Source organism: Actinomadura chokoriensis, from assembly GCF_039529475.1.
In the GTDB taxonomy this organism is placed as follows: domain Bacteria; phylum Actinomycetota; class Actinomycetes; order Streptosporangiales; family Streptosporangiaceae; genus Spirillospora; species Spirillospora bangladeshensis.
Genome location: NZ_BAAAMW010000012.1, coordinates 169,641 through 254,593, shown reverse-complemented (window position 1 = coordinate 254,593; position 84,953 = coordinate 169,641). Strand labels below are relative to the sequence as shown.

89 protein-coding genes (1 of these 89 only partly in view) are annotated in these 84,953 nt (G+C 71.2%); 67 read left to right on the top strand and 22 right to left on the bottom strand.

Annotated elements, in window-relative coordinates; all coding sequences use genetic code 11:
* Positions 1-157 precede the first annotated feature (157 nt).
* From rplP to ABFX46_RS25580, 17 genes are all read left to right on the top strand, one after another.
* Positions 158-577: a 50S ribosomal protein L16 gene (gene rplP, locus ABFX46_RS25660; RefSeq protein WP_346045874.1), complete on the top strand. Its 420-nt coding sequence runs from the start codon at positions 158-160 to the stop codon at positions 575-577.
* The gene (rpmC, locus tag ABFX46_RS25655; protein WP_131942728.1) at positions 577-819 is read left to right on the top strand and encodes a 50S ribosomal protein L29; all 243 of its coding nucleotides are present in this window, start codon (positions 577-579) and stop codon (positions 817-819) included. The genes rplP and rpmC overlap by 1 nt, the downstream gene beginning before the upstream one ends.
* Positions 816-1,088, top strand: coding sequence for a 30S ribosomal protein S17 (rpsQ, locus tag ABFX46_RS25650; RefSeq protein ID WP_131942729.1), 273 nt, complete (start codon positions 816-818; stop codon positions 1,086-1,088). The genes rpmC and rpsQ overlap by 4 nt, the downstream gene beginning before the upstream one ends.
* Before the next feature lie 97 nt (positions 1,089-1,185).
* Positions 1,186-1,554: a 50S ribosomal protein L14 gene (rplN, locus tag ABFX46_RS25645; RefSeq protein WP_067629407.1), complete on the top strand. Its 369-nt coding sequence runs from the start codon at positions 1,186-1,188 to the stop codon at positions 1,552-1,554.
* Entirely contained in the window at positions 1,554-1,862 is a 309-nt protein-coding gene (gene rplX / locus ABFX46_RS25640) for a 50S ribosomal protein L24 (protein WP_346045872.1), read from the top strand. Before rplN ends, rplX begins: the two co-directional genes overlap by 1 nt.
* Before the next feature lie 5 nt (positions 1,863-1,867).
* Positions 1,868-2,443: a 50S ribosomal protein L5 gene (gene rplE, locus ABFX46_RS25635; protein ID WP_346045870.1), complete on the top strand. Its 576-nt coding sequence runs from the start codon at positions 1,868-1,870 to the stop codon at positions 2,441-2,443.
* A 7-nt stretch (positions 2,444-2,450) separates the two neighbouring features.
* Positions 2,451-2,636, top strand: a complete 186-nt coding sequence (locus ABFX46_RS25630) for a type Z 30S ribosomal protein S14 (protein ID WP_018657585.1) — start codon at positions 2,451-2,453, stop codon at positions 2,634-2,636.
* Positions 2,637-2,781: 145 nt separating this feature from the next.
* Entirely contained in the window at positions 2,782-3,180 is a 399-nt protein-coding gene (rpsH, locus tag ABFX46_RS25625) for a 30S ribosomal protein S8 (protein ID WP_346045868.1), read from the top strand.
* 16 nt (positions 3,181-3,196) lie between these two features.
* Positions 3,197-3,733, top strand: a complete 537-nt coding sequence (rplF, locus tag ABFX46_RS25620; protein WP_163057148.1) for a 50S ribosomal protein L6 — start codon at positions 3,197-3,199, stop codon at positions 3,731-3,733.
* Positions 3,734-3,735: 2 nt separating this feature from the next.
* Positions 3,736-4,122, top strand: coding sequence for a 50S ribosomal protein L18 (gene rplR / locus ABFX46_RS25615; RefSeq protein ID WP_346045866.1), 387 nt, complete (start codon positions 3,736-3,738; stop codon positions 4,120-4,122).
* A gap of 31 nt (positions 4,123-4,153) precedes the next feature.
* Positions 4,154-4,774: a 30S ribosomal protein S5 gene (rpsE, locus tag ABFX46_RS25610; RefSeq protein WP_386874519.1), complete on the top strand. Its 621-nt coding sequence runs from the start codon at positions 4,154-4,156 to the stop codon at positions 4,772-4,774.
* Complete coding sequence (rpmD, locus tag ABFX46_RS25605) at positions 4,771-4,953, top strand: 50S ribosomal protein L30 (RefSeq protein ID WP_021596720.1); 183 nt, start codon at positions 4,771-4,773, stop codon at positions 4,951-4,953. The genes rpsE and rpmD overlap by 4 nt, the downstream gene beginning before the upstream one ends.
* Position 4,954: 1 nt before the next feature.
* On the top strand, positions 4,955-5,431 hold the full coding sequence (gene rplO / locus ABFX46_RS25600; RefSeq protein WP_346045864.1) for a 50S ribosomal protein L15: 477 nt from the start codon (positions 4,955-4,957) through the stop codon (positions 5,429-5,431).
* A gap of 229 nt (positions 5,432-5,660) precedes the next feature.
* Entirely contained in the window at positions 5,661-6,959 is a 1,299-nt protein-coding gene (secY, locus tag ABFX46_RS25595) for a preprotein translocase subunit SecY (RefSeq protein WP_428831307.1), read from the top strand.
* On the top strand, positions 6,959-7,609 hold the full coding sequence (locus ABFX46_RS25590) for an adenylate kinase (RefSeq protein ID WP_131942736.1): 651 nt from the start codon (positions 6,959-6,961) through the stop codon (positions 7,607-7,609). The genes secY and ABFX46_RS25590 overlap by 1 nt, the downstream gene beginning before the upstream one ends.
* A gap of 78 nt (positions 7,610-7,687) precedes the next feature.
* Positions 7,688-8,527: a type I methionyl aminopeptidase gene (map, locus tag ABFX46_RS25585; protein ID WP_346045888.1), complete on the top strand. Its 840-nt coding sequence runs from the start codon at positions 7,688-7,690 to the stop codon at positions 8,525-8,527.
* A gap of 15 nt (positions 8,528-8,542) precedes the next feature.
* Positions 8,543-8,989, top strand: coding sequence for a DUF1707 SHOCT-like domain-containing protein (locus tag ABFX46_RS25580; protein ID WP_346045861.1), 447 nt, complete (start codon positions 8,543-8,545; stop codon positions 8,987-8,989).
* 48 nt (positions 8,990-9,037) lie between these two features.
* Here the strand turns inward: ABFX46_RS25580 and ABFX46_RS25575 are convergent, their stop codons facing one another.
* Positions 9,038-9,853 (bottom strand): phosphodiesterase, encoded by an 816-nt coding sequence (locus ABFX46_RS25575; RefSeq protein ID WP_346045860.1) that lies wholly within the window; start codon positions 9,851-9,853, stop codon positions 9,038-9,040.
* A 189-nt stretch (positions 9,854-10,042) separates the two neighbouring features.
* Between ABFX46_RS25575 and ABFX46_RS25570 the strand changes: the two genes are divergently transcribed.
* Positions 10,043-10,402: a hypothetical protein gene (locus ABFX46_RS25570; protein ID WP_346045858.1), complete on the top strand. Its 360-nt coding sequence runs from the start codon at positions 10,043-10,045 to the stop codon at positions 10,400-10,402.
* A gap of 15 nt (positions 10,403-10,417) precedes the next feature.
* Here ABFX46_RS25570 and ABFX46_RS25565 read toward each other — a convergent pair whose 3' ends face one another.
* Positions 10,418-11,029 carry a hypothetical protein gene (locus ABFX46_RS25565; RefSeq protein ID WP_346045856.1) on the bottom strand — a complete coding sequence of 204 codons (612 nt, stop codon included), beginning with the start codon at positions 11,027-11,029 and terminating at the stop codon, positions 10,418-10,420.
* Between the two features lie 260 nt (positions 11,030-11,289).
* Here ABFX46_RS25565 and infA point away from each other — a divergent pair, with 260 nt between their 5' ends.
* The 8 genes from infA (at position 11,290) to truA (ending at position 16,207) form a co-directional block, all read left to right on the top strand.
* Complete coding sequence (gene infA, locus ABFX46_RS25560; RefSeq protein WP_067629441.1) at positions 11,290-11,511, top strand: translation initiation factor IF-1; 222 nt, start codon at positions 11,290-11,292, stop codon at positions 11,509-11,511.
* A gap of 65 nt (positions 11,512-11,576) precedes the next feature.
* On the top strand, positions 11,577-11,690 hold the full coding sequence (rpmJ, locus tag ABFX46_RS25555) for a 50S ribosomal protein L36 (protein ID WP_021596712.1): 114 nt from the start codon (positions 11,577-11,579) through the stop codon (positions 11,688-11,690).
* 188 nt (positions 11,691-11,878) lie between these two features.
* Entirely contained in the window at positions 11,879-12,259 is a 381-nt protein-coding gene (gene rpsM, locus ABFX46_RS25550; protein WP_067629442.1) for a 30S ribosomal protein S13, read from the top strand.
* A 48-nt stretch (positions 12,260-12,307) separates the two neighbouring features.
* Positions 12,308-12,709, top strand: a complete 402-nt coding sequence (rpsK, locus tag ABFX46_RS25545) for a 30S ribosomal protein S11 (protein WP_021596710.1) — start codon at positions 12,308-12,310, stop codon at positions 12,707-12,709.
* Positions 12,710-12,729: 20 nt separating this feature from the next.
* Positions 12,730-13,356, top strand: a complete 627-nt coding sequence (rpsD, locus tag ABFX46_RS25540) for a 30S ribosomal protein S4 (RefSeq protein WP_346045853.1) — start codon at positions 12,730-12,732, stop codon at positions 13,354-13,356.
* A 107-nt stretch (positions 13,357-13,463) separates the two neighbouring features.
* Positions 13,464-14,477, top strand: a complete 1,014-nt coding sequence (locus ABFX46_RS25535; protein ID WP_163057140.1) for a DNA-directed RNA polymerase subunit alpha — start codon at positions 13,464-13,466, stop codon at positions 14,475-14,477.
* Positions 14,478-14,573: 96 nt separating this feature from the next.
* Entirely contained in the window at positions 14,574-15,116 is a 543-nt protein-coding gene (gene rplQ, locus ABFX46_RS25530) for a 50S ribosomal protein L17 (protein WP_346045851.1), read from the top strand.
* A 212-nt stretch (positions 15,117-15,328) separates the two neighbouring features.
* Positions 15,329-16,207 carry a tRNA pseudouridine(38-40) synthase TruA gene (gene truA / locus ABFX46_RS25525; RefSeq protein ID WP_346045849.1) on the top strand — a complete coding sequence of 293 codons (879 nt, stop codon included), beginning with the start codon at positions 15,329-15,331 and terminating at the stop codon, positions 16,205-16,207.
* A 136-nt stretch (positions 16,208-16,343) separates the two neighbouring features.
* Here truA and ABFX46_RS25520 read toward each other — a convergent pair whose 3' ends face one another.
* Genes ABFX46_RS25520 through ABFX46_RS25510 form a run of 3 tightly spaced genes read right to left on the bottom strand, consistent with a single transcriptional unit; the run spans position 16,344 to position 20,047 of the window.
* On the bottom strand, positions 16,344-18,008 hold the full coding sequence (locus ABFX46_RS25520) for a hypothetical protein (RefSeq protein ID WP_346045847.1): 1,665 nt from the start codon (positions 18,006-18,008) through the stop codon (positions 16,344-16,346).
* A gap of 24 nt (positions 18,009-18,032) precedes the next feature.
* Entirely contained in the window at positions 18,033-19,073 is a 1,041-nt protein-coding gene (locus ABFX46_RS25515) for a hypothetical protein (RefSeq protein WP_346045846.1), read from the bottom strand.
* A gap of 41 nt (positions 19,074-19,114) precedes the next feature.
* Complete coding sequence (locus ABFX46_RS25510; protein WP_346045845.1) at positions 19,115-20,047, bottom strand: CAP domain-containing protein; 933 nt, start codon at positions 20,045-20,047, stop codon at positions 19,115-19,117.
* 707 nt (positions 20,048-20,754) lie between these two features.
* Between ABFX46_RS25510 and rplM the strand changes: the two genes are divergently transcribed.
* From rplM to glmM, 3 genes are all read left to right on the top strand, one after another.
* A complete protein-coding gene (rplM, locus tag ABFX46_RS25505; RefSeq protein WP_346045844.1) occupies positions 20,755-21,207 on the top strand; it encodes a 50S ribosomal protein L13 in 453 nt (150 codons plus the stop codon).
* Between the two features lie 95 nt (positions 21,208-21,302).
* Positions 21,303-21,809 carry a 30S ribosomal protein S9 gene (rpsI, locus tag ABFX46_RS25500; protein ID WP_131944227.1) on the top strand — a complete coding sequence of 169 codons (507 nt, stop codon included), beginning with the start codon at positions 21,303-21,305 and terminating at the stop codon, positions 21,807-21,809.
* Positions 21,810-21,928: 119 nt separating this feature from the next.
* Entirely contained in the window at positions 21,929-23,272 is a 1,344-nt protein-coding gene (glmM, locus tag ABFX46_RS25495) for a phosphoglucosamine mutase (protein ID WP_346045842.1), read from the top strand.
* Positions 23,273-23,284: 12 nt separating this feature from the next.
* On the opposite strand, the gene ABFX46_RS25490 is transcribed toward glmM, so the two are convergent.
* Together ABFX46_RS25490 and ABFX46_RS25485 are read right to left on the bottom strand one after the other, a co-directional pair.
* Complete coding sequence (locus tag ABFX46_RS25490; protein WP_346045840.1) at positions 23,285-23,590, bottom strand: hypothetical protein; 306 nt, start codon at positions 23,588-23,590, stop codon at positions 23,285-23,287.
* Between the two features lie 49 nt (positions 23,591-23,639).
* Entirely contained in the window at positions 23,640-24,455 is an 816-nt protein-coding gene (locus tag ABFX46_RS25485) for an HNH endonuclease family protein (RefSeq protein WP_346045839.1), read from the bottom strand.
* A gap of 122 nt (positions 24,456-24,577) precedes the next feature.
* On the opposite strand from ABFX46_RS25485, the gene ABFX46_RS25480 reads away from it, so the two are divergent.
* From ABFX46_RS25480 to ABFX46_RS25460, 5 genes are all read left to right on the top strand, one after another.
* Positions 24,578-25,534, top strand: a complete 957-nt coding sequence (locus tag ABFX46_RS25480) for a DUF389 domain-containing protein (protein WP_346045837.1) — start codon at positions 24,578-24,580, stop codon at positions 25,532-25,534.
* An 84-nt stretch (positions 25,535-25,618) separates the two neighbouring features.
* A complete protein-coding gene (locus ABFX46_RS25475; protein WP_346045835.1) occupies positions 25,619-26,566 on the top strand; it encodes an ABC transporter ATP-binding protein in 948 nt (315 codons plus the stop codon).
* Positions 26,563-27,441, top strand: a complete 879-nt coding sequence (locus ABFX46_RS25470; protein WP_346045833.1) for an ABC transporter permease — start codon at positions 26,563-26,565, stop codon at positions 27,439-27,441. Before ABFX46_RS25475 ends, ABFX46_RS25470 begins: the two co-directional genes overlap by 4 nt.
* A gap of 50 nt (positions 27,442-27,491) precedes the next feature.
* On the top strand, positions 27,492-28,403 hold the full coding sequence (locus tag ABFX46_RS25465; RefSeq protein ID WP_346045831.1) for an ABC transporter ATP-binding protein: 912 nt from the start codon (positions 27,492-27,494) through the stop codon (positions 28,401-28,403).
* Positions 28,400-29,116 (top strand): ABC transporter permease, encoded by a 717-nt coding sequence (locus ABFX46_RS25460; RefSeq protein WP_346045829.1) that lies wholly within the window; start codon positions 28,400-28,402, stop codon positions 29,114-29,116. Before ABFX46_RS25465 ends, ABFX46_RS25460 begins: the two co-directional genes overlap by 4 nt.
* Before the next feature lie 78 nt (positions 29,117-29,194).
* On the opposite strand, the gene ABFX46_RS25455 is transcribed toward ABFX46_RS25460, so the two are convergent.
* Positions 29,195-31,411: a DUF4132 domain-containing protein gene (locus tag ABFX46_RS25455; RefSeq protein ID WP_346045827.1), complete on the bottom strand. Its 2,217-nt coding sequence runs from the start codon at positions 31,409-31,411 to the stop codon at positions 29,195-29,197.
* A gap of 109 nt (positions 31,412-31,520) precedes the next feature.
* On the opposite strand from ABFX46_RS25455, the gene ABFX46_RS25450 reads away from it, so the two are divergent.
* Both ABFX46_RS25450 and ABFX46_RS25445 read left to right on the top strand, forming a co-directional pair.
* A complete protein-coding gene (locus ABFX46_RS25450; protein ID WP_346045825.1) occupies positions 31,521-32,171 on the top strand; it encodes a DUF4328 domain-containing protein in 651 nt (216 codons plus the stop codon).
* A gap of 200 nt (positions 32,172-32,371) precedes the next feature.
* A complete protein-coding gene (locus ABFX46_RS25445) occupies positions 32,372-33,736 on the top strand; it encodes an alkaline phosphatase PhoX (RefSeq protein WP_346045823.1) in 1,365 nt (454 codons plus the stop codon).
* Between the two features lie 21 nt (positions 33,737-33,757).
* On the opposite strand, the gene coaA is transcribed toward ABFX46_RS25445, so the two are convergent.
* A complete protein-coding gene (gene coaA / locus ABFX46_RS25440) occupies positions 33,758-34,699 on the bottom strand; it encodes a type I pantothenate kinase (protein WP_346045821.1) in 942 nt (313 codons plus the stop codon).
* A gap of 122 nt (positions 34,700-34,821) precedes the next feature.
* Here coaA and glmS point away from each other — a divergent pair, with 122 nt between their 5' ends.
* The 3 genes from glmS to ABFX46_RS25425 all read left to right on the top strand — a co-directional run bounded on the left by glmS (position 34,822) and on the right by ABFX46_RS25425 (position 38,699).
* Positions 34,822-36,666, top strand: coding sequence for a glutamine--fructose-6-phosphate transaminase (isomerizing) (gene glmS / locus ABFX46_RS25435; RefSeq protein WP_346045819.1), 1,845 nt, complete (start codon positions 34,822-34,824; stop codon positions 36,664-36,666).
* An 83-nt stretch (positions 36,667-36,749) separates the two neighbouring features.
* Positions 36,750-37,721, top strand: a complete 972-nt coding sequence (locus tag ABFX46_RS25430) for an ABC transporter ATP-binding protein (RefSeq protein ID WP_346045818.1) — start codon at positions 36,750-36,752, stop codon at positions 37,719-37,721.
* Between the two features lie 6 nt (positions 37,722-37,727).
* Complete coding sequence (locus ABFX46_RS25425) at positions 37,728-38,699, top strand: ABC transporter permease (RefSeq protein WP_346045817.1); 972 nt, start codon at positions 37,728-37,730, stop codon at positions 38,697-38,699.
* 93 nt (positions 38,700-38,792) lie between these two features.
* On the opposite strand, the gene ABFX46_RS25420 is transcribed toward ABFX46_RS25425, so the two are convergent.
* From ABFX46_RS25420 to ABFX46_RS25415, 3 genes are all read right to left on the bottom strand, one after another.
* Complete coding sequence (locus tag ABFX46_RS25420) at positions 38,793-38,999, bottom strand: DUF397 domain-containing protein (protein WP_163063153.1); 207 nt, start codon at positions 38,997-38,999, stop codon at positions 38,793-38,795.
* 259 nt (positions 39,000-39,258) lie between these two features.
* Positions 39,259-39,630, bottom strand: coding sequence for a DUF397 domain-containing protein (locus ABFX46_RS43570; protein WP_428831306.1), 372 nt, complete (start codon positions 39,628-39,630; stop codon positions 39,259-39,261).
* Positions 39,521-40,381 (bottom strand): helix-turn-helix domain-containing protein, encoded by an 861-nt coding sequence (locus ABFX46_RS25415; RefSeq protein ID WP_346045816.1) that lies wholly within the window; start codon positions 40,379-40,381, stop codon positions 39,521-39,523. The genes ABFX46_RS43570 and ABFX46_RS25415 overlap by 110 nt, the downstream gene beginning before the upstream one ends.
* Before the next feature lie 226 nt (positions 40,382-40,607).
* On the opposite strand from ABFX46_RS25415, the gene ABFX46_RS25410 reads away from it, so the two are divergent.
* From ABFX46_RS25410 to tsaD, 8 genes are all read left to right on the top strand, one after another.
* Positions 40,608-42,077 (top strand): NAD(P)H-hydrate dehydratase, encoded by a 1,470-nt coding sequence (locus ABFX46_RS25410; RefSeq protein ID WP_346045814.1) that lies wholly within the window; start codon positions 40,608-40,610, stop codon positions 42,075-42,077.
* 145 nt (positions 42,078-42,222) lie between these two features.
* The gene (gene alr / locus ABFX46_RS25405) at positions 42,223-43,347 is read left to right on the top strand and encodes an alanine racemase (RefSeq protein ID WP_346045812.1); all 1,125 of its coding nucleotides are present in this window, start codon (positions 42,223-42,225) and stop codon (positions 43,345-43,347) included.
* An 11-nt stretch (positions 43,348-43,358) separates the two neighbouring features.
* Entirely contained in the window at positions 43,359-44,444 is a 1,086-nt protein-coding gene (locus tag ABFX46_RS25400; protein WP_346045810.1) for an alpha/beta fold hydrolase, read from the top strand.
* 5 nt (positions 44,445-44,449) lie between these two features.
* Positions 44,450-44,911, top strand: coding sequence for a tRNA (adenosine(37)-N6)-threonylcarbamoyltransferase complex ATPase subunit type 1 TsaE (tsaE, locus tag ABFX46_RS25395; RefSeq protein WP_428831311.1), 462 nt, complete (start codon positions 44,450-44,452; stop codon positions 44,909-44,911).
* A gap of 129 nt (positions 44,912-45,040) precedes the next feature.
* A complete protein-coding gene (locus ABFX46_RS25390; protein WP_346045808.1) occupies positions 45,041-46,396 on the top strand; it encodes a hypothetical protein in 1,356 nt (451 codons plus the stop codon).
* Between the two features lie 59 nt (positions 46,397-46,455).
* Positions 46,456-47,124 carry a tRNA (adenosine(37)-N6)-threonylcarbamoyltransferase complex dimerization subunit type 1 TsaB gene (gene tsaB, locus ABFX46_RS25385; protein WP_346045806.1) on the top strand — a complete coding sequence of 223 codons (669 nt, stop codon included), beginning with the start codon at positions 46,456-46,458 and terminating at the stop codon, positions 47,122-47,124.
* Positions 47,121-47,612 (top strand): ribosomal protein S18-alanine N-acetyltransferase, encoded by a 492-nt coding sequence (rimI, locus tag ABFX46_RS25380; RefSeq protein ID WP_346045804.1) that lies wholly within the window; start codon positions 47,121-47,123, stop codon positions 47,610-47,612. The genes tsaB and rimI overlap by 4 nt, the downstream gene beginning before the upstream one ends.
* Entirely contained in the window at positions 47,612-48,646 is a 1,035-nt protein-coding gene (gene tsaD, locus ABFX46_RS25375; RefSeq protein WP_346045802.1) for a tRNA (adenosine(37)-N6)-threonylcarbamoyltransferase complex transferase subunit TsaD, read from the top strand. Before rimI ends, tsaD begins: the two co-directional genes overlap by 1 nt.
* Before the next feature lie 4 nt (positions 48,647-48,650).
* Here the strand turns inward: tsaD and ABFX46_RS25370 are convergent, their stop codons facing one another.
* The 3 genes from ABFX46_RS25370 to ABFX46_RS25360 form a co-directional block, all read right to left on the bottom strand.
* Positions 48,651-49,577: a phosphotransferase family protein gene (locus tag ABFX46_RS25370; RefSeq protein ID WP_346045800.1), complete on the bottom strand. Its 927-nt coding sequence runs from the start codon at positions 49,575-49,577 to the stop codon at positions 48,651-48,653.
* Positions 49,578-49,858: 281 nt separating this feature from the next.
* Positions 49,859-51,508 (bottom strand): apolipoprotein A-IV repeat region-like domain-containing protein, encoded by a 1,650-nt coding sequence (locus ABFX46_RS25365; RefSeq protein WP_346045798.1) that lies wholly within the window; start codon positions 51,506-51,508, stop codon positions 49,859-49,861.
* 650 nt (positions 51,509-52,158) lie between these two features.
* Positions 52,159-53,373, bottom strand: coding sequence for a THUMP-like domain-containing protein (locus ABFX46_RS25360; RefSeq protein WP_346045796.1), 1,215 nt, complete (start codon positions 53,371-53,373; stop codon positions 52,159-52,161).
* 235 nt (positions 53,374-53,608) lie between these two features.
* On the opposite strand from ABFX46_RS25360, the gene groES reads away from it, so the two are divergent.
* From groES to ABFX46_RS25340, 4 genes are all read left to right on the top strand, one after another.
* Complete coding sequence (gene groES, locus ABFX46_RS25355; RefSeq protein WP_067629509.1) at positions 53,609-53,917, top strand: co-chaperone GroES; 309 nt, start codon at positions 53,609-53,611, stop codon at positions 53,915-53,917.
* 85 nt (positions 53,918-54,002) lie between these two features.
* A complete protein-coding gene (gene groL / locus ABFX46_RS25350; RefSeq protein WP_346045794.1) occupies positions 54,003-55,628 on the top strand; it encodes a chaperonin GroEL in 1,626 nt (541 codons plus the stop codon).
* Between the two features lie 218 nt (positions 55,629-55,846).
* Complete coding sequence (locus tag ABFX46_RS25345) at positions 55,847-56,542, top strand: sigma-70 family RNA polymerase sigma factor (RefSeq protein ID WP_428831305.1); 696 nt, start codon at positions 55,847-55,849, stop codon at positions 56,540-56,542.
* Positions 56,539-57,387, top strand: coding sequence for a hypothetical protein (locus tag ABFX46_RS25340; protein ID WP_346045791.1), 849 nt, complete (start codon positions 56,539-56,541; stop codon positions 57,385-57,387). Before ABFX46_RS25345 ends, ABFX46_RS25340 begins: the two co-directional genes overlap by 4 nt.
* A gap of 169 nt (positions 57,388-57,556) precedes the next feature.
* On the opposite strand, the gene ABFX46_RS25335 is transcribed toward ABFX46_RS25340, so the two are convergent.
* On the bottom strand, positions 57,557-57,946 hold the full coding sequence (locus ABFX46_RS25335) for a DUF5319 domain-containing protein (protein ID WP_131944990.1): 390 nt from the start codon (positions 57,944-57,946) through the stop codon (positions 57,557-57,559).
* A 243-nt stretch (positions 57,947-58,189) separates the two neighbouring features.
* On the opposite strand from ABFX46_RS25335, the gene guaB reads away from it, so the two are divergent.
* The 3 genes from guaB to glpD all read left to right on the top strand — a co-directional run bounded on the left by guaB (position 58,190) and on the right by glpD (position 63,242).
* Complete coding sequence (guaB, locus tag ABFX46_RS25330) at positions 58,190-59,686, top strand: IMP dehydrogenase (RefSeq protein WP_346045789.1); 1,497 nt, start codon at positions 58,190-58,192, stop codon at positions 59,684-59,686.
* 602 nt (positions 59,687-60,288) lie between these two features.
* A complete protein-coding gene (locus ABFX46_RS25325) occupies positions 60,289-61,404 on the top strand; it encodes a GuaB3 family IMP dehydrogenase-related protein (protein WP_163053086.1) in 1,116 nt (371 codons plus the stop codon).
* A 98-nt stretch (positions 61,405-61,502) separates the two neighbouring features.
* A complete protein-coding gene (gene glpD, locus ABFX46_RS25320) occupies positions 61,503-63,242 on the top strand; it encodes a glycerol-3-phosphate dehydrogenase (RefSeq protein WP_346045787.1) in 1,740 nt (579 codons plus the stop codon).
* A 798-nt stretch (positions 63,243-64,040) separates the two neighbouring features.
* Here the strand turns inward: glpD and ABFX46_RS25315 are convergent.
* On the bottom strand, positions 64,041-64,841 hold the full coding sequence (locus tag ABFX46_RS25315; RefSeq protein WP_346045785.1) for a TetR family transcriptional regulator: 801 nt from the start codon (positions 64,839-64,841) through the stop codon (positions 64,041-64,043).
* Positions 64,842-65,068: 227 nt separating this feature from the next.
* Between ABFX46_RS25315 and ABFX46_RS25310 the strand changes: the two genes are divergently transcribed.
* The 4 genes from ABFX46_RS25310 (at position 65,069) to ABFX46_RS25295 (ending at position 70,562) form a co-directional block, all read left to right on the top strand.
* Positions 65,069-66,640 (top strand): succinic semialdehyde dehydrogenase, encoded by a 1,572-nt coding sequence (locus tag ABFX46_RS25310; protein WP_346045783.1) that lies wholly within the window; start codon positions 65,069-65,071, stop codon positions 66,638-66,640.
* Between the two features lie 9 nt (positions 66,641-66,649).
* Positions 66,650-68,401, top strand: a complete 1,752-nt coding sequence (locus tag ABFX46_RS25305; protein WP_346045781.1) for a GMC oxidoreductase — start codon at positions 66,650-66,652, stop codon at positions 68,399-68,401.
* Positions 68,402-68,539: 138 nt separating this feature from the next.
* Positions 68,540-69,778, top strand: a complete 1,239-nt coding sequence (locus tag ABFX46_RS25300; protein WP_346045780.1) for an RNA-guided endonuclease InsQ/TnpB family protein — start codon at positions 68,540-68,542, stop codon at positions 69,776-69,778.
* A 58-nt stretch (positions 69,779-69,836) separates the two neighbouring features.
* Complete coding sequence (locus ABFX46_RS25295) at positions 69,837-70,562, top strand: DNA alkylation repair protein (RefSeq protein ID WP_346045778.1); 726 nt, start codon at positions 69,837-69,839, stop codon at positions 70,560-70,562.
* On the opposite strand, the gene ABFX46_RS25290 is transcribed toward ABFX46_RS25295, so the two are convergent.
* Positions 70,559-71,542: a zinc metalloprotease gene (locus ABFX46_RS25290; RefSeq protein ID WP_346045776.1), complete on the bottom strand. Its 984-nt coding sequence runs from the start codon at positions 71,540-71,542 to the stop codon at positions 70,559-70,561. The two genes, ABFX46_RS25295 and ABFX46_RS25290, sit on opposite strands and share 4 nt — an antisense overlap.
* A 240-nt stretch (positions 71,543-71,782) precedes the next feature.
* On the opposite strand from ABFX46_RS25290, the gene guaA reads away from it, so the two are divergent.
* Positions 71,783-73,396, top strand: coding sequence for a glutamine-hydrolyzing GMP synthase (guaA, locus tag ABFX46_RS25285; RefSeq protein ID WP_346045774.1), 1,614 nt, complete (start codon positions 71,783-71,785; stop codon positions 73,394-73,396).
* Between the two features lie 52 nt (positions 73,397-73,448).
* On the opposite strand, the gene ahpD is transcribed toward guaA, so the two are convergent.
* From ahpD to ABFX46_RS25270, 3 genes are all read right to left on the bottom strand, one after another.
* Positions 73,449-73,991, bottom strand: a complete 543-nt coding sequence (gene ahpD, locus ABFX46_RS25280; RefSeq protein ID WP_346045772.1) for an alkylhydroperoxidase, AhpD family — start codon at positions 73,989-73,991, stop codon at positions 73,449-73,451.
* Positions 73,992-74,089: 98 nt separating this feature from the next.
* Positions 74,090-74,644, bottom strand: coding sequence for a peroxiredoxin (locus ABFX46_RS25275; protein WP_131938696.1), 555 nt, complete (start codon positions 74,642-74,644; stop codon positions 74,090-74,092).
* A 394-nt stretch (positions 74,645-75,038) separates the two neighbouring features.
* Positions 75,039-75,896: an SDR family oxidoreductase gene (locus tag ABFX46_RS25270; protein ID WP_346045770.1), complete on the bottom strand. Its 858-nt coding sequence runs from the start codon at positions 75,894-75,896 to the stop codon at positions 75,039-75,041.
* Between the two features lie 108 nt (positions 75,897-76,004).
* On the opposite strand from ABFX46_RS25270, the gene ABFX46_RS25265 reads away from it, so the two are divergent.
* A complete protein-coding gene (locus ABFX46_RS25265; protein ID WP_346045768.1) occupies positions 76,005-76,712 on the top strand; it encodes a TetR/AcrR family transcriptional regulator in 708 nt (235 codons plus the stop codon).
* Between the two features lie 18 nt (positions 76,713-76,730).
* Here the strand turns inward: ABFX46_RS25265 and ABFX46_RS25260 are convergent, their stop codons facing one another.
* Positions 76,731-76,907 (bottom strand): hypothetical protein, encoded by a 177-nt coding sequence (locus ABFX46_RS25260; RefSeq protein ID WP_346045766.1) that lies wholly within the window; start codon positions 76,905-76,907, stop codon positions 76,731-76,733.
* Positions 76,908-77,130: 223 nt separating this feature from the next.
* Between ABFX46_RS25260 and ABFX46_RS25255 the strand changes: the two genes are divergently transcribed.
* From ABFX46_RS25255 to ABFX46_RS25225, 7 genes are all read left to right on the top strand, one after another.
* On the top strand, positions 77,131-77,706 hold the full coding sequence (locus tag ABFX46_RS25255) for a hypothetical protein (RefSeq protein ID WP_346045764.1): 576 nt from the start codon (positions 77,131-77,133) through the stop codon (positions 77,704-77,706).
* A 251-nt stretch (positions 77,707-77,957) separates the two neighbouring features.
* Positions 77,958-78,506 (top strand): RNA polymerase sigma factor, encoded by a 549-nt coding sequence (locus tag ABFX46_RS25250; protein ID WP_346045763.1) that lies wholly within the window; start codon positions 77,958-77,960, stop codon positions 78,504-78,506.
* Positions 78,496-79,605: a hypothetical protein gene (locus ABFX46_RS25245; protein WP_346045761.1), complete on the top strand. Its 1,110-nt coding sequence runs from the start codon at positions 78,496-78,498 to the stop codon at positions 79,603-79,605. The genes ABFX46_RS25250 and ABFX46_RS25245 overlap by 11 nt, the downstream gene beginning before the upstream one ends.
* 107 nt (positions 79,606-79,712) lie before the next feature.
* Entirely contained in the window at positions 79,713-81,167 is a 1,455-nt protein-coding gene (locus ABFX46_RS25240) for a carotenoid oxygenase family protein (RefSeq protein WP_346045759.1), read from the top strand.
* A 110-nt stretch (positions 81,168-81,277) separates the two neighbouring features.
* Positions 81,278-82,216, top strand: a complete 939-nt coding sequence (locus ABFX46_RS25235; protein WP_346045757.1) for a LysR substrate-binding domain-containing protein — start codon at positions 81,278-81,280, stop codon at positions 82,214-82,216.
* A 170-nt stretch (positions 82,217-82,386) separates the two neighbouring features.
* A complete protein-coding gene (locus tag ABFX46_RS25230) occupies positions 82,387-83,661 on the top strand; it encodes an outer membrane protein assembly factor BamB family protein (protein ID WP_346045755.1) in 1,275 nt (424 codons plus the stop codon).
* Between the two features lie 158 nt (positions 83,662-83,819).
* Positions 83,820-84,953, top strand: the 5' portion of a protein-coding gene (locus ABFX46_RS25225; RefSeq protein WP_346045753.1) for a bifunctional glycosyltransferase/CDP-glycerol:glycerophosphate glycerophosphotransferase. It continues 2,367 nt past the right edge of the window; only the first 1,134 of its 3,501 coding nucleotides appear in the window; its start codon is at positions 83,820-83,822; its stop codon lies off the right edge, out of view.

Sequence of the window (84,953 nt, the reverse complement as noted above, 5' to 3'; positions counted from 1 at the left end):
CGCGGCGGCGGTCGCGGCGGCGATGGCGGCCGCGGCGGCGAGCGCGGAGGTGCCCGCGGCGGCGAGGCCCGCGGCGGCGCCGAGCAGAAGCAGGTTTCCGAGCAGCCGGCCCCGGAGGCCGAGGCTGCTCCGCAGGGTGAGGGGAGCTGAGTAACCGATGCTGATCCCTCGCAAGGTCAAGCACCGCAAGCAGCACCACCCGACGCGCCGTGGCATGGCCAAGGGCGGCACGAGGGTGACGTTCGGCGAGTACGGCATCCAGGCCGTCGAGGCCGCGTACGTGACGAACCGGCAGATCGAGGCCGCGCGTATCGCGATGACCCGCCACATCAAGCGCGGCGGCAAGGTCTGGATCAACATCTTCCCGGACCGCCCGCTGACCAAGAAGCCCGCCGAGACCCGCATGGGCTCCGGTAAGGGCTCCGTCGAGTGGTGGGTGGCCAACGTGAAGCCGGGCCGCGTGCTCTTCGAGATCTCCTACCCGGACGAGCGCATCGCCCGGGAGGCCCTCACGCGCGCGATCCACAAGCTGCCGATGAAGTGCAAGATCGTCAAGCGAGAGGTGGGTGAGTCCTGATGGCCAAGGGTCTTACCGCCGACGACCTGCGGACCGAGCCCGAGGACGTCCTGGTCACCAAGCTCAAGGAGGCCAAGGAGGAGCTGTTCAACCTCCGCTTCCAGGCCGCCACCGGCCAGCTTGAGAGCCACGGGCGGCTGCGCACCGTCAAGCGCGAGATCGCCCGCATCTACACGGTGATGCGGGAGCGCGAGCTCGGCATCGTCACGGTCGCCGAGGACGCCGCGGAGGGCAACGAATGACCGAGCAGCAGACGGAGAAGCGGACCAGCCGCAAGGTGCTGGAAGGCCTCGTGGTCAGCGACAAGATGGACAAGACCGTGGTCGTGTCCGTCGAGGACCGCGTGACCCACCGCCGGTACCACAAGGTGATCCGCCGCACCAAGAACTACAAGGCGCACGACGAGGGCAACGAGTGCGGCGTGGGCGACCGCGTCCGGCTCATGGAGACCCGACCGCTGTCGGCCACCAAGCGGTGGCGCGTGGTGGAGATCCTCGAGAAGGCCAAGTAGGCCCGCGGGGCGCGAGCCCCGCAATGTACATGACTGGTTCCACCAGGCTGGCCGGACGAGGTCCGGTGCAGAACCGGTGTGACGAACAGGAGTTGACGTGATCCAGCAGGAGTCGCGACTCAAGGTCGCCGACAACACGGGTGCGAAGGAGATCCTTTGCATCCGGGTTCTCGGCGGCTCGGGTCGGCGCTACGCGGGAGTCGGCGACATCATCGTCGCGACGGTGAAGGACGCCCTTCCCGGCGCGGGCGTGAAGAAGGGTGACGTCGTCAAGGCGGTCGTCGTGCGCACCCGCAAGGAGCGCCGGCGCCCGGACGGCTCCTACATCCGCTTCGACGAGAACGCCGCCGTCCTGATCCGGGACGGCGGCGACCCCCGCGGCACCCGTATCTTCGGCCCGGTGGGCCGCGAACTGCGCGAGAAGAAGTTCATGCGCATCATCTCGCTCGCGCCGGAGGTGCTCTGATGAAGATCCGCAAGGGGGACGAGGTCATCGTCCTCGCCGGCAAGGACAAGGGCGCGACGGGCAAGGTCCTGCGCGTCGACCCGCGCGCCGAGCGCGTCGTCGTCGAGGGCGTCAACCTCATCACCAAGAACATCAAGGCCGACCAGCAGCGTGCCGGCAAGGACAGCGGCCGCGTCACGGTCGAGGCGCCGCTGCACGTCAGCAACGTCGCGATCGTCGAGGACGGCAAGCCGGTCCGGGTCGGTTACCGCACCAACGACGACGGCACGAAGGTTCGGATCTCGCGCCGTAGCGGTAAGGAGATCTGAGACCGATGACCGAGACCGTCACCGAGCGCCCCGTCCCGACGCCGCGCCTCAAGGTCCGCTACCGCGAGGAGATCGCGGGCCAGATGCGCGAGCAGTTCGGCTACGCCAACGTCATGCAGATCCCCACGCTGACCAAGATCGTGGTCAACATGGGCGTCGGCGACGCGGCCAAGGACGCCAAGCTGATCGAGGGCGCCGTCCGCGACCTGTCGGTGATCACCGGCCAGAAGCCGGCGGTCAACCGGGCCCGCAAGTCCATCGCGCAGTTCAAGCTGCGCGAGGGCATGCCGATCGGCGCGCACGCCACGCTGCGCGGCGACCGCATGTGGGAGTTCCTGGACCGGCTGCTCGCCACCGCGCTGCCCCGCATCCGCGACTTCCGCGGCCTGTCGCCGAAGCAGTTCGACGGCAACGGCAACTACACCTTCGGGCTGACCGAGCAGGTCATGTTCCACGAGGTCGACCCGGACAAGGTCGACCGGACGCGGGGCATGGACATCACGGTCGTGACGACCGCGAAGACCGACGACGAGGGCCGGGCGCTGCTCAAGCTCCTGGGCTTCCCCTTCAAGGAGAGCTGAGCACGATATGGCGAAGAAGTCGCTGATCGCCAAGGCGGCGCGGAAGCCGAAGTTCGGCGTGCGCGCGTACACTCGGTGCTCGCGCTGCGGGCGCCCGCGTTCCGTCTACCGGAAGTTCGGCCTGTGCCGCGTGTGCTTCCGCGAGATGGCGCACCGCGGCGAGCTGCCCGGCATCACCAAGTCCAGCTGGTGACCGCCTCCCCCGGGGCGTGCCCCGGGGGGCGGGACACCGGCCTGTAATAACCAGCCGGGCGCCCGAGAGGGCGCCCACGACCGCGCCAAAGGTCCACGGGACGCATCACCCCGAGGAAACCGTGGCGAGGGAGGGCCAGTAGGCCATGACGATGACCGACCCGATCGCAGACATGCTGACGCGTCTGCGGAACGCGAATTCGGCGTACCACGACTCGGTGGCGATGCCGTACTCGAAGATCAAGGCGCACATCGCCGAGATCCTCCAGCAGGAGGGCTACATCTCGGGCTGGAGCGTGCAGGACGCCAAGGTCGGCAAGGAGCTCGTGATCGAGCTGAAGTTCGGCCCGACCCGCGAGCGTTCGATCGCCGGCATCAAGCGCGTCTCGAAGCCGGGTCTGCGCGTGTACGCGAAGAAGGACAACCTGCCGAGGGTCCTGGGCGGACTGGGCGTCGCGATCATCTCGACGTCCTCCGGCCTGATGACCGACCGTCAGGCGGGCAAGCGCGGCGTGGGCGGGGAAGTCCTCGCCTACGTCTGGTGAGGGGAGGTACAGAACAATGTCTCGTATCGGACGTCTTCCCATCACCGTGCCCAGCGGCGTCGAGGTGAGCCTCGACGGCCGGGAGGTCACCGTCAAGGGGCCGAAGGGCACGCTGTCGCACACCGTCGCCGAGCCCATCGAGGTCAGCCAGGAGGACGGCAAGATCGTCGTCTCCCGGCCGAACGACATGAACAAGGTGCGCGGGCTGCACGGGCTCACCCGGACGCTGATCAACAACATGGTCGTCGGTGTCACCGACGGCTACAAGAAGACCCTGGTCATCCAGGGCGTCGGCTACCGGGTGGTGGCCAAGGGGCAGAACGTCGAGTTCTCGCTCGGCTACAGCCACCCGATCCCGTTCGAGGCGCCGGAGGGCATCAAGCTCACGGTCGAACGGCCGACGCAGCTGACGGTCGAGGGCATCGATAAGCAGCTCGTCGGCGAGATCGCCGCCCGCATCCGCAAGCTGCGCAAGCCCGACCCCTACAAGGGCAAGGGTGTGCGCTACGAGGGCGAGCAGATCCGGCGCAAGGTCGGAAAGGCTGGTAAGTAGTCATGGCAGGCACCAAGACCCTGGCCGCGAAGGCCACGTCGGCGCGGGCCAAGTCCCGCAAGCGCCGGCACCTGCGGGTCCGCAAGAAGGTCGTGGGCAGCGCCGCGCGGCCTCGCCTGGTCGTGACCCGCTCCAGCAGGCACGTGTTCGTCCAGGTCATCGACGACGACAAGGGCCACACGCTGGCCAGCGCGTCGACGATGGAGGCGGACCTGCGCGCCGACTCCGGCGACAAGACGGCCAAGTCCCGCAAGGTCGGCGAGCTCGTGGCCCGGCGGGCCAAGGAGGCCGGCGTCCACGCGGTGGTGTTCGACCGCGGCGGCAACAAGTACCACGGCCGCATCGCCGCTGTCGCGGACGGTGCGCGCGAAGGGGGCCTCGAGCTGTGACGGCCCTGAACCAGAACGAGAGGAACCACTGATGGCAGCGCAGAGGCGTGGCGGCGGTCAGGGTGGCGACCGTCGCGACCGCCGCGACGACCGCCGCGGTGGCGCCGACAAGGGCCAGTCGTACATCGAGAAGGTCGTGGCGATCAACCGTGTCGCCAAGGTCGTCAAGGGCGGGCGTCGCTTCAGCTTCACCGCCCTGGTGATCGTCGGTGACGGCAACGGCACCGTCGGCGTCGGCTACGGCAAGGCCAAGGAGGTGCCCGCGGCGATCGCCAAGGGCGTCGAAGAGGCCAAGAAGCACTTCTTCAAGGTGCCGCGGATCCAGGGCACCATCCCGCACCTGGTGCAGGCGCGGGACGCGGCGGGCGAGGTCCTGCTGCGTCCGGCCAGCCCCGGTACCGGCGTCATCGCCGGTGGCCCGGTGCGCGCCGTCCTGGAGGCCGCCGGCATCCACGACGTGCTGAGCAAGTCGCTGGGCAGCGACAACGCCATCAACATCGTGCACGCCACGATCGCGGGGCTGAAGTCGCTGAAGCGTCCGGAGGAGATCGCGGCCAAGCGCGGCCTGCCGATCGAGGACGTCGCCCCCGCGGCCATGCTGCGCGCCCGCGCGGCGGGCTCCGAGCCCAGGGCGGAGGCGGCGTCGTCGTGAGCAACCTGAAGATCACGCAGACCAAGTCCGTGATCAGCGAGAAGCAGAACCAGCGTGACACGCTGCGCACCCTCGGCCTGAAGAAGATCGGGCAGAGCGTGGTCCGCGAGGACCGCCCCGAGGTGCTCGGCATGATCCGGACGGTGGCGCACCTGGTCACCGTCGAGGAGGTCGACTGACATGGCGGCTGATCTCGGTAAGGACACCTCCGAGGGAACCCCGCTCAAGGTCCACGACCTGCGTCCGGCCCCCGGCGCCAACAAGGCCAAGACCCGCAAGGGCCGCGGCGAGGCGTCCAAGGGCAAGACCGCGGGCCGCGGCACCAAGGGCACGAAGGCCCGCAGCACCGTTCCCGTCGGGTTCGAGGGCGGCCAGATGCCGCTCATCCGCCGGGTGCCGAAGCTGAAGGGCTTCAAGAACCCCAACCGGGTCGAGTTCCAGGTCGTGAACCTGGACAAGCTCGCCGCGCTCTACCCCGAGGGCGGCGAGGTGACCGCGGACGACCTGGCGGCCAAGGGCGCGGTGCGCCGCGGCCGTCCGGTCAAGGTCCTCGGCACCGGCGACATCTCGGTCGCGGTCCAGGTGAAGGCGCACGCCTTCTCCGGTGCCGCGAAGGAGAAGATCGCCGCGGCCGGCGGAACCACCGACGAGCTGTAAGAAAGCGCACTTCGATGCCGGGGCCGTGCTCGCCTACCGCCCGGGGCCGTGAGGCCGCCGGGAAAGGCGGGGCGGCCCCGGTGTCATCTGCTGTTAGAGTCACACGGGCGAAGGCGACTCGCGTGAGATTGCGCACTTACGCGTCTCCTCGGGTATCCTCCGCCCGACCTCATGGACCTGTAACCGGCCCCTCGCTGGCCATGATGAACCCGCCAGTCACGCAGGAGGAATGGTGCTGACCGCGTTCGCTCGGGCTTTCCGTACGCCTGACCTGCGTAAAAAACTCTTCTTCACGTTGTTCATGATCCTGGTGTTCCGGATCGGGTCGATCATCCCGACCCCGAACGTGAACGTGAAGGTGCTGAAGGACACCGCGGACGCGGCCAAGGAGAGCAACCAGCTCTACGGCCTCGTCGACCTGTTCAGCGGTGGCGCGCTTCTCAAGCTCTCGATCTTCGCGCTGGGCATCATGCCGTACATCACGGCGAGCATCATCCTGCAGCTGCTGGTGGTGGTGATCCCCCGGCTGGAGGCCCTCAAGAAGGAGGGCCAGGCCGGGACGACGAAGATCACCCAGTACACCCGCTACCTGACGGTCGGGCTGGCGATCCTGCAGGCCACCGGCATTGTGGCGATGGCGAGCACCGGGCAGCTCTTCCAGGGTGTGTCCGGCAGCGGCGACATCCTCTACGAGACCAGCATCTTCCCGATCATCACGATGGTGATCTGCATGGTCGCGGGCACGACCGTCATCATGTGGCTGGGCGAGCTGATGACCGACCGCGGCGTCGGCAACGGCATGTCGGTCCTGATCTTCACCCAGGTGGTGGCGGTCTTCCCCGCCCAGTTCTGGGGCATCTACAAGGCCAAGAACGGCTTCGTCTTCGCGATGGTCATCATCGTCGGCATGGCCATCATGGCGGGCGTCGTGTTCGTCGAGCAGGCGCAGCGCCGGATCCCCGTCCAGTACGCCAAGCGGATGGTCGGACGGCGCATGTACGGCGGGACGTCGACCTACATCCCGCTGAAGGTGAACCAGGCCGGCATCATCCCGATCATCTTCGCGTCGTCGCTGGTCTACCTGCCGATCCTGGCCACGCAGCTGTGGCCCAACACCAAGTGGCTGCAGAAGCTCCAGCCGTACCTGCAGCAGGACAACGCCTGGCACATGGGGTTCTACTTCGTCCTGATCATCTTCTTCACGTACTTCTACGTGGCGATCACCTTCAACCCCACTGAAGTCGCCGACAACATGAAGAAGTATGGTGGATTCATCCCAGGTATCCGTCCTGGTCGGCCGACCGCCGAATACCTCGACTTCGTGCTGACCCGGATCACCACACCCGGTGCGCTGTACCTGGGGCTCGTGTCCCTGATCCCGATGGTGGCGTTCGCACTCCTGAACGCGGCCGGGGAGTTCCCCTTCGGCGGCGCGAGCATCCTCATCGTCGTCGGCGTCGGACTGGATACCGTGAAGCAGATCGAGAGTCAGCTGCAGCAGCGCAACTACGAGGGCTTCCTCCGGTAGTGCGTATCGTGCTGGTGGGCCCCCCGGGAGCGGGCAAGGGGACGCAGGCCCAGTTCATCGCATCTCATCTGTCGGTCCCGAAAATCTCGACAGGTGACATCTTCCGTGCCAACGTGAGCGGCGGGACCGAACTCGGCCTGCAGGCGAAGCAGTACATGGATCGCGGCGACCTCGTCCCGGACGAGGTCACGATCGCGATGGTGCGCGACCGGCTGGGCGAGGACGACGCCCGCGACGGGTTCCTGCTGGACGGGTTCCCGCGCAACGTCCCGCAGGCGGAGACGCTGAAGAAGATCCTCGCCGAGTGGGACGCGCGCCTCGACATCGTCCTGGAGCTCGTCGTCGACGAGGACGAGGTCGTCCGGCGGCTGTCGGGCCGGCGCACCTGCGACCAGTGCGGCCGGATCTGGCACGTCGACTTCGACGACAAGCAGGACGACATCTGCGACGACTGCGGCGGCCGCCTGTTCCAGCGCGACGACGACAAGGAAGAGGTCGTCATGCACCGCCTGGAGGTGTACCGGCACGACACGGCCCCGCTGGTGCAGTTCTACGCCGACGAGAACATCCTCGTCGGCATCGACGCCACGGGTCCGGTCGAAGAGGTCACCAAGCGCGCTCTGGACGCGCTGCGCCCGCTGGAGAAGTGACGGCGCGGGCGCGGGCCCCCCGTATTGCCGGGGTCCCGCGCCCGCCCGGCGGCGGCTGACCCGGTGCAGGGGGAAATGATGTTCAAACGGCGTAGGCCCACCATCCAGATGAAGACCGCCGAGCAGATCGAGCTGATGCGGGCGGCGGGGCTGCTCGTCGGCCGGACGCTGGAGCTGCTGCGCGACGCGGTGAAGCCGGGGATCACCACCCTGGACCTCGACACGCTCGCCGAGCGGCACATCCGCGACAACGGCGGCATCCCGTCCTTCAAGGGCTACCACGGCTTCACCGGGACGATCTGCGCGTCGATCAACGAGGAGATCGTCCACGGCATCCCGCGCGGCGACAAGGTCCTGCGGGACGGCGACGTCATCTCCATCGACTGCGGCGCGATCGTGGAGGGCTGGCACGGCGACGCCGCCGTCACCGTCCCGGTCGGGGAGATCACCGACGAGCTGCGCACGCTGCTGGACGTCACCGAGACGTCCCTGTGGCGCGGTCTCGCGGCCGGAACCGCCGGGGCGCACCTGACGGACATGTCGCACGCGATCGAGGCTTACATCCGCTCTCAGGGCCGCTACGGCATCGTCGAGGGCTACGGCGGGCACGGCATCGGGACCGAGATGCACATGGACCCGCTGATCCCCAACCACGGCGCGGCCGGGCACGGCCCCGTCCTGGAGCCCGGGATGTGCTTCGCGGTGGAGCCGATGGTGAACCTCGGCACCAAGGAGACCCTCGAACTGGACGACGGCTGGACGGTCGTGACGGCCGACGGGCGGTACTCGGCGCACTTCGAGCACACGTTCGCGGTCACCGCGGACGGCCCCCGCGTCCTGACCGCCGTGGACGAGGGGCGCGAATGGTTCCAGAAGCTCGGTCCGGCCACGCAGAATGGAATGGACAGCCCGTCCTGAGAAGCCGGAGGAACGATGGCGCCGAACCCTGACATCCGGGCCTCGGACGCCGACCGCGACCGGGTGGCCGCGAGCCTGCGCGAGCACTGCGCGCTCGGCCGGATCACGATGGACGAGCTGCAGGAGCGGCTCGACTCGGTGTACGGGTCCAAGACCCTCGGCGACCTCCAGGAGATCACCGCCGACCTGCCGGAGGAGGACCTCTACCAGCTGCCCGTCCCGGCCTCGCAGCCGAAGAGCACCGCGTCCGCGGCGAAGTCCCCCTCCCGGGACCTCGACGTCCGCGGCACGAAGGCGATGTGGGGCGCGTGGGCGACGGTCAGCGCGATCAACTTCACCGTCTGGCTGATCGTCCTGGTGACGACCGGCGCGGTGTACCCGTGGTGGATCTGGGTGGCGGGGCCGTGGGGCGCGATCCTGCTGATGCGGACGATCTTCGGCGACCGGCACGGCGAGGACTGAGCCCGCCGCGTCCCGCTCGACGGCCTGCTCCAGAGCCTGCTCGACGGCCTACTCCACGTCCATGAGCGGCCGGTAGTTGCCGGTCGGGGCGAAGTGCGTGGTGGCGGTGCCGTCCGCGCCGATGAGGTGCAGGGCGAACCCGGCCGGCTCCCCGGTGACGGCGGCGCGGCCCTGCTTGGTGAGGTCGAGGAACAGCTGCCGGTAGGTGCTCGGGCAGGTGGTGCTGACCCGCCCGGCGAGCGACCCGACCGACGCGCGGTGGACGTGCCCGGAGATGATCCGCACGACCTGCGGGTGCCGGGAGACCACGGACGCGAACCCGGCCGGGTCGACGAACCGCAGGTCGTCGATGAACCGCATCCCGATCGGGTACGGCGGATGGTGCGTGGCGATGACGGTCGGCGTGTCGGGCGCGGCCCGCAGCATCTCCTCCAGCCAGCCGAGCCGCTCCTCGCTCATGTGCCCGTGCGGATGGCCGTCCACCGTGGTGTCGCAGCAGATCAGCCGCACCCCCGCGATGTCGACGGCGTACTGGACGGGCGCCCGCGGCGCCGTCCCGGTGGCCGCGACCGCCGGGTGGTCGTCGAACGCCTTGCGCATCTCGTCGCGGTCGTCGTGGTTGCCGCACATGGGGTAGACGGCCATCGGCAGCGGGGACAGCAGCGCGTGCAGCCGCGCGTACTCGGCGGGCAGCCCGGCGTCGGCGAGGTCGCCGGTGAGGACGACCGCGTCGGGCCGCGCGGGCAGCGCGAGGAGGCTCGACACGGCGGACCGCAACGCGCGCACCGGCCCGGAGCCGTCGTCCACCTCGCCGTCCCGCCCGGCCGCCAGATGGATGTCGCTCAGCTGCGCGATGATCGCCATCGATTCTCCCCTTGCCCCAAGCACATCACGGCCCCCTGCCGGCCACCCCGGCCGCGTCCCCCCGACGATCTTCGCGTCCGCCCGCCCGGCTGTCGACTCCACTGCGTGGATAACGACATACGGGCCTCTTCCGTGCCTCGCCCCCGCCCGCTACCTTGCTCGGCGGCGGACCACGGCGGAGGGAAGCGCATGGAGATGCGGCAGCGCGCGTACGGGGCCGTCCGGGGCTGCGCCGGCGGCCGGCACGTGATCCGTACCCCCCGACTGGTGTTCCGCACCGCGACCCGGTCGGACCTGCGCCGCATCGCCGCCACCGGCGCCGAGCTGATCACCGCGGGCCTCGCGCTCGCGCACCGGCACCTGCACTTCGGCGAGGTGCGCGCGGGGGCCGAGCCGGAGAACCTGGCGAGCGTCCACTCGCTGTGGCGCGCGGGCCTCGACCCCACGCTCGGCCCGGACAGGCACCGCCTCTCGGACGGCCGCGTCATCGCGTCCGTCTGGTTCGCGAACGTGGAACCGAACCCGTCCCGGTGCCCGTCCGGCTGGTGAACGCCTCAGCGCCGCTCAGGCCACATGCGGGATGACCAGGGACAGGGCCGAGGTGACCTCTTCGGGTGCCGGGGCCACGTCGGGGACGACGTCGCGGAGGGCGAGCCAGCCGTTGATCGCCTGGACGGTCGGCTTGGCCTCGACGAGCTGCGGGTCGTCCAGCCCGTAGAAGGCGGCCACCTTGGACCAGCGCCACAGCCGGTGGCTGGCGGTGGACATCTCCGAGGGCGGGAAGCCGGTCGCGCCGCGCGCGCCGGTGATCGCGTGCCGGACGGAGTCGAGCGAGCGGCCGACCCGCTCGGCGATGTCGCGGATGGTCAGCAGCGGGTCGGCCTCGACCTGCAGGACGTGCAGGCCGGGCGCGCTCTCCTCGACGTGCCCGACCACGTCCATGATCGCGGCGGCGAGGGTGGGGCCCGTCCACGAGCACGAGGCGTTGCCCAGCCGGTCGGCCGAGCGGAGCTCGTCGTTCGAATGGTGGTGGGCGGGGGCTGGAGGACGGTCGGCGTGCTGCGGCTCGCTGATGATCGATACCGTGACCGCGCCGTGGGTGCGGTCGAACAGCGGGTCGAGCTCGTCCTCGTAGAGGGGACGGCTGAGGATCAGCGCGAAGTCATAGCTCGGCATGCTGACCCTCCTCTGACGTCTCTACTCCTGGAAAGGTACAACGCGCAGGCGATGTATGCTTGTATCGGGAGCAGTCTCCGGACCCGTGGCGTGCGCCGATTTCGCATTGCGCGTCCGGTTGACGTAGACTCCTATGTCGGTCCGTCGCCGACCGCCTGATTCCCCGTTTCCGACGCTGCCGCGTCGTGGTGGGTTGCGGTCGATTCTCCTCTGGAGAGCCGGGCCGCGTCCAATGAGCCGATCAGTGAAGCGCGGAGGACATGCCCAAGAAAGAAGGGGCCATCGAGATCGAGGGCACCGTCATCGAGTCCCTCCCGAACGCCATGTTCCGGGTGGAGCTCGAGAACGGGCACAAGGTGCTCGCCCACATCAGCGGCAAGATGCGGATGCACTACATCCGGATCCTGCCGGACGACCGCGTCGTTGTGGAGCTGAGCCCCTACGACCTCACGCGCGGTCGGATCGTCTACCGCTACAAGTAATCCCACTGGGGTTGCCTTCCCCGTGCGTGGCGGCGCGGGGGTGACCCTTATCTCTAGGAGACCCAGTGAAGGTCAAGCCGAGCGTCAAGAAGATCTGCAACAAGTGCCGCGTCATCCGCCGGCACGGCCGGGTCATGGTCATCTGCTCCGACCCGCGCCACAAGCAGCGTCAGGGCTGACGCTCACCAACCAGACAAGCGCATCGCAGCCTCCGCACGCGTCGCCGTACGAGTCCCTTGACGGGTTCGTACGGCAGCGTCGTGTGGAGGACCACCCTCGGTTCGTCGGAGGCCGGGGCCGCCACCCGGGCAGGGTGTGTGCGGACGCGGTGCGTCCATACCTCCGCACTATGAAGGGAACTGCCCACATGGCACGCCTCCTCGGCGTCGACCTCCCGCGCGAAAAGCGCTTGGAGGTCGCTCTCACCTACATCTTCGGCATCGGCCGGACGCGGGCGCTGGAGACCCTGGCGGGTACCGGCGTCAGCGGCGATATGCGGGTGCACCAGCTCGGCGACGACGAGCTGATCAAGCTCCGCGACTGGATCGAGGCGAACTACAAGATCGAGGGTGACCTTCGCCGCGAGGTCCAGGCGGACATCCGCCGCAAGATCGAGATCGGGTGCTACCAGGGCATCCGGCACCGCCGCGGGCTTCCGGTCCACGGTCAGCGCACGCAGACCAACGCGCGCACCCGCAAGGGCAAGAAGAAGACCGTGGCCGGCAAGAAGAAGGCCGGCAAGAAGTAGTCCGGAGTCGGTCCTCCGGATCGATGACCTCAAGAGTAGAGAGAGCACATGCCTCCTAAGAGCCGTGTCGGCGCCAAGAAGGTGCGCCGCAAGGAAAAGAAGAACGTCGCTCACGGGCACGCCCACATCAAGAGCACGTTCAACAACACGATCGTCTCGATCACCGACCCCAACGGGAACGTGATCTCCTGGGCCTCCTCGGGCCACGTCGGTTTCAAGGGCTCGCGCAAGTCCACCCCGTTCGCCGCGCAGCAGGCCGCCGAGGCCGCCGCCCGGCGCGCGATGGAGCACGGCATGCGCAAGGTCGACGTCTTCGTGAAGGGCCCGGGCTCGGGCCGCGAGACCGCCATCCGGTCGCTGCAGGCGACCGGCCTCGAGGTGGGCTCGATCCAGGACGTCACGCCCGTTCCGCACAACGGCTGCCGCCCGCCCAAGCGTCGCCGGGTCTGAGGCAGGGGAGATCTAGAACAATGGCTCGTTACACCGGTGCGGACTGCAAGCTCTGCCGCCGCGAGAAGATGAAGCTGTTCCTCAAGGGCAGCAAGTGCATGGGCCCGAAGTGCCCGATCGAGATCCGTCCCTACCCGCCGGGTGAGCACGGTCGCGGTCGGCCGAAGGAGACCGAGTACCTGCTGCAGCTCCGCGAGAAGCAGAAGGCGCGTCGCATCTACGGCGTGCTGGAGCGGCAGTTCCACAACTACTACGTCGAGGCCAACCGCCAGCAGGGCAAGACGGGCGACAACCTGCTCGCCCTCCTGGAGCGCCGGCTCGACAACGTCGTCTACCGGGGCGGCTTCGCCAAGTCCCGCGACATGGCGCGCCAGCTCATCCGGCACGGCCACATCCGCGTCAACGGGAAGAAGGTCAACATCCCGTCGGCGCTGGTGGACGAGGCCGACATCATCGACGTCAAGCCCAAGTCGCTGGAGTCGACGCCGTTCCAGGTCGCCAAGGCCGAGATCGGCGAGCGCCCGGTTCCCGCGTGGCTCGGGGTCGACGGCGAGAAGATGCGCATCCTCGTGCACTCGCTGCCCGTCCGGCAGCAGATCGAAGCTCCCGTCCAGGAGCAGCTGATCGTCGAGCTCTACTCCAAGTAGCGGCTCACGCCGTCCCGCCGGGGTCTCCACGTGGGATCCCGGCGGGACGGGGAACACTCCGGAACGCGGTCGTCAAATAGCGGGCACCGCGGAAAGAAGGCACCACCATGCTCATCGCTCAGCGTCCCACTCTCACCGAAGAGCAGGTCGACGAGTACCGGTCGCGGTTCACCATCGAGCCGCTGGAGCCGGGCTTCGGCTACACGATCGGCAACTCGCTGCGTCGTACCCTGCTCTCCTCGATCCCCGGTGCGGCCGTCACCAGCATCCGCATCGAGGGCGTCCTGCACGAGTTCTCCACCGTGCCCGGGGTCAAGGAGGATGTCACCGACATCATCCTGAACCTCAAGGAGCTCGTCGTCTCGTCCGAGCACGACGAGCCCGTGGTCATGTACCTGCGCAAGCAGGGCCCGGGCGAGGTGACCGCGGCCGACATCGCGCCGCCGGCTGGCGTCGAGGTCCACAACCCGGACCTCCACATCGCCACGCTGAACAACAAGGCCAAGCTGGAGATGGAGCTCACGGTCGAGCGCGGCCGCGGCTACGTCTCCGCCGCGCAGAACAAGCAGCCGGGCCAGGAGATCGGCCGGATCCCGATCGACTCCATCTACTCGCCCGTGCTGAAGGTCACCTACAAGGTCGAGGCGACCCGAGTCGAGCAGCGCACCGACTTCGACCGCCTCATCCTGGACGTGGAGACCAAGCAGGCGATGCTGCCGCGCGACGCGGTCGCGTCCGCCGGCAAGACCCTCGTCGAGCTGTTCGGGCTGGCCCGGGAGCTCAACGTCGAGGCCGAGGGCATCGACATGGGCCCGTCCCCGACGGACGCCGCGCTCGCCGCGGACCTGGCCCTGCCGATCGAGGAGCTGAACCTCACGGTCCGCTCCTACAACTGCCTGAAGCGCGAGGGCATCCACTCGGTGGGCGAGCTCGTCGCCCGCTCCGAGCAGGACCTGCTCGACATCCGCAACTTCGGCGCCAAGTCCATAGAAGAGGTCAAGCAGAAGCTCAACGACATGGGCCTCTCGCTGAAGGACTCCCCGCCCGGGTTCGACCCGAGCGCGGCGGCGGACTCCTACAGCGACGACGACACGAGCTACGCCGAGACCGAGCAGTACTAGAAACCCGATTCCGGACGGCCGGGGGCACGGTTCCCCGGCCGGACCGGAACCAGCTGACACCGGTACCTGGTACGGCCGGTGCAGGAAGGAACCACGATGCCCCAGCCCACCAAGGGCGCCCGCCTCGGCGGCGGCGCAGCGCACCAGAAGCTGATCCTGGCGAACCTGGCGACGGCGCTGTTCGAGCACGGCCGCATCACCACGACCGAGGCCAAGGCCCGGCGGGTGCGTCCGCTCGCGGAGAAGCTGATCACGAAGGCGAAGAAGGGCGACCTGCACAACCGCCGCCTCGTGGCCCGCACGATCCGCGACAAGAGCGTCGTGCACGCGCTCTTCACCGAGATCGCGCCGAGCTTCGAGACCCGTCCGGGCGGCTACACCCGCATCACCAAGATCGGCCCCCGCAAGGGGGACAACGCCCCCATGGCGATCATCGAACTGGTGACGGAGCCGATGGCGGCCGCCACCGGCGGCAAGGCGCCGAAGGTGAGCGAGGCCGAGCTGCCCGCCGAGGGCGACGTCACCCTCAGCAAGGCCGCCGCCGACGTCGACGAGCCCGAGGCCTCCAAGGCCGAGGACACGAAGGCCGACGGCGCCGAGGCCGAGGCGGACGCCAAGGACGAGGGCGGCAAGGAGTAGTTCGCCGCGCGAACTGGGCAAGCGTTTGCTCGACATTCGTCAGGGCCCACCGCCTGGAGCAGGCGGTGGGCCTTGATCTTTGCCAGACTGGACCGCATGGTCAGGTCAGGAGGGCGACGATTCACCGGGGAGCGTGTCAGGGGAGTGCCCGATGACCGCGGATCATCGGGTGGATCGGACGACGAACGTTGCAGAAGGACAATTCGGCTGACATGACCGCTCTGGTACGACTCCGGCTCGATATCGGTTACGACGGGTCGGACTTCGCGGGCTGGGCGAGACAGCCGAACCAGCGGACCGTCCAGGGCGTCATCGAGGACGCCCTGGCGCGGATGCTGCGCCTCGACCCCCCGCCCATGCTCACCGTCGCCGGACGCACCGACGCGGGCGTGCACGCGCACGGCCAGGTCGCGCATCTGGTGGTGCCCGTCGCCGCGTACTCGGCGATCAACGGGACGATGCCGCGCCGCCTCGCCGGGCTGCTGCCGCCGGACGTGCGGGTGTGGCGCGTGTCGATCGCGCCCGAGGGGTTCGACGCCCGGTTCTCCGCGCTGTCGCGCCGCTACGTGTACCGGGTGTGCGACAACCCCGTCGGGGTCGAGCCGCTGCGGCGCCATGACGTGCTGTGGCATCCGCGTCCGCTGAACCTGGCCCGCATGAACGAGGCCGCGCGGCTGCTGGTCGGCGAGAACGACTTCGCCGCGTACTGCCGCAGGCGGGAGGGCGCGACGACGATCCGGGAGTTGCTGCGCTACGAGTGGGCCCGCGACGACCGCGACCCGCATCTGGCGCTCGCGACCGTGGAGGCCGACGCGTTCTGCCACTCGATGGTGCGGGCGCTCGTCGGCGCCCTGCTGATGGTGGGGGACGGGCGGCGCGAGGTGGAGTGGCCCGCCGAGGTGCTCGCCGCCCGCGTCCGCGACTCCGGTGTGAACGTCGCGCCCGCGCACGGCCTGTCGCTGGAGGAGATCCGCTACCCCGGCGACGACAGGCTGGCCGAGCGCGCCCAGGAGACCCGTCGCGTCCGGACCCTGAACGCAACAGCCGCCGCCGACCAGCAGGCCGCCTCGTCGCAGCAGGGGACCGCCTAGAGCCAGTCCCAGTCTGGGCGCCGCATGTCTGGACGCCGCATGGCCGCGGAACCCAGTGGGGTCCCGCGGCCATCGCGCGCGTCGGGCGAACCGGGTACGTCCGGTGAACCGTGGACGTCCGGTGAAGCGGGGCGGCTCAGTTGCGGGTGCGGGCCTCGATCGGGCGGAGGTCGTAGTCGAGGAACTGCTGCGCGGCCTGCTTGATCAGCGGGTCGCCCGGCTCGGCCTTCTTGCCGTTCGCCCACTGGACGTACGCGTAGGCCACGTACCGGCCGCGGACGGTCGCCGCCGCGTAGCCGCCGGCGCGGTCGATGTCCGGGGAGTGCTTGCCCGCCATGCCGCGGAACCACTCGTACCGGGCGGGGTCGCCGGCCTTGCTCACCGTCGTCGCGGCCGCCTTCGTCGGCATCACCGCGATCCCGGAGGTGACGGCCAGGCCGCTCTTCCGGTCGATGAACGTCGCGCGGATGATCTTGCGGCACTGCTCGCGTTCCAGGGTGGTGAGCATCGCGCCCCTGGCCGCGTACTTGAGGTCGCGGTTGAGGGACCACCGGTCGCGGAGGTAGGTCCGGCCGCCGAGCTTGATCTCCTTCGCGGGGAACACGTCGCGGAAGGCGAGGTCCTTCGGGTCCGTCTTCTCGTCGGCGATGTTGACGGGGGCGGCCGCGGTGGGGGCCGGGGCCGATGGAGTCGCCGACGGTGCCGCCGCCGAGGCGGAGGGCTCGGCGGCCTTGCGGGCCTCGTTGCCGCCGTCCGAACCCGTCCCGCCGATCGCGAACAGGGCGATGGCCGCCGCGAGGACGACGGCCGCGCCGCCGCCGATCAGCAGCGTGCGGCGCTTGTTCCCGCCGCCGTTCCCGCCGCCCTGGCCCTTCGGCGCCGTTCCGGGCGGCGGCGGGGTGTCGAGGGGGACGCCGCCCTCGGCGTGGTAGAGGGGCGTGATCACCGGGGCCTGGCCGGGGCCGACCGCGGTGGCGTCCGCCGGGCCGGTGTTCGGGAACGGTCCGCTGCCGGTCGGCGGCACGACGCCGCGCGGCAGGATCGCGTCGGGCACCAGCACGGCCGTCTGCGCGGCCGCGTTCTCGGCCTCCTTCGCCTTCTCGAAGGCGGAGAGCGATGCGGGACCGTCCTCCGCGGCCTCGTTCACGACGGAGTTGTCCACGGTGGTCTCGTCCTCTGGATTCTCGGCCTCGGGGGCGGCGCCCTCCGGGCGGACGGCCTGGAAGCCGTCGGGGTCGGTGTCGCCCGCCGACACCGGGGGCTTGACGATGGGCTCGGCGGGAACGGCCCGGCGGGAGTCGACGGCCGGGACCCCCGGGCCGGCGACGAGCGTCCCGGGCGGCGGCGCCGCGACCGGCGCGGTGTCCTCCGGAGCCTCGGGTTCGGCGGCCGGAGCGTCCCGGTCGGCCTCGGGCCGCGCCGCGGCGGGTGCCGGCTCGCCGGCGGGCGGGGCGGTTTCGGCGGGCAGGGGGGTTTCGGGGCGCGGGGCTGTGTCGGCGGGCGGGGATGTGCCGGCGGACTCGGCGGCCCACCAGGGAGCTTCCAGGCCGAACGTGGGCAGCCGGAAGGAGGCGGCCTCGGCGGCCGACTCGGCGGCCGGGTCGGCGGGGGGCGCGGCGGCGGAGTCCGCGGCGGGCTCGGTCGAGGATTCGGCCTCGCCGGCTGTTCCGTCGGCGGCCTCGTCGGCGGTCCCGCCGGCCGGGGGAGGCGCGCCGCCGAAGCTGGGCGGCGCCGGGTCGGCGGGGACGCCTGACGTCCCCGCCGGCTCGGCGGTCTCCCGGGTGTCTCTAGGTCCAGACATAAGCAGTGAGGGTATTCGGAGGGGTCACTTTTGGAGGGGCTTGCCTTCGGTTTCCCTGTAGTGCAGGGCGAGGGCGAGGTTGCTGCCCTTGACCATCTGCGCGCCGAAGACTCGGACGGCCGCATGGTACTTGCTCGCTATCTTCTTGCCGTCCGGGCGTTGCACCCACGTCATGATGACGTAGTGGCCGCGCGCCTGCGAGGTACCGAACGCCTCGCCCTTGCCGTTGCTCTTGGTGACGCCCTTGCCGGGCAGGGCCTGCAGGAATGCGTCCTTGGCGGCGGCGGCCTTCACGGCCGTCTTGGCGGCGGCCTCGGTCTCGAGGTTGAACACGCCGACGGTGCCGATGAGCGAGCCGGTGGAGAGCGCGTAGGTGGCGCGGAGCGCCTGCGTGCAGCCGCCCTTCTTCAGCGCCTTCTCCAGGGCGGTGCCGCCGACGACGGCGGTGCAGCTCCGCTTGCCGTTCGCGGCCGTCCGGACGTACTTGTGGCCGCCCGCCGTGAACTTCCCGTTGCCGAAGACCTCCTTGAGCGTCAGCGGCTTCGGGTCGGTGGTGCGGCTCTGCAGCTTCACCGGCGCGAGGACGGGCTGCGTCGGGCTCGGCGTCGGCTGCGCCTGCTCGGACGCGGCCTGCGTCGGTGCCGGGGCCGGCTTGGAGTCGTCCTTCAGCAGGGACGACAGCCCGACGCCGCCGCCGATGAGCAGGATGCCGGCGACCGCCGACCCGCCGATGATCAGCGGCAGGTTGCGGCGCCGCTCGGGCGGCGTCGGCCCACCGGCCGGCGCGCCCTCGGGGAAGCCGTGGGATTCGGCGCCGTACGCGTCGCCGGCGACGGGCTCGTCGCCCCAGGCCGCAGTGGGCCGCTCGTCCCAGCCGCCGACGTTGCCACCGGTGCTGTCGCCCCATGCGGCGGGACCGTCGTGCCCCGCGTCGCGCGGAGCGAACGGGGACTCGTCCTTGTCACGGCCGTACGGCGGCGCTGCGGCTCCGGGTCCGTACGGCCCGGGCGGCGGCTGCCGTGGGGGCCAGTCGCCGGGTTTGCCTTGATCGCCCGGATAACCCATGCGTTGGACTGTACCGTCCCGCATTCGAGGTCGGGCCCCGGTCACTTCCAGCCGAAGTCCTGCGTCCAGAGCGGGCCGCCGGATCCCGAGGCCATGCCGACGCCGATGGCGCGGAGGCCGCAGTTCAGGATGTTGGCGCGGTGGCCGGGGCTGTTCATCCAGCCCTTCACCACGGCCGCGGCGGTCGGGTAGCCCTTGGCGATGTTCTCCGCGCCGGGGCTCGTGTAGCCGGCGTCCTCCATCCGCTTCCACGGGCTGTCGCCGTTGCGGGACGTGTGGTCGAAGTAGTTGTTGGCCGCCATGTCCGCGGAGTGCCTGCGGGCCGCGACGGCGAGGCGCGAGTCGATGCGCAGCGGCTCGCAGCCCTGCTTGGCGCGCTCGGCGTTGGTGAGCGACACGACGGTGGCCTCGGCACCGGACGAGCCGCCGCTCCCGCCCGTCGTGGTCCCGCCTCCGCCGGTCGGCGGCGGGGCGTCCGGCGCGGACGTCCTCGTGGACTTCGACGGCTGGGCCGACGCGCTCTTGCGCGGATGGATCGGCTTCAGCGGCGGGGTCGGCTCCGCCGTGGACGCGGGCGCGGCGCTGGGCGAACCGGTCGGGGCGTCCGTGGGCGTTCCGGACTCCGCGCCCGCCTCCGCCGGTGCCTCGCTCTGCGGACCCGGCGGGATGACGGCGGACGGGCTGTCCTCGGGCCCTGCCGCGGCGGTCTTCTCCGAGCGCAGCTCGGGCAGCACGAGCCGGTCGATCGCGACGCCGATGCCGATGGCGAGGCCGGACGCGGTGACGACCACGACCAGCCCGGTCGCGCTCTTCATCCGGGACTTCCTGCGTCCCCCGCCCGGGGGGCGGCCGCCGCGCGGGGCGCCGGCGTCCGGGCGGCGTCCGCCGTGCGACGGCCCCGGACGGGACGCGCCGCGCCGCGGGCCGCCGGCGACGAGCTCGTCGCGGTACGGGCCGGCATGGGGGCGGGGCATGGCGCCGCTCCGCCCGTCGGGCCTGGGCTGGCGGCCTCCGGCGGGATCGCCGGGTCTGCGGGGAGTGGACAGCGGGGGCTCCCGGGTACGGGCCGGCGCGAGCCGGCGTGGACTCGGTCGCCCGGCACAATATCCCTATATGCACCCCGAGTTACGAGAATCTCTCAAGAAACCTCACAATAACTACACACCGTCATACGAATGACGCTCACCGTTCTAGAGGTCCGCGACGAGCGCGCCACCGCAAGCCCGCCCGTTGTCTGTCGCTCGTCCGTCGTCGCTCGTCCGTCGCTCGCCCGCCGGTTGTCCGTCGGCCGCCGCGCGCCCGCCGGTCGTCCGTCGTCCGTCGCTCCTCCGCCGGTCGTCGGTCCGGCAGTGCGCCGACCCGCGGCGCCGCGTCTACCATGGGGTTTCGGCGGCGTCCCAGGTGTCAGACGAGTTGCGCAATCTCTCTGCGCTTCGTATCCTGCGTATTTGTTGTGTGTCTTGACGCGTGCCCGATGCGGGTGGGCGGCCACACGACGATGTGCCGGGGTGTTTCCAGCATGTGCGTCCTTTGCGGCTCGTGTGTGGACCCCGGTCTCCCGGAGCGCCAGGTCGGATGATCCTCTGATCGGCGCAAGCAGGATTTCCGCTGACGCTCGTCCCATGTGGGCGGGCGAGGATCGAAACCGCTGAAAGTCGACGAGAAACGAAGGCTGACGACCGTGCGCACGTACACCCCTAAGCCCGCTGACGTCCAGCGTCAGTGGTACGTCATCGACGCGACCGATGTCGTGCTGGGCCGTCTCGCCAGTCAGGTCGCGCAGCTGCTTCGGGGCAAGCACAAGCCGATCTACGCGCCGCACCTCGACACCGGTGACTTCGTCGTCATCGTGAACGCCGACAAGGTGTCGCTGTCGGGCAACAAGGCGGAGCGCAAGAAGGCCTACCGGCACTCCGGTTACCCGGGCGGGCTCCGCTCGGTGACCTACACCGAGCTGCTGGCGAAGAACCCCGAGCGGGCGGTCGAGAAGGCGATCAAGGGCATGCTGCCCAAGACCTCCCTCGGCCGGAAGATGTTCGGCAAGGTGAAGGTCTACGCCGGGCCGGACCACCCGCACCAGGCGCAGAAGCCGGTCCCGTTCGAGATCACCCAGATCAGCCAGATCGCGAAGTGACACCCGCGCCCGCGGGCGCGGTACGAGACATGAGGCCGCCGGGGCACCCGTCGAGACGGGCCAGCCGCCCTGGCTAGAACACCCCGAGGAGAACCGTGGACGACACCACCGGCGCCGAGAGCGTCGAGCTCGACTCGTACGAGGACGCTCCGTCCGAGTACAGCACCGAGACCCCCGAGGCCGCCGGCGAGAGCTACCTCGGCCAGCCGGTCGCGACCGGCCCGGCCGCCGGCACCGGCCGCCGCAAGCAGGCCATCGCGCGGGTCCGCATCGTCCCCGGCAGCGGCCAGTGGAAGATCAACGGCCGCACCCTGGACCAGTACTTCCCGAACAAGGTGCACCAGCAGATCGTGAACGAGCCGTTCGTGCTGCTGGGCCTGGAGGGGCAGTTCGACGTGCTCGCGCGCGTCAACGGCGGCGGCACCACCGGCCAGGCCGGCGCGCTGCGCCTCGGCATCTCCCGCGCGCTGCAGTTCGCGAACATCGAGCACCGCCCGGCGCTGAAGAAGGCCGGCTTCCTCACCCGCGACGCCCGGGTGCCGGAGCGCAAGAAGGCCGGTCTCAAGAAGGCCCGCAAGGCTCCGCAGTACAGCAAGCGTTGATCGACGGTACGAGCCGTCGCACCCCGTGGCCTCCACGCGGCCGTTCCGCGTGGGCGGCGCGGCGGGTGCGGCGGCTCGTCCGCTTTCCGGGGTCATCCAGTCTCATCGGGAGTTGAACTGTGGCTCGTCTGTTCGGGACCGACGGCGTGCGCGGGCTCGCCAACCGCGACCTGACCGCCCCGCTCGCCATGGACCTGTCCGTCGCCGCCGCGCGGGTGCTCGGCGAGGAGGGCGAGTTCAAAGGCCATCGTCCGCTCGCCGTGGTCGGACGCGACCCGCGGGCCTCCGGTGAGTTCCTGGAGGCCGCCGTCGTGGCGGGCCTCGCCAGCTCCGGGGTGGACGTGCTGCGCCTCGGCGTCCTGCCGACCCCGGCGGTGGCGCACCTGACCCACGCGCTGGACGCCGACCTCGGCGTGATGCTGTCGGCGTCGCACAACCCGGCGCCCGACAACGGCATCAAGTTCTTCGACCGCAGCGGCTACAAGCTGCCGGACGAGATCGAGGACCGCATCGAGGCGCGGCTCGGCGAGGCGTGGGACCCGCCGACCGGCGCCGCGGTCGGCCGCGTCCGGGAGGCGCACGGCGCCGTCGAGCAGTACGTCGCGCACCTGGTGTCCACGGTCAAGGTGTCGCTGGACGGCCTGCGCGTCGTGGTCGACTGCGCGAACGGCGCGTCCTGCGACGTCGCGCCGGAGGCGCTGCGCCGCGCCGGCGCCGAGGTCTTCACGATCGGGACGGCGCCGGACGGCCTGAACATCAACGCGGGCTGCGGCTCCACGCACCTGGAGGCGCTACGGCGGGCCGTCCGGGAGTACGGCGCGGACGTGGGCATCGCCAACGACGGCGACGCCGACCGCTGCCTGGCCGTGACCGCGTCCGGCGAGATCGTGGACGGCGACCAGATCATGGCGATCCTCGCCCTCGACCTGCGGGAGGCGGGCGCGCTGCCGTCCGACACCGTCGTCGCGACCGTGATGTCGAACCTCGGCTTCAAGCTCGCGATGCGGGAGGCCGGGATCACCGTGGTCGAGACCGCGGTCGGCGACCGGTACGTCCTGGAGGCGATGAAGGACGGCGGCTTCGGGTTCGGCGGCGAGCAGTCCGGCCACGTCATCATGCTCGACCACGCGACGACCGGCGACGGCGTCCTGACCGGCCTGCACTTGGCGGCCGCGATGGTCCGCCGGGGCCGTCCGCTGGACGAGCTGGCCAAGGTGATGACGCGGCTGCCGCAGGTGCTCATCAACGTCAAGGACGTCGACAAGACCCGGGCGAAGACGTCCGCGGAGCTGGCCGAGGCCGTCGCCGCCGCCGAGGCCGGCCTCGGCGAGACGGGCCGTGTCCTCATCCGGCCGAGCGGCACCGAGCCGATGGTCCGCGTGATGGTCGAGGCGGCCTCCGAGGAGCAGGCCCAGTCCGTCGCCGAGCACCTCGCCGGAGTGGTGAAGACCGCTCTCGGCTAGCGCTCCCCGGTGCTAGTGCTCGTCGATCTCCAGCCGTCCCACCTTGAGGTGCTTGATCTCGACGGTCCCCGCCTCGAGGTGGGCGATGACGGCGCGCTTCACGACGAGCTTGCCGATCGCGACGGCGCCGATGGCCAGCGCGCCGAGGGCCATCGAGCCCACCGCCAGCGACCCGAGCCCGTTCCCGAGCCGGACGGTGAGCCCGGTCGCGGACGCGCCGGTCACCTCCGCCCCGGTCGCGCGGGCGCCGACGCCCCGTTCGGTCCGGACCTTCGGCCGTTCGTCGGGCGTGCCCTGCTCGTCCACGTCATCGCTCATCGGACGAGCATATTCGGCCGCGAGCAGCCGCCGGGAGCCGCCGCCGGGGTCAGCCGCCGCACAGGTCGAGCATGATCTTCTTGTCTGCGCTGGTGACCGGCAGGTCGTACTTCAGGGCCACCTGCGCGAAGCGGACGCTGTAGGAGCAGCGGATGCGCTTGTTCGGCGGCAGCCACGACGCCGGCCCGGAGTCGCTCTTGGCGCCGTTGAGCGGGCCGTCCACCGGGATGAGGTTGAGCGGGTCGTTGGCGAGGGATTCGCGCTTGCCCTTCGTCCAGCGCGACGAGCCCATCTGCCAGCTGTACGACAGCGGGATCACGTGGTCGATCTGCACGGCGGTCGCGTGCGCCTTCTTCCACTCGATCGTCTTGCCGGAGTACGGGTCGTGCAATGTGAGCGAGACGACCACGCAGTTGGACCCGGACCGGTAGCGGACGTCCTCGCCGTCGCGCTTCAGCAGGTCGTTGCGGGTGTCGCAGCCATTGCGGGCGAACGGGACGTCCGGGGCGTTGTCCTTCCACGCGTAGCCGAACTTGTCGCGGTCGTAGCCGGTCTTCGGGCCGCGCCCCTTGGTGGCGACCTTCGCGATGAGCGTGCGCGCCTCGTCCCGGTCGCCGCCGGAGGTGATGGCGGCCAGGCCCGGCTTGGTGCCGTCGGGGTTGTCGAGCGGGCTGGTCGCGTCGCCGTCGCTCTGGCCGGACGTGGCACCGCCGGGCGAGGCGGACGGGTCGCCGATGCTCAGGTTCCCCTCGCAGCCCGACACCGCCAGCGGCACGGCGAGCGCGAGCGCCGCCGCGGCCAGGAGCCTCTTGCCCGGTTCAAACCGATGGCCGGGGTCATGCCGAGTCGGGGCGCGTCGCGTCATGCCGTCACCGTCCTGGGGGTCGTTTTCGTCATATTTCACCAACGAGGCTGCAAATAGTCGATCAAAGCGCATGTCCTGCCGTCCCGGTCACACGACCCCTCCGTTTACGGCACGATTGGCCAGTGCTTCATCTGAGAGCGATCGTCCCGGCGGACCGGACCGACGCGGTCTGCGCGGCACTGTCCGACTGCGCGGGCGCCACCAACATCGTCGTGATCGGCGGCGCCGCCCGGTCCCCGCGCGGCGACCTCGTGACCGCCGACGTCGCCCGCGAGTCCGCCAACGAGGTGCTGGACGCACTGCGCGCCCTGGACGTCCACCGGGACGGCTCCATCGCGCTCGACAAGGTCGACCTGACGCTCTCCGAGACCGCCGAGGAGGCCAAGGAGCGGGCGCCCGGGCACGGCGACGACGCCGTCGTCTGGGACGAGCTCGACCGCAGCGTCAGCGAGGGGACGGCGCTGACCTGGTCGTTCATCGCGTTCCTGGCCCTCGCCACGCAGCTGGCGGGGATCGCCGCGCTGATCGACTCGCCGGTGCTGGTGGTCGGCGCGATGGTCCTCGGCCCGGAGTTCGGCGCGGTCGCGGCGATCTGCTACGGGCTCGTCCGGTGGCAGCCGGCGCGCATCGTGCAGGCGGTGCGGGCGCTGGTCGTCGGATTCGCCGTCGCGATCGCGATCACCTACGTGTGCGCCCTGGTCAGCCGGTGGATCGGGGTGATCGAGCTGGACCGGCTGCCCGCCGAGCGCCCGCTCACCGCGTTCATCTACAGCCCGGACCGCTGGTCGTTCATCGTCGCGCTGCTGGCCGGCGGCGCCGGGGTGCTGTCGCTCACCGCGGGCAAGTCGTCGGCGCTGGTCGGGGTGTTCATCTCGGTCACCACCGTGCCCGCCGCCGGGAACCTCGCGGTGGCGATGGCGCTCAAGCACGGCAGCGAGATCACCGGCTCGCTGCTCCAGCTCGCCGTCAACTTCGCCGGGATGATCATCGCGGGGGCGCTGACGCTGCTCGTCCAGAAGGCGCTGTGGGAGATCGTCCTGCGGCGGGGGCGACGTCCGGCGGTCGGACGTCGTACTTAGGTCGCGGCAAGACCAGACGAAAGGCTGCCCCGCATAGCACTTGAGGGGGACGTGCCGCCCGGCGGCGGCCGCTAGGTTCGGACCATGCCGATAATCGCCACCCAGGGCCTGACGATGAGGTTCCCCCGGGTGACCGCCTTGGACGACCTGAACGTGGCCGTCGAACCGGGCGTCGTCGGGCTGGTCGGAGCCAACGGGGCCGGCAAGTCGACGCTCATCAAGATCCTGCTCGGGCTGCTGCCGCCGACGTCCGGCACCGCGACCGTGCTGGGGCTCGACATCGCGCGCGAGGGCCTGCGGATCCGGGAGAGCGTCGGATTCATGCCCGAGTACGACTGCCTGCCGCCGGACGTGTCCGCGACCGAGTTCGTCGTGCACATGGCCCGCATGTGCGGGCTCCCCCCGACCGCCGCCCGCGAGCGCGCCGCCGACACGCTCCGGCACGTCGGCCTGTACGAGGAGCGCTACCGTCCGATCGGCGGCTACTCGACCGGGATGCGCCAGCGGGTGAAGCTCGCGCAGGCCCTCGTCCACGACCCGAAGCTCGTGTTCCTGGACGAGCCGACCAACGGCCTCGACCCGGCCGGGCGCGACGAGATGCTCGACCTGATCCGCCGCATCGGCGCCGAGTTCGGGATCAGCGTCCTCGTCACCTCCCACCTGCTCGGCGAGCTGGAGCGGGTCTGCGACCACGTCGTCATCATCGACGGCGGGAAGCTGCTGCGGTCCCAGGCCGTCGAGGCGTACACCGCCGCGAGCGGCGTGCTGACCGTCGAGGTCGACGAGGGGCGGGACGTGCTCGGGCGGCACCTCTTCGACCAGGGCGTGTCCGTCCGCCCCGAGGGCCGGTTCCTCATCGTCGACATCGCCGGCGAGACGACCTACGACCTGATCCGCGACGGCGTCGCGGGCCTCGGGCTGCGGCTCATCCGGATGGAGCAGCGCCGGCACCACATCGAGGAGGTCTTCCAGACCGGGCCGCCCGCGCCGCCGGCCCCCGCCGGAACCGTCCAGCAGGGAGCGCCGCGATGAGCACCAGCACCATCCACGACATCGGCTACCGCCACTACGACGGGCGCCGCAACGGCCGCGCGTACGTGCTGCGGTCGCTGTACGTGCACAACCTGCGCGCCGCCTTCGGGCTCGGACGCCCCGCGCGCGCCAAGATCATGCCGTTCCTGCTGGCGGCGATCATGCTGCTGCCGGCCGCCGGGTCGGTCGCGGCGTTCGCGTTCAGCAAGCAGCCGGACGCGCTGTTCCGCTACGCGTCCTACGCGAACATCATGCAGGTCATCGTGGCGATCTTCCTGGCCACGCAGGCGCCGGTGCTGGCCTCGCGGGAGGTGCGCTTCCACGTCATCCCGCTGTACTTCTCCCGCCCGGTCGGCCATCTCGACTTCGTCCTCGCGAAGTTCGCCGCGCTGACGACCGCGCTGTTCGCGCTGATGGCGGTGCCCGTCACCGTCCTGTACGTCGGCGGCCTGATCACCAAGATGCCCGATTCGGGCGAGCAGTTGCTGAAGTACCTCGGCGCCCTGGTCGGCTGCGTCCTGTACGCGCTCGTGCTCGCCGCGATCGGGATGGTGGTCGCGGCGTTCACCCCGCGCCGCGGCTTCGGCGTCGCCGCGGTCATCGCCGTCTACATGGTCAGTGCCGCGTTCGTCGGCGCCGTGCAGGGCATCGCCGAGGCCCAGACCAACTTCACCCTGCAGGGCTGGATCGGGCTGGCGACGCCGTTCAACCTGGTGGACATCGTCCAGGTCCGGCTGCTCGGCGCGCAGTCGTCCTCGCCCGGCATCGCACCCGGCCTCACCGGCGGCGCGGTCGCGCTCGCGCTGTGCGCGGTCATTATCGTCGGCTCGATCGCGGTCCTGTACCGCCGGTTCCGGAAGGCGGGGCTCTCATGAGCGAGCGAAGCGAGACGGGGGGTGTGGGGGGTCGTCCCCCCACGGGGCACATGAGCGAGTTGATACTGGAGAACGTTTCTCGCTGGTACGGGAACGTCGTCGCGGTCAACGGCGTGTCGATGAAGGTCGGGCCGGGCGTGACCGGCCTCCTCGGGCCGAACGGCGCGGGGAAGTCGACGCTGATCCACATGATGGGCGGGTTCCTGGCGCCGTCGTCCGGCAGCGTCACGCTCGACGGGGAGCCGATCTGGCGCAACCCGGGCGTCTACCGCAAGCTGGGGCTCGTCCCGGAGCGCGAGACGGCCTACGACTTCCTCACCGGCGAGCAGTTCATCGTCGCGATGGCGAAGCTGCACAAGCTGCCCGACCCGGCCGCCGCCGCCCGCCGCGCCATCGGCCTCGTCGAGATGGACTATGCCGCGGGGCGCCCGATCGGCAACTACTCCAAGGGCATGAAGCAGCGCATCAAGATGGCGTCGGCGCTCGTGCACGACCCGCCCGTCCTCCTGCTGGACGAGCCGTTCAACGGCATGGACCCGCGCCAGCGCCTCCAGCTCATGGACCTCATCACCCGGATGGCCGAGGAGGGGCGCACGATCCTGTTCTCCTCGCACATCCTGGAGGAGGTGGAGCGGCTCGCCAGCCACATCGAGGTGATCGTCGCGGGCCGGCACGCGGCGTCCGGCGACTTCCGCAAGATCCGCCGGCTGATGACCGACCGGCCGCACATCTTCCTCGTCCGCTCGTCCGACGACCGCCGGCTCGCCGCCTCGATCATCGCGGACGGCTCGGCCCGCAGCGTCCAGCTCACCGACAAGGGCCTGCGGATCGAGGCGGTCGACTTCCAGCGCTTCACGCTCCTGCTCCCGCAGGTCGCCCGCGACGCCGACGTGCGCCTGTGGGAGGTCTCCCCGGCGGACGAGTCCCTCGAAAGCGTCTTCTCCTACCTGGTGGCCCGATGAACCCGACGATTGCGATGATCACGTTCCGGGCGATGCTCGGGCGCAAGCGCGCGCTGCTCCTGCTGGGGCTGCCGCTGATCCTGCTGATCCTGTCGGTCGCGCTGCGCGCGGCCGGGCAGAACGACCTGGACGTCTCCGCCGACGTCATCCAGCAGTTCGGGCTCGCCACGCTGCTGCCGCTGCTCGCCCTGATCGCGGGCACCGGCGTGATCGGCCCCGAGATCGACGACGGCCAGATCATGTACGTGCTGACCAAGCCGATCCCGCGCGAGGTGATCGTCCTGACGAAGCTCGTCGTGGCGATCGTCCTGACGACGGCGTTCGCGACCGTCCCGACGCTGCTCGCGGGCCTCATCCTCACCGGGACGACCGCGCAGCTGACACCCGCCTTCGCGGTCGGCGTCCTGGTCGGAGGCGTCGCCTACAGCGCGGTGTTCGTCGCGCTCGCCGTCGCGAGCCGCAACGCCGTCACGATCGGCCTGCTGTACGCGCTGGTCTGGGAGTCGCTGCTGGGCAGCTTCGCGCCGGGCGCCAAGTCGGCGTCCATCCAGCAGTGGTGCCTGTCCGTCACGGACGCCCTGACGGACGCCTCCCCGGTCACTTCGACGGTCGACCTGCCACTGGCGATCACCCTCCTCGTCCTGGTCACCGCCGCTGCGACCCTCCTGGCCACCTTCCGCCTCCGCACCCTCCCGGTCGCCAGCGCCGACTGACCGCGCCCAGCCGCCACCCGGGGGACGCGGTGATCAGCGGCGCCTGGCCGCGGGGCGATCCGCGGGGCGGGGGCGGGGTCAGGCGGTCAGGTGGGCTAGGTCTGTCAGGAGCTCTGAGGTGGTCACCGGGGGTAGGGAGCCGAAGGGGTGTGCCTGGCCGGAGTAGCGGCCCGTCATGAGGATGACGCGGGTGATGGTCTGCTCCGGGTACTCCGTCGGGTCGGCGACGCTGATGCCGGGGTCGAGTTGCACCATGACGTGGCGGTCGTCGGGGGTGAACAGGGAGATCTCGCGGCGGACGCCGCCCGCCTCCCGTTCGCCCAGGCGCCAGCCGCGGGACGTCATGCCGAGGCATGTGCCGAAGTGGGTCGTGCGGCCTTCGAAGCGCGTCAGGCGGTTCGTGGTGCGTTCGTCGTCGGTGAGCGTGTGGACGGGGCGTCCTAGCTGCGCGAACGGTTGGAGGAGTTCGTAGTCGGCGAAGACCGAGGACCAGGCGGCGACGGCGTCCTCGCCCAGGACGAGGGGGTGCGGGAGCGTCACCGGGCCGTCCAGGGCGAACTCGTCGTCCGCGACGTCGGCGAGGGTGCCGTCCTCGGCGATGCGGAACGGGGTGCCTCCGGCCGACCAGACCAGGCGGCAGGTGATGTGCCGCAGTAGCGGGTGGGCGGCGAAGAGGGTGCGGAACTCGTCCGGTGTCCAGGAGCGGGCGGTGACCATTGCCCGCTCAAGGCGCTTGATCTGGTCGGCGGCTACCGTCCGGGCCTCCTTCTTGAGGTCGGCGAAGCGCTTGTAGGAGGCGGTGGCGAGGGTCTCGTCGTCCTTCACGCCGGGTTTGGGCAGGGTCTTGCGCGGCTTGCCGCCGTCGTCGGTCACGAACGGCTTGAGGCCCTCGTCGAAACCGACCGTGAAGCGGCGCGGGCCGTAGTCGAGGGTCAGCGAGCCTTCGGCGTCCAGGCCGAGGTCGGGGACGAGCCGGTCCGCCAGTTGCTCGGGGCTCAGCCCGCGTTCCCGGGCGATGGCGTTGAGCCGGCCCTGCGCGCGGGTGCGCATGTGCTTGGCGGACGCGGCGCGGCGGGCGAGCCGGTCCAGGTGGCGCAGCAGGTCGTCCGGCGGGGCGTCCATCGACATGAGGACGTCGAGCGCCGTCAGGCCCGTGAACGTCCACACGTAGTAGTTGTCCCAGCGGGCCATCCGGTCGGCGAGCCGCGCGGCCGTCTGCGCGTCGCCGAGCCGTCCCAGCGCGTACTGGACGCCCGGCGCGGCCCACAGCCCGGCGCCGCGCTCGTTCTCGTACAGCGCCCAGGCGAACTCGGCGAGGGAGTCGGGGTCGCACGCCTCGATGACCTGCTCGCAGCCCGCGTACGGCTCGGCCGGCGAGGAGATGAGCAGCATCGTCACGAAGTGCGCGGCGGCCCGCGCCGGCAGCGCCAGCTGCCGGTCGCGCAGCAGGATCCGGGGGAGTGCGGCGCGCACCCGCTCCTCGTCCCATTCCGGCAGGTCGTCGGGATACCGGTCCAGCGGGTCGGTGCCCAGCGCGCCGATCGCCTCGGCCGCGTCGTCGCCGTAGGCTCGCGCCGCTTCGACGAGGCAGGCGCTGCCGTGCTCGCGGGCGATGAGCGCGAGGCCCTGCTCGGCCTTCGTGCGCTTGGGGCCGGGCTTGCGCAGCGCCTCGGGGACGACGAACGCCGCCGCGGCCGGGCCGTGCCAGCCGAACCAGAGCCGGGCGGCGGCGTCGGTCCGGCCGCCGAGTGCGTTGATCATCGCCTGGGCGGTGGCATCGTCCAGGAACGGGACGAGCGCGTCCGCGGCGGACGGATGCTTCTTGACCGCGTGCAGGATCAACCGGTGGGCGGCGATGCCGCGCCGGGCGGCGAAGTGCCTGTGCGGGATCCGGAACACCCAGCCCGCCCAGTCGTCGTGGTAGCGCGCGTCGGCGAGGAGCTCGTCCGCGAGGTCGCCGGGCCCGTCCAGCACCAGCCGGTAGTACCTGCGGGCGCGCTCCCCGCCCCGCGGGTCGTCCAGGGCGGCGCCGCTGCGGAAGTGCTCCGCCACCGCGGGCCAGTCGGTGTCCTGGGGGAGCGGCTCGTAAGCCTTCGTGAAACCTTCCTTGGCCCGCAGCCACTCCTCGCGCAGTCCGGGCGGCCAGGACTCGGTTGCCGGCGCCTTCGGACGCTTCAGACCCGTCAGGACGACCGGCTCCGCGCCGCGGCTCGTCCGGCGGGTCCACGGCGGCTCGACGAGCAGGCGGGGGAGTGCGGCTTCGGTGGCGTCATCGATGCGGGGGGCGTCGTTCATGGGTCCAGTCTCGCGGGGTCGTCACGATGTTGTGATCATGATGCCCTTTTCCGGGAGCGGTCCGGGACGCCAGGATTCGGGCGCACCCCCGAGCCGTACTGGAGCAGCCATGGCCAACCCTCCCTACCAGCCCTACGCGCCGTTAGCCCCCGACATCGTCCGGCCGCCGCGCGTCGCGGCGGTCTTCGCGCTCACCGCGCTCGGGGCCAACGCGCTGGTGCTCAACGTCATCGCCGTGGTGGCGGCGGCCGACATGATCAGCGGCGGCGGCGAGCTGTCGGAGGGCGCCTTCGCGGCCGTGGGCGTTTCGCAACTGCTGCCGCTCCTGGCCGCCTCCGTCGCCGTGATCGTGTGGCTGTGGCAGGCGCGCACGACCGCCGATGTGATCAACGAGCTGCCCGACACGTGGGGACGGCCCTGGATCATCTTCGGCTGGATCGTGCCGATCATCAGCTTCTTCGTGCCGCGCAGCATCGTCAGCGGCGTCTGGCGTGCGAGCGCGCCGCACGCCCAGTCGAACTGGCCGGTGAACGCGTGGTGGACGGCCTGGCTCGTGTACCTGATCGGGTCGAGGGTCCTCGGGCTGCAGGACGGCGGCGGCAACGGCACCGTGATGCTCCCGGTCGTCTGCGAGATCGGGGCCGTCGCGGCACTGCTCGCGATGCTGGTCATCTGGCGGATCACCGGCTACCAGGAGGCGCAGGCCGTCCGCATCCGCGAGGCCATCGCCGCCCCTCCCCCCGGCCCCCGGCCCGCCTGACCGCCGTCCTGGCCGAAGCGGCGCGGGTTGCCCGGCGCCGCGGGGTTTCGGGTATGCCGCTCCACACGCCGAAGACGAGCCGCACCGGTCCGGATGAGAGCGGATCCGCGGCCTGTCGAGGTGTGCCGTATCCCGCCGGTGTGACCCGTGTTACAACGGCTGGAAGGTCGTCGATCGTCCAGACCAGGGAGTGTGCACCCATGTCAGTCACGCGCCGCCGGCTCCTGGCGGGGACGGGCGCGGTGGGGGCGGGCATCGCCTTCACCGGCGCCGTCGAGCAGCTGTTCGCCGGGAGCGCCGCCGCCGCGCCCGCCGGCCGCCACGACGGGTACGGGCCGCTCGTGCCCGACCCGGACGGCCTGCTCGACCTGCCGCGCGGGTTCCGCTACACCGTCCTGTCCCGGGAGGGCGAGCCGCTGCGCTCGGGGGAGGGTGCCGTCCCGAGCCACTGCGACGGCATGTCCGCCTTCCCCGGACGCGGCCGGACGTGGCTCGTCCGCAACCACGAGAACCGCCCGGACGCCGAGCACCGGGTGCCGCCGGTCGAGGGCGTCACCTACGACCCCGAGGGCCTCGGCGGCTGCACCGCGCTGGAGGTCGACCGCGCCGGGCGCGTGCGCACCGAGCGCGTCGCCATCGCCGGGACGGCCGTCAACTGCGCCGGCGGCCCGACCCCGTGGCACACGTGGCTGACCTGCGAGGAGACCGAGGACAAGGCGGGTACCGGGAACTACACCAAGGACCACGGGTTCATCTTTGAGGTCGACCCGTACCGGCAGGACCGGACCGTCCCCGAGCCGCTGGCCGCGATGGGCCGGTTCCAGCACGAGGCGATCGCCGTCGATCCGCGCGACGGCACCGTCTACGAGACCGAGGACGCGTTCGAGAAGCCGTTCGGGCTGTTCTACCGGTTCCTGCCGGAGAAGCCGCGCGGCGGGTTCGGCAGCCTGCGAGCCGGGGGCCGCCTCGAAGCGCTCCGCGTCCCCGACGTCCCGGACCTGTCGGTCGTCCAAGAGCCCGGCACCGTGTTCGACCGCGTCGAGTGGAAGGAGGTGCCCGACCCCCTGGCGAAGGAGACCGCGATCCGGTTCCAGGACTTCGGGCCGGGCGGCATCACGCACGCGCAGAAGCTGGAGGGCTGCTACTGGGGCGGCGACCGCGTCTACTTCGTGTCGAGCTTCGCGAAGACGGCGGACGGTTCGCGCGCCGACCACTTCGGGCAGGTGTGGTCGTACGAGCCGCGCCACCGCCGCCTCACCCTCGTGATCGTGTTCGGCCCCGGCACCGACGTCCAGAAGCCCGGCGAGTCGCCCGACAACATCTGCCTGGCGCCGCAGGGCGGCCTGATGGTCTGCGAGGACGGCAACGGCGCGCAGCACGTGTTCGGTGTGTCCCGCCGCCGCACGGTCTACCCGATGGCCCGCAACCGGCAGAACATCGGCACCGAGGACGAGCCCGAATGGGGCGAGTTCGCCGGCGTCACGTTCTCCCCGGACGCGAGAACGATGTTCGTCAACGTCTACACCCCGGGCACGACCTTCGCCGTGACCGGCCCCTGGCGCTGACCGATCGCGGGCTCCGCCCGGTCAGATGCGGCGGAGGCGGACGCGCTGGATGCAGTGGTCGCGGTCCTTGTGCAGGACGAGGGTGGCGCGGGCGCGGGTCGGCAGGATGTTGGAGACGAGGTTGATCTCGTTGACGTCCCGCCACACGCGCTGCGCGAACGCGGCGGTCTCGTCCTCGTCCAGTTCGTGGGCGTACTTGTGGAAGTAGGAGCGCGGGTCGGTGAACGCGGTGCGGCGCAGCGCGAACAGCCGGTCGATGTACCACTGCCGGATGTCCTCGACCCGCGCGTCCACGTAGATGGAGAAGTCGAAGAAGTCCGACACGCCGAGGGTGCCGGCGGGCGGCGCCTGCAGCACGTTCAGCCCTTCGACGATCAGGATGTCCGGCCGCCGGACGGTCTGCGCCGCGTCCGGCACGATGTCGTACTCCAGGTGCGAGTACACCGGGATCGACGCCTGCGCCGCGCCCGCCTTGATCTCGGACACGAACCGGACGAGGGCGCGCCGGTCGTAGGACTCGGGGAACCCCTTGCGGTCCATGAGCCCGCGCTCGGACAGGACGGCGTTCGGGTACAGGAAGCTGTCGGTCGTCACCAGCTCCACGCTCGGATGCTCCGGCCAGCGGGCCAGCAGCGTGCGCAGCAGCCGCGACGTCGTCGACTTGCCGACCGCGACGCTGCCCGCCACCCCGATGATGAACGGGGTGGGCGCCACCTCGCCGCCGAGGAAGCCGCTGACGGTGTCGCGGAGCCGCCCGTCCCCCAGGAAGAACAGGTTCAGCAGCCGGGACAGCGGCAGGTAGACCTCCTCGACCTCGGTGATGTCGATCGGGTCCTTCAGGCCGCGCAGCGCCTCCAGCTCACCGGGCGTGAGCGGCAGCGGCGTGCTCTCCCGGAGGCCGCGCCAGGCGTCGCGGGAGAGTTCCACGTAAGGGCTCGGCACGCTGTCCCATCCGTCCGTCATGGGCTGAACACTACGGGGCGGTCCAGCCGGTTACCGGGTTTTCACCGGCCGTTCACGCTAGCGGGACCGGCCGCGCCGCCTGCGGGTAGGTCCCGGCCCGGACACCGAATAGAGTTGCCGCCATGTGCGGAATCGTGGGGTACGTAGGCGGCCGGCCGGCGCTCGACGTCGTCGTCGAGGGGCTGGCGAGGCTGGAGTACCGCGGCTACGACTCGGCCGGAGTGGCCGTGCTGGCCGACGGGAAGCTGGCGACGGCGAAGCGCGCGGGCAAGCTCGCGAACCTGCGGGGAGCCCTGGAGGAGGAGCCGCCGCCCGCGGGGACGCTCGGCATGGGCCACACCCGGTGGGCGACGCACGGCCCGCCGACCGACCGCAACGCGCACCCGCACGTCGACTGCACCGGGTCCGTCGCGGTGATCCACAACGGGATCATCGAGAACTTCGCCGAGCTGCGCGCCGAGCTGGAGGAGGGCGGGCACGGCCTCGCGTCCGACACCGACACCGAGGCCGTCGCGCACCTGCTGGAGGACGAGCTGAAGGCGGGCGGCGGCCTCGCCGACGCCATGCGCCGCGTCTGCCGCCGGCTGGAGGGCGCGTTCACGCTGGTCGCCGTGCACACCGGCAACCCCGATCTGGTCGTCGGGGCGCGCCGCAACTCGCCGCTCGTCGTCGGCACCGGGGACGGCGAGAACTTCCTCGCCTCCGACGTCGCCGCGTTCATCGCGCACACCCGCGACGCGATCGAGCTCGGCCAGGACCAGGTCGTCGAGCTGCGCGCCGAGGGCGTCTCGGTCACCGACTTCGACGGGCGCCCCGCCGAGGTGAAGCACTACCACGTCGACTGGGACGTGTCCGCCGCCGAGAAGGGCGGCTACGACTACTTCATGCTCAAGGAGATCGCCGAGCAGCCGCGCGCCGTCGCCGACACGCTGCTCGGCCGGATCGGCTCCGACGGCCGGCTGCACCTGGACGAGATGCGCATCTCCGACCGGGAGCTCCGCGAGGTCGACAAGATCATCATCGTGGCGTGCGGGACGTCCTACCACGCGGGCCTGATCGCCAAGTACGCGATCGAGCACTGGGCCGGGCTGCCCTGCGAGGTGGAGCTCGCGAGCGAGTTCCGCTACCGCGACCCGATCCTGTCGCCGTCGACGCTGGTCATCGCGATCTCCCAGTCGGGCGAGACGATGGACGCGCTGATGGCCGTCCGGCACGCCCGCGAGCAGAAGGCCAAGCTGCTCGGCATCTGCAACGTCAACGGCTCCACGCTGCCGCGCGAGTGCGACGGCGTCCTCTACACGCACGCCGGGCCGGAGATCGCGGTCGCGTCCACCAAGGCGTTCCTCACCCAGCTCGTCGCCGTCTACTTGATCGCGCTGTACCTGGCGCAGGTGCGCGGCACCAAGTGGGGCGACGAGGTGTTCGCGATGGTCCAGCTCCTGGAGCGGATGCCGGAGAAGGTCGACAAGGTCCTGGAGACCATGGAGCCGGTCCGCGAGCTGGCGCGGTCGCTGGCGGGCGAGCACTGCGTGCTGTTCCTCGGCCGCCACGTGGGCTTCCCGGTGGCCCTGGAGGGCGCGCTGAAGCTCAAGGAACTCGCCTACATGCACGCCGAGGGCTTCGCCGCCGGCGAGCTGAAGCACGGCCCGATCGCGCTGATCGAGGAGAACCTGCCGGTCGTCGTCGTGGTGCCGCCGCGCGCCCGGGACGTCCTGCACGACAAGATCGTCTCGAACATCCAGGAGATCCGGGCCCGCGGCGCCCGGACGATCGTCATCGCCGAGGAGGGCGACGAGTCGGTCGAGCCGTATGCGGACACACTGATCCGCGTCCCGGCCGTCCCGACCCTGCTGCAGCCGCTGGTGACGACCGTCCCGCTCCAGGTGTTCGCCTGCGAACTCGCGACGGCGAAGGGCCACGACGTCGACCAGCCCCGCAACCTCGCCAAATCCGTCACCGTCGAGTAGACCCGCCGCGAGCCGCCGGAACCCGCTGATTCCGGGCCGCGTCCAAGGAGATCGGACCGGCCCGGTGGCGGCGGAGGTGGCGAGTGGCGGAAGACGGCGGCCCCGGTGACGGCCTCGGAGTCGGCTTCGGAGTCGAGGCGCGCGGGGTCACGCGGCGGTTCGGGCCGCTGGAGGCGCTCCGCGGGCTCGACATCACCGTCCCGTACGGGCAGGTCACGGCGCTCGTCGGCGCCAATGGCGCGGGCAAGACCACACTGCTGCTGATCCTCGCGACGCTCCTCGCTCCCGACTCGGGCACGGTGCGGATCGCGGGGCACGACGCGCTGGCCGACCCCGCGAGGGCGCGCGACGCGCTCGGCTGGATGCCGGACGTCTTCGGCGTCTACGACCAGCTCACGGTGGACGAGTACCTGGCGTTCTTCGCGGACGCCTACGGGCTGCCGAAGGCGGATCGGCAGCGCCGCGTCAAGGCACTGCTCACCCTCGTCCACCTGGACGACCATGTCGGGCGGCCGGTGCACGCCCTCTCGCGCGGGCAGAAGCAGCGGCTCGGGATGGCGCGCGCCCTCGTGCACCGACCGTGCGTCCTGCTGCTGGACGAGCCCGCCTCCGGCCTCGACCCGCGCTCGCGCGTCGAGCTGCGCGACCTGCTGCGGTCCCTGGCGGCGGAGGGCGTCGCGGTGCTGGTGTCCAGCCACATCCTCGGCGAGCTGGAGGAGATCGCCGACCGGGTCGTCCTGGTCGACCACGGCCGGACGGTCGGCGAGCACACGATGGCCGAGCTCGCCGGGACGTCGTCGTCCCGCGTCCGGTGGCGCGTCCGCTCGCTCCACCGCGGGCGGCTGGTCGCGGCCCTGGCCGACCCGCCCGAGGGGCTGCCGGGGCTCCGGCCGACCGAGCTGCCGGGCGGCGCGGAGGTCGGCCCGCTCACCGAGGCCGAGGCGGCGTCGCTGCTGGCCGGGCTGGTCGAGGCGGGGGTGCCCGTCAGCGGGCTCGCCCCGGCGGGCAGCGCGCTCGAATCGGCCTACCTGGCGATGACCGAGACCCGGAGGTGACCGGCGGTGACCGCGCGCGGAATCGGCCTGGTGGCACGGCAGGAGATCAGGACCCGGCTGCGGACGGGCCGCTGGAAGGCGCTCCTCGCGGCCTGGTTCCTGACCGTCAACGGGCTCGGCCTGCTGTTCCGGCTGGCGCTGGAGGTCGACGGCGGCTCGTCCGATGACAAGCCCGGCATCCCGATGTTCGGCGGGGTGCTGCTCGGGGTGCTGGTGCTGACGCTGCTGGTCACGCCCGCGCTCAGCGGCCAGTCGATCAACGGTGACCGGGAGCGCGGGACGCTCGCCACCCTCCAGGTCACCCGGCTCACGCCCGGCGAGATCGCGCTCGGCAAGCTCGCCGCCGCGTGGGGGACGGGCCTGGCCGCCCTCCTGCTCACGCTGCCGGTCCTGCTGCTCCCGGTCGCCGAGGGGGTGATCAGCCCGCTGCGGGCGCAGGCCGTCCTCAGCGTCACGGCCCTGCTCATCGGGGTGGTCTGCGCGATCAGCCAGGCGTGGTCGGCGATCCTCGCGCGCAGCATCACCTCGGTGCTGATGTCCTACATCACGGTGTTCGCCCTTCTGGCCGGGACGCCGCTGCTGTACTCGATCGCCCTCCAGTTCACCGCGGAGCAGCGGTCCACTCCGTACCGCGGCTACACGGTCGAACACAGCGAGCGCGTCTGGTGGCTCCTGTCGCCGAACCCGGTCGTCGTGCTCGCCGACGCGGCGCCGCGGCTGCCCGAGCGCAGGATCCTCGTCGGCGACGTGGTGTACCGCCGGTCGCCGTCGGCCGATCCGCTGGGCGAGCTGAGCCGCGGCGTGCGCGACATCCGCAAGGGCAAGGGCGCGCAGCGGCACGCCCCGGACGCCGAGGTGGCGGTATGGCCGTGGGGGCTGGCCTTCGACCTGGCACTCGCGGCGGGCGCCGTCGCCCTTACCGCCGCCCGTTTGCGGACGCCCCTATATCGCGTTCCGAGGGGCGTCCGAGTGGCGTGATAACGCCGCCCCGCTGATCACCTCGTGAAGCGTCGAATGAAATTCTCCGGTCGGCTGGAATTCTCAGTCGAGGTGCAAGTTGCAGTGCTTCTTTCAGGGGCGATCGTAACGGCCGTCCCGGACGTGCTCGGTGAACCTGCGCCATTCGCCGGGGCCGAACCTGAGTGTCGTCGCGGTGTCCTCGGTGTCGCGCACGGATATCGCCTCCCCGTCGAGTCGGGCGACCTCGACGCAGCCGTTGCTGGCGCCGCATCGGGTGCTTCTCCTCCACTGGGCGGGGGCTGTCCCACGGAAACTCATTCCGGCTCCCTGCATCGAAAGTTGCATTGTCCGCGGCCGCGCTGCCGGTACATCAAGCACACGGTAACAAGATCGCAAAAAACGCCTGATCACGGACGGGTGGCGCGGTACCCGTGTGACCGGCGCGGCGAGGTAGGACCAGAGTTTCCGGTGGGGTGGCGACAGGCCGGGTCTAGCGTGGACCCGGCCCGTGCGGCGTGTCCCTCCGCCGGCCCTCGTGAGGCGGCGGAAGGGGGCTCAGCGGCGGTTCAGTGCCGCCTCATCGGCCCAGATCGAATTCGCCCTTCTTGGCTCGTTCGAGGAAGTCCAGCCACTCTCCGTGCGAGAACGACAGGACCGGGCCGTGCGCGCCGTGCTTGGCGTCGCGCGCGCCGATGGAATGGGACGAACCGAACAGTGCGGCGATTTCGACGCACGTGTTGCTCGCCCCGCAGTGGGCGCTTCTCCTCCATTGTGGAGCAGCAGTGGCGAAAGGGGACACTCGGTGCCTTTCACAAGGATTGAGCCCCTCCGCGGACCCGTCACCAGGCGTCTTTGGCCGCGGCGATGCGGCGCCGGGATTCGTCGGCGTCCAGCGCCTGGCCCGCCAGGCTTGAATAGGCGAGCCTGTACATATAGGTAACAGCCTCATCCGCAAAGTGGCTGATTGTCAGGGATTCCACGTGCACGATATCAGGGAAAAGGATGTCATGCACAGGTGAGAATTCCAGAAGGATAAACGATTCGGCCAACACCGAGTGTGCGATCCCCAAGGGCAGGATCTGCACGGTCACGTTCGGCAGCCCGGTCATCCGGTACAGATGTTCGAGCTGCTCGCGCATGACCTTCTGGTCCCCGATCAGGCGCTGCAGAACCGCCTCGTCGAGCACCGCCGACAGTTCCAGCGGGCGCGGGCCGTCCAGCAGCTCGCGCCGCCGCATTCGCACGTCCAGCCGGCGTTCCAGTTCCTGCGGCGGCAGCGTGGCGAGGTCGCTCCAGCCCCCGATCACGTGCCGCGCGTAGTTCTCCGTCTGGAGCAGCCCGGGAAAGACGGTGCTGCCCCATTCCCTGGCGGCCGTGGCCTCGGACTCCAGGGCGATGAAATCCGCCAGCGGGCTCGGCAGGTCGCGGTACTCCTCCCACCAGCCGCGCTGGGCCGCGTCCTGGGCCAGGGAGATCAGGTCGGCGTGGCGGGGGCCGTCGATCTCGTACAGTTCCAGCAGCCGGCGGACGTCGTCGATCTTCGCGCCGGTCCGCGCGTTCTCGATGCGGCTGACCTTGGCGGTGGACCAGCCGAGCCGGTCGGCGACCTCGTCGCCCGTGAGACCCCTGCGCTCGCGCAGCCTCCGGAGCTCGGCGGCGAGCCGCCGCTGCCGGACGGAGGGACCTCGGGAAGTGCTCATTGCTCGGGCCTCTCCAGTCCCGGCGGACTGATCTGGGCGCATTCTGCCGCACCGGGGTGCCGCAGTGCGAATACATCGGAGCGGATGAGGAAGATTCTACGGCCGATGATTCTTTTGCGCACATGACACCGAAACTTGCAGCGCAAGGTACAAATCGCTGCTGCGGAGGGTTGCGCGGCGCATTCCCGTGGCACGCTGTCCGTATGATCGACTTGGGGAGCCGGGCATGAGGTACGCGCACGAGGTCGGCAAAGTGCGGGCGGCGGAGAGCGCGCTGATGGCCAGGCTCCCGGACGGCGCCCTCATGCAGCGCGCCGCCGCCGGTCTCGCGTCCGTCTGCGCCCGCCTCCTGCCCGCCGTGTACGGGTCCCGCGTCGTCCTCCTCGTCGGCGGCGGCGACAACGGCGGCGACGCCCTCTACGCCGGAGCCCGGCTCGCCCGGCGCGGCGCCCGCGTGCACGCCTTCCAGGCCGGCTCCAAGATCCACGAAGGCGGGCTGGACGCCCTGCGCGCGGCCGGAGGGCGCCTCCTGGCGGCCGGCGAGGAGGGCGAGATCGCCGGCGCCGACCTGATCATCGACGGCCTCACCGGCATCGGCGGCACCGGCGGGCTCCGCGACCCGCACGCCCGCTACGCCGCGCTCGCCTCCGCGTCCGCCGCCCTGGTCGTCGCCTGCGACGTGCCGAGCGGCGTGGACGCGAGCACCGGCCGCGTCGAGGGCGCCGCCGTCCAGGCCGACGTCACGGTCACCTTCGGGACGCACAAGCCGGGCCTTCTCATCGACCCCGGCGCGTCCCACTGCGGAGTGGTCGAACTGGTCGACATCGGCCTCGGCCCCGACCTGCCCGACCCGGACGTCGTCGCCCCCCGGCCCGCGGACGTCCAGCCGCCCGAGCCGGGCCCCGAGTCCGACAAGTACCGGCGCGGCGTGGTCGGCATCCTGGCGGGCGGCGACGAGTTCACCGGCGCGGCCGTCCTCTGCACCGGCGGTGCCGTGCACGGCGGCGCGGGCATGGTCCGCTTCGCGTCGGTGGCCCATCCGGTGGAGCTCGTCCGGCACCGCTGGCCGGAGGCCGTGACGACGGTCATCGAGCCCGGCCCGCACGGCGCCAAGGTCCTCGAACGCATCGGACGCGTCCAGGCGTGGGTCGTCGGCCCCGGCCTCGGCACCGACGCCGCCGCCGAGTCGCTGCTGGAAGCCGTCCTGACCACCGACCTGCCCGCGCTGGTGGACGCCGACGGCCTCACCGTCCTGTCCCGCCGCCGCGACCTGCTGAGCCGGGCCGCCCCGACCGTCCTCACCCCGCACGCGGGCGAGCTCTCCCGCCTGATCTCCGCCGACCGCGCCGACATCGAGGCCGCCCGCCTGGAGCACGTCCGGCGCGCCGCCGCCGAACTCTCCGCGACCGTCCTCCTCAAGGGGTCGACGACCCTGGTGGCGGAGGCCGACCGCCCCGTCCGCGCCAACCCGACCGGCACCCCCCGCCTGGCGACGGCCGGCACCGGCGACGTCCTCTCCGGTCTGATCGGCGCGCTCCTGGCCGGCGGCCTTCCCGCCCTGGACGCGGCCACCGCCGGCGCCTACATCCACGGCCTCGCCGCCCGCCTGGCCGCCGCCCCGACACCGGGCGGCGAATCCCCGATCAGCGCCTACGACGTGATCGACGCCCTCCCCGCGGCCTTCCGCAGCATCTGACCGAGCCCCGGCCCTCCTCGCGGCGGGCCGTGCCGAACCCGGGGTCGGGCGTTCGCGTCCTATCGGACGGCGAAGGCTCGTCGTTCCGCTGTGAGCTGGGCGATGATGCTCCGGGCACGGTGATCGGAGCGGCAAACTGGGTGTCATGAAGGTTCCTGCGGAGGCGCGCGTCGATCTGGACGCCATCGGCGACAACATCGGGGTGCTGCGCGAGCGGGCCGGGGGCGCCGAGGTCATGGCCATGGTGAAGGCCGAGGCGTACGGGCACGGGCTGGTGGAGGCGGCGCGGGCCGCGCTCGCCGGCGGCGCGTCCTGGCTCGGGGTCGCGAAACTCGCCGAGGCGCTGCGGCTGCGCGACGCGGGCCTCACCGCCCGGACGCTGGTGACCCTCGGCGTGCCGGGCGAGCCGTACGAGGAGGCCGTCGCGCGGGACGTCGACCTGACCGTGGGCGCGATCTGGCTGCTGGACGAGGTCGTCCGGGCGGCGGAGCGGACCGGGCGGCAGGCCCGCGTGCACCTCAAGGCCGACACGGGCATGTCGCGGGGCGGCGTCAGCGGCGCCGAGTGGGAGGCGCTGGTCGACGCGGCGCTGAAGGCGGAGGCCGCCGGGCCGGTCCGGGTGGCCGGGGTCATGTCGCACTTCGCCTGCGCGGACGAGCCGGGCCACCCCTCGATCGCGGCGCAGATCGGCGCGTTCACCGACATGGTCGCCCACGCGGAGAAGGCGGGGGCGCGGTTCGAGGTCCGGCACCTGGCGAACTCGGCGGCGACGCTGACGCTTCCGGAGGCGCGGTTCGACCTCGTCCGGCCCGGGATCGCGACCTACGGGCTGACGCCGGTGCCGCGGCTCGGCACGTTCGGGCTGCGGCCCGCGATGACGCTGGTGGCGGACGCGGCGCTGGTCAAGCGGGTCCCGGCAGGCCGCGGAGTGTCATACGGTCACACGTACACCACGCGAGAGGCCACCAACCTGGCCGTGGTGCCCGTGGGGTACGGCGACGGGATCCCCAGGCACGGGTCGAACCTCCTGGAGGTCCTCGCGGGTGGGCGCCGCAGGACGATCGCCGGGCGGGTCTGCATGGACCAGTTCGTCATCGACCTCGGCGACGACCGGCTGTCGGCGGGTGACGAGGTCATCCTGTTCGGGCCGGGCGACCGGGGCGAGCCGACCGCGCAGGAATGGGCGGACGCCCTGGGCACGATCTCCTATGAGATCGTCACCCGCATCGGGTCCCGGGTGCCGAGGGCGTATCCGGGCCGGGCCTTGTAGGGGGCACGTGCATGGAGAGCAGCAGCAGGCGGCGCCGGCTCGGCGTCGCCGGCGTCGTCGCCGGTGTGGGCGCGGCGGGGGTGGGCGCGGCCGTCGGGCTGCGGCACTTCGCCGTCGGCCGGGTGCGGCTGCGGCCCGATCCGGACGCGGGCGAGCCGTTCGGCGCGCTGCGCGGGCGGGAGCTCACCGTCGAGGCCGATGACGGCGTCCCGCTGCACGTGGAGGTGGACGGCCCCGGCGACGCCCCCCTCACCCTCGTCTTCTGCCACGGATACACCCTCAACCAGGACTCCTGGCACTACCAGCGCCGCGATCTCCAGGGCGCGCTGCGGATGGTCTTCTGGGACCAGCGCAGCCACGGCCGGTCCGGGCGCGGGGCGCTGGAGCGCGCGACCATCGAGCAGACCGGCGACGACCTGTTCGCGGTGCTGAAGGCGACGGTCGGCCCGGACGACCCCGTGGTGCTCGTCGGGCACTCCATGGGCGGGATGTCGATCATGGCGCTGGCCGACCGGCATCCGGAGCTGTTCGAGCGGCAGGTCGTGGGCGTCGCGCTGGTCAACACGTCCTGCGGCGACCTGGCGGAGATGACGCTCGGGCTGCCGCTGGTGCTGGCCAAGGTCGTCCGGCCGCTGGCGCCGGGGACGCTGCGCGGCCTCGGCCGCCGCGCCGACCTCGTGGAGAAGGCCCGCGGGCTCGGCGCCGACCTCGCGTTCGTCGTCACCCGGAAGATGGCGTTCGCCGACAAGTACGTCAGCCCGTCCGTCGTCGACTTCCTGGAGCAGATGATCAGGGCGACGCCGATCGACGTGATCGCGGAGTTCTATCCGGCGCTGATGGGCCACGACAAGGCCGGCTGCCTGGGCGTCCTCGGCAACGTGCCCGCGGTGGTGCTGGTCGGCGGCCGGGACCGGCTGACCCCGCCCGAGCACGGCCGGCGCATCGCGGCGGCGCTGCCGGAGGCGGAACTGGTAGAGGTGGAGGTGGCCGGGCACGTGCTGCCGCTGGAGTATCCGGGGGTGGTGACCGGCGGCCTGCGGCGGCTGATCGCCCGGGTCCGGCCGGACCACGAGCAGGAGGAGGAGCGCACCGCGTGAACGCGATCACCGTTGACGTCCCGACCGCGGCGGACATGCACGAGTTGGGGCTGCGGCTCGCCGCCGTGCTCCGGGCGGGCGACCTGCTCGTCATGACCGGGCATCTCGGCGCCGGCAAGACGACGCTCACCCAGGGGATCGGCGAGGGCCTGAAGGTGCGGGGGCCGATCACCTCGCCGACGTTCGTCATCGCGCGGGTGCACCCGTCGCTCGCGGGCGGCCCCCCGCTGGTGCACGTGGACGCCTACCGGCTGGGCGGTTTCGCGGAACTGGACGATCTCGATCTCGACGCCTCCGTCGACGAATCGGTGACGATCGTGGAATGGGGAGAAGGGCTCGCGGAGGGCCTTGCCGACGACCGGCTGGAAGTGATCATTTCGCGCGGGGACGGCCCCGGTGAAGATCGTGAAGTAAGGATCGTCGGGGTCGGTCATCGCTGGTCCGACCTGGAACTCCGCGCCGTCTGAGGGCCCGCGGGCAACTTCGCCGGTTTTTGCCATCCAGGATGGACCACTTTACGGCTACATGTCGTACTCTTTGCCGGAACAAGCCTCACCTACGCGACATATCGATTTCCTCAACGGGAGTGGGAACCGGTGAGTGGTAGCCATCGCAGCGGTAGTGACCGCGACAGCTACCGCGGTTCGGGCGATGGCCAAGGGCCAGGCGGTGGTTACCGGCCGGACGGCGGTGGATACGGCACGGGCCGCGACGAGAACGGGCCGTACCCGGGCCGGGACTCCGGAAGCACCCCGGGAACGGGCGGTTACGAGACCGGCAAGTACAGCACCGGCTCCTACGAGACGGGCGCGTACGGCACGGGCGCCTACGAGACCGGGAAGTACGGCACCGGCGGTTACGAGACCGGCGGTTACGGATCGGGCGGCTACGCGTCCGGGCAATCAGGTAGCGGCCCCTACCAGAGGGACAGCGGCCCCTATCAGCGCGACTCCGGCCCGTACCAGCAGCCGGGTTCCGGCCAGTACCCGTCGGAGCCTGGCTCGTACCAGCGGGAGTCCACTCCGTACCGGCGCGACGACGACCCGTACCAGCGCGACAGCGGGCCGTACCAGAGTGACAGCGGGCCTTACCGGCGCGAGACCGGCCCGTACCAGGCCGGCAGCGGCGGCTACCGCTCCGAGAGCGGCGGATACGGGACCGACACCGGCGGCTACCGCGCCGGCGGCGGACGCCGCACCGGGTCCGGCGGTTACCGGTCCGACACCGGCGGCTACCGCACCGGCAGCCACCGGGTGGCGCGCGAGCGCGGCGGCGGACGGCGCTGGGGAGTCATCCTCGGCGGCATCGTCGCGGGTATCGGCGTCTGCGTCCTCGCGGTGGTCGTCATCCTCGGCGGGGTCGGCGCGAGCGGCGACAAGGACGGCGGCGACATCGTCGGCAGCGGCGCCGCCGAGAGCTCTCCGACGGCGAAGGGCGAGCGCGCCCTCGTCCCCGACTCCTGCACGATCGTCGGCCAGGACCTGATCGACCGGCTGGCGCCGGGCTCCGAGCGCACCCAGGCCGACAACTACCAGAGCAACGAGCGGCAGAACCAGTGCGTGTGGGGCGCCTACGCGGGCGACACCAAGCGGCAGCTCACCGTCGAGCTGCGCGCGATCGCCGGCAGCGCCGACGAGACGCCCACCAGCACCGCGACCAGGACGTTCACGTCCGAGCGCAGCGCCGACGAGTCCGGCAAGGCGCTGCTGCCCGGCCAGAAGCTCACCGACAAGATCCGCCTCAAGGACGTCGGCGACGACGGGTACATCGTCTACAGCGTGGACGGCAAGCAGGGGGCCGGGGAGGCCGTCGGCAACGTCCGGCTGGCGAACGTCCTGATCACGATCCACTACTCGGGCTCCAACGACGGCGACCCGCTCTCGTCCAAGGACGCGACCGACGGCACCACCGAGGTGGCGAAGGCCGTGGTCGAAGCCCTCAACCAGGGGTGAACCGGAACAAGTCGGGAGCCGAACCAGCCGCCCCCGCCTGACCGGTAGGCTTACAACCCGTGCTGGTCTTGGCTTTCGATACCGCGACCGCCGCGATCACCGTGGCGCTGTACGAGTGGATTCCGGGTGAGGGCGCCGTGCCGCGCGGCGTGGCCGAGGCGGTCGACCGGCGCAGGCATACCGAGTTGCTCACCCCGTCCATCGCGCAGGTGATGGCGGAGGCCGGTGCCGCGCCGGGCGACCTCAGCGCGATCGCCGTCGGCGTCGGGCCCGGCCCGTACACGGGTCTGCGCGTCGGTCTCGTCACCGCGCGCTCCATGGGCGAGGTCCTGAGCGTTCCCGTGCACGGTGTCTGCACGCTGGACATCATCGCCTGGGCCACCGGCAGGGACGAGCCGTTCGTCGTCGCCACCGATGCCCGCCGCAAAGAGGTCTACTGGGCGCGGTACGACTCGGCCCGCGTGCGCGCCACCGAGCCCGCGGTGGGCCCGCCGTCGGACGTCCCACAGGGGCTGCCCGTCGTCGGTGAGGGCGGCGCCCTCTACCCGGAGATCCTCGGCGATTCCGGGCACGAACCCCTGCTGCCGACCGCCGGCGCCCTCGCGGAGCTGACCGTCTCCCGCCTGGCCGGCCTCAAGGTGCCCGAACTCCTCCCGCCGGAGCCGCTCTACCTGCGCAGGCCGGACGCGAAGGAGCCCGGCCCCCGCAAGAAGGTGACTCCGGCATGACCGGCGTCGCCCTGCGTTCCATGACCGAAGCGGACCTCCCGGCCGTCCACCGCCTGGAGCGGGCCCTGTTCCCCGAGGACGCCTGGAGCGAGGAGATGCTCCGCGGCGAGCTCGCCGAGCAGCCCCGCACCCGGCACTACGTCGTCGCCGAGGAGCCGGACGGCGAGATCGTCGGCTACGCGGGCCTCGCGGCGGCGGGCGGGCAGGCCGACGTGCAGACCATCGGGGTGCGCGCCGACCGGCGCAAGAGCGGCGTCGGCGCGGCGCTGCTGACCGCGCTGCTGAACGAGGCCGTCCGCCGCAACAGCGAGGCGGTGTTCCTGGAGGTCCGCGCCGACAACGACGCCGCGCACCGCCTCTACGAGCGGTTCGGTTTCGTCAGGGTCGGCCTCCGCAAGCGCTACTACCAGCCCTCCGACGTGGACGCGATCGTGATGAGCCGCCCGCTCAACCGCCGTCCCGCCATGGGCTTCAACCGGGAGAAGTGATGATTCGGGACGAGCCGCTGGTGCTCGGCATCGAGACCTCGTGCGACGAGACCGGGGTCGGGATCGTGCGCGGACACACGCTGCTGGCGGACGCCATCGCCTCCAGCGTCGACCAGCACGCCCGGTTCGGCGGCGTCGTGCCGGAGGTCGCCTCGCGCGCGCACCTGGAGGCGATGGGGCCGACCATCGAACGCGCCCTCGCGGACGCCGGCGTCGCGTTCGCCGACGTCGACGCCTTCGCCGTGACCGCCGGCCCTGGCCTGCCGGGCGCGCTGATGGTCGGCGTCGCCGCCGCCAAGGCGTACGCGCTCTCCCTCGGCAAACCCCTCTACGGCGTCAACCACCTGGCCGCGCACGTGTGCGTCGACCAGCTCGAACACGGCCCGCTGCCCAAGCCGTGCGTGGCGCTGCTGGTGTCGGGCGGCCACTCCTCGATCCTGCTCGTCCCGGACGTGGCGGGCGACGTCCGCGCGCTCGGCAGCACGGTGGACGACGCGGCCGGCGAGGCGTTCGACAAGGTCGCGCGGGTCCTCGACCTCGGCTTCCCCGGCGGCCCGATCGTCGACCGCATGGCCCGCGAGGGCGACCCCGCCGCGATCGCGTTCCCGCGCGGCAAGTACAACGACGGCACCTACGACTTCTCGTTCTCCGGCCTGAAGACGGCGGTGGCCCGCTGGGTCGAGGCGAAGGAGCGGGCCGGCGAGCCCGTCCCCGTGCCGGACGTGGCCGCGTCCTTCCAGGAGGCCGTGGTCGACGTCCTGACCCGGAAGGCCCTGAAGGTCTGCAAGGACAACGACGTCCACGACCTGCTGATCGGCGGCGGCGTCGCCGCCAACTCCCGCCTGCGCGCCCTGGCCGCCGAACGCTGCGAGGCCGCAGGCGTCCGCCTCCGCGTCCCGCGCCCGAAACTCTGCACCGACAACGGCGCCATGGTCGCCGCCCTGGGCTCCGAACTGGTGGCCACCGGCCGCCCCCCGTCGGACCTGGAACTACCGGCGGACTCCAGCCTCCCCATCGAGACCATCACCCTCTGACGGGTCAGCACTCCACCAGAAGAGTGGCGAGGTAGTCCTCGTAGAGGGGGACCTTGGCTTCGTCCATGGGAGTGTCATGGTTTTCGGGGAGTAGGTCCAGGAGGCAGCGGACGTCCCAGTACGGGTCGTGGTCGTGGCCGCCGGAGACCTGGTCGAAGGCCGACAGGAAGCGGTCGGCGACGGACGTGCCGTAGTGGAGGGCGAGGCCGCGGCGCATGCGGGCGATGTCGACGGCGACGGGGCCGGACGAGGCGTCCGACCAGTCGACGACGCCGGTGAGCTTGCCGTAGGACCACAGCGTGTTGTCGGCGTGGTAGTCGCGGTGGATGAAGCGGGCGGGCGCCTCGGGGGCGGGGCGGGCGGCGATCTCGAAGGCGCGTTCCCACAGGGCGGGGCGGAGCGCGTGCTTGGGCGGGCGCCGCACGTCGAGCCGGTTGTAGGGGATGTACGGGGGCATCGTGGCCGCGCCGTTCAGCGCGTGCACCGCCAGCAGCGCGGCGGCCAGCTGGATGAGGTACTCGGGCAGGTCGTCGGGGGACGGCCGGGGCGGGTGTCCGGGGAGCCGGGTGATGAGCAGGGCGGGGACGTCGCAGTAGGCCCCGGCGGGGTCGGCGGCGACGAGGGCCGGGGTGGGGATCTCGCAGCCGGCGAGGAGCGCGAGTGCGGCGATCTCCCGTTCGGGGGAGAAGTCGGCGTTGCCGCGCACCGGGTCGCGGCTCGTCCAGCGGCGCAGGACGAGCCGGTGGGCGCTGCCGGAGCCGCTCTCCACGAGGAGGGCGTGGTTGGCGTGCGCGGTGCCGCCGGCGAGCGGCCGCACCATGCGGACCTCGGCGCCCTTGCCGAGGCACTCCTCGACCCAGCGCAGGGTCGGGTGGCCGGGCGGGGCGCCGGTCGGCAGGCAGGGAGCCGGTGTGCGAGTCACCTGATCCATGAAAACGGATTCCGAAGGGTATTGGGAGTGATTTTACGAAGACGGAAAGTAACAGAACGCACGTCAGCGGGGCGAGCGGCGGGAACCTCTTCGGTCGTCGCGGCCGTTTGCCGGACAAACGTCACGGATTCCGTGGGGTATCCGTACGCACCCGGGCGGGGCCGCGAGCAGGCCCCGCCCGGATTCTCGCTCGGCGTCGATGGGGGCGACCCTCCCCCGGCGGCGGCCAGTGTCATGGTGGGGGCGAGCCCCACACCCCCGAGGGGGACTGACCGCCGCGGTCAGTCCTTGGGGTCGCGGCGGGGGCGCAGGAGCGCCTCGGCCAGGGCGAGCATCGTCTCCTCCAGCGTGGACAGCCGCTTCAGCACGTCCTCGTGCACCGCGTTGACCTGCTTGGAGACCTCGTCGTGGACGCCGTCGACCTTCCGGCCGACCTCGTCCTCGACGTGCACGAAGCGCTTGGCGAACTCGGCCTGCGCGGCGTCGGCGCGCCGTCCGGCCTCGTCCTGCATGCTCTCCACGCGCCGCGCGAACTCGGCCTGGACGCCGCCGACCTGCCGCGCGACGTCCTCCTGCATGTTGCCGACCTGCTTGGCGACGTCCTCGTGGATGCTGCCGACCTGCCGGGTGACGTCCTCGTGGATGTCGCCGATCCGCTTGCCGAAGTCGTCGTGTACGCCGCTGACCTGGCGCGCCACCTCGCTGTGCACGGACTCGACCTGCTTGGCGACGTCGGCGTGCACCGACTCGACGCGGCGGGAGACGAGGTCGACCTGCGCGGTGAACTCCTCCAGCGCGCCGTCGACCCGCTTGGCGACCTCCTCGTGGATGTTCTCGATGCGCTTGCGGACGTCGTCGTGCACGTCCTCGAAGCGGCGGGAGAACTCGTCCATCCGCTTGGCGACGTCGCTGTAGGCGGTCTCGGCGATCTGCGACATGGTCGCCTTGACCTCGTCGCGGTCCGGCCGGGCGCGCAGCTCCTCGATGAGCGGGTCGACCGCCTCGGCGAGGTGCTTCTCCAGCGCGTCGAACCGGTCGCCGTACTCGGCCGCGGGACGCTCCGCGAGGTCGCGCAGCACGCGGTGCAGCTCGGCGATCTCCAGCGTGGCGGGGAGCCGGCCGATCCGCTCGCCGACGCCGTCGATGCGGCCGTCGAGGCTCTCGAACCGCCCGTCCAGGCCCTCCAGCTTGCCGGACAGCCCTTCGAGGCGGCCGTCGACGCCGTCCAGCCGGCCGTCCAGCCCGTCGAGCCGGCCGCCGACGCCCTCGACCCGGCCGTTGACCGCCTCCAGGCCCTGCTCCATCCGCTCGGCCATCTCGCCGAGCGCCTGGTCGACCCGTGCCGTGACCCCGTTGATCGAATGCTCGAGCCGCTCGGACCGGTGGCCCAGCTCCGCGAGCGACTTGTCCAGCCGGTTGAAGCGGACGGACGCGGCCTCCATGCTGCCCTGGAGCTTGTCCAGCCGCTTGGTCATCTCGTCCATGCGCTGGGACGCCTGGCGGGTGGCGTCCGTGATCTGCTGCGCCGAGTCGAGGACGGCCTGGATGCGGGTCAGGCCCTCGTCGACGTTCTCCGCGACGACGCCGACGTCGGCCCACAGCGCCGGCAGCTCGGCGACGGGCTTGACCCGCTCGCCGAACGACTCGATGTGCTCGGCCAGGCCTTCGGCCCATTCCGGGGGCTTGCCGGACAGTTCGTCGACCTGCCCGCGGACGCTCTCGATCTGCCCGGTCAGCCCGCTGAGCTCCCGCTCGCGGACCTCGCGGAGCAGCCACTCCATGCCTTCCAGCCGCTGCCGAATCTCGTCCAGGACCTGACCCTGTGAGCGCTGTTCGTAGACGTGGTCCTGCGCCGCACGGGCGAGCAACTCCCGCATCCGATCCGAGACCGGTTGACCCCCCGTCTGCAGGAAGTTGTGATTCGTTTCCACCCGATGCTCCTTCGTGTGCCGGCGCGACGAAATGACGCACGGCAAATGAATCTCTGAGGTGGCCACTGTAGTGCGTGTGAGGGGCCGCTAAAACGGGTAGCAGAGAAGATTGCGAGTTCTGCGGAATGCGCCTGTTATCCGACTGGGGTGAATAGCGGTGAATGGCCGGGGGCGGGGTAGTTCTCCGCTTCGCGACAAGCGTGATGATCATGGGGATATGGACGGTGTTGCGTGGCGCGGGCGGGGTGGTGCTCTGTCCGTACATCTCGTCCAACATCCGCAGTTCCCGAACCGCCGGTGGACGCCGGCCGCCGGTGCGCGGCCGCGGGGACACGGCCCCGGACGCCAGGTGCGGGCCCCATTTCGGAGGGTATTTCATGGCGCCGAAGTCACGGTCGCTGAACCTGCCTTGGCGTTTTCGGGTGCGTTGATCTCGGCGCGCCGATTTGCGGGCGGCGCCGTGCCCTTGCCGGGCGCCCGCAATCCCTGGTGAACGCGATGCCGCAAAACGCCGATGATTTGCACCGCCGTGGCGCGTCGCCCGGCCCGGCTTGGTGTTGCCGGTCGGCCGGAAGATCTTTGGGCAGGGTTGCCGGCGGGTGCCCGCTCCGGGCGGGTTCCGGGCGGGTTCCGGGCGGTTCCCCGGCGGATCAGGCGGTGCGGACGGGACGGGTGAGGAGGGCGACCGGGTCGCGGCCCACGCGCGTCACCACCAGCGTCAGCTCCGCACCGCTCCGGCCCGGCCGCCGCCCGCCGAAGCCGAGGTCGCGCCGCAGCCGGTCGACGTCGACGGCCGAACCGCGCTTCTTGACGGTCAGCACGCCGACCTCGCGGCGCTTCAACTCCGCCCGCAGGCGCTTCACGGAGAACGGCAGCACGTCCTCTATCTCGTACGCGGACGCGAACGGCGTCGGGCACAGCCGGTCGGACGTGACATAGGCAATGTGCTCGTCCGCGAGCCCGCCGCCGACCAGTTCCGCCACCTCGCCCACCAGATGGGCGCGGATCACCGCTCCGTCAGGCTCGTACAGGTAGCGACCCCACGCGCGTACTTCGGGGACGTCCGCCCCATGCGGGGTCAGCGTCCAGACCTCCGGGTCGGTGTCGGACGAGAGCAGCGTGGCCCGGCGTCCCGCGTCCCCTGCGAGCGACCCCAGCCAGAGGGCGGCCTCTTTGACGTCACCGTGCACCGACACCCACTCGGCCTCCGCGCCGTCCGGGACGGCCTCATGCGGTATGCCGGGCGCCACCTTGACGCAAGCGGCGGGTACCTTCCGCGCCATATCCAGGACGACGTCAAGCGGAGGTTCATAAGCGCGGGGATCGAAGACCCTGCCCCGGGCCGTACGACGTCCAGGGTCGGCGAACACGGCACCGAACCCGTCCACGGTGGCTTTGGTGGCGTCCCCAACGCGTATGGGAGCGTCCAGCCCGAAAACGGTCGCGTTCGCCTGCGCGACCTCCGCCGTCAACGGGTCGAGCTCCACGCCCTCCCCAGGGAGCCCCGCGCGCCCCCGCGCTATGAGGTCGGCTCCTATCCCGCACCCCAGTTCCAGCACACGCGCGCCGTCCAACCGGGTCGCGAACCGTCGCGCACGATGCGCCGCCACACTCGCCCGGGTCGACTGCTCAAGGCCGGCCTGCGTGAAGTACATGCGGGCGGCGTCCGGACCGAACTTGGGCCGCGCGCGCTCGCGGAGCCGCACCTCCGTGAGCGCCGCCGCGACGAGCGCGGGATCGTGCCGTTCGCGCAGCCGGGTCGCCGTCGCGAGCAGGGCGTCCTCGCGCACGTCCGCGGCGGCCACCTCGTCCAGGAGTGCCTGTCCCGACGCGGTGCGCAGGGCGCGGAACGACGCGATGTCCATGGAGCGAAGTTAGCGGTCGGTGAACACCGCCCGGTGCGTCCGTGTCCGTGTTGACGGGCTCCCGGGCACGGAATAGTCTCCATGACTGGCACTCTCGTAGCGAGAGTGCCAACACAGCGACGAAGGTCGGTCTGGCACCCGCGACGGCAGGCCGGTCCAGGGTCGCCTCTTCTGTCACATGTGCTGGCCGGTCATCCGTGGCCGGCCGAGGACCAATCGAAGGGGAGGTCAGATCGTGACGACCGCCACCAAGGTTGTTCTCAAGCCGCTTGAGGACCGCATCGTCGTCCAGCCGCTTGAGGCCGAGACCACCACCGCGTCGGGCCTGGTGATCCCGGACACCGCGAAGGAGAAGCCCCAGGAGGGCACCGTCATCGCGGTGGGCCCGGGCCGCGTCGACGACAAGGGCGAGCGCGTCCCGGTCGACGTCAAGGTCGGCGAGGTCGTGCTCTACAGCAAGTACGGCGGCACCGAGGTCAAGTACAACAACGAGGAGTACCTCGTCCTCTCGGCCCGCGACGTGCTCGCGGTCATCGAGAAGTAATCACCGAGACGTGATGCACCCGCCCCGGTCGGCGCCGCCTTCGGCGGGGCGGCCGGGGCGGATCGCGTAATAGAGGAGTATCCGCATGGCGAAGATCCTGGAGTTCGAGGAGGACGCTCGCCGGGCTCTTGAGCGCGGCGTCAACGCTCTCGCGGACGCCGTCAAGGTGACGATCGGCCCGCGCGGCCGCAACGTCGTCATCGACAAGAAGTTCGGTGCGCCGACCATCACCAACGACGGCGTCACCATCGCCCGCGAGGTGGAGCTGGAGGACCCGTACGAGAACCTCGGGGCCCAGCTCGCCAAGGAAGTGGCGACCAAGACCAACGACATCGCGGGCGACGGCACCACCACGGCGACCGTCCTCGCGCAGGCGCTGGTCCGGGAGGGCACCCGCAACGTGGCGGCCGGCGCGTCCCCGCTCGCGCTGAAGCGCGGCATCGACGCGGCCGCCCAGTACGTGTCCGACCAGCTGCTGAAGTCGGCCCGCGAGATCGTGGAGAAGGGCGAGATCGCGCACGTCGCGACCATCTCCGCGCAGGACGCGCAGATCGGCGAGCTGATCGCCGAGGCGTTCGAGAAGGTCGGCAAGGACGGTGTCATCACCGTCGAGGAGGCCCACACCATGGGCCTGGAGCTGGAGTTCACCGAGGGCCTCCAGTTCGACAAGGGCTACCTGTCGCCGCACATGGTGACCGACCACGAGCGCATGGAGGCCGTCCTGGACGACGCCTACGTGCTCATCGTGGACGGCAAGATCTCCAACGTGCAGGAGTTCCTGCCGCTGGCCGAGAAGGTCGCGCAGACCAAGAAGCCGCTGCTCGTCGTGGCCGAGGACGTCGAGGGCGAGGCCCTGGCGCTGCTCGTCGCCAACAAGATCCGCGGGACGTTCACGTCCGTCGCGGTGAAGGCGCCGGGCTTCGGCGACCGCCGCAAGGCGATGCTCGGCGACATGGCCACCCTCACCGGCGGCCAGGTCGTCAGCGAGGCCATCGGCCTGAAGCTCGACTCCATCGGGCTGGAGGACCTCGGCCGCGCCCGCCGCATCACCGTCACCAAGGACGCCACCACCATCGTCGACGGTGAGGGCTCCGCGGACGAGATCAACGCGCGGGTCAACCAGATCAAGGTCGAGATCGAGAACTCCGACTCCGACTGGGACCGCGAGAAGCTGCAGGAGCGCCTGGCCAAGCTGGCCGGCGGGGTCTGCGTGCTGCGCGTCGGCGCCGCCACCGAGGTGGAGCTGAAGGAGAAGAAGCACCGCCTGGAGGACGCCATCTCGGCGACCCGCGCGGCGATCGAGGAGGGCATCGTCTCCGGCGGCGGCAGCGCGCTGGTGCACGTCGCCAAGGAGGGCTTCGACACGCTCGGGCTGTCCGGCGACGAGGCCACCGGTGCCGAGGCCGTCCGCCGCGCGCTGGCCGAGCCGCTGCGCTGGATCTCCGAGAACGCCGGCCAGGAGGGCTACGTCGTCGTCTCCAAGGTGCAGGCGCTGCAGGCCGGGCACGGCTACAACGCCGCGACCGGCGAGTACGGCGACCTGATCGCCCAGGGCGTCATCGACCCGGTGAAGGTCACCCGCTCGGCGGTCACCAACGCCGCCTCGATCGCGGGCATGCTGCTCACCACCGAGGCGCTCGTCGTCGACAAGCCGGAGGAAGAGGAGCCGGCCGCCGGCGGTCACGGGCACGGCCACGGGCACGGCCACTGAGCCGTCCGCTCGCCGCATCGGCAGACCCCCGTCCGTTCCGGACGGGGGTCTCGTCTTTTATCGGTTAATGGGCTGTTTGTAGCAAGATGAGCCATTTAAGATTTCGTGACGCCGGGCAGCGAAATGAACGCGCGGTGTAGTATTCCCAGGTTCGTTCCAGCACTGTGACCATTCCGTTGTCTTCGACGGGGCAGACACGCCCGGCGGTGCTGGGCATCATGCAAGGCGTGACCGAGGGATGCTTCGCCGGGACCATGACCGCGCGCGCTGCCGAACCCTCGGGAGGCCATTCCCCTCCACCGCCCCGCGACACCGGCCGCGGAACGCGGACGCTGCGCGCGGCGGACGCGGCCGACGACGGCGACCTCAAGGAGCTGACGACGCTCGCCGTGCAGGGCGACCCGGGCGCCATCGAGGTCCTCATCGCCGAGGTGCGCCCCATGATCGTCCGGTACTGCCGGGCCCGGCTCGGCCGCGTCTCCGGGCAGTACCACATCGCCGACGACGTGGCCCAGGAGGTCTGCATCGCCGTCCTGTCGGCCCTGCCCCGCTACCGGGACATGGGCCGCCCCTTCGCCTCCTTCGTGTTCGGCATCGCCGCGCACAAGATCGCCGACGCGCTGCGCAGCGCGGTGCGCGCCGCCGTCCCCACCGAGGACCTGCCGGACGGCCCCGACGACCGTCCCGGGCCCGAGGAGACGGTGGTCCGCTACATCGAGGCGCAGCGCGCCCGCGACCTGCTCACCCGGCTGCCCGAGCACCAGCGCGAGCTGGTCCTGCTGCGCGTCGTCGCGGGGCTGTCGGCGGAGGAGACCGGCAACGTGCTCGGCATGTCCGCGGGCGCGGTGCGGGTCGCGCAGCACCGGGCCCTGGCGCGGCTGCGGGCGATGGCCAGAGAGGAGTCGATCGCTTGACGGAGCGAGGCCCCCTCACCGGCATCGGGGGCGCCCCGAATCCGGCCGAGCCCTCGCACTCCGGTGATGCTCCGGCCCCGGCGGCCCGCCCGCCGTCCGCCGCTCCGCCGCCCGTCGCCCCGACGGCCGCCGCTCCGACGGCCGTCGACCTGTCGGCCGTCGCTCCGACGGCCGTCGACCTGTCGGCCGTCCGCGGCACCGACGCCCTCGTCGAGGCGCTCGCCACACGGCGCGCGCTCGGCGCGGCGCGTCCCGCCGACGACACCGACCCCGCCGTGCGGCTGCTGCACGCGCTGATCACCGACGTGGACGACCAGACCGCCGACCCCGCCCCGCCCGCGCCGTCCGGGCCCGGCCCGCGCCGCCGCGGACCCCGCACCATCGTCGCCCTCGGCGTGGCGGGCGCCGTCCTCGCCAGCACCGGCGTCGCGGCCGCGGGCGGCGGCGTCGCCGACCGCCCGTCGGCCGCCCCGGCCCCGAGCCCGACCGGGGTCACCGAGCAGGCCGGCGCACCCGCCGCGGACGTCGAAGCCGCGACGCGCGACCGCGCCCGGCCGCCCGTCCGTCCGGCGCCGGAACCGGTCACGGCCCGCAAGCCGTCCCGCGACCCGGAGCGCGCGGACATCGAACGCCTCAAGCGGCGTCTGGAGCACCTGTTCCCGTCCCGCCACCACCGCGCCCCCCGGGACGCCCCCGCCATGACGAAATCGGCCCCGTCCTCCCACCCGGAGGCGGCCCCACCCACCACCGCTTCTCCCGACGACGCCCTGCGCCACCTGGAAGCCCTACGCCGCGAAGCCGAAAAACAGGCGAACCCCTACAAAACCCCCCGCTGGGACGACTAACCCCGCCAGCCCCGACAAACACCGCAGCTGACGTGAACAAGCACAGGACGGTGCGCAAGGGCCGCTAGTGACGAGGGTCGGGTGGCATGTCAGGCCCCGCGTATTTGGCGGTTTTCAGGGCAGGCGTGTCGGCGGGTGTTAGGCCCGGGAGGCTGGTGAGGGTGGCGGGCTAGTTCTCGTCGTGGCCCTCTTCGCTGTCGATCACGCCGTCGACGTAGCCGCGGGCGTACTCCCAGCTGACGTAGTCGACCGGGTCGGGGGAGAGGGCGGGTTCGTGGACGCGGGGCAGGCCGGCGTCCAGCAGGTGGCGCAGGTTGCCGTGCAGCAACTCCCAGTCGATGTAGTGGAGCTTGCCGCAGTCGCCGCAGTCGACGGTGAGGCCGCGCACGCCGAGCGGCTCCAGCAGCGCGCGGAAGACCTCCAGGTCGGCGAGGTCGGCCAGCACGTCCTCCCGCTCCGTCACGCTGAGCGGAGCGGCCTCGTCGCCGGGGTCGCCGAGCGCCGCCGCCGGATCCTCCGGGTCTCCGGCGAACGGGTCGAGCGGTGCGTCATCGTGCACACTCCCACGCTACTGCCGGACGGACCGAAAGGTGCACCCCCCGCTCTCCTCTGTGCGCGAACAATCGCGCTGCGTGTGCGCCCGCCGGGAATGCACGGTGCCGTCCCCGGTGTTCTGCGATGTCATCAAGACCACGTGCCCGCCGTCCGCAAGAGCCGGTCCCGGCACGGCCGGACGCCCTACCATGGGAGCAGGGTCCCGCGTGACCTGGCCCGATGCCGCCACCATTACGGGAAGGTTGTCATGAACCCCGCCGCCGAGCCCGACAAGATCCTCCCCCAGGGCCTGACTTTCGACGACGTGCTGCTGCTCCCCGGGTACTCCGACATGCAGCCCGGCGAGGCCGACACCACGACGCGGCTCACCCGCGGGATCTCGCTGCGGATCCCGCTGGTCTCGGCGGCCATGGACACGGTGACCGAGGCGCGGACGGCGATCGCGATGGCGCGCCAGGGCGGCATCGGCGTCCTGCACCGCAACATGTCGATCGAGGACCAGGCCGAGGAGGCCGACCGGGTCAAGCGGTCCGAGTCCGGGATGATCACCAACCCGATCACCTGCCTGCCGGACGCGACGCTCGCCGACGTCGAGGAGCTCTGCGCCCGCTACCGGATCTCCGGCGTACCGGTCACCGATGTGCGGGGCGTCCTGGTCGGCATCGTGACGAACCGCGACATGCGGTTCGAGTCGGACCTGTCGCGCCCGGTCCGCGAGGTCATGACCCCGATGCCGCTGGTGACGGCGCCGGTCGGCGTGTCGCGGGACGATGCGTTCCGGCTGCTGGCGGGCAACAAGGTCGAGAAGCTCCCGCTCGTGGACGCCGACGGCCGGCTCAAGGGCCTCATCACCACCAAGGACTTCACCAAGAGCGAGCAGTACCCGAACGCGACCAAGGACGCCGACGGCCGGCTGCTCGTCGCCGCGGCCGTCGGCGTCGGCGAGGACGCGATCCGCCGCGCCAAGGCCCTCATCGAGGCCGGCACCGACGTCGTCATCGTGGACACGGCGCACGGCCACTCCAAGGGCGTCGCCGACACGATCGCCGCGATCAAGGGCAACTCGGGCGTCGAGGTCGTCGGCGGCAACATCGCCACCCGGGCCGGCGCGCAGGTGCTCGTGGACGCGGGCGCCGACGCGGTCAAGGTCGGCGTCGGCCCCGGCTCGATCTGCACCACCCGCATCGTCGCCGGCGTCGGCGTCCCGCAGATCACCGCGATCACCGAGGCGGCCCGCGCGGCGAAGGCGGCCGGCGTCCCGGTGATCGGGGACGGCGGCCTCCAGTACTCCGGCGACATCGCCAAGGCCCTGGTCGCGGGCGCCGACACGGTGATGCTCGGCAGCCTGCTCGCCGGGGTCGAGGAGTCGCCGGGCGAGCTGATCTTCGTCCACGGCAAGCAGTACAAGTCGTACCGGGGGATGGGCTCGCTCGGCGCGATGCGCAACCGCGAGCGCGGCGCGTCCTACTCCAAGGACCGCTACGCGCAGGCCGACGTCAGCGCCGAGGAGAAGCTGATCCCCGAGGGCGTCGAGGGGCAGGTGCCCTACCGCGGCCCGCTCGCCAACGTCGCGCACCAGCTCGTCGGCGGCCTGCACCAGTCCATGTGGTACGCGGGCACCCGCACGATCCCCGAACTCCAGGAGCGCGGCCAGCTGATGCGCATCAGCGCCGCCGGCCTCCGCGAGAGCCACCCCCACGACATCCAGATGACCGTAGAGGCCCCCAACTACCAGGGCCGCTGACCCCACCGCCAAGCCCCCGGACGCCCACCCCGCCCGGCCCCGCCGTCGAGCGGACGGACGCGTGGGCGCGCCGATGATGCCGCGACGTGCGGTGGTGTCCGCGCGACGGCATCTCGGACGGCATGTGTGTCCGGCGGCGTGGTGGCGTGCGTGCGGTGTGCGGTGGCCCGTGTAGGCGGTGAGGTCGGCACGGAGATGGCCGCGTTGTGGCACCTGCGCGGCGGGCGGGTGGATTCCGCGTGCGGTGGAGTGCGTGCGGTGGCGTGGTGTGCGGTGGTTTCCGGGCGGTGGCGTCTCGGGCGGTGCGTGTGGGGCGGTGCGTGTGGGGCGGTGCGTGTGGGGCGGTGCGTGTGGGGCGGTGCGTGTGGGGCGGCGTGTGGGGCGGTGCGTGTGGGGCGGTGCGTGTGGGCGGCGGCGTTCGTGTGGGGGTGTGCGGTGGCGGGGCGGATGTGTACGGGCGGAGCGTATGTGTGGGTGGATCTCGGGGGTGCGGGGGGCTGACGTAAGCTCTTCGGGGCTTGTTCCCGCGGTCGGCGGGAACACCGACCAGGCGATGACCGGCACGGCGCCGGGCGAGGAAGAGGGGCGCAGTGGCTGCTGAGGTGGAGATCGGCCGGGGCAAGAGCGGCCGCCGGGCGTACGCCTTCGATGACATCGGCATCGTGCCGTCCCGCCGGACGCGCGATCCCGAGGAGGTCAGCGTCGCCTGGCAGATCGACGCCTACCGGTTCGAGATGCCGCTGGTCGTCGCGCCGATGGACAGCGTCGTCAGCCCCGCCACCGCGATCGCCGTCGGGCGGCTCGGCGGGCTCGCCGTCCTCGACCTCGAAGGGCTCTGGACGCGGTACGAGAACCCCGAGCCGCTGCTCGCCGAGATCGCCTCGCTGGACGACGTCCGCGCCACCCAGCGGCTCCAGGAGATCTACACCGAGCCGATCAAGGAGGAGCTGATCGGCCGCCGGATCGCCGAGGTCCGGGACGCCGGCGTCACCGTCGCCGCGCGGCTGTCGCCGCAGCGCACCGCCCAGTTCCACAAGGCCGTCATCGACGCGGGCGTCGACCTGTTCGTCATCCGCGGGACGACCGTGTCCGCCGAGCACGTGTCCGGGCGCGCCGAGCCGCTGAACCTCAAGCAGTTCATCTACGACCTCGACGTCCCCGTGATCGTCGGCGGCTGCTCCACCTACACGGCCGCGCTGCACCTGATGCGGACCGGCGCCGCCGGCGTGCTGGTCGGGTTCGGCGGCGGCTCCGGGCACACCACGCGGACCGTCCTCGGCGTCGCCGTCCCCATGGCCACCGCGGTCGCGGACGTCGCCGCCGCCCGCCGCGACTACATGGACGAGTCCGGCGGACGCTACGTCCACGTCATCGCCGACGGCGGCATGGTCAACAGCGGCGACATCGCCAAGGCGTTCGCGTGCGGCTCCGACGCCGTGATGGTCGGGTCCCCGTTCGCCCGGTCGACCGAGGCGCCGGGGCGCGGCTACCACTGGGGCAGCGAGGCCCACCACGGCGACGTCCCGCGCGGCACCCGCCTCGAACTCGGGACGATCGGGACGATGGAGCAGATCCTGTACGGCCCGTCCCATGTCGCGGACGGCTCCATGAACCTCATCGGGGCCCTGCGCCGCGCGATGGCGACCTCTGGTTACACCGAGTTGAAGGAGTTCCAGAGGGTACAGGTCGTGGTGGCGCCGCGCCGGTCCACCGACTGAGAGCGAACCCACCCTCGGTGGAGAAATTTCCGGGGTGGGCCTGTCCTTACTCTTGGGTAGGTACTGCTCGGAAACCGAACGCTGTGGGGGGATACGCGATGACGGCATCACCGGTGACCGGCCTTGGAAGCTCCCGTCTGGGACCGGCCGAGCGGGCCGCGGCACTCGACCGGATGGCCCGCGAGGAGTTCGACGTCGTCGTGGTCGGCGGCGGCATCGTCGGAGCGGGCGCGGCGCTGGACGCCGCCACCCGGGGGCTGTCGGTCGCGGTCGTCGAGGCGCGCGACTTCGCGTCCGGGACGTCGTCGCGGTCGTCCAAGCTGATCCACGGCGGGCTGCGCTACCTGGAGCAGTACAACTTCGACCTCGTCCGGGAGGCGCTGACCGAGCGCAGCCTGCTGCTGCAGCAGATCGCGCCGCACCTGGTGAAGCCCGTCCCGTTCCTGCTGCCGACCACGCACCGCGTGTGGGAGCGCGCGTACTTCGGCGCGGGCGTGGCCCTCTACGACCTGCTCTCGTTCCAGATGGGCAGCACCCGCGGCGTCCCGCACCACCGGCACCTGACGCGGCGGGGCGCGCTGCGGCTCGCGCCGTCCCTGCGCAAGGACTCCTTCACCGGCGCGATCCAGTACTGGGACGCGCAGGTCGACGACGCCCGCTACGTGATGACGGTGCTGCGGACGGCCGCGGAGTACGGCGCCCAGATCGCGTCCCGCACCCAGTGCCTCGGCTTCCTGCGCGAGGGGGAGCGCGTCACCGGGCTGCGCATCCGCGACCTTGAGGGCAACACGACCAGCGAGGTGCGCGCGAAGCAGGTCGTGAACGCCACCGGCGTGTGGACGGACGACATCCAGGAACTCGTCGGCGGGCGCGGCCAGATCCACGTGAAGGCGTCCAAGGGCATCCACCTGGTCGTCCCGAAGGACCGCATCCACTCCTCGACGGGCATCATCCTGCGCACGGAGAAGTCCGTGCTGTTCGTGATCCCGTGGGGACGGCACTGGATCATCGGCACCACCGACACCGCCTGGGACCTCGACAAGGCCCACCCTGCAGCGTCCAAGGCCGACATCGACTACATCCTGGACCACGTCAACTCGGTCCTGACGACCCCGCTCACCCACGACGACGTCGAGGGCGTCTACGCGGGGCTGCGCCCACTCCTCACCGGCGAGACAGACGAGACCTCGAAACTCTCCCGTGAACACGTGGTCGCGCACCCCGTCCCTGGCCTGGTCCTGGTGGCGGGCGGCAAGTACACCACCTACCGCGTCATGGCCAAGGACGCCATAGACGCCGTCGCCCACGGACTGGACGGCAAGGTCGCCGAGTCCTGCACGGACCGCATCCCGCTCGTCGGCGGCGACGGCTTCCAGGCCATGTGGAACTCCCGTCAGCGCCTCGCGTCCCGCTCCGGCCTGCACGTCGCCCGCATCGAGCACCTGCTGCGCCGCTACGGCAGCCTCGTGGACGACCTGCTCGAACTGATCGCCGACAAGCCCGACCTGGCCAAACCGCTGACCGGCGCCGAGGACTACCTCCGCGCCGAGGTCGTCTACGCCGCCACCCACGAGGGCGCCCGGCACCTCAACGACGTCCTGTCCCGGCGCACCCGCATCTCCATCGAGACCTGGGACCGCGGCGTCGGCGCCGCGCAGGAGGCCGCCGACCTGCTCGCCCCCGTCCTCGGCTGGTCCAAGAAGCAGCGCGACCGCGAGATCGAGTACTACCGCAAGCGCGTAGAGGCCGAACGCGCCTCCCAGACCAAGGAGGACGACCAGGAGGCCGACGCCCACCGCAAGGGCGCCCCCGACATCGTCCCCACCGCCACCCCCTAGCCCTGCCTCCTTCACCGAGCGTGCCGCCCGCACGTCACCCGTACATGGTCGTCTGTCCGATATTGGGTGCGGGGTGTGGGTTACCGTCCCCGCGTGACCGAGGTTCTCGGGCGACTGCTGCTGGACCGCTACCGGCTCCTGGAGCCGCTCGGACGCGGCGGCATGGGCACCGTCTGGCGCGCCTACGACGAGCGGCTCGGCCGCAAGGTCAAGGAGCCTGCCCGACGCCCCGGACGCCGACGGACGGGCCGCCTGGACGGCGCGCCTCGCGGGCGAGGCGCGCGCAGCGGCCCATCACCGTCCACGACCTGGTCACCACCGGGGACGGGCAGCAGTGGCCCATCACGGACCCGTTGCCCGTCCGGTCCTGCCGGGCTGGTCTCTGCCGGGCTGGTCTCTGCCTGGCTGGTCTCTGCCCGGCTGGTCTCTGCCCGGTCGGTCCCTGCCGGGCCGGTCCCTGGCCGACCTGCTCGCCAAGCAGGCCGCTCCCGCCCGCACCTGCCGCCGCCCTCGGCCTGCAAGTCCTGGACGCACTACGCGCGACCCACCGGCGGCCCCCGCCCATCAACCGGTGGTCTCCGCTCATCAACCGGCGGCCTCCGCCCATCAACCGGCGGCCTCCGCCCATCAACCGGCGGCCCCCGCTCATCAACCGGTAGCCTCCGCCCATCCACCGGCGGCTGGTTCGCCGCGTTGCTCCTGGCCCTGCTGGCCGTAGTGCTGGGCCCTGGCCGTGGGCTTGACCCTGGCCGCCCGTCGGCGCACCCCTGACCCAGCCGCCCTCCGTGGGGGTGGTGGTCAGGTGGGGCGGGGGCCTTGGACTAGGGATTTGCCGGTTCGGTAGAGGTCGGCGGGGACGCGGGCAGGGTCCAGGAGGTGTTGGAACGCCAGGCCGAAGTCGAGGGCCATGGTCAGGGCGGCGCGGTCGGCCGGGGCGATGCGGTCGGGGTCGTCGGGATCGTCGCCGGTGGGGGTGCCAGTGGCGACCCCGTTGGCGGTGCCGGTGTCGGCCCCGGTGGCGGCCCCGGCGTCGGTGTCGGTGCTGGTGCCGGTGGCGGGGGTGGTGCCTTCGGTGGGTTCGAGTTCGCGGGCGAGGCGGTCGCGGCGTTCGGCGTACCAGTCGGCGATGCGCCAGCCTGCGGCGTAGTCGCGCATGCCGTAGAGCCAGAACTCGACGAGCAGCAGGGCGAGGCGGCGGGGGCGGTCGTCGTCGGCGGCGGCGCGGCGGGGCGGGCGGCCGGTGAGGGCGGCCTCGCGGGCGGCGTCGCGGGCGGCGTCCTGCTCGGCGGCGCGGAGTTCGTCGCAGACGTCGGGGCGGGTGCGGTCGCTGGTGATGCGCTCCATCAGGGCGAGCAGCAGGTCGGTCTTGCCCGCGAAGTTGGAGTAGACGGCGCCCTTGGTGAGGCCGGCGGCCGCCGCGATGTCGTCCAGGGAGGCGCCGTGGATGCCGCGTTCGGCCCAGAGGCGTTCGGCCGCGGCGAGCAGCGCGGTGCGGGTCTGCTCACGCCGGTCGCGGCGCGGCCGGGGGCCGCCGCCGGACGGTTGCGGGCCGTCCCCCGTGCCGGCCTCGGGCCGCGTGCCGCCGTGGGCGTCCGTCATTCGCGCTTCACTCCCTCTCCGTCACTGGTCAGGTGCTTCCCTTCGAGATACACCGGGTCGCCATGGTCAGTCTGGGAGTTGCACAAGTCCGGGCGGGTTGGAACGCTCCGTTCGCCCGCCGGTTGTCAGTTGGGGACGGAGATAGCGGGGCCACGTGGGGCATATCACCGCATGTAGCGCGTTACTTGCGGGTAGCCAAAATGGGCAGGTGGTCATACCCTGCGTGCATGGCATCCCCGACGGTCCCTGCCAAAGGCACGCAGCTCTCCCAGACCCTGATCGAGCGGCTGGCCGCCCGCGTCGTCTCGGACGGCTCCGACAGCGCGACGATCCCCAGCCCGTTCACCGGCGAGCCCCTCGCGACCGTTCCGCTCTCCAGCGCCGACGACGTCCGCAAGGCCCATGAGCGCGCCAGGGAGGCGCAGCGGGCCTGGGCGGCGCGGCCCGCCGCGGAGCGGGTCAAGCCGTTCCTGCGGCTGGCGGACGCGCTGGTCGACCGGCGCGAGGAGATCCTCGACATCATCCAGCTGGAGACCGGCAAGGCGCGCCGCCACGCGATGGAGGAGTTCCTCGATGTGGCGCTGTGCTCGCTGTACTACGCGCGGCGGGCCCCGAAGCTGCTGAAGCCGAAGCGCCGGCAGGGCATGATGCCCGGGCTGACGCGCGTGCGGGAGCTGCGGCACCCGAAGGGCGTCGTGGCGCTGATCGCGCCGTGGAACTACCCGTTCGCGCTGGGGGCGAGCGACATCGCGCCGGCGCTCATGGCGGGCAACGCGGTGATCCACAAGCCGGACACCCAGACGTGCCTGTCCAGCCTGTGGGTGCTGGACCTGCTGGTATCGCTCGGGCTGCCGAAGGACCTGTGGCAGATCGTCGTCGGGGAGCCGGCCGAGATCGGCGACCCGCTGGTGGAGGAGGCCGACTACGTCTCGTTCACCGGGTCGACGCGCGGTGGCAAGGCCATCGCGGAGAAGGTCGCGCCCCGGCTCGTCGGGTACTCGCTGGAGCTCGGCGGCAAGAACCCCATGATCGTCATGGCGGACGCCGACGTGGAGCGGACCGCGCGCGGCGCCATCCGCGCGTGCTTCACCAACGCCGGGCAGCTGTGCATCTCGATCGAGCGGCTGTACGTGCACGAGGACGTCTACGACCGGTTCGTCCCCCGGTTCGTGGAGCTGGTCGAGGGCATGAAGCTCGGCACCGGCCTCGACTTCGACGCCGAGATGGGCTCGCTGACGTTCAAGCGGCAGCTGGACGCGGTGACGCGGCACGTCGACCAGGCCGTGAAGGAGGGCGCGACCGTCCTGGTCGGCGGCAAGGCCCGGCCCGACGTCGGCCCGCTGTTCTACGAGCCGACGATCCTCGCGGACGTCACCGGCGACATGGACCTGTGCGCGAACGAGACGTTCGGGCCCGTCGTCGCGGTCTACAAGTACCGGGACGAGGACGAGGTCGTCGCCCGCGCCAACGACACCGCCTACGGGCTGAACGCGTCGGTGTGGACGAAGAACGCCGCGCGGGGCCGCCGCCTCGCGTCCCGCATCCAGGCCGGGACCGTCAACGTCAACGACGGCTACGGCGCCGCGTTCGCGTCCTACGACTCGCCGATGGGCGGGATGAAGCAGTCCGGTGTGGGACGCCGCCACGGGGCGGAGGGCCTGCTGAAGTTCACCGAGGTGCAGACCGTCGCGAGCCAGCACTTCATGGACCTCGAACCTCCGGGCGCCATCGCCTACGACAAGTTCGCCGACTACATGGCGTCCGGGATCAAGCTCATGAAGAAGCTGCACATCAAGTAGGGATCGTCTGTGAAGCATGACTTCGACGTGCTCGTCGTCGGATCGGGGTTCGGCGGCAGCGTGTCGGCGCTGCGGCTGACGGAGAAGGGCTACAAGGTCGGCGTGATCGAGGCGGGCCGCCGCTTCGACACGAACCCGTCGGGCGCGCCGGGGTCGCGGTATCCGGAGCTGCCCAAGACGAACTGGCGCGTCGGCCGCTACCTGTGGGCGCCGGCGCTGGGCCTGACCGGCATGCAGCGGATGCACCTGATCCGGGGTGAGAAGGCGAGCCGGGTGCTGGTGCTCGCGGGGGCGGGCGTGGGCGGCGGGTCGCTGAACTACGCCAACACGCTGTACGTCCCGCCGGAGCCGTTCTTCAAGGACCGGCAGTGGGCGCACATCACCGACTGGCAGGACGAGCTCGCGCCCTACTACGAGCAGGCCAAGCGGATGCTGGGCGTCGTCCAGAACCCCACCACGACCGAGGCCGACAAGGTCATGAAGAAGGTCGCCGACCGGATGGGCAAGGGCGACACGTTCGTCAAGACCCCGGTCGGCGTCTACTTCGGGCGCGGTGCCGGGGTCGAGAGCGCCGACCCCTACTTCGGCGGGGCGGGCCCGCGCCGGCGCGGCTGCCTGGAGTGCGGCGAGTGCATGGTGGGCTGCCGCCACGGCGCGAAGAACATGCTCACGGAGAACTACCTGTACCTCGCCGAGCAGGCCGGCGCCCGGGTGATGCCGCTCAGCCGCGTCACCTCGGTCAGGCCGCTGCCCGGCGGCGGGTACGCGGTCGAGATCGTCCGGACCGGCTCGTTCGGACGCGACCGCAAGACGTTCACCACCGAGCAGGTGGTCTTCGCGGCCGGGACGTACGGGACGCAGAAGCTGCTGCACAAGCTGAAGACGACCGGGACGCTGCCGCGCCTGTCGGAGCGGCTCGGCGCCCTGACCCGCACGAACTCCGAGGCGATCCTCGGCGGCGGGCGCGGCAACGGCAGGCCGGGCCCCGACTTCTCCGAGGGCGTCGCGATCACCTCGTCGTTCCACCCGGCGCCGGACACGCACGTCGAGCCCGTCCGCTACGGGCGCGGCTCCAACCTCCTCGCCGGCCTGCAGACCCTCCTCGTCGACGGGGACCGCCCCGGCGAGCGGCACACGCCCCGCATCCTGAAGTTCGCCCGCGAGGTGGTGCGCCGACCCCGCGACTTCGTCCAGCTGTTCGACGTCCGGCACTGGTCGGAGCGGACGGTCATCGCCCTGGTCATGCAGACCCGCGACAACTCGATCACGCTGCGCCCGAAGAGGGGCCCGTTCGGGTGGGACGTCCGGGCCTCCGCCGGGCACGGCGAGCCGAACCCGACCTGGATCCCCGAGGGGCACGAGGCCACCCGCCGGATCGCCGAGGAGATCGGCGGCATCGCGGGCGGTACCTGGGGCGACCTGTTCGACGTCCCGATGACCGCGCACTTCCTCGGCGGCTGCGCCATCGGCGACTCCGCGGACTCCGGCGTGATCGACGCCTACCACCGCGTCTACGGGCACGCCGGCCTGCACATCGTGGACGGCTCCGCCGTCTCGGCGAACCTGGGCGTCAACCCGTCCCTCACCATCACGGCCCAGGCCGAACGCGCCATGTCGTTCTGGCCGAACCGCGCCGAGGACGACCCGCGCCCGGCCCTGGGGACCCCGTACCGCCGCATCACCCCCGTCTCCCCGAAGAACCCGGCCGTCCCGGCCACGGCCCCGGCGGCCTTGAAACTGCCCATCGTCGACATCACCTGACGCGTCCGCCCTTCCAACCAGTCCGGCCACCTCAGCAACCTGGTCACCTCAGCGCCTTCCGCCCCCTCTACTTGCACGGTGGGTTGCCATCTCCTGACTACGCGACGTTCTCACCGTGAATCGGCTAGCATGTGAGACATGGCGCGGCAGGTGAAGCGGGCGTTCAAGTACCGCTTCTATCCCACGGACGAGCAGGCGGCAGAACTCGCTCGCACGTTCGGTTGCGTCCGACTGGTCTACAACAAGGCGCTGGAAGAACGCACCCGCGCTTGGTACACCGAGCAGCGCAGGGTCTCCTACGTGCAGTCCTCGGCCGCGCTGACGGAGTGGAAGAAGACACCGGAGTTGGCGTTCCTGGCCGAGGTGTCGAGCGTGCCGTTGCAGCAGGCGCTGCGGCACCTGCAGGCCGCGTTCACCCACTTCTTCGCCAAGCGTGCACAGTACCCGCGGTTCAAGGCGAAAAAGAGGTCGCGGGATTCGGCCGAGTACACCAGCAGCGCCTTTACGTGGCGCGGCGGGCGCCTGATGCTGGCGAAGATGTCGGCGCCGTTGAACATCGTGTGGTCGCGTCCACTGCCGGAGGGGGCCGTGCCGTCCACGGTGACGGTGTCGCGTGATCGTGCAGGCCGCTGGTTCTGCTCGATCCTGTGTGAGGACGCCGTTGCCCGGCTGGACCCGGTGGACCAAGCAGTGGGCCTGGACGCGGGTGTCACTTCGCTTGTAACCCTGTCGACGGGGGAGAAGGTCACCAATCCCCGGCACGAGCGCCGCGACCGGGAACGGCTCGCCAAGGCGCAGAAGGACCTGGCCCGCAAGGCCAAGGGATCGAGGAATCGGGACAAGGCCCGCAGCAGGGTCGCGCGGATCCACGCCGGGATCGCCGATCGGCGCCGGGATTTCTTGCACAAGCTGTCGACTCGGCTCGTCCGTGAGAACCAAACGGTCGTGATCGAGGATCTGAGTGTCCGCAACATGGTCGCCAACCACTCGCTGGCCCGCGCCATCTCGGACGCGGCGTGGCGGCAGTTGCGGGCGATGCTGGAGTACAAGGCCGACTGGTACGGCCGCGAACTGGTGGTGATCGACCGGTGGTTCCCCTCCACCAGGACGTGCTCGCAGTGCGGGAGCATCACTGAGAAACTGTCCCTCAGCGTGAGGGAGTGGGAGTGCGGCGTGTGCGGTGCCCGGCATGACCGGGACGTCAACGCCGCGAAGAACGTTATGGCCGCCGGGCTGGCGGTGTCGGCCTGTGGAGCTGATGTAAGACCCAAACGGCGCAAGCCCGGCGGGCAGACGGCGACGAAGCAGGAAACCCAGCGGGCGACCGCTGGAATCCCCCGCCTTCAGGCGGGCGATGAGGCCAACTGGCGCTCGTAGCCTTTTGGTGGCAGGCAATTCTCTCCGCATCCCCGGTGCGGCGGCGTAGCGTGTCCGCATGGACGTGGAGGGCGAGGCGGCGCGCGTCATGGCGGAGCTGCGCGCTCAGGGCGATCCGGCGCGGGCCGAGCGCGAGAAGAGCTATCTGAAGAGCGATTTCGTCCACATCGGCGTGCCCGTGCCGGCGGTGCGCAGGGTCGCCGTGTCGGCGGTCAAGGCCGAGCCCACGCGGGACAAGCTGCTCGAACTCGCCCAAGCCCTCTGGGACGTCACCGACGGCGGACGTCCCGTGCACGAGGCTCGCATGGCGGCCATAGACGTGCTGGCCAAGCGCGCCGCCCTGCTGGAGCCGCGCGACGTGGCGGTGGCCGAACGGCTCGTCCGCGACTCGGCGAGCTGGGTGTACGTCGACTACATCGCGGAGAAGGTCATCGGGGGACTGGTCATCCGGTACCCCGACCTGGCGACGGTCCTGGACGCGTGGGTCGCCGACCCCTGCATGTGGATACGGCGTACGGCCGTCCTGGCGCTGCTGCCGTGCGTCCGGACCGGAAACCCGGATTTGGAGCGGATCAGCCGTTTCGGAGACGCGCTCATCAGCGAGCGCGAGTTCTTCATCAGGAAGGCCCTGGGATGGGTCCTCCGGGAGCTCTCCAAGAAGGACCCGTCCTGGGTGGTGCAGTGGGTCGAGCCCCGCCTCGACACGATCTCGGGTGTGACACTGCGCGAGGCCGTCCGACGCCTACCCGCAGAGGATGCCGACAAGCTGCGCAGGACGCCCTAGGCGCGGTACGCCTTCCACACCTTGTGCATACGGTCGCCCTGGCCGGCGGTGAAGGACGTCATGCAGGTGTCGTAGCTGTAGTCCATGTAGTTGTGCACCGGGTCGGCCCCGGGAGCCGGGCAGGTGTCCTTGTCGGTCGGGCAGCCGTTCGACGGGTCGCGCTCGGGTGGGGTGTCGGCGACGCGGTCGCCCTGGCCGCCGCAGCCGTCCTGGAAGGTGTGGTAAAGCCCGAGCCAGTGCCCCACCTCGTGGGTCGCGCTGAACCCCTTGTTGAAGTTCTCTATGTCGCCACCCGGCATGCTGCCGTAGTGGATGGTCACGCCGTCCATCTTGGGGTCGGCCTTGTACTTCCAGGGGAACGTCGACCAGCCGAGTAGGTTCCCGCCTATGTAGGTGCTGTAGAGGTTCAGCGTTCCCTTGTCGCCCTTGTGCAACTGCGGCTTGTACGTGCCCTCGTAGCGTTCCGGGTCCTGGAACCAGGCGGCGTTGTCGGAACGGCTGATCTCCCGGAGCGTGAAGGAGATCTCCGTGTTCGCGCCGCCGTTCCGTCCGCCGTAGGACGTGTTCATGGTGCTGATCTGACGCTTGATCTCCGCCTCGGACACGTTGCCCTTGTCCCCGTCATGGATCACATGGAAGTAGACCGGGACCGTGATCTGCGCCTGCGTACGGAGGTCGCCGCCGTCCGACTGGTCGTTCGCGCCAAGACTCAGCCCGAGCCCGTCCAGGATCTGGTCGAGGCGCTGCTCCACGGTGGCGGCCTGTGCGGGGGTGAGGGCGTTGCGCTCCCGCCCATGCCCGCCCGTCCGCAGCCGCGCCTCCGGGTGCACGCAGTCAGCCGCAGATCCGTGCTCCACGGCCCTGTGCTCCGTTGCCCTGTGCTCCGTTGCCCTGTGCTCCACGGCCCTCCGCAACGCGGGCCCGGACGGCACGGCGGGGACGAGAGCGGCGAGCAGGACGGCGGCGGCGAGCAGCTTCACGGCACTCCTAGGGAGGTCGCTTGCGGACGGGAACCATGCGGGATACATGCTTTCGACTACAGGACGTCATCAAGACGTACCAGAACGAAGTCCCCCGATGAGCGTGATCAAGGTAAATGGATGCCGACCGTTATCGGCCGATCGCACCATGTGATGCCCCCGCCGGGGGTGCGGCGCATCGGCGCAGGCAGCGGGCCCGTAGACTGGAGACCCCTTCCGGCCGTGCGAAAGGCTTAGTTGGTGGCCGCAGACCAGTCCTTTGACACCGTTCTCGTCGTCGACTTCGGCGCGCAGTACGCCCAGCTGATCGCGCGGCGCGTCCGCGAGTGCCACGTGTTCAGCGAGATCGTGCCGTCCACCATGCCGGCGGCGGAGATGCTCGCGAAGCGGCCGAAGGCGATCATCCTGTCCGGCGGTCCCGCCTCGGTGTACGAGACGGGCGCCCCCGTGGCGCCGGAGGGGCTGTTCGACATCGGCGTCCCCACGCTCGGCATCTGCTACGGCCACCAGGTCATGGCGCAGGCCCTCGGCGGGACCGTCGAGAACTCCGATGTCGCCGAGTACGGCGGCGCGACCGTCGCCGTCACGTCCCCCGGCATGCTGTTCGCGGGGCTGCCGCACGAGCAGGCGGTGTGGATGTCGCACCGCGACTTCGTCAGCGGCGCCCCGGCCGGCTTCACCGTGACGGCCAGCACCGACGTCACCCCGGTCGCCGGCATGGAGGACCTGGAGCGCGGCTTCTTCGGCGTCCAGTTCCACCCGGAGGTTCTGCACACCGAGCACGGGATGGAGATTCTCCGGCGGTTCCTGTACGAAGGCGCCGGATGCCGTCCCAACTGGACGATGGTGAACATCGCGGACGAGTCGATCGAGGCCGTCCGGGAGCAGGTCGGCGGCCGGCGGGCGATCTGCGCGCTGTCGGGCGGGGTCGACTCCGCGGTCGCCGCCGCCCTCGTCCAGCAGGCCATCGGCGACCAGCTGACCTGCGTGTTCGTCGACCACGGCCTGCTGCGCAAGGGCGAGCCCGAGCAGGTCGAGAAGGACTTCGTCGCCGTCACCGGCGTGAACCTCCACGTCGTGGACGCCCAGGACCGCTTCCTCGCCGCCCTCGACGGGGTCACCGACCCCGAGGAGAAGCGCAAGATCATCGGCCGCGAGTTCATCCGCGTGTTCGAGGAGGCGGCCCGCGAGATCGTCCACGGCGGTTCCGGGGAGTCTGGGGGGTCGTCCCCCCACAAGAGTGCGGAGGACGCCTCCGAACCGGTGGAGTTCCTCGTCCAGGGCACCCTCTACCCGGACGTGGTCGAATCGGGCGGCGGCACCGGCGCGGCCAACATCAAGTCGCACCACAACGTCGGCGGCCTCCCCGACGACCTGCAGTTCAAGCTGATCGAGCCGCTGCGGACGCTGTTCAAGGACGAGGTCCGCGCGCTCGGCGAGCAGCTCGGCCTCCCGGCCGAGATCGTCTGGCGGCAGCCGTTCCCCGGCCCCGGCCTCGGCATCCGCATCATCGGCGCGGTCACCCGCGACCGCCTCGACATCCTCCGCGACGCCGACGCCATCGCCCGCGAGGAACTGACCCGCGCGGGCCTCGACCGCGACATCTGGCAGTTCCCGGTGGTGCTGCTGGCGGACGTCCGCTCCGTCGGCGTGCAGGGCGACAGCCGCACCTACGGCCACCCGATCGTCCTGCGCCCCGTGACCAGCGAGGACGCGATGACGGCGGACTGGGCGAGGCTCCCCTACGACGTCCTGCAGCGGATCTCGACCCGCATCACCAACGAGGTCCGCGAGATCAACCGCGTCACGGTCGACATCACGTCCAAGCCCCCGGGCACCATCGAGTGGGAGTGAGCACGGCGAGGGCCCGGACGGTGAACCGTCCGGGCCCTTCTGCCGCGTCGTGTCAGACGGTGGCGGGGGCCAGCGCGGCCTCGGCGTCCAGCGTCGCGGCGGCCGCGTTGACGACGGCGGCGATCCGCAGCGCCTCCTGGACGAGCTCGCGCGACAGGCCGGCCTCGCGGACGACCTTCTCGTGCGACTCCAGGCAGCGCCCGCACCCGTTGATCGCGGACACGGCGAGGCACCACAGCTCGAAGTCGACCTTGTCCACGCCCGGCTTGCCGATGATCGACATGCGCAGCTTGGCGGGCAGCGTCGCGTACGTCTCGTCGCCGATCAGGTGGGTGGCGCGGTAGTACACGTTGTTCATCGCCATGATCGACGCGGCGCCCTTGGCCGCCTCGAACGCCTCGGCGGACAGGTAGTCGCCCGCCTCCTCGGCCAGCTCGCGGATGACGACGGCGCTGCGCGTGGCGAGCGCGCAGGCGAGGACCGTCCCCCAAAGCTGCTGCTCGGTGAGCTGGGACGTGGAGGTCAGCGACCCCAGGTTGAGCTTGGTGTCCTTGGCGTAGCCCGGGAGGGCGCTCTTCAGCGCGTCAACGCTCATGATCATGCGTCCTTTCATGCGTACGGCCGGTCATGCGCTGGCCGGTCATGCGTACGGCCGGCCGCGCGTCGCGGCCGGCCGTGCGGAGTTGCGGGGGATCAGGCGCCGGCCAGCAGCTTGGCGGCGTCGAGGGTGTCCTCGCCCTTGTTCCAGTTGCAGGGGCACAGCTCGTCGCTCTGCAGCGCGTCGAGGACCCGCAGGACCTCCTTGACGTTCCGGCCGACGGAACCGGCGGTCACCATGGCGAACTGGATCTCGTTGTTCGGGTCGACGATGAACGTCGCGCGCTGCGCCACGCCGTCCTCGGTGAGGATGCCGAGGGCCTCGCTCAGCTCGCGCTTGAGGTCGGACATCATCGGGAACGGGATCTCGCGCAGGTCCGGGTGGTCCTTGCGCCACGCGAAGTGGACGAACTCGTTGTCGACGGACGCGCCGAGCACCTGCGCGTCGCGGTCGGCGAAGTCCTCGTTGAGGCGGCCGAACTCGGCGATCTCGGTCGGACACACGAAGGTGAAGTCCTTCGGCCAGAAGAAGACGACGCGCCACTTGCCCTCGTAGGACTTGTGGTTGATCGTCTCGAACGCGTTCTCGGCGTCCAGCGAGACGCAGGCGGTGAGCTCGTACTCGGGGAACTGGTCACCGACAGTAAGCACGCATGCTCCTTCGTCATGAGAAAGGGTCGCCTCCACATGAGAGGCGCAGGAGGGGCCGCGGGCGTTGTCCGCCTCAGCGGCCGATGTCACTCAGCGTGCCTCTGATCGATCAAAAAGAGAAATCGATAAATCTCAAGAGCGCGATAGGAGTTCCCTATCAATGCCTCGGAAAACGCCGTGACCTGGGTAGATGAGGTGCCCTGGCGTCACTGAACGTCCATCCAATAGACGTAAATCACACAGACTCATCCCAAATCGGGCCTAACGCTGTGTAGCGCAGCAAGTGTAAGGGTTCCACCGCTTTTGATGGGCATTGAGTGACGAAAGCCGCACAACTGGAGATTCACGGCTCATCCGGGATCACGCGCCGGCCGCGCTGCCGGAAAGGCCGCCGTCAATTGCTGAGGGCCGCTTTCAGGACGTCCTGGAGCGGGGTCGGAGGCCGGTTCAGCATGCGCCCGAGCGTGGGGTCGACGTTGGCGAACTCGCCGTGGCGGCTGGCGGCGAACATGGCCACGAGCATGTCCGCCGCGAACTCGGGGACGCCGCGGGCGATCACCCCGGCGCGGAACTCGGCGTCCGGTACGACGACGTGCTCGATCGGACGTCCGGTCAGCTCCGACGCGAGCGCCGCGACGCCGGCCATGTCGATCGCCTCACCGCCGGTGAGGCCCGGGGTGATGCCGTCGAAGGTCTCCTCGGCGAGGGTGATCGCGGTGGCCTCGGCGAGGTCGGCGTGGGCGGTCCAGGAGACCGGCCCGTCCTCCGGCACGACCAGTTCGCCGCTCTGGAGTGCGGCGGCGATGAGGGCCACGGTCGTGGACGCGTAGAAGCCGTTGCGCAGCGACGTGAACGGAACGCCCGAGGCCCGCAGCATCTCCTCGGTGGCGGCGTGGTCCGGCATGGGCGGGAAGACCGAGGACGGGTTCGCGCCCATGTGGCTGGTGTAGAGGATCCGGCGGGCGCCCGACGCTTTGGCCGCGTCGATCGCGTTGCGGTGCAGCCGCAGCAGATCCTCGCCGATGGAGTTGGCGGAGACGATCAGGACCTGCGATGCACCCTCGAACGCGTGGGCGAGGCCGGCGGGATCGGCGAAGTCGCCATGACGCACGCGCACGCCCTGATCTGCGAGGTCTTTCGCCTTCTCCACGTCCCGGACGCTCACTCCGATCCGCTCCGCCGGAACGCGTTCGAGCAGCCGCTCGACCGTGCCGCGCCCGAGCTGCCCACTGCCGCCGGTAACGATGATCATGAGGTTCCCCTGTCTCCCTCTGCCGAGCGATGGTGAATCACTGCTAACAAGGTAACGCTAACACTGCTATGCAAGCGGCGCTACCACAAACCTGTTATCGTCATTAGCGTGCAGGTCGATGAGGGAGCGGCCGGGAGCGGCCCGCGCGAGCGCATCCTCGCCGCCACCGCCAAGCTCCTCGCCGAGGGCGGACGGGAGGCGGTCTCCACGCGCGCGGTCGGGACGGCGGCCGGAGTCCAGGCACCGACCATCTACCGCCTCTTCGGCGACAAGCAGGGCCTACTGGATGCCGTCGCAGCCGAAGGCTTCGCGACCTACCTGAGCACCAAGTCCACCCCGGAGCCCGACACCGACCCGGTGGACGACCTTCGCGCCGGCTGGGACGAGCACCTCCAGTTCGGCCTGGCCAACCCCGCCCTCTACATGCTGATGTGCGAGCCGCGCCCCGGTGCGATGCCACCGGCGGCCGCCGCCGGGATCGAGATCCTCGCCGCCCGCGTCCACCGGATCGCCGAGGCGGGACGGCTGCGCGTCGGCGAAGAGCGGGCCGTCCAGCTCGTCCACGCCGCCGGCAGCGGCACGACCATCGCGCTGATCGCGATGCCGGAGGCCGCCCGCGACCTCGAACTGTCGGTCATGGCCCGCGAGGCGGTCATCGCCGCGATCACGACCGACGCCCCCGCGCCATCAGCCCCCGGCCCGGTCGGCGCCGCCGTCGCGCTCCGCGCCGTCCTGCCGCAGACCACCGCCCTGACCGAACCGGAACGCGGACTCATGCGCGAATGGCTGGACCGCATCGCCGCCGCACCCCGCTGACGTCCCAATTGCGGATGCTCAGTGGCAGGGCTGGGCGGTACCGACAACGGCCAGATGCAGGTGGATGGACGAATTGAGCCAGAAACCCCAGCACAGGTCGTTGCCGCACCGCAGGTTGTAGAGGGCCGTCCCGAACCGCGTCTCGTCCGGAACAGCGGCGGCCTCCTGACCCACCTGCCCCTGATTTGCTCCCACTGGCCATTCGCTAGTCGTCACGGGACTTGCGCGTGGGGTGGGTGTTCGGGATAGCAAGGACGCCTTGGGGCCGTGCCCGGTCATCGCCCGGAAGCACTTCGCTGCACTTGTCGCCCGGGTCAAGGCGGGGGACTGCGATCTCAGGTGATCGGGGCCGGCCTGGTGACGTGAGACTTGGCGCTCTGGTGGGGTGTGGGCGGCCGCGGGGGATTCACTAGCATCCGTGGGCGTGCTTGCAGCGAGTGTTGCCATCGGGTTGGCGTTCGTCGGTTATGTGGCCACTTACCTCAACGGGCTGCGGTTGGCGCAGCGGCAAGAGCGGCTTGCGCGGGTCAATCGGCAGCTCAGCGACTTCTACGGGCCGCTGCTGGCGCTCACCCGGGCCAATGAGCGGATCTTCGGAGCCTTCGTCGAACGGCATGCGCGGCCGGGCGGGGTGTCGGTCTTCCAGGATGCGACGCCGCCCACCGAGGAGGAACTCCGAGAATGGCGGCTGTGGGTGACGGCGGTTTTCCTCCCCAACATCCGGGCCATGCGCGATCTGGTCGTGGGCCACGCCGATCTCCTGGTGGAGGCAGAGATGCCGCCGCTTCTGCTCGACTTGTGCGCGCATGTCTCCGGCTATGAGATCACCGCGGCGCGGTGGGCGGAGGGTGATTACGGCGACCATCTGTCGGTCGTCCACTTTCCTGCTGAGGCGATCGGTGACTACGCCCGGCAGCACTTTGCCGCCTTGAAGGCCGAGCAGGCTTCGCTGCTGGGACGGCGCGGGGTGCTTCCCAGGCGGGGCGGCGGCTGAGGCGGCACCGTCGGTTCCCTCGAAAGCGCCGGCTTCCAAGCCTCCGGCGCGTAGAGGATCTTCACTCGGCTTCCGGGCCGTCGTCCTCGATGAGTTCGCGCGGCTCCGGGTGTACGTAATCACGTACATCGAGTGCGAGCCGGCCGTTTGAGTGTGGCGGGAGCAGATTTTGGGCTGCGGCGGAGTGAAGGGTGACCGTTTTCGTTCGCAATCCGTTCGCAGAGAGGCGGCTCGATGACAGGTCACCCGACGTGAAGGGCACCGGGACCGTGCGGCCCGAACCGCGGCAGGCCGATGACTTCGCGGTGCATTACGACGAGCATTTCACCGATGTCCACCGCTACATCGCCGGGCGGCTCGGACGGGACGTGGCGGACGACATCGCCGCCGACACGTTCGTCATCGCGCTCCGGCAGCGGCACCGGTTCGACCCGGAGCGGGGGAGCGTCCGGCCGTGGCTGTTCGGCATCGCCACGAAGCTGGTGGCGCAGCACCGGCGGCAGGAGTCGCGCCGGTACCGGGCGCTGGCGAGAGTCGGCCGGGAGGCGGTCGACGGCGGGCACGAGGAGCAGGTCGTCAACTGGGTCCGGGCTGAGGGGATGCAGCCGCGGCTGGCGAAGGCGCTGCGGTCGCTCAACCGGGACCAGCGGGACGTCCTGCTGCTCAGCGCGCTGAGCGAATTGTCGAACCAGGAGATTTCGGAGGCGCTCGGCGTTCCGTACGGCACGGTCACGTCGCGGCTGAGCCGTGCCCGCGCCAAGGTGAAGGCCGCCCTCGGGGAGGACAGCGATGAACGATGACCGCATGATCCGCGCGCTGCTGCTGGAGGACCCGCCGTCCGAGGAGGTCGTCGCCGAGGGGCGGCGCCGGATGCGGGAGGGGAGGCCCACGGCGCGGCGCCCGGTCAGCCGGCGTCCCGTGTTCGGGCTGGCCGGTGTCGCCGCCGCCATGGCGCTCGTCGCGGGGGTCGCCGCGGTTCTCACCGGCGGCGGGACCGCGACGGACGGTGAGACACCGCAGACGGACCCGGACGCGCGGCGCGTCCTGCTCGCCGCGGCCGAGCACGCGATGAACGAGCCGGCCGGACGCTACTGGCATGTCGTGAGCGAGGAGGGCGACGTGTACCGCGTCGGGGGCGCGGACGGCTACTCCGTCGTCGCCGCCGACACCTGGGACCGCTGGAAGGCGCGTTCCGGCTCCGACCCCGATGTCGAGTACGCGAAGGTGGCGCCCGGCGCGAAGCCGCTCACGCCGGAGGACGCCGCCGCCTGGAAGAAGGCCGGTTCGCCGCAGAGCATGCGCGTGTGGGCGGACGGCCACTGGCTGACGCTGACCACGAAGGACCTGGGGACGGCCGGTTGGGAGAAGCAGGTCGCGACACCGGAGCGGAAGAAGGCCGCGCTGGCGCGGCACGACCCGGCGGACATCCGGAAGAAGTGCGCGGCCAACGCCGACCGGCCGGGCGAGTGCGAGTTCCAGATGCTGACCCTTGAGCAGCAGCTCCAGCGGTTCGGTGAAGCGCCCGAGCGGTACAAGACCCTCATGCTGGGCGATCCCGACGGGACCGCGGCGGTCGACTACCTCTGGAAAGGGCTCCGGCTCATCACGCTGAACCCCGTCCCGCCGCGCGCCCGGTCGGTCGTCTTCCGGGCGATGGCCGACGTCCCGGGCGTGCAGGCGATCGGCGAGGTGAGGGACGCCAAGGGCCGCACCGGCATCGGGCTCGCGATGCGGGACGCCGCCACGGAGACGCGCGTCGTCCTCGACCCGGGCACCTACCGGCTGATGGGCTTCGAGGTGATCGCCGTGGACGTGCCCAGGCGGCAGCCCGGAGACGTCCTCAGCTACACGGTGATCGCGTCGGCCGGCTGGAGCGAGGAGAAGCCCCACCAGGGCTGAGCATGGTCCCCGGGCCGTCGGCGGACGGCCCGGGGGCGCACGTTGACGCGGCGGTAAGTTTCAACTTACGTTTCTGGGGACGTCTGTATCCAGATCGGGAGGCCGCCGTGCCCTTGCAGACCGCGCCGGACATGGAGAGCATCTTCACCCCGCTGATGCACGAGCACGACTACGTCGTCGACGACGTCAAAGGGGACCTCCCCGGCGAACTCACCGGGACGCTCTACCGGATCGGGCCGGGCAAGTGGGAGGTCGGGCGCACCCTGCTGCACCACCTCTTCGACGGCGACGGCATGGTCTCGCAGTTCGCCTTCGACGGCCGCGAGGTCCGGTTCCGCAACCGGTACGTGCGGACGCCGCAGTTCGTGGACGGCATGGTCGCCGGACGGGCGCGCAGGCCGGCGGTCGGGACGGCGCTCCCCGGCGGGTTCTGGACCAACTTCGCCAAGGCGAAGGGCCCCGCCAACGCCGCGAACACCGGTGTCGTCATGCACGCCGAGCGGCTCCTGGCCCTGTGGGAGGGCGGCCCGCCGTACCGCCTCGACCCCGACACCCTGGAGACCCTCGGCGTCCACGACTTCGGCGGACGGCTCCGGGGGATGCTCAAGGCGTTCTCCGCCCATCCGAAATGGGACCCGGTCACCGGGGAGATGTTCAACTTCGGCCAGGAGTTCGCGCCGCTGCCCCACCTGAACTGCTGGAAGGTCGACCGGCAGGGCCGGATGCGGCGGCTCGCCAAGGTGCGGATGCTGAACATGCCGTGGAACCACGATGTCGCGCTGACCACCGGGCACATGGTGTTCGTCCTGGACCCGTACATGTTCGACCTGCGGACGATGCTGAGCGGCGGGCCGATGTTCGACGCGATCCGGCACCGCCCGGACAAGGGGACGCGGTTCGTGCTCGTCCCGCGCGACGGCGGCCCGGCGCGGATCGCCGAGCACGAGGCGCTCGTCCACCTGCACGTCGCCAACGCCTTCGAGGACGGCACGGAAACGGTCGTCGACCTGGTGGAGTTCGACGACTACGAGGACATCCGGCGCGACCTCACCGGGTTCCGCACGCGGTTCCCCGAACTGCCCGCGAGCAGGCTCATGCGGTACCGGATCACGCCGGCGGGGCGCGTGATCGCGACGCGGCTCTCCGATGTGCCGGGCGAGCTTCCGCAGTACGACTGGCGCCGCTCCACCCGTCCGCACCGGTTCACCTACATGAGCGGACGGACGGGCCCCAGCGGCGAGTACGACAGCGTCCTGAAAGTGGACAACGACACCGGCCGGACGGAGGTCCATGAGATGGGGCCGCACACGTACGTGGGCGAACCCATCTTCGTGCCCCGCGCACAGGACGCCGCCGAGGACGACGGGTGGCTGCTGGCCGTCGTGTATCTCGGCGCAGAGCACCGGTCGCAACTCACCATTCTCGACGCCCGCGGCCTGGACCACGTCGCCACACTGCGGCTCAAGCACCACATCCCGTTCGGCTTCCACGGCACGTTCACGAGACGTGTCGCCGACCCCGGCGCCCCCATCCCGCACCCGGACCGCCTGCCGATCCGCTGACCGGCCGACCGCACGCCCCTGCCGCCGAACCCGGATGTGGTGGAACACACTCGCTCCGACCTGGGGTTCCTCACGGTCCGTGATGGCCGTTGGAGTAACGTTCGGGTGAGATGGCGAACAGCAGACCGACGGTGGCTCAGTTGCGGGCGTTCCTGGCGCTCGCCGAGCATCTGCACTTCCGGGACGCCGCCGCCGCTCTGCGCATGAGCCAGCCCGCCCTCTCCGGGGCCGTGGCCGCGCTGGAGGAGACCCTCGGAACACGCCTCGTCGAGCGGACCACCCGGAAAGTCCTGCTGACCCCCGCCGGAGAGCAGGTCGCACGCCGTGCGGAGGTCGTCCTAGCGGAACTCGACCGCCTGGTAGACGAGGTCAAGGCCGTCCAAGGGGCGCTGGTGGGGCCGCTCAGGGTGGGCGTGATCCCGACCGTGGCGCCGTACCTGCTGCCCATCGTCCTGCCGAGGCTCGCCAAAGAGTTCCCCGACCTGAAGCTGTCGGTGCACGAGGAACGGACGGAGCATCTCGTCACGGAGCTGCTCGCCGGGCGGCTGGACGTCGTGCTCCTGGCTCTGCCCGTCTCCATGGCCGGCGTGACCGAGATCGTCCTGTACGACGAGGACTTCGTGCTCGTCGCGCCCGCCGGGTTCGACCTGGGCGACGAGGAGATCCCGCGCGAGGCGCTGAACGACCTGGACGTCCTCCTCCTCAACCAGGGGCACTGCCTGCGCGACCAGGCCCTCGACATCTGCCGCGACGTGGGCGCTCGCGCCGCCGCCGCGACGTACGCGACGAGCCTCGCGACCCTGGTGCAGCTCGTGTCGGGCGGGTTCGGCGTGACGCTCGTCCCGGAGACGGCGCTGCCGGTGGAGACGCGCCGGGCGCCGAACCTCGGCCTGCACCGGTTCGCGCCGCCGGCGCCGTTCCGCCGGATCGGGCTCGGGTTCCGGTCGACGTCGCCGCGCGCGGACGAGTTCGCGGCGCTCGCGGAGAGCGTCCGCGCCGCCGTCGCCGAATCCGGCGTCGCCCCCGGCCTGCGCCCCGTGCGGCCGTAGGCCGCCCGCGAACCGCCACCGGCGGGGACACGGCGCCTGCCGGGCCGCACAGCGCATTCCGGGGCGACACAGCGCGTTCCGGGCCGCAAAGGGCATTCCGCGGGAACCGGGATTGGGCGGGATGCCTCTTATGGGTGTCTTGTCGATCACACACCCGGGGGAGATCGGTGATGCCGAGGGAACGGGCGGCCCAGCGCCGTCGCAGGCGGTGGGCGGTCCTCAGCGCGGTGCCGGCCCTCCTGCTGTCCGTCGCCGCCTGCGGGGCGGGGGACGGCGCGCCGCTGTGGACTCTGGACGGCCGGGCGATCAGCGGCGGCGACTTCCTGAAGCCGCGGATCTGGGCGGCCGGGCCGACGCTGGCGATCACGCGGGCGACCGAGGTGACCGGGTACGACGCCGCGACCGGCGAGCGGCGCTGGTCGGTGCCGCTGTCCGGCAGGGTGTGCGCGGCGTCGCCGCGCGCGGACGGCGACCGGGTCGCCGTCCAGTTCGGTCCGAGCAGGCAGCGCTGCGACCGGATCGCCGCCGTCGATCTGAAGAGCGGCCGGAAGCTCTGGGAGCAGCCGATGCCCTCCGCCGAGCGCGTGCGGGAGGGGCAGGTCGTCATCAGCGGCGGCGTCGTGGTGGTGGACGAGAGCTACACCACCGCGGCGTTCCGGCTCGCCGACGGGCGGCCGCTGTGGAACCGCGCCGGTCGCGGCGCGGATTGCGCGATGAAGGGGCTTGCGGGCGGTCCGGCGCTGGTGGCCGGGTTCTCCTGCGACGGGGACGCGGGCAAGGCCCGCCGCGTGGACGGGATCGACCCGGACAGCGGCCGGTCGCTGTGGAGCTACGTGGCGCCCCCGGGGTACTCGGTCGCGATGATGCCGTCGAGCCGTCCTGTCGTCCTGGGGCTGAAACGCGGCTCGCGCGAAGAGCGGACACGGTACGTGGTCCTGGACGAGTCCGGTGCGCAGGTCACGACCATCGACGTCACCGGGAGGTTCTCGGTGCGGTGCTACCAGGACCCCAACCGCTGCAACAACGTCGTGGTCAGCGACGACAGCCTCTACATCAGGACGAGCACCGGCCCGGTGAAGGACGAGAAGGAGAGGACGTTCGCGCCGATCGTCTCCTTCGACCTGGCCACCGGCCGCGCGCGGTGGAGGACCGAGAACCCGGACGGCAACCACCTGTTCCCGATCGGGATGGACGGGGGCCGGCTCATCGCCGCCCAGCCCAAGACCGGGAGGTACAAGAACAGGGGCCGGCGGCCGAGGCTGGTGTCGGTCGATCCCGCGAGCGGCAGGACGTCGGTCATGTGGGACTTCTCGCGGAAGGCCGACTTCGCGTTGCGCAGCGGGTCCGACCGGCTGTACGCGCACGGCCGCCTCTTCCTGATCAAGCAACTCGTGTCGGGCAACGAGGACAGGGTTTTCAGTGCCTTCGGGAAGCCCGCGGAGTGACCCTCCGCGGCTAGTGCCGGGCGGACGAAAGGTCACGGGACCGTAAGCGCGGGGCCAGGCGAGGTCAAGTCTGTGTCAGGGGAGGCCCCGGCAATGGCGATGCGTGTTCATGTGGTGGCGTAACGTCACCATGCTCGGTGGGGCGAGGAGGAGGCCCCATGCCGAAGCTCAGCGTCGTCGTGCCGTTCCACAACACCGAGGAGTACTTCAGGGAGTGCCTGGAGTCGCTGGCCGGGCAGACTCTGCGCGACCTCGAGGTGATCCTGGTGGACGACGGGTCCACCGACGGCAGCGCCGTGGTCGCCAAGGAGATGTGCGCCCGCGACCAGCGGTTCCGCCTGTTCACGCGCGAGCAGGAAGGCCCCGGCCCCGCCCGCAACGCGGGGGTCCGCCAGGCGAGGGGCGAATACCTGGCCTTCGCCGACGCCGACGACGTCGTGCAGAAGGACGCCTACGCGCGGCTGGCCGGCTCCCTGGACCGCACGGGTTCCGACATGGCGTCCGGCAACGTCGAGCGTATGGACGCCGACCGGAAATGGCAGTCGCCCCTGCACGACGGTGTCTTCACGGAGTCGTGCTCGCGGACGCACGTGTCGTCCAAGCCGGTGCTCATGCGCGACCGCACGCCATGGAACAAGGTCTACCGGCGCGAGTTCTGGACCGAGGCCCGCCTGGAATTCCCCACCGGCTTCTACGAGGACCCGCCCGTCTCGGCGCGCGCGCACGCGCTGGCCAAGTCCGTGGACGTCCTGAGTGAGACCGTCTACTACTGGCGCAAGCGGCCCGGGTCCATCACGGAGGACCGCTACGACTGGGACAACATCAACCAGCGCCTCGCGTCCGCACGCGCACTGCGCGACGGGCTCGCCGACTACGCGCCGCAGCTGCTGAACGCCTACGACGAGCACGCCCTCGTCCCGATCGAGCTGCGCGTCCTGTTCGAGGCGCTCCCGCGGACGCAGGACGAGCACCGCGAGGAGCTCGTCGCCATCGGCGCCGCGCTCGCCCGCCGCGTCAGCCCCCGCGTGGTGAAGCGGCTGCCCGCGTTGACGCGCCTGCAACTGCACCTGCTCTGCCGCCGGATGCTGCCGGAGCTGCTGGAGGTCCTGCGGTTCGTCCAGCTCCGCAAGGCGGCGGACGCGCCGCGGGTCCGGCGCGGCCTGCGGCACCGCTGGTACGCGGAGTACCCGTTCTTCGAGGACGAGGAGCGGGGCGTCCCGGCGCACGTGTACGACGTGACCGACGAGCTGAAGCCCGTCGCGGCCATCGACCGGGCCGCCTGGGTGGACGGG

What these genes read in the sequence shown, in the direction of transcription:
- rplP (WP_346045874.1), top strand. Translation starts at nt 158, where the DNA reads ATGCTGATCCCTCGCAAGGTCAAGCACCGCAAGCAGCACCACCCGACG.
- rpmC (WP_131942728.1), top strand. Translation starts at nt 577, where the DNA reads ATGGCCAAGGGTCTTACCGCCGACGACCTGCGGACCGAGCCCGAGGAC.
- rpsQ (WP_131942729.1), top strand. Translation starts at nt 816, where the DNA reads ATGACCGAGCAGCAGACGGAGAAGCGGACCAGCCGCAAGGTGCTGGAA.
- rplX (WP_346045872.1), top strand. Translation starts at nt 1,554, where the DNA reads ATGAAGATCCGCAAGGGGGACGAGGTCATCGTCCTCGCCGGCAAGGAC.
- rplE (WP_346045870.1), top strand. Translation starts at nt 1,868, where the DNA reads ATGACCGAGACCGTCACCGAGCGCCCCGTCCCGACGCCGCGCCTCAAG.
- ABFX46_RS25630 (WP_018657585.1), top strand. Translation starts at nt 2,451, where the DNA reads ATGGCGAAGAAGTCGCTGATCGCCAAGGCGGCGCGGAAGCCGAAGTTC.
- rpsH (WP_346045868.1), top strand. Translation starts at nt 2,782, where the DNA reads ATGACGATGACCGACCCGATCGCAGACATGCTGACGCGTCTGCGGAAC.
- rplF (WP_163057148.1), top strand. Translation starts at nt 3,197, where the DNA reads ATGTCTCGTATCGGACGTCTTCCCATCACCGTGCCCAGCGGCGTCGAG.
- rplR (WP_346045866.1), top strand. Translation starts at nt 3,736, where the DNA reads ATGGCAGGCACCAAGACCCTGGCCGCGAAGGCCACGTCGGCGCGGGCC.
- rpsE (WP_386874519.1), top strand. Translation starts at nt 4,154, where the DNA reads ATGGCAGCGCAGAGGCGTGGCGGCGGTCAGGGTGGCGACCGTCGCGAC.
- rplO (WP_346045864.1), top strand. Translation starts at nt 4,955, where the DNA reads ATGGCGGCTGATCTCGGTAAGGACACCTCCGAGGGAACCCCGCTCAAG.
- secY (WP_428831307.1), top strand. Translation starts at nt 5,661, where the DNA reads ATGGTGCTGACCGCGTTCGCTCGGGCTTTCCGTACGCCTGACCTGCGT.
- map (WP_346045888.1), top strand. Translation starts at nt 7,688, where the DNA reads ATGTTCAAACGGCGTAGGCCCACCATCCAGATGAAGACCGCCGAGCAG.
- ABFX46_RS25580 (WP_346045861.1), top strand. Translation starts at nt 8,543, where the DNA reads ATGGCGCCGAACCCTGACATCCGGGCCTCGGACGCCGACCGCGACCGG.
- ABFX46_RS25575 (WP_346045860.1), bottom strand. Translation starts at nt 9,853, where the DNA reads ATGGCGATCATCGCGCAGCTGAGCGACATCCATCTGGCGGCCGGGCGG.
- ABFX46_RS25570 (WP_346045858.1), top strand. Translation starts at nt 10,043, where the DNA reads ATGGAGATGCGGCAGCGCGCGTACGGGGCCGTCCGGGGCTGCGCCGGC.
- ABFX46_RS25565 (WP_346045856.1), bottom strand. Translation starts at nt 11,029, where the DNA reads ATGCCGAGCTATGACTTCGCGCTGATCCTCAGCCGTCCCCTCTACGAG.
- infA (WP_067629441.1), top strand. Translation starts at nt 11,290, where the DNA reads ATGCCCAAGAAAGAAGGGGCCATCGAGATCGAGGGCACCGTCATCGAG.
- rpsM (WP_067629442.1), top strand. Translation starts at nt 11,879, where the DNA reads ATGGCACGCCTCCTCGGCGTCGACCTCCCGCGCGAAAAGCGCTTGGAG.
- rpsK (WP_021596710.1), top strand. Translation starts at nt 12,308, where the DNA reads ATGCCTCCTAAGAGCCGTGTCGGCGCCAAGAAGGTGCGCCGCAAGGAA.
- rpsD (WP_346045853.1), top strand. Translation starts at nt 12,730, where the DNA reads ATGGCTCGTTACACCGGTGCGGACTGCAAGCTCTGCCGCCGCGAGAAG.
- ABFX46_RS25535 (WP_163057140.1), top strand. Translation starts at nt 13,464, where the DNA reads ATGCTCATCGCTCAGCGTCCCACTCTCACCGAAGAGCAGGTCGACGAG.
- rplQ (WP_346045851.1), top strand. Translation starts at nt 14,574, where the DNA reads ATGCCCCAGCCCACCAAGGGCGCCCGCCTCGGCGGCGGCGCAGCGCAC.
- truA (WP_346045849.1), top strand. Translation starts at nt 15,329, where the DNA reads ATGACCGCTCTGGTACGACTCCGGCTCGATATCGGTTACGACGGGTCG.
- ABFX46_RS25520 (WP_346045847.1), bottom strand. Translation starts at nt 18,008, where the DNA reads ATGTCTGGACCTAGAGACACCCGGGAGACCGCCGAGCCGGCGGGGACG.
- ABFX46_RS25515 (WP_346045846.1), bottom strand. Translation starts at nt 19,073, where the DNA reads ATGGGTTATCCGGGCGATCAAGGCAAACCCGGCGACTGGCCCCCACGG.
- ABFX46_RS25510 (WP_346045845.1), bottom strand. Translation starts at nt 20,047, where the DNA reads ATGCCCCGCCCCCATGCCGGCCCGTACCGCGACGAGCTCGTCGCCGGC.
- ABFX46_RS25490 (WP_346045840.1), bottom strand. Translation starts at nt 23,590, where the DNA reads ATGAGCGATGACGTGGACGAGCAGGGCACGCCCGACGAACGGCCGAAG.
- ABFX46_RS25485 (WP_346045839.1), bottom strand. Translation starts at nt 24,455, where the DNA reads ATGACGCGACGCGCCCCGACTCGGCATGACCCCGGCCATCGGTTTGAA.
- ABFX46_RS25475 (WP_346045835.1), top strand. Translation starts at nt 25,619, where the DNA reads ATGCCGATAATCGCCACCCAGGGCCTGACGATGAGGTTCCCCCGGGTG.
- ABFX46_RS25470 (WP_346045833.1), top strand. Translation starts at nt 26,563, where the DNA reads ATGAGCACCAGCACCATCCACGACATCGGCTACCGCCACTACGACGGG.
- ABFX46_RS25465 (WP_346045831.1), top strand. Translation starts at nt 27,492, where the DNA reads ATGAGCGAGTTGATACTGGAGAACGTTTCTCGCTGGTACGGGAACGTC.
- ABFX46_RS25460 (WP_346045829.1), top strand. Translation starts at nt 28,400, where the DNA reads ATGAACCCGACGATTGCGATGATCACGTTCCGGGCGATGCTCGGGCGC.
- ABFX46_RS25455 (WP_346045827.1), bottom strand. Translation starts at nt 31,411, where the DNA reads ATGAACGACGCCCCCCGCATCGATGACGCCACCGAAGCCGCACTCCCC.
- ABFX46_RS25450 (WP_346045825.1), top strand. Translation starts at nt 31,521, where the DNA reads ATGGCCAACCCTCCCTACCAGCCCTACGCGCCGTTAGCCCCCGACATC.
- ABFX46_RS25445 (WP_346045823.1), top strand. Translation starts at nt 32,372, where the DNA reads ATGTCAGTCACGCGCCGCCGGCTCCTGGCGGGGACGGGCGCGGTGGGG.
- coaA (WP_346045821.1), bottom strand. Translation starts at nt 34,699, where the DNA reads ATGACGGACGGATGGGACAGCGTGCCGAGCCCTTACGTGGAACTCTCC.
- glmS (WP_346045819.1), top strand. Translation starts at nt 34,822, where the DNA reads ATGTGCGGAATCGTGGGGTACGTAGGCGGCCGGCCGGCGCTCGACGTC.
- ABFX46_RS25420 (WP_163063153.1), bottom strand. Translation starts at nt 38,999, where the DNA reads ATGAGTTTCCGTGGGACAGCCCCCGCCCAGTGGAGGAGAAGCACCCGA.
- ABFX46_RS43570 (WP_428831306.1), bottom strand. Translation starts at nt 39,630, where the DNA reads ATGAGGCTGTTACCTATATGTACAGGCTCGCCTATTCAAGCCTGGCGG.
- ABFX46_RS25415 (WP_346045816.1), bottom strand. Translation starts at nt 40,381, where the DNA reads ATGAGCACTTCCCGAGGTCCCTCCGTCCGGCAGCGGCGGCTCGCCGCC.
- ABFX46_RS25410 (WP_346045814.1), top strand. Translation starts at nt 40,608, where the DNA reads ATGAGGTACGCGCACGAGGTCGGCAAAGTGCGGGCGGCGGAGAGCGCG.
- alr (WP_346045812.1), top strand. Translation starts at nt 42,223, where the DNA reads ATGAAGGTTCCTGCGGAGGCGCGCGTCGATCTGGACGCCATCGGCGAC.
- ABFX46_RS25400 (WP_346045810.1), top strand. Translation starts at nt 43,359, where the DNA reads ATGGAGAGCAGCAGCAGGCGGCGCCGGCTCGGCGTCGCCGGCGTCGTC.
- rimI (WP_346045804.1), top strand. Translation starts at nt 47,121, where the DNA reads ATGACCGGCGTCGCCCTGCGTTCCATGACCGAAGCGGACCTCCCGGCC.
- tsaD (WP_346045802.1), top strand. Translation starts at nt 47,612, where the DNA reads ATGATTCGGGACGAGCCGCTGGTGCTCGGCATCGAGACCTCGTGCGAC.
- ABFX46_RS25370 (WP_346045800.1), bottom strand. Translation starts at nt 49,577, where the DNA reads ATGGATCAGGTGACTCGCACACCGGCTCCCTGCCTGCCGACCGGCGCC.
- ABFX46_RS25360 (WP_346045796.1), bottom strand. Translation starts at nt 53,373, where the DNA reads ATGGACATCGCGTCGTTCCGCGCCCTGCGCACCGCGTCGGGACAGGCA.
- groL (WP_346045794.1), top strand. Translation starts at nt 54,003, where the DNA reads ATGGCGAAGATCCTGGAGTTCGAGGAGGACGCTCGCCGGGCTCTTGAG.
- ABFX46_RS25345 (WP_428831305.1), top strand. Translation starts at nt 55,847, where the DNA reads ATGCAAGGCGTGACCGAGGGATGCTTCGCCGGGACCATGACCGCGCGC.
- guaB (WP_346045789.1), top strand. Translation starts at nt 58,190, where the DNA reads ATGAACCCCGCCGCCGAGCCCGACAAGATCCTCCCCCAGGGCCTGACT.
- glpD (WP_346045787.1), top strand. Translation starts at nt 61,503, where the DNA reads ATGACGGCATCACCGGTGACCGGCCTTGGAAGCTCCCGTCTGGGACCG.
- ABFX46_RS25315 (WP_346045785.1), bottom strand. Translation starts at nt 64,841, where the DNA reads ATGACGGACGCCCACGGCGGCACGCGGCCCGAGGCCGGCACGGGGGAC.
- ABFX46_RS25310 (WP_346045783.1), top strand. Translation starts at nt 65,069, where the DNA reads ATGGCATCCCCGACGGTCCCTGCCAAAGGCACGCAGCTCTCCCAGACC.
- ABFX46_RS25300 (WP_346045780.1), top strand. Translation starts at nt 68,540, where the DNA reads ATGGCGCGGCAGGTGAAGCGGGCGTTCAAGTACCGCTTCTATCCCACG.
- ABFX46_RS25295 (WP_346045778.1), top strand. Translation starts at nt 69,837, where the DNA reads ATGGACGTGGAGGGCGAGGCGGCGCGCGTCATGGCGGAGCTGCGCGCT.
- ahpD (WP_346045772.1), bottom strand. Translation starts at nt 73,991, where the DNA reads ATGAGCGTTGACGCGCTGAAGAGCGCCCTCCCGGGCTACGCCAAGGAC.
- ABFX46_RS25270 (WP_346045770.1), bottom strand. Translation starts at nt 75,896, where the DNA reads ATGATCATCGTTACCGGCGGCAGTGGGCAGCTCGGGCGCGGCACGGTC.
- ABFX46_RS25245 (WP_346045761.1), top strand. Translation starts at nt 78,496, where the DNA reads ATGAACGATGACCGCATGATCCGCGCGCTGCTGCTGGAGGACCCGCCG.
- ABFX46_RS25235 (WP_346045757.1), top strand. Translation starts at nt 81,278, where the DNA reads ATGGCGAACAGCAGACCGACGGTGGCTCAGTTGCGGGCGTTCCTGGCG.
- ABFX46_RS25230 (WP_346045755.1), top strand. Translation starts at nt 82,387, where the DNA reads ATGCCGAGGGAACGGGCGGCCCAGCGCCGTCGCAGGCGGTGGGCGGTC.